At 64.4% G+C, this 113,793-nt stretch carries 101 protein-coding genes, 1 tRNA gene, 2 pseudogenes and 1 riboswitch (2 of these 105 only partly in view); of the genes and pseudogenes, 52 read left to right on the top strand and 52 right to left on the bottom strand.

Annotated features, from left to right (window positions below; all coding sequences use genetic code 11):
- A protein-coding gene (locus ACVJ19_RS13245; protein ID WP_453948754.1) for a recombinase family protein crosses the window boundary here: on the top strand, positions 1–1,015 show its 3' portion. It extends 461 nt beyond the left edge of the window; 1,015 of the gene's 1,476 nt are visible here — the last part of the coding sequence; the start codon falls outside the window, past its left edge; it ends in the stop codon at positions 1,013–1,015.
- Positions 1,016–1,020: 5 nt separating this feature from the next.
- A complete protein-coding gene (locus ACVJ19_RS13240) occupies positions 1,021–1,917 on the top strand; it encodes a ParB/RepB/Spo0J family partition protein (protein WP_018644989.1) in 897 nt (298 codons plus the stop codon).
- Positions 1,918–2,443: 526 nt separating this feature from the next.
- Here ACVJ19_RS13240 and ACVJ19_RS13235 read toward each other — a convergent pair.
- Positions 2,444–4,237 carry an AIPR family protein gene (locus ACVJ19_RS13235; RefSeq protein WP_018644988.1) on the bottom strand — a complete coding sequence of 598 codons (1,794 nt, stop codon included), beginning with the start codon at positions 4,235–4,237 and terminating at the stop codon, positions 2,444–2,446.
- A gap of 492 nt (positions 4,238–4,729) precedes the next feature.
- Between ACVJ19_RS13235 and ACVJ19_RS13230 the strand changes: the two genes are divergently transcribed.
- The 7 genes and pseudogenes from ACVJ19_RS13230 (at position 4,730) to ACVJ19_RS13200 (ending at position 15,429) form a co-directional block, all read left to right on the top strand.
- Complete coding sequence (locus ACVJ19_RS13230) at positions 4,730–6,070, top strand: IS1380 family transposase (protein ID WP_039186464.1); 1,341 nt, start codon at positions 4,730–4,732, stop codon at positions 6,068–6,070.
- Between the two features lie 379 nt (positions 6,071–6,449).
- Positions 6,450–8,999 carry a Ulp1 family isopeptidase gene (locus tag ACVJ19_RS13225; RefSeq protein ID WP_156902877.1) on the top strand — a complete coding sequence of 850 codons (2,550 nt, stop codon included), beginning with the start codon at positions 6,450–6,452 and terminating at the stop codon, positions 8,997–8,999.
- A gap of 571 nt (positions 9,000–9,570) precedes the next feature.
- Positions 9,571–10,473, top strand: a pseudogene (locus tag ACVJ19_RS13220) (YifB family Mg chelatase-like AAA ATPase); the annotation flags it as partial.
- Positions 10,474–10,583: 110 nt separating this feature from the next.
- On the top strand, positions 10,584–11,057 hold the full coding sequence (locus ACVJ19_RS13215) for a hypothetical protein (protein WP_453948755.1): 474 nt from the start codon (positions 10,584–10,586) through the stop codon (positions 11,055–11,057).
- A 121-nt stretch (positions 11,058–11,178) separates the two neighbouring features.
- Positions 11,179–13,401, top strand: coding sequence for an ATP-binding protein (locus ACVJ19_RS13210; RefSeq protein WP_453948756.1), 2,223 nt, complete (start codon positions 11,179–11,181; stop codon positions 13,399–13,401).
- Between the two features lie 244 nt (positions 13,402–13,645).
- Positions 13,646–14,275 (top strand): histidine phosphatase family protein, encoded by a 630-nt coding sequence (locus ACVJ19_RS13205; protein ID WP_453948757.1) that lies wholly within the window; start codon positions 13,646–13,648, stop codon positions 14,273–14,275.
- 107 nt (positions 14,276–14,382) lie between these two features.
- On the top strand, positions 14,383–15,429 hold the full coding sequence (locus ACVJ19_RS13200; RefSeq protein WP_453948758.1) for an AI-2E family transporter: 1,047 nt from the start codon (positions 14,383–14,385) through the stop codon (positions 15,427–15,429).
- A 360-nt stretch (positions 15,430–15,789) separates the two neighbouring features.
- On the opposite strand, the gene coaA is transcribed toward ACVJ19_RS13200, so the two are convergent.
- The 7 genes from coaA to hisB all read right to left on the bottom strand — a co-directional run bounded on the left by coaA (position 15,790) and on the right by hisB (position 20,526).
- Entirely contained in the window at positions 15,790–16,746 is a 957-nt protein-coding gene (gene coaA, locus ACVJ19_RS13195) for a type I pantothenate kinase (RefSeq protein ID WP_453948759.1), read from the bottom strand.
- A gap of 21 nt (positions 16,747–16,767) precedes the next feature.
- On the bottom strand, positions 16,768–17,094 hold the full coding sequence (locus tag ACVJ19_RS13190) for a phosphoribosyl-ATP diphosphatase (RefSeq protein ID WP_453948760.1): 327 nt from the start codon (positions 17,092–17,094) through the stop codon (positions 16,768–16,770).
- Positions 17,095–17,172: 78 nt separating this feature from the next.
- A complete protein-coding gene (gene hisF, locus ACVJ19_RS13185) occupies positions 17,173–17,946 on the bottom strand; it encodes an imidazole glycerol phosphate synthase subunit HisF (protein ID WP_018646048.1) in 774 nt (257 codons plus the stop codon).
- 3 nt (positions 17,947–17,949) lie between these two features.
- The gene (hisA, locus tag ACVJ19_RS13180) at positions 17,950–18,693 is read right to left on the bottom strand and encodes a 1-(5-phosphoribosyl)-5-[(5-phosphoribosylamino)methylideneamino]imidazole-4-carboxamide isomerase (protein ID WP_453948761.1); all 744 of its coding nucleotides are present in this window, start codon (positions 18,691–18,693) and stop codon (positions 17,950–17,952) included.
- The gene (gene hisH, locus ACVJ19_RS13175; RefSeq protein WP_453948762.1) at positions 18,690–19,340 is read right to left on the bottom strand and encodes an imidazole glycerol phosphate synthase subunit HisH; all 651 of its coding nucleotides are present in this window, start codon (positions 19,338–19,340) and stop codon (positions 18,690–18,692) included. Before hisH ends, hisA begins: the two co-directional genes overlap by 4 nt.
- Positions 19,337–19,867 carry a DUF2628 domain-containing protein gene (locus tag ACVJ19_RS13170; protein ID WP_453948763.1) on the bottom strand — a complete coding sequence of 177 codons (531 nt, stop codon included), beginning with the start codon at positions 19,865–19,867 and terminating at the stop codon, positions 19,337–19,339. Before ACVJ19_RS13170 ends, hisH begins: the two co-directional genes overlap by 4 nt.
- 65 nt (positions 19,868–19,932) lie before the next feature.
- A complete protein-coding gene (gene hisB, locus ACVJ19_RS13165; protein WP_453948764.1) occupies positions 19,933–20,526 on the bottom strand; it encodes an imidazoleglycerol-phosphate dehydratase HisB in 594 nt (197 codons plus the stop codon).
- Positions 20,527–20,719: 193 nt separating this feature from the next.
- Between hisB and hslV the strand changes: the two genes are divergently transcribed.
- The 5 genes from hslV to ACVJ19_RS13140 all read left to right on the top strand — a co-directional run bounded on the left by hslV (position 20,720) and on the right by ACVJ19_RS13140 (position 25,263).
- Positions 20,720–21,280: an ATP-dependent protease subunit HslV gene (gene hslV, locus ACVJ19_RS13160; protein ID WP_453948765.1), complete on the top strand. Its 561-nt coding sequence runs from the start codon at positions 20,720–20,722 to the stop codon at positions 21,278–21,280.
- Positions 21,281–21,461: 181 nt separating this feature from the next.
- A complete protein-coding gene (locus ACVJ19_RS13155; protein WP_453948766.1) occupies positions 21,462–21,947 on the top strand; it encodes a GNAT family N-acetyltransferase in 486 nt (161 codons plus the stop codon).
- Positions 21,944–22,561, top strand: a complete 618-nt coding sequence (locus ACVJ19_RS13150) for a DUF2585 domain-containing protein (RefSeq protein ID WP_453948767.1) — start codon at positions 21,944–21,946, stop codon at positions 22,559–22,561. Before ACVJ19_RS13155 ends, ACVJ19_RS13150 begins: the two co-directional genes overlap by 4 nt.
- 53 nt (positions 22,562–22,614) lie before the next feature.
- The gene (gene hslU, locus ACVJ19_RS13145) at positions 22,615–23,919 is read left to right on the top strand and encodes an ATP-dependent protease ATPase subunit HslU (RefSeq protein ID WP_453948768.1); all 1,305 of its coding nucleotides are present in this window, start codon (positions 22,615–22,617) and stop codon (positions 23,917–23,919) included.
- A gap of 219 nt (positions 23,920–24,138) precedes the next feature.
- Entirely contained in the window at positions 24,139–25,263 is a 1,125-nt protein-coding gene (locus ACVJ19_RS13140) for a hypothetical protein (protein WP_456739386.1), read from the top strand.
- Between the two features lie 132 nt (positions 25,264–25,395).
- On the opposite strand, the gene ACVJ19_RS13135 is transcribed toward ACVJ19_RS13140, so the two are convergent.
- From ACVJ19_RS13135 to ACVJ19_RS13125, 3 genes are read right to left on the bottom strand one after another with little or no spacing between them, the layout of a single operon-like run.
- Positions 25,396–25,986 (bottom strand): Smr/MutS family protein, encoded by a 591-nt coding sequence (locus ACVJ19_RS13135; RefSeq protein WP_453948769.1) that lies wholly within the window; start codon positions 25,984–25,986, stop codon positions 25,396–25,398.
- Complete coding sequence (mltA, locus tag ACVJ19_RS13130; protein WP_456739385.1) at positions 25,983–27,515, bottom strand: murein transglycosylase A; 1,533 nt, start codon at positions 27,513–27,515, stop codon at positions 25,983–25,985. Before mltA ends, ACVJ19_RS13135 begins: the two co-directional genes overlap by 4 nt.
- Entirely contained in the window at positions 27,493–28,200 is a 708-nt protein-coding gene (locus tag ACVJ19_RS13125; RefSeq protein ID WP_453948771.1) for a Tim44/TimA family putative adaptor protein, read from the bottom strand. The genes mltA and ACVJ19_RS13125 overlap by 23 nt, the downstream gene beginning before the upstream one ends.
- A 415-nt stretch (positions 28,201–28,615) precedes the next feature.
- Here ACVJ19_RS13125 and secB point away from each other — a divergent pair, with 415 nt between their 5' ends.
- The gene (secB, locus tag ACVJ19_RS13120; protein ID WP_453948772.1) at positions 28,616–29,104 is read left to right on the top strand and encodes a protein-export chaperone SecB; all 489 of its coding nucleotides are present in this window, start codon (positions 28,616–28,618) and stop codon (positions 29,102–29,104) included.
- Between the two features lie 8 nt (positions 29,105–29,112).
- Here secB and dnaQ read toward each other — a convergent pair whose 3' ends face one another.
- From dnaQ to ACVJ19_RS13100, 4 genes are read right to left on the bottom strand one after another with little or no spacing between them, the layout of a single operon-like run.
- The gene (gene dnaQ, locus ACVJ19_RS13115) at positions 29,113–29,829 is read right to left on the bottom strand and encodes a DNA polymerase III subunit epsilon (protein WP_453948773.1); all 717 of its coding nucleotides are present in this window, start codon (positions 29,827–29,829) and stop codon (positions 29,113–29,115) included.
- 27 nt (positions 29,830–29,856) lie between these two features.
- Positions 29,857–30,456 (bottom strand): dephospho-CoA kinase, encoded by a 600-nt coding sequence (gene coaE / locus ACVJ19_RS13110; protein WP_453955098.1) that lies wholly within the window; start codon positions 30,454–30,456, stop codon positions 29,857–29,859.
- 23 nt (positions 30,457–30,479) lie between these two features.
- The gene (locus ACVJ19_RS13105; protein ID WP_453948774.1) at positions 30,480–31,088 is read right to left on the bottom strand and encodes a Maf family protein; all 609 of its coding nucleotides are present in this window, start codon (positions 31,086–31,088) and stop codon (positions 30,480–30,482) included.
- Between the two features lie 8 nt (positions 31,089–31,096).
- Complete coding sequence (locus ACVJ19_RS13100) at positions 31,097–31,936, bottom strand: pyruvate, water dikinase regulatory protein (protein WP_453948775.1); 840 nt, start codon at positions 31,934–31,936, stop codon at positions 31,097–31,099.
- Between the two features lie 458 nt (positions 31,937–32,394).
- Here ACVJ19_RS13100 and hemJ point away from each other — a divergent pair, with 458 nt between their 5' ends.
- The 9 genes from hemJ (at position 32,395) to ACVJ19_RS13055 (ending at position 43,712) form a co-directional block, all read left to right on the top strand.
- The gene (gene hemJ / locus ACVJ19_RS13095) at positions 32,395–32,829 is read left to right on the top strand and encodes a protoporphyrinogen oxidase HemJ (RefSeq protein WP_453948776.1); all 435 of its coding nucleotides are present in this window, start codon (positions 32,395–32,397) and stop codon (positions 32,827–32,829) included.
- Positions 32,830–33,075: 246 nt separating this feature from the next.
- A complete protein-coding gene (gene rho / locus ACVJ19_RS13090; RefSeq protein WP_128930505.1) occupies positions 33,076–34,341 on the top strand; it encodes a transcription termination factor Rho in 1,266 nt (421 codons plus the stop codon).
- A 311-nt stretch (positions 34,342–34,652) separates the two neighbouring features.
- Positions 34,653–36,002: a tRNA uridine-5-carboxymethylaminomethyl(34) synthesis GTPase MnmE gene (mnmE, locus tag ACVJ19_RS13085; protein ID WP_453948777.1), complete on the top strand. Its 1,350-nt coding sequence runs from the start codon at positions 34,653–34,655 to the stop codon at positions 36,000–36,002.
- 430 nt (positions 36,003–36,432) lie between these two features.
- Positions 36,433–38,313 carry a tRNA uridine-5-carboxymethylaminomethyl(34) synthesis enzyme MnmG gene (mnmG, locus tag ACVJ19_RS13080; protein WP_453948778.1) on the top strand — a complete coding sequence of 627 codons (1,881 nt, stop codon included), beginning with the start codon at positions 36,433–36,435 and terminating at the stop codon, positions 38,311–38,313.
- A 60-nt stretch (positions 38,314–38,373) separates the two neighbouring features.
- Positions 38,374–39,093, top strand: a complete 720-nt coding sequence (gene rsmG, locus ACVJ19_RS13075) for a 16S rRNA (guanine(527)-N(7))-methyltransferase RsmG (RefSeq protein ID WP_453948779.1) — start codon at positions 38,374–38,376, stop codon at positions 39,091–39,093.
- 28 nt (positions 39,094–39,121) lie between these two features.
- The gene (locus tag ACVJ19_RS13070; RefSeq protein ID WP_453948780.1) at positions 39,122–39,988 is read left to right on the top strand and encodes a ParA family protein; all 867 of its coding nucleotides are present in this window, start codon (positions 39,122–39,124) and stop codon (positions 39,986–39,988) included.
- A 164-nt stretch (positions 39,989–40,152) separates the two neighbouring features.
- Entirely contained in the window at positions 40,153–41,040 is an 888-nt protein-coding gene (locus ACVJ19_RS13065; protein WP_453948781.1) for a ParB/RepB/Spo0J family partition protein, read from the top strand.
- Positions 41,041–41,123: 83 nt separating this feature from the next.
- The gene (locus ACVJ19_RS13060; RefSeq protein WP_453948782.1) at positions 41,124–42,227 is read left to right on the top strand and encodes a transposase; all 1,104 of its coding nucleotides are present in this window, start codon (positions 41,124–41,126) and stop codon (positions 42,225–42,227) included.
- A gap of 495 nt (positions 42,228–42,722) precedes the next feature.
- Positions 42,723–43,712, top strand: a complete 990-nt coding sequence (locus ACVJ19_RS13055; RefSeq protein ID WP_453948783.1) for an integrase core domain-containing protein — start codon at positions 42,723–42,725, stop codon at positions 43,710–43,712.
- Positions 43,713–43,741: 29 nt separating this feature from the next.
- Here the strand turns inward: ACVJ19_RS13055 and holA are convergent, their stop codons facing one another.
- The 3 genes from holA to leuS all read right to left on the bottom strand — a co-directional run bounded on the left by holA (position 43,742) and on the right by leuS (position 48,055).
- The gene (gene holA / locus ACVJ19_RS13050; protein WP_453955099.1) at positions 43,742–44,770 is read right to left on the bottom strand and encodes a DNA polymerase III subunit delta; all 1,029 of its coding nucleotides are present in this window, start codon (positions 44,768–44,770) and stop codon (positions 43,742–43,744) included.
- 110 nt (positions 44,771–44,880) lie between these two features.
- A complete protein-coding gene (gene lptE, locus ACVJ19_RS13045) occupies positions 44,881–45,432 on the bottom strand; it encodes an LPS assembly lipoprotein LptE (RefSeq protein ID WP_453948784.1) in 552 nt (183 codons plus the stop codon).
- Positions 45,419–48,055 carry a leucine--tRNA ligase gene (leuS, locus tag ACVJ19_RS13040; protein WP_453948785.1) on the bottom strand — a complete coding sequence of 879 codons (2,637 nt, stop codon included), beginning with the start codon at positions 48,053–48,055 and terminating at the stop codon, positions 45,419–45,421. The genes lptE and leuS overlap by 14 nt, the downstream gene beginning before the upstream one ends.
- 195 nt (positions 48,056–48,250) lie before the next feature.
- On the opposite strand from leuS, the gene ACVJ19_RS13035 reads away from it, so the two are divergent.
- On the top strand, positions 48,251–49,294 hold the full coding sequence (locus ACVJ19_RS13035; protein ID WP_453948786.1) for a GGDEF domain-containing protein: 1,044 nt from the start codon (positions 48,251–48,253) through the stop codon (positions 49,292–49,294).
- A gap of 210 nt (positions 49,295–49,504) precedes the next feature.
- Here ACVJ19_RS13035 and ACVJ19_RS13030 read toward each other — a convergent pair whose 3' ends face one another.
- On the bottom strand, positions 49,505–51,208 hold the full coding sequence (locus tag ACVJ19_RS13030) for a diguanylate cyclase domain-containing protein (RefSeq protein WP_456739384.1): 1,704 nt from the start codon (positions 51,206–51,208) through the stop codon (positions 49,505–49,507).
- A gap of 109 nt (positions 51,209–51,317) precedes the next feature.
- On the opposite strand from ACVJ19_RS13030, the gene ACVJ19_RS13025 reads away from it, so the two are divergent.
- Positions 51,318–52,007: a YggS family pyridoxal phosphate-dependent enzyme gene (locus ACVJ19_RS13025; protein ID WP_453948787.1), complete on the top strand. Its 690-nt coding sequence runs from the start codon at positions 51,318–51,320 to the stop codon at positions 52,005–52,007.
- A 155-nt stretch (positions 52,008–52,162) separates the two neighbouring features.
- On the opposite strand, the gene ACVJ19_RS13020 is transcribed toward ACVJ19_RS13025, so the two are convergent.
- Positions 52,163–52,948 carry a 2-keto-4-pentenoate hydratase gene (locus ACVJ19_RS13020; protein WP_453948788.1) on the bottom strand — a complete coding sequence of 262 codons (786 nt, stop codon included), beginning with the start codon at positions 52,946–52,948 and terminating at the stop codon, positions 52,163–52,165.
- Positions 52,949–52,954: 6 nt separating this feature from the next.
- A complete protein-coding gene (locus ACVJ19_RS13015; RefSeq protein ID WP_453948789.1) occupies positions 52,955–53,524 on the bottom strand; it encodes a L,D-transpeptidase family protein in 570 nt (189 codons plus the stop codon).
- Positions 53,525–53,727: 203 nt separating this feature from the next.
- Between ACVJ19_RS13015 and ACVJ19_RS13010 the strand changes: the two genes are divergently transcribed.
- The gene (locus ACVJ19_RS13010; RefSeq protein WP_008142830.1) at positions 53,728–54,414 is read left to right on the top strand and encodes a response regulator transcription factor; all 687 of its coding nucleotides are present in this window, start codon (positions 53,728–53,730) and stop codon (positions 54,412–54,414) included.
- A 59-nt stretch (positions 54,415–54,473) separates the two neighbouring features.
- Positions 54,474–54,917: a cyclic nucleotide-binding domain-containing protein gene (locus ACVJ19_RS13005; protein WP_453948790.1), complete on the top strand. Its 444-nt coding sequence runs from the start codon at positions 54,474–54,476 to the stop codon at positions 54,915–54,917.
- 123 nt (positions 54,918–55,040) lie between these two features.
- On the opposite strand, the gene ACVJ19_RS13000 is transcribed toward ACVJ19_RS13005, so the two are convergent.
- From ACVJ19_RS13000 to ACVJ19_RS12960, 9 genes are all read right to left on the bottom strand, one after another.
- Positions 55,041–55,856, bottom strand: a complete 816-nt coding sequence (locus ACVJ19_RS13000; RefSeq protein WP_453948791.1) for an exodeoxyribonuclease III — start codon at positions 55,854–55,856, stop codon at positions 55,041–55,043.
- Positions 55,857–56,061: 205 nt separating this feature from the next.
- Positions 56,062–56,817: an outer membrane lipoprotein carrier protein LolA gene (locus ACVJ19_RS12995; RefSeq protein ID WP_453955100.1), complete on the bottom strand. Its 756-nt coding sequence runs from the start codon at positions 56,815–56,817 to the stop codon at positions 56,062–56,064.
- Between the two features lie 153 nt (positions 56,818–56,970).
- Entirely contained in the window at positions 56,971–59,451 is a 2,481-nt protein-coding gene (locus ACVJ19_RS12990) for a DNA translocase FtsK (RefSeq protein WP_456739383.1), read from the bottom strand.
- Between the two features lie 9 nt (positions 59,452–59,460).
- Positions 59,461–60,675, bottom strand: coding sequence for an aminotransferase class I/II-fold pyridoxal phosphate-dependent enzyme (locus ACVJ19_RS12985; RefSeq protein WP_453948792.1), 1,215 nt, complete (start codon positions 60,673–60,675; stop codon positions 59,461–59,463).
- A 327-nt stretch (positions 60,676–61,002) separates the two neighbouring features.
- Entirely contained in the window at positions 61,003–61,407 is a 405-nt protein-coding gene (locus tag ACVJ19_RS12980; protein WP_453948793.1) for a GFA family protein, read from the bottom strand.
- A 220-nt stretch (positions 61,408–61,627) separates the two neighbouring features.
- Positions 61,628–63,076: an ammonium transporter gene (locus ACVJ19_RS12975; protein ID WP_453948794.1), complete on the bottom strand. Its 1,449-nt coding sequence runs from the start codon at positions 63,074–63,076 to the stop codon at positions 61,628–61,630.
- Between the two features lie 37 nt (positions 63,077–63,113).
- On the bottom strand, positions 63,114–63,452 hold the full coding sequence (locus ACVJ19_RS12970) for a P-II family nitrogen regulator (protein ID WP_008142813.1): 339 nt from the start codon (positions 63,450–63,452) through the stop codon (positions 63,114–63,116).
- A 310-nt stretch (positions 63,453–63,762) separates the two neighbouring features.
- The gene (locus ACVJ19_RS12965) at positions 63,763–65,064 is read right to left on the bottom strand and encodes an ammonium transporter (RefSeq protein WP_453948795.1); all 1,302 of its coding nucleotides are present in this window, start codon (positions 65,062–65,064) and stop codon (positions 63,763–63,765) included.
- 78 nt (positions 65,065–65,142) lie between these two features.
- Entirely contained in the window at positions 65,143–65,481 is a 339-nt protein-coding gene (locus ACVJ19_RS12960; RefSeq protein WP_453948797.1) for a P-II family nitrogen regulator, read from the bottom strand.
- 238 nt (positions 65,482–65,719) lie between these two features.
- Here ACVJ19_RS12960 and ACVJ19_RS12955 point away from each other — a divergent pair, with 238 nt between their 5' ends.
- Positions 65,720–66,607 (top strand): GYF domain-containing protein, encoded by an 888-nt coding sequence (locus tag ACVJ19_RS12955; RefSeq protein WP_453948798.1) that lies wholly within the window; start codon positions 65,720–65,722, stop codon positions 66,605–66,607.
- A gap of 68 nt (positions 66,608–66,675) precedes the next feature.
- On the opposite strand, the gene ACVJ19_RS12950 is transcribed toward ACVJ19_RS12955, so the two are convergent.
- Entirely contained in the window at positions 66,676–67,452 is a 777-nt protein-coding gene (locus ACVJ19_RS12950) for an IclR family transcriptional regulator (RefSeq protein WP_453948799.1), read from the bottom strand.
- A gap of 186 nt (positions 67,453–67,638) precedes the next feature.
- Here ACVJ19_RS12950 and ACVJ19_RS12945 point away from each other — a divergent pair, with 186 nt between their 5' ends.
- Genes ACVJ19_RS12945 through ACVJ19_RS12930 form a run of 4 tightly spaced genes read left to right on the top strand, consistent with a single transcriptional unit; the run spans position 67,639 to position 72,618 of the window.
- Positions 67,639–69,201: an acyl-CoA synthetase gene (locus tag ACVJ19_RS12945; RefSeq protein ID WP_453948800.1), complete on the top strand. Its 1,563-nt coding sequence runs from the start codon at positions 67,639–67,641 to the stop codon at positions 69,199–69,201.
- Positions 69,202–69,216: 15 nt separating this feature from the next.
- Positions 69,217–70,356: an FAS1-like dehydratase domain-containing protein gene (locus ACVJ19_RS12940; protein ID WP_453948801.1), complete on the top strand. Its 1,140-nt coding sequence runs from the start codon at positions 69,217–69,219 to the stop codon at positions 70,354–70,356.
- Between the two features lie 24 nt (positions 70,357–70,380).
- The gene (locus ACVJ19_RS12935; RefSeq protein ID WP_453948802.1) at positions 70,381–71,604 is read left to right on the top strand and encodes a CaiB/BaiF CoA transferase family protein; all 1,224 of its coding nucleotides are present in this window, start codon (positions 70,381–70,383) and stop codon (positions 71,602–71,604) included.
- Between the two features lie 51 nt (positions 71,605–71,655).
- The gene (locus ACVJ19_RS12930; RefSeq protein WP_453948803.1) at positions 71,656–72,618 is read left to right on the top strand and encodes a Bug family tripartite tricarboxylate transporter substrate binding protein; all 963 of its coding nucleotides are present in this window, start codon (positions 71,656–71,658) and stop codon (positions 72,616–72,618) included.
- 62 nt (positions 72,619–72,680) lie between these two features.
- Here the strand turns inward: ACVJ19_RS12930 and tesB are convergent, their stop codons facing one another.
- Positions 72,681–73,544 carry an acyl-CoA thioesterase II gene (tesB, locus tag ACVJ19_RS12925; protein ID WP_211411398.1) on the bottom strand — a complete coding sequence of 288 codons (864 nt, stop codon included), beginning with the start codon at positions 73,542–73,544 and terminating at the stop codon, positions 72,681–72,683.
- 206 nt (positions 73,545–73,750) lie between these two features.
- On the opposite strand from tesB, the gene ACVJ19_RS12920 reads away from it, so the two are divergent.
- Positions 73,751–74,971 carry a ubiquinone biosynthesis hydroxylase gene (locus ACVJ19_RS12920; RefSeq protein WP_453948804.1) on the top strand — a complete coding sequence of 407 codons (1,221 nt, stop codon included), beginning with the start codon at positions 73,751–73,753 and terminating at the stop codon, positions 74,969–74,971.
- 204 nt (positions 74,972–75,175) lie between these two features.
- Here the strand turns inward: ACVJ19_RS12920 and ACVJ19_RS12915 are convergent, their stop codons facing one another.
- Together ACVJ19_RS12915 and ACVJ19_RS12910 are read right to left on the bottom strand one after the other, a co-directional pair.
- On the bottom strand, positions 75,176–75,373 hold the full coding sequence (locus ACVJ19_RS12915) for a Trm112 family protein (protein ID WP_211405158.1): 198 nt from the start codon (positions 75,371–75,373) through the stop codon (positions 75,176–75,178).
- Between the two features lie 60 nt (positions 75,374–75,433).
- Positions 75,434–75,964, bottom strand: coding sequence for a TetR/AcrR family transcriptional regulator (locus ACVJ19_RS12910; protein ID WP_453948805.1), 531 nt, complete (start codon positions 75,962–75,964; stop codon positions 75,434–75,436).
- 90 nt (positions 75,965–76,054) lie between these two features.
- On the opposite strand from ACVJ19_RS12910, the gene ACVJ19_RS12905 reads away from it, so the two are divergent.
- The 5 genes from ACVJ19_RS12905 to ACVJ19_RS12885 all read left to right on the top strand — a co-directional run bounded on the left by ACVJ19_RS12905 (position 76,055) and on the right by ACVJ19_RS12885 (position 81,163).
- Positions 76,055–76,405, top strand: a complete 351-nt coding sequence (locus ACVJ19_RS12905; protein WP_453948806.1) for a hypothetical protein — start codon at positions 76,055–76,057, stop codon at positions 76,403–76,405.
- A 73-nt stretch (positions 76,406–76,478) separates the two neighbouring features.
- Entirely contained in the window at positions 76,479–77,279 is an 801-nt protein-coding gene (locus ACVJ19_RS12900; RefSeq protein ID WP_453948807.1) for an SDR family oxidoreductase, read from the top strand.
- A gap of 234 nt (positions 77,280–77,513) precedes the next feature.
- Positions 77,514–77,792, top strand: a complete 279-nt coding sequence (locus ACVJ19_RS12895; RefSeq protein ID WP_018648269.1) for a PepSY domain-containing protein — start codon at positions 77,514–77,516, stop codon at positions 77,790–77,792.
- Positions 77,793–77,849: 57 nt separating this feature from the next.
- Positions 77,850–78,443, top strand: a complete 594-nt coding sequence (locus tag ACVJ19_RS12890; RefSeq protein ID WP_453948808.1) for a cytochrome b/b6 domain-containing protein — start codon at positions 77,850–77,852, stop codon at positions 78,441–78,443.
- 218 nt (positions 78,444–78,661) lie between these two features.
- Complete coding sequence (locus ACVJ19_RS12885; RefSeq protein ID WP_453948809.1) at positions 78,662–81,163, top strand: EAL domain-containing protein; 2,502 nt, start codon at positions 78,662–78,664, stop codon at positions 81,161–81,163.
- Positions 81,164–81,276: 113 nt separating this feature from the next.
- Here the strand turns inward: ACVJ19_RS12885 and ACVJ19_RS12880 are convergent, their stop codons facing one another.
- Positions 81,277–81,954 (bottom strand): LON peptidase substrate-binding domain-containing protein, encoded by a 678-nt coding sequence (locus ACVJ19_RS12880; RefSeq protein WP_453948810.1) that lies wholly within the window; start codon positions 81,952–81,954, stop codon positions 81,277–81,279.
- Between the two features lie 106 nt (positions 81,955–82,060).
- The gene (gene trxA / locus ACVJ19_RS12875) at positions 82,061–82,984 is read right to left on the bottom strand and encodes a thioredoxin (RefSeq protein WP_453948811.1); all 924 of its coding nucleotides are present in this window, start codon (positions 82,982–82,984) and stop codon (positions 82,061–82,063) included.
- A gap of 274 nt (positions 82,985–83,258) precedes the next feature.
- Between trxA and ACVJ19_RS12870 the strand changes: the two genes are divergently transcribed.
- Positions 83,259–83,333 (top strand) — tRNA-Gly (locus ACVJ19_RS12870).
- 153 nt (positions 83,334–83,486) lie between these two features.
- On the opposite strand, the gene ACVJ19_RS12865 is transcribed toward ACVJ19_RS12870, so the two are convergent.
- Together ACVJ19_RS12865 and ACVJ19_RS12860 are read right to left on the bottom strand one after the other, a co-directional pair.
- Positions 83,487–84,137: a nucleotidyl transferase AbiEii/AbiGii toxin family protein gene (locus ACVJ19_RS12865; protein WP_453948812.1), complete on the bottom strand. Its 651-nt coding sequence runs from the start codon at positions 84,135–84,137 to the stop codon at positions 83,487–83,489.
- Positions 84,138–84,140: 3 nt separating this feature from the next.
- Entirely contained in the window at positions 84,141–84,401 is a 261-nt protein-coding gene (locus tag ACVJ19_RS12860; protein WP_453948813.1) for a hypothetical protein, read from the bottom strand.
- Positions 84,402–84,592: 191 nt separating this feature from the next.
- Here ACVJ19_RS12860 and ACVJ19_RS12855 point away from each other — a divergent pair, with 191 nt between their 5' ends.
- The 4 genes from ACVJ19_RS12855 to ACVJ19_RS12840 all read left to right on the top strand — a co-directional run bounded on the left by ACVJ19_RS12855 (position 84,593) and on the right by ACVJ19_RS12840 (position 89,109).
- Positions 84,593–85,579, top strand: a complete 987-nt coding sequence (locus ACVJ19_RS12855; protein ID WP_453948814.1) for an NAD-dependent epimerase/dehydratase family protein — start codon at positions 84,593–84,595, stop codon at positions 85,577–85,579.
- Positions 85,580–85,960: 381 nt separating this feature from the next.
- Complete coding sequence (locus ACVJ19_RS12850; RefSeq protein WP_271582178.1) at positions 85,961–87,235, top strand: PQQ-dependent sugar dehydrogenase; 1,275 nt, start codon at positions 85,961–85,963, stop codon at positions 87,233–87,235.
- A gap of 195 nt (positions 87,236–87,430) precedes the next feature.
- Positions 87,431–88,024: a c-type cytochrome gene (locus ACVJ19_RS12845; RefSeq protein WP_453948815.1), complete on the top strand. Its 594-nt coding sequence runs from the start codon at positions 87,431–87,433 to the stop codon at positions 88,022–88,024.
- A gap of 128 nt (positions 88,025–88,152) precedes the next feature.
- Entirely contained in the window at positions 88,153–89,109 is a 957-nt protein-coding gene (locus ACVJ19_RS12840; protein ID WP_453948050.1) for an IS481 family transposase, read from the top strand.
- A 166-nt stretch (positions 89,110–89,275) separates the two neighbouring features.
- Here ACVJ19_RS12840 and panE read toward each other — a convergent pair whose 3' ends face one another.
- The 4 genes and pseudogenes from panE to ACVJ19_RS12820 all read right to left on the bottom strand — a co-directional run bounded on the left by panE (position 89,276) and on the right by ACVJ19_RS12820 (position 93,124).
- The gene (panE, locus tag ACVJ19_RS12835; protein WP_453948816.1) at positions 89,276–90,199 is read right to left on the bottom strand and encodes a 2-dehydropantoate 2-reductase; all 924 of its coding nucleotides are present in this window, start codon (positions 90,197–90,199) and stop codon (positions 89,276–89,278) included.
- A gap of 206 nt (positions 90,200–90,405) precedes the next feature.
- On the bottom strand, positions 90,406–91,014 hold the full coding sequence (locus tag ACVJ19_RS12830) for a 2-hydroxychromene-2-carboxylate isomerase (protein WP_453948817.1): 609 nt from the start codon (positions 91,012–91,014) through the stop codon (positions 90,406–90,408).
- A gap of 90 nt (positions 91,015–91,104) precedes the next feature.
- Positions 91,105–92,440: pseudogene (locus ACVJ19_RS12825) on the bottom strand (MATE family efflux transporter).
- A gap of 87 nt (positions 92,441–92,527) precedes the next feature.
- Positions 92,528–93,124, bottom strand: a complete 597-nt coding sequence (locus ACVJ19_RS12820; protein WP_453948818.1) for a DUF2239 family protein — start codon at positions 93,122–93,124, stop codon at positions 92,528–92,530.
- Positions 93,125–93,274: 150 nt separating this feature from the next.
- Between ACVJ19_RS12820 and ACVJ19_RS12815 the strand changes: the two genes are divergently transcribed.
- Positions 93,275–93,940, top strand: coding sequence for a glutathione S-transferase family protein (locus tag ACVJ19_RS12815; protein ID WP_260387389.1), 666 nt, complete (start codon positions 93,275–93,277; stop codon positions 93,938–93,940).
- 91 nt (positions 93,941–94,031) lie between these two features.
- Here ACVJ19_RS12815 and ggt read toward each other — a convergent pair whose 3' ends face one another.
- Positions 94,032–95,780, bottom strand: a complete 1,749-nt coding sequence (ggt, locus tag ACVJ19_RS12810; RefSeq protein ID WP_453948819.1) for a gamma-glutamyltransferase — start codon at positions 95,778–95,780, stop codon at positions 94,032–94,034.
- 103 nt (positions 95,781–95,883) lie between these two features.
- Between ggt and ACVJ19_RS12805 the strand changes: the two genes are divergently transcribed.
- Positions 95,884–97,269, top strand: coding sequence for an MFS transporter (locus tag ACVJ19_RS12805; RefSeq protein WP_453948820.1), 1,386 nt, complete (start codon positions 95,884–95,886; stop codon positions 97,267–97,269).
- A gap of 107 nt (positions 97,270–97,376) precedes the next feature.
- Here ACVJ19_RS12805 and purH read toward each other — a convergent pair whose 3' ends face one another.
- The 3 genes from purH to ACVJ19_RS12790 form a co-directional block, all read right to left on the bottom strand.
- On the bottom strand, positions 97,377–98,969 hold the full coding sequence (purH, locus tag ACVJ19_RS12800; protein ID WP_453948821.1) for a bifunctional phosphoribosylaminoimidazolecarboxamide formyltransferase/IMP cyclohydrolase: 1,593 nt from the start codon (positions 98,967–98,969) through the stop codon (positions 97,377–97,379).
- Positions 98,970–98,993: 24 nt separating this feature from the next.
- Positions 98,994–99,075: riboswitch (ZMP/ZTP riboswitch) on the bottom strand.
- 59 nt (positions 99,076–99,134) lie between these two features.
- Positions 99,135–100,853: a heparinase II/III family protein gene (locus ACVJ19_RS12795; RefSeq protein WP_453948822.1), complete on the bottom strand. Its 1,719-nt coding sequence runs from the start codon at positions 100,851–100,853 to the stop codon at positions 99,135–99,137.
- 158 nt (positions 100,854–101,011) lie between these two features.
- Entirely contained in the window at positions 101,012–102,358 is a 1,347-nt protein-coding gene (locus tag ACVJ19_RS12790; RefSeq protein ID WP_453948823.1) for an RsmB/NOP family class I SAM-dependent RNA methyltransferase, read from the bottom strand.
- 188 nt (positions 102,359–102,546) lie between these two features.
- Here ACVJ19_RS12790 and ACVJ19_RS12785 point away from each other — a divergent pair, with 188 nt between their 5' ends.
- Together ACVJ19_RS12785 and ACVJ19_RS12780 are read left to right on the top strand one after the other, a co-directional pair.
- Positions 102,547–102,759 carry a DUF1674 domain-containing protein gene (locus tag ACVJ19_RS12785; RefSeq protein ID WP_453948825.1) on the top strand — a complete coding sequence of 71 codons (213 nt, stop codon included), beginning with the start codon at positions 102,547–102,549 and terminating at the stop codon, positions 102,757–102,759.
- 71 nt (positions 102,760–102,830) lie between these two features.
- Positions 102,831–103,421, top strand: a complete 591-nt coding sequence (locus tag ACVJ19_RS12780) for a thermonuclease family protein (protein WP_453948826.1) — start codon at positions 102,831–102,833, stop codon at positions 103,419–103,421.
- Positions 103,422–103,476: 55 nt separating this feature from the next.
- Here the strand turns inward: ACVJ19_RS12780 and ACVJ19_RS12775 are convergent, their stop codons facing one another.
- The gene (locus ACVJ19_RS12775) at positions 103,477–103,992 is read right to left on the bottom strand and encodes a L,D-transpeptidase (protein WP_453948827.1); all 516 of its coding nucleotides are present in this window, start codon (positions 103,990–103,992) and stop codon (positions 103,477–103,479) included.
- A 424-nt stretch (positions 103,993–104,416) separates the two neighbouring features.
- On the bottom strand, positions 104,417–106,363 hold the full coding sequence (acs, locus tag ACVJ19_RS12770) for an acetate--CoA ligase (protein ID WP_453948828.1): 1,947 nt from the start codon (positions 106,361–106,363) through the stop codon (positions 104,417–104,419).
- Between the two features lie 391 nt (positions 106,364–106,754).
- Between acs and ACVJ19_RS12765 the strand changes: the two genes are divergently transcribed.
- Complete coding sequence (locus ACVJ19_RS12765; protein WP_453948829.1) at positions 106,755–107,924, top strand: DNA topoisomerase IB; 1,170 nt, start codon at positions 106,755–106,757, stop codon at positions 107,922–107,924.
- A 109-nt stretch (positions 107,925–108,033) separates the two neighbouring features.
- Here the strand turns inward: ACVJ19_RS12765 and ACVJ19_RS12760 are convergent, their stop codons facing one another.
- A complete protein-coding gene (locus ACVJ19_RS12760; protein ID WP_453948830.1) occupies positions 108,034–108,489 on the bottom strand; it encodes an SRPBCC family protein in 456 nt (151 codons plus the stop codon).
- A 112-nt stretch (positions 108,490–108,601) separates the two neighbouring features.
- On the opposite strand from ACVJ19_RS12760, the gene ACVJ19_RS12755 reads away from it, so the two are divergent.
- Positions 108,602–109,681: an adenylate/guanylate cyclase domain-containing protein gene (locus ACVJ19_RS12755; RefSeq protein ID WP_453955101.1), complete on the top strand. Its 1,080-nt coding sequence runs from the start codon at positions 108,602–108,604 to the stop codon at positions 109,679–109,681.
- 226 nt (positions 109,682–109,907) lie between these two features.
- Here ACVJ19_RS12755 and ACVJ19_RS12750 read toward each other — a convergent pair whose 3' ends face one another.
- The 3 genes from ACVJ19_RS12750 to tsaD are packed head-to-tail and all read right to left on the bottom strand — an operon-like array spanning position 109,908 to position 112,380.
- Positions 109,908–110,321: an EVE domain-containing protein gene (locus ACVJ19_RS12750; protein WP_453948831.1), complete on the bottom strand. Its 414-nt coding sequence runs from the start codon at positions 110,319–110,321 to the stop codon at positions 109,908–109,910.
- A 2-nt stretch (positions 110,322–110,323) separates the two neighbouring features.
- Positions 110,324–111,304, bottom strand: a complete 981-nt coding sequence (locus ACVJ19_RS12745) for an NAD(P)H-dependent glycerol-3-phosphate dehydrogenase (RefSeq protein ID WP_453948832.1) — start codon at positions 111,302–111,304, stop codon at positions 110,324–110,326.
- Positions 111,305–111,306: 2 nt separating this feature from the next.
- Entirely contained in the window at positions 111,307–112,380 is a 1,074-nt protein-coding gene (tsaD, locus tag ACVJ19_RS12740) for a tRNA (adenosine(37)-N6)-threonylcarbamoyltransferase complex transferase subunit TsaD (RefSeq protein WP_453948833.1), read from the bottom strand.
- Positions 112,381–112,531: 151 nt separating this feature from the next.
- Here tsaD and ACVJ19_RS12735 point away from each other — a divergent pair, with 151 nt between their 5' ends.
- Both ACVJ19_RS12735 and ACVJ19_RS12730 read left to right on the top strand, forming a co-directional pair.
- The gene (locus ACVJ19_RS12735; RefSeq protein WP_453948834.1) at positions 112,532–113,278 is read left to right on the top strand and encodes a uroporphyrinogen-III synthase; all 747 of its coding nucleotides are present in this window, start codon (positions 112,532–112,534) and stop codon (positions 113,276–113,278) included.
- A gap of 89 nt (positions 113,279–113,367) precedes the next feature.
- Positions 113,368–113,793, top strand: partial view of a COG4223 family protein gene (locus ACVJ19_RS12730; protein WP_453948835.1) — the 5' end (the start) only. 792 nt of this gene lie beyond the right edge of the window; only the first 426 of its 1,218 coding nucleotides appear in the window; it begins with the start codon at positions 113,368–113,370; its stop codon lies off the right edge, out of view.

Raw genomic sequence — 113,793 nt, 5'->3', positions numbered from 1 at the left:
TGAGCTGATTGAACACCGAGCGAAGTTGCTGCGGTGGATGTTCGAGATGTCTGACGACGGAACGGGGGCTCACAGCATCGCTGCGCACCTCAACGATACCAAGGAGGACACATGGGGCGCGGGGAAGTGGAAGGCCAAGTATTGGCACCGCTCCTACATCCGCAAGCTCCTGACCAACAAGGCCGCCATTGGGGTCTTTGTGCCGCACACGGTGCGGAAGATTGATGGCAAGCGCACCAAGGAACGGACACCGCAAGAGCCTATCGCGCACCGCTTCCCCGCTGCGGTAGACCGGGACCTGTTCGAGCGTGTGAACGCCCGCCTGAGCACCACGGCCCCACGAGGGAAGAACGCCAAGGAGCCCACACGGTCAATCTTCGCGGGGCTCATGAAGTGTCAGCACTGCGGGGGCACCGTTACTCGGGTCAACAAAGGGCAGCAGGTGTATCTCGTGTGCGCAGCGGCGCACGGGAAATCAGGGACATGCAAATACGAGAGCGTCCCCTATGCCGAAGCCGTAAGCGCCTTCAGGCTCCGCTTGCTCGGAACGCTCGATGATGCGCCAACCGGCAGCAACACCGCAGACATGGACGCCAAAATCGAGCAGTTGAAGGGGACAGTCGATGTAGGTGAAGGCTACGTAAACGAGCTGCTAGAGCTGCGCATCACCGACAAAAGCAGGGCCGCGTCACAACGGCTCCGGGACGCCGAGCGCGAACTTGATGAGCACCGGGAGGCGCTGAGGAAACTGTTGGAACGCAGGGACGCCCTCAGAAGCACCAACGTGAACATGCGACTGGCCGCCGTCGAGAAGGCGCTCACGAGGGAGCCCATGGACACGGAGGAGGCCAACAAGGCCTTGCGGGGAGCGGTAAGCAAGATGGTGATGCGACCGCAGGAAGCGGGCTTGGACATCTGGTGGCACCACGCGGAGACCCCGCAGGAGACGCTTTTCATGACGAGCCGCTTCAATTGGGACGCCAACTCAATCGAGAACATGATGGAAGAGGACTGAGCCGAGTGGCCAAGAAGAATACGCAACGGAAGCGCACGTTCACCCGCACTGACATCCAGACACCCGCAGACACCTACGAGAGCATTGCAGACCTTGAGGCCCGACTGAGGACCGAGGAGCAACCCGTGCTCCCGGCGAACGCCAGCGCAGGGACGGTGCTGGAGCGCGACACCATTAGGGTCGCGGAGAAGGCTTTCCAATGGCGGCTACCCAAGCGCAACATGGTGCCAAGACATGATGTCATCTACGACATGGCAAGGGCGCTGCGTGATGGGTTCAAGCTGCCACCAATCACAGTGTTCGCTGTTGGGACCGGGTTCTACGTAATTGACGGCCACCACCGCTTAGCGGCTTACGACACGGCGGGTGTGCGCCAGGTCCCAGCCAAGGTGTTCCTCGGGACATTAGAGGAGGCAGAGCGCTTTGCCCTGCGAAGCAATTCTCGGGATAAGATCCCAATGGGAAAGGCGGACAAGCTCGCAGCCGCGTGGAGGCTTGTGAGGCAAGACAAGGACGGGGACAGCATCTCCAGCATCGCCAGAGACGCCGGTATTGCCCAGAGCAGCGTAAGCAACATGAGGGCCGTGCTGAAGAGGCTGAGGGAGATGGGGCTGCCAGCGGACGACGTTCTGGAGATGTCTTGGAACACGGCGCGCGGACGAGCGCAGGGGATTACGGAGGACGCCGAGCTTGAGGATTGGCGCGAGGCTGAAGCTCAGAAACTGGTCGAAGCAATCGCCCGTGCGAAACTGGGAGCACGCCTGACCAAGAACCCGGACATCACGGCTATAGCTCTGGCCAAATTGAACGATGGGCTCCCGCAGGCCCTCATGGCCCAATGGACGGAGCCGGCCGAAGCGACCTACGACCCGGACGACAAAACGCCCGATGAGGACTTCTGAAGGTCCCCAAACACTACACCCCCCATTTGGGGAGGTTGAGAGACGGGGCTCCTCAGTTGAGGCACCCGGAAGGGGAGACATACGCTGCCAGTTTATAACAACGTGGGGAGGCGCCAGACGGCCCCCCCGGAGTTCCGTGAAATTGGGGCCAGATCGGCCACAATATTGTATCAACGCGGGTGGCAGGCGCGGCACTAGGGGCGTCCCCCCACCCCGAGGACGCAGCAGGAGAGCCCACCGGAACGCTCAAGCGCTCTGCAGGGATTGGGGGCTTGGATGACCGCAGGACCCACCGAGACACCAAACCCGCACCGCCGACCGCCAAGAGGATCCATCCGGGGCGGGCTCTCCGCCATCAGAACGGCAGGAGCCGCATCGACCAGAGCATCGGCGGAAACAACCAGCCAAGGAACACGTCAAGGCGGCCCTGAAATCCGGCCGGGGCTTGAGGCCAAAAAGGGTACCCGCCGAACGAGGCTCAGCGATAGGAGACCCGCTGCACTACGAGAGGGATCCACCGCGGCGATTAATGGGCGGATCCTGCGGCAGCGCGGCCCTTTGCGACGCCGGCCACGTATGCCGTTATGTGATTGAAAAACGCGTTGCTCTTTAGCAGCACGGGCCAGCTCTTATCGGCCTTGTCTTTGTTGTTCTTGGCAAAGTCGATGATATGGAGCAAGTGCGCGCGAATTAGCTCGTCTGCCTCCATGCTCACGATTTTAGAGATGTCCTTTAGAGCCGTCTTTCTAATCTCAACTAGTTCCCTGTAGATTGTGCCGCAGATGAACAACGAGCATTGCGGGATCACTTGGTGCATCACGTCGCTGTGTTTCTGCGCTAGAGGCTCTCCTAGAATGGGTTCATAAACAGTCTTCAAGTTAGTCGAAGCCTGCGCTTTCCGCCTGATTGCGGTGAACCGCTTCACAAAATCGTCAAGCCTTTGCTTCAGGTCGTGAGCGATCACGATTTTCTCTGCGGTCATGTCACCGGAAAAGATGCGCTCGTAGTAACCGCCATCTTCGACCGAGAGGAAAATCTTCTTCACGTTCTTCTTCGCGATTTCCGGCTGGCCGTAAAATGTAGCGGTGTAGGCTTGCGCGCCGTCCTTTAGGCGAATGATGCGGCCGTCAAGATGATGGCCAATACGCCGCTCAAGAGCCACCCGCTCGGTGTCCGTCAAGCTAGTCAGTTCTCCCTCTCGCCGTTCCAGCAACCACCCAAGCGAGGCAAGCGCATGATCTAGTTGAACGACGCGCTGATCGTTCGACCGCAGGAAGCCGGTGCCAACTTGGTTTTGGTTGTTTTGATTGACTGCGACATCGTTAGCGAAGTCCTTGTGACCACTTGACGTAATTGCTCTCGCTGGAACGATAACGTCTGACTTCAGCTTCCTTTTTTCGAGGGCTCGATGCAGCGCACGGATCGTTTGGCCACCGTTTACGACCTGAGCCCTCTCCAAGGTCAAGGTCTTTTGGAAAACGTCATAGAACGCTTTCTCACACAGGAACGTCACACCATTATTGAAGTGAAGGAAGTTAACAGAACCATCGCCCGTACACGTAGCCTCGATTGATCTGTTGGTAGCCGTATCGCGTTGATCAACCCGGATATTCCTCTGTAGCAATCCCTCTCCGTGTTGCGCGTACAGTTCGGCCAACGTGTTTCCAGGAATAGAGAACAGGTAGCAATCCGCAATGCCGGATCGTTGGGTGTAGGGAGTTACAGGAACGTCAAGTCGCAGCGGATCCTTAACAGCCGGAAGGGAGTGCTGGTAGAAGCGCTCTTGAAGGATTTCGATAGGTTGTTCATCCCACTCAATAAAGCTATCGGCGGCACGGCCCTTTAACGCCGTGACGAATGTGTCAAGTTTGAGCTTTGCCTCGGGAGCCAGCCCAGCGCCACTGCTAACGAAGTGAATGCGGTAACCGTTTGGGACCTGCTGATAGAGTTCCTCAAGTCTGGCCTTGAGATCAGGATTTGCTACCGCCTCGTGCTTTCGGTTCAAAATCAACCCCAAGCCAGAGATGACCTTATCTACGTCGCCAGTCGGGATCCCCTTGTCGATGCTCTGCGGGTTTTTGAATTGATAGAAGTGGACCAACTCATCATCGTCGATCCACAGAGCGTCGATGCCCAGATCCCCGCCACCGTCGCAGAACACTTCCTCGACGTCTGCGTCCATGAAATCATGGAGACGATTGAAATACCAATACAGGAGGGAATGGCCTCGCTCTGTAAGGCCATGGTGATCGGATAGCGTCTTGCACTCGGCCTCAAGTTGCTCCTTGAACAACGACAGCAGCGGATTGACGGCGGTCATGGGGTTCCTCTAGTGACGGCTTACAGTCGGGGCTAGCCCGTCTTATTCGCGAGAGGGCGCCTGAGAGGCTGGCGAGCGTGGTGTAAAGCGCTGATGCGGCGTAGGATTCGGTTGCGAAGCCACCCCATCACCTTCAACCGCGAACGCCACGCCCGCCATGACCGATGATACGATTTCAGACCACTATCGAGAAGCAAGAATTCAACACAAATAAAACCTCTGCCTCGCGCTCGATCTCTTCATGCTTGATAGTCTCGTTTCGGAGGCTGATCACCTACCGCGTCTAATAGGCCGCTCGCGCCGGTTTCTTTGGACGCGGCACGACCGCGACTCCACGTTTCGGCACAGAAATGATCGGGAGTCACTCAATCTTTCTTCAACTTAACCCGTCTTATTCGTAAGAGTGCGCCTGAGGGGTAAAGCGCTGATGCGGCGTAGGATTCGGTTGCGAAGCCAACCCCATCACCTCCAACCGCGAACGCCACGCCCGCCATGACCGACGATACGATTCCGCCCTTCTCGTTTCCAGCCGTTCACGCCAAGAAAGTCACAGCTGCCTTCGATGGTGGGCGCCTAACCTCGAACGGGGGCGTGATGCTTCTGGCGATGGCCGAGCGGCGTCTCGGTTTGGCCGACAATCTGGCCCGGGTGTTCCCGGATCGGCGCGATCCGACGCGGGGCGTGCACAGCCTGGTCGATATGTTCCGCGCGCGCATGTTCGCGATCTGCTGCGGCTACGAGGACGCCGACGACCTCGATCATCTGCGGTCCGATCCCGCATTCAAGCTGGCCTGCGGTCGCCTACCGGACACGGGCCGGGATTTGTGTTCCCAACCGACGCTGTCACGCCTGGAGAATGCGCCGCGCCTGCGCGACGTGATCCGGCTGACCTACATTTTGGTCGACGCATGGATGGATAGCTACCCGCGCGAGCCGGCATCCGTCACGCTCGACATCGATGATACCTGCGATGTCGTCCACGGCCATCAGCAGCTCTCGCTGTTCAACGCTCATTATGACGAACGCTGCTTCCTGCCGATCCACGTCTACGACACGGAGAAGAGCCGGCCCGTGGCGGTCGTGCTGCGGCCCGGCAAGACGCCGGGCGGCGTCGAGGTGCGTGCCCTTCTGCGCCGCCTGGTACGGCATATCCGGACGCGGTGGCACAACACGCGAATTACGTTCCGTGGCGACGGGCACTATGCCCGGCCGGAGGCCATGGCGTGGTGCGAGACCAACGGCATCGACTACATCTTCGGTCTGTCCGGTACCAAGCCGCTCGCCAGCGTCGACGAGGTCGCCGACGACATCCGCACCCGACGCGCCATCGAGAACCTGCCGGTTCTGCGTGGCTATACCGAGACGCGCCACAAGGCAAAGTCCTGGGATCGCGAACGGCGCACCGTCGCCCGTATTGAGGCGACGATGCTCGGCCTCGACATCCGTTTCGTCGTCACCAGCCTCGATGTCGGCTCGGCCGAGTGGATCTACGACAGCCTGTATTGCGCGCGCGGCCAAGCCGAGAATCTGATCAAGCTGCATAAGACGCAGCTCGCCTCCGACCGCACCAGCTGCCGTTCGGCGCTCGCCAACCAGGTCCGTCTCGTGCTCCATACGGCCGCTTATTGGCTGATGCTGACCGTGCGCGACGCCATTCCCAAAGCCCGGGAATTGGCCGCTGCCGAGTTCGCGAGGCTGCGTCTTCGGCTCTTGAAAATCGCCGCCCGTGTCGTCGAGACCACGAGCCGCATTCGCCTTGCGTTTGCCGCGGCATGTCCCGAAGCCGACCTGATCTGCGGCTTGCCCGGCGCGCTGCTGCCGCTCGGTCCTTGACCGGCGGGGCGTCCGCCCCCGTTCGCCCAACCCATCCCTCAAGCGCGTTGCAAGTACCGGTCGTCAGGCGGCGAAAAGCCGAAGGCAATCCTGTGCGCCTCGTCAGACAAGATGTGCGGCCGCATCAATCGGGCCCAAAAGCCGCACTCTCACGAATAGGACGGGCTAAGACGCACCCGCGCACCCCTTTTAGAGGGCCGCCCCTCAAGACTGCGGTGGGGGCCATGTTGGGCGCGCCCTACCGAGCCGTAAGGTGCCATACAGACGCACCCCGGGCAAGCCGAGCAACATCCTGCCGCGGCTCTACGCGGCCTCGTCAGCTTCTCGAAAGCTCGCGCGACTATAGGTCTGCTCAAGTGATCTTGGACGTGAGGCTAGCGTGGACCGGCAGAACTTTGATCCATCCAACGTAACAGCTTGGTCGCAAGTGCAGCACGACGTCTCGGAAGAGACGCACGCCGGCCAGGCCGGGCAAGAGGGCTTTGAGCAGCACTTGGCCGAGGCGCGCCCGCCTGATCCGGCTCCTGTCTCTAGGGGGGCGAGCCGGAGCCACCATCCCAATCTCTCTACGGAAGATCGGGACATTATCGACAAGGCGATTGCTCAATATGCAGGTCCGCGAAAACCGACAACGGTCTATCAGTATGCTCGAGGACTCCGTCGATTGATAAACGACATCCGCGGTCGTGGCCAATCGACCGATCTAAGGGATCACCAATCCCTGGCCGAGCACGCCAAAGCTTACTTTCCGTCAGACAATGCTATCGTAACGGGGTTGAACATCCTTCGTGCGTATTATGAGCCGGGCCATGTAGCTTATGGCGCGCGACGCGCTGCCCCCTCAGCGGAAGACGCCCTTCTCATAGAGCATCTGACTAATCCCGGCGGACTCAACGAGAGTTCCTTTGGTTTATATCAGAATGCTCTTCGCCAATTTTCTGACAAACTCAAGGGCAAGGGCCAGACGATATCTGAACTGGATCAGGATTCGCGAGTCGCGTTCGCTCGTAGGTTGCTTCCGACGCACGCAACTCTCATCTCCGCGTTGGGGACGTTGGGTGACCAGCTCGACGCGAAACAAGTTTCAGGTCCGGGCGGCCCTCGGGAAGCCGGGGGCGATGGTGTCCCGTCGCCCAGGTCAGGCGGGGTTCCGGCGGAAGTCTGGGGCCTGTTCGATGATGAGGCCGAGGAGCCGCCGGCCGATCCATCGGAACTTGAGCGGCTGGAGCATGAGCTTCGCGGGGAAATTCAGGGACGGCTAGGCGACCACCCCGCTCAGCCGCCCTTCTCCGTAGAGCCAGAGGGATTCACGTTTAATCCAGAGTCCCCTCCTGCGAAAGTTCGCCGATTGCTGGATGATCATTCCGCCCTGCCGCAAGTCTTCGTCAATCCAAACGACCTCAATGCAGACGCTGGCGTGCTGATGCGGGCTTCCCTCCACGAATTGGAGAGGCAGCCCACAATGCAGCAGAGCGGGCATGAACAACCTGCTGCACCGAGCAGGAGCAGCGTCCTCCCGAGCGGGGACAACCGACCGACCAGCTTCGTGATCAACACTGACCGTTACACGGCGTTGTTGGTGCCCGCGGGGATGACCAGGCAGAGCTTCCCGCTCCATCCTCGATCGGAAAACGCTCCGCAGCCCAGCGCGCCGTCGGGGAATCAAGCCTCGCCAGCACTGCCTTCACGCAGGATGGAGCAAGCCGCGCCGGCGTCCGACCGGGCTGAGGCGGTGTTCCCAGCGCTCGGCGAGACTTTTGATGCGTCTTTGTCCGCTCCCGAGGACTTCTCCCACGGCACCCAGCCTGCGCCGGGTATGATGCGGTCCAGGTTGGGCCGCTGGGGTCAGTTTCCGGATGTGGCAGAGCGGGTAAAGACCTACGACATTCGCGGTGAACGCTATACGGCCGTGTTGGGACCGGGAGGGCCCGATGATGTTCGGCTCATTCACCTGCGGTCTCCCGCTGTCGGCGATACATTCGATGTTTCGTTCGCCGTTCCCAAGGATTTTTCTCATCGCACCCAGCCGGCGCCCGACATGATGCTGTCCACGTTGGGCAAGTGGGACTTCTTGCCTGTCGCGGAACATCCAATCATGAACTACGAGATTGGCGGCGAACGCTACACGGCCGTTTTGGGACCGAAAGGACCCAACGACGTTCACCTCATCCATCATCCTCAAGTTGCTGATGAAGCTGCGCCAGCGGCACCGTCAGACGTCTACAACGTCCTTGATTTGCCGTCCACACCGGAGGAGCTGCCTGATTACGCGAACTATCTGTCGGCGTTCCCGCGCATACACTCCGGTGCCGAGATCGGGGCGTCGGGTCCGGCGGCCTCATCCCACGACCGTAGCGGGCGGGCTCTCGACCCCATGCAGTGGCTGGGCGACGAGCATATCCAGAGGGACTACGAGCTCCTGACGCAGGAGTTGCAAATGAATGATCCGAATCTTGCCGCCCGAACGCGGTTCGTCGATCCTCTCATTGCCTTTCGGTTGAGTTGGGGCGCCGAGCGCGACGCGCTCAGCGCATTGCAGCGCATCGTCTATGATCATGACAATGATGTAGCCGACTTCCTATTCCTGCCAGTGACCGATGCCAGTCCAACCCATCCTAACGGCACCCATTGGTCGCTGCTACTCGTAGATCGCTGCACGCGAGGAGTGCCGGTCGCCTATCATTACGATTCCGTCGAGGGACACAATGACGAGCCCGCAGAACGGCTCGCAGAACGGCTGGGCCTGACTCTGCAGCGAGCCGGAATGGCCCCGCAGCAGAACAGCTATGATTGCGGCGTGTTCGTGGTGGATGGCACACGGGAGCTGGTTCGACGATTGGCGCAAGGAGAGCGGCCACAAGCCGAGCCGCTGCACCTCGACAACCTCGTCGCCAATCGGCAGGAACTCCGGGACCGGCTTAGGGGTTGATGGCGATGCGCCCGTCCGGTAGGCGTGTCGATCTCCAGGGTTTTCGGCGGCGTTTCAGGACCGGCCGCTGTCGCCGCGAGCAAGCGCACGAAATCAGCTGAATGCAGGAGGACCTGTAAGGGTCGACGCCGTTAAAAAGGCAGTGAAGAGGGTTCACAACGCCGCCAGCGGCTATAAAAGCAAATCGTGCTGTGCGTCGGGCCGGCGGGTGGTTCCTGGAGAGACCATTCTGCCGGAGTTAGTTCAGCGCGAATCGTGACGAATTATTGCGATCACCTGCAGGGTGCTGCCTGCTACAGCGCAGAAGACGGCAAATCATGGATGTCCTAGCTAGCACCTTAGTTCCACTGCAACCAAGCGCAATGCCCGAAAAGTTTAGACAGCCGCAAGATAACCGCAGTGACACAACGTGCGACAGCTAGGGGAAGCACACTGCTTGCGACACGTCGGCGGCGGCTGCGCCCTTTAAGCCGGACATTCGAAATTGGGGGGCCGGGGTCAACTAAAAAGGGGCCCCAGTGCGCGATAGGGGACCCGCTAGAAAGTCCCGTTTTCCCATTGACGAAACGACATGCTGATGATCGGCGCACCCGGCGCCGGCAAGTCGATGCTGGCGGCGCGCCTGCCCTCGATCCTGCCGCCGCTGTCGCCGAGCGAGCTTTTGGAAGTCTCGATGATCGCCTCCGTCGCCGGCGAGATCGAGGGCGGCGCGCTGACATCGCGGCGGCCGTTCCGCTCGCCGCATCACTCCGCCAGCATGGCCGCGCTCACCGGCGGCGGCATGCGCGCAAAGCCCGGCGAGATCTCGCTCGCGCATCAGGGCGTGCTGTTCCTCGACGAGCTGCCGGAGTTCGATCCGCGCGTGCTGGATTCGCTGCGCCAGCCGCTCGAGAATGGCGAGGTCTCCGTCTCCCGCGCCAATCATCGGGTCACCTACCCTGCACGCTTCATGCTGGTCGCGGCGATGAATCCGTGCCGATGCGGCAACGCCTTCGAGCCCGGTTACGCCTGCAAGCGCGGCCGCATCGATCGCTGCACCTCCGACTATCAAGCGCGCATCTCGGGTCCGCTGATGGACCGCATCGACCTGCGCATCGAGGTGCCGGCCGTGACCGCCGCCGACCTGATCCTGCCGCCGGCGGCGGAAGGTTCGGCCGAGGTCGCCGCACGCGTGGCGGCGGCGCGCGACATTCAGCTCGCGCGTTACGCCGATGCGGGTCTGCCCAACATCCGCACCAATGCCGAGGCGCCGGCCTCCGTGCTGGAGGAGATCGCAAAGCCCGACGCGCAAGGCGCCAAGCTGCTGCGCGATGCCGCCGAGACCATGCGGCTGTCGGCGCGCGGCTATCACCGCGTGCTGCGGGTGGCGCGGACGCTCGCCGACCTCGACCACGCCGACAAGATCGGCCGGTTGCATCTCGCTGAAGCCTTGTCCTACCGCGCACTCGCGGAGGATGTGCGCCAGCTCGCCTGATCATTGCGCGCATCAACCCGGCGGTAACGAGTTTCCTTTACGCTCTGCAAACCATAAGGCCCAACGAGTTCTCCAAGAGTCGTTCACTCGGGCCCGGCGAGTAGAGTGTCATGTTGCGTTTCAAGATCCTGGCCTCCGTTGTTCCCCTGTTGGCTGCAGCCGTGTTTGCCCGCGGCGAGATCGGATCGGTCTCGCATCCCTGCATCGCCCTCGGCGAAACCTCGGTCGAGCTGACATCCCTGTTCTGGACCGCCGGCGTCCACGTCGCCTTCACCGACGATCCGGCGAAGGCCACGGTCAGGGTCCAGATCACCGACGATGCCGACGCTGCGGACTTCGCGGTCGTCGACGACGGTCTCGGTTCCGAGACCGACTCCTGCCAGGCCAATCCGGCAAACCGCCTCGTCACCATCGCGGCACAGCCCGTCGATGGCGGCCCGGTCGTCTATCTCTCCACCGACGGACCGGCGGACTACCGCATCTATGTGCGCTCGAAAACGTTCTCGCAGCGCGAGGCGGCCGCACTGATCGTCGGCGCCCATGGCGGCCACCGTCCGCTCCCGCTCCAGGCCGCCTCGCTTTGAGGCGTTAACGCCTCGTCAACCCTGTTTGGAGGCGGCCCCAAGGCCTCAAGCTGTTCGCAAGGTCGGCGAGACATCGTCCGACACGGCGGTGGGGTTTCGCACAAAAGCAAGGTCGGTTGCGATGGGTCGGACGTTCCGGATCAAGGTGCGCATGCGCCGCTTCAGGCGGCAGCATCCCAGGGTAGCCTTCGCGATCCGCTCCTTCATGATCTTCTCGGCAACGTTCGGCGGCGCCTATGGCTTCGTCTCCGGCAGCCGCTCCGAGAATTCCGGCTACGATCCCAACGCCTTTGCGATCGGCGCAAGCTTCCTGTTCGCCCTCGCCTGCCTCGGCCTTGCCACGCTGAGCATGCGCCTGCGCTTCGTCAACAAGCGGATGCGCACCCTCGCCGCCCACAACGAAACGCTGATCGACCGCAATTGGGAGCTGAAGGAAGCCGAGGAGCGCGCCCGCAGCCTGTTCGAGCAGCAGGGCGATCTGATCGTGCTGCGCGATCATCAAGGCCGCATCACCTTCGCCAACGACGCCTATTGCGCGCTGGCCGGACAGGCGCGCAGCGCGCTGGTCGGCACGCGCTTCGATTTCGACGTGCTGGAGCAGGGCGACAGCGCCCGCGAAAGCAGCGGCACCCGCATTCACGACCAGAGGATCACCACACCGCTCGGCGCGCGCTGGATCGCCTGGCGCGAAGGCTACGTGCGTCTCGATGCCGGCCAGCCCGCCGAGCTGCAGAGTGTCGGGCGCGACGTCACCGATCGCACCGAGACCGAGCGTGCGCTGTCGGAGGCGCGCGACCAGGCCGATGCCGCCAACCGCGCCAAGTCGCGCTTCCTGGCGATGGCCTCGCATGAGATCCGCACGCCGCTCAACGGCATCATCGGCATGGGCGGCCTGCTGCTCGACACCAATCTGACGCCGGAGCAGGCGACCTATGCCAGGGCGGTGAAGACCTCGGGCGAAGCGCTGATGGCGCTGATCGAAGAGCTGCTCGACTATTCCAAGATCGAGGCCGGCAAGCTCGACCTCGAGCAGCGTCCGTTCGCGCTCTCGACCCTGATCGAGGAGATCACCGAGCTGCTGGCGCCGCGCGCGCAGGCCAAGCAGCTCGAGATCGCCGCCTATGTCGACGAGCGTCTGCCGCTGGAAGTCGTCGGCGACGCCGCACGGCTGCGTCAGGTGCTGCTCAACCTCGCCGGCAACGCGATCAAATTCACAGCTCACGGCGGCGTCGCGCTGATCGTCGAACCCGGCATCTGGCCGAACGAGATCAGCTTCCTGGTCCGCGACACCGGCATCGGCATCGCGCCCGAGGCGCAGCAGCGCATCTTCCGCGAGTTCGAGCAGGCCGACGAGCGCGTCGCCCGCACCTATGGCGGCACCGGGCTTGGCCTCGCAATCAGCGAACGTATCGTCAAGCGCATGGGCGGCCGCATCACGCTGACCAGCGAGCCGGGCAAGGGCGCGACCTTCGAAGTCGCAGTGCCGCTCGCGCCATCGCAAGGAAGCGCGGGGCAGACGACGTTCCCGAGCCCTGACCTCACCGGCAAGTCGATGCTCGTGATCGCCGAGGGCATCGAGGCCTCGCTGATCGCGCGGCGCCTGGAGCGCTGGGGCGGTCAGACCTGCCTGGTGACGGACGGCACTGTCGCGGAAGCGCTGCTGCCGGAACGCTCCTGGCACGCGGTGCTGATCGATCGCGCGATCGGTCCCGCCATCGCCGATCGGCTGGGCGAAGCCGCCCGCGCGCATGCGCCGCAGCGGCTGGTGCTGCTGACGTCGAGCTCGCGCCATGAAAAACTCTCGCCGGCCTTCACCGGCTTCCTGGTGAAACCGCTGCGCGCCGCCTCGCTCGCCGCACGCCTCACGCTGACGCCGGAGATCGCCTCGCCCGACCTCGCGCCGGAACCGCCGGCTGAAGCTACCGGCGCAGCGCCGGTGAAAGGCCTGTCGATCCTGGTCGCCGAGGACAACGAGATCAACGCGCTGCTGATGCGCTCGCTGCTGACGAAGCTCGGCCACCGCGTCGTCATTGCCGTCCATGGCGAAGCCGCGCTGGAATCCTGGCTCGCCGCGTCATCGGCCGGCACGCCCTATGATCTCGTCTTGATGGACATCCAGATGCCACAGCTCGACGGCATCGAGGCGACAAAGCGCATCCGCGCGCATGAGGCCACCACCGGCCATCACACCCCGATCCTCGCGCTGACTGCCAACACGCTGGTGGAGGATCGCTACGCCTGTTTTGAGGCCGGCATGAACGGCTTCCTGATCAAGCCGCTCGACCGCGACAAGCTCGACGAGGCGCTGGCGGGATTGGCCGCGTCACGGCATCTGGCGGTGTAGCAGCAATCAACGCCGCCGTAGGGTGGGCAAAGCGAAGCGTGCCCACGCATCGTTCGACAACAGGCACAGAGCGTGGGCACGGCGCTTCGCGCCTTTGCCCACGCTACGGCACCGCAGCCTGCAGCTCTCTCCCCGTCATTGCGGTGACAGGAGCGCCTTGCCCAACCGACAATCTGCGATTGAAATCCAACGCACTGCGCGTCATCATCCTTCGGGGGCCCGGTTTCTGACGAGGATATCGCGCATGAATGTGCTCTACCGGCTCTCCGTCATTGTCTTTCTCGCTGTTTGCTCCCAGGCCGCCGCGGCCGACACGCCGGACTTGATCGCATCGCTGAAGCAAGGCGGCTACGTTCTCGTCTTTCGGCACACCGCCACCGACGACAGCCAAAAGGACGTCTATCCCTTCAAGTTCGACGACATGAGCGCCCAGCGTCAGCTCAGTGAAAAGGGCAGGGACTCGGCGCGCCAGATCGGAGCGGCGATCAAGGAGCTGGCGATCCCGATCGGCGATGTCTACACCAGCCGGCTGAACCGTGCGATCGAGGCCGGCAAGCTGATCTCCGGCCGCGAGGTCAAGCCGGTCGATGCATTGACGGACAGCAGCAACGCGAGTGCGTCGGGAATGGCAAACCCGACCGGTGCAAATGCCAGGGCGGGCCAGGCCGTGCGTCAGCTGGTCGATACGCCGCCGAAGGCCGGCACCAACACCTTCCTGGTGACCCACAAGACGAACATCGCCGATGCCTTCGGCAAGGAGGCCGGCGACGTGCAGGAGGGCGAAGCTTTCGTCTACAGGTGCGGCAGCTCGGGCCCCGCCACCTTTGCGGGGCGCATCAAGCTCGCGGATTGGAACGCGAAAGCGGGCAAGTGAGGGGATCGCGACCTGGCGAGACGAATGGCCCCGGCGTGACTTGCCGCTCCGCCACGATCTTGTGATACCGATGTCTTGTGACGCGCGACTGAAAGGCTGGCGAACACGTGAGAACATCGGAAGACCGCTCGTTCCTCATCTTGCTTGCCGCGATCTCCGTTGCGTTCGGTTGGGTGCTATGGCCGTTCTCCGGAGCATTGCTGTGGGCCACGCTGCTGGCGATCATCTTCGCACCACTCTATCGACGCGCCCTGAAAACCCTCCCGGGACGGCACAACCTCGCCGCATTGTTCACTGTCGTCGTCGTGGTCGTCATGGTGTTGATTCCCGTGGCGATCGTCATCGCTTCGCTCATCGACCAGGGAGGGGAGCTGTATCAGCGCTTTCAGAACGGGGAGATCAGTTTCGCTCATCCCCTGCAGCAGCTTAAATCCGCGCTGCCTGACTGGGCTGTGTCCATCTCGGACCGCCTGGCCGGCATCGATCTTTCGGCCCTGAAAGAACGCCTGTCGAGCCTGGTCGTCCCCGCCGGCCAACAGCTGGCCGGGCATGCTCTCAACATCGGTCAGCTGACGCTGGAGTTCGTCGCCAGCTTGCTCGTGATGTTGTACCTGCTGTTCTTTCTGCTGCGCGACGGTGACGAGCTCAACACACGCATCCGCGACGCGCTCCCGCTGCGCCCGAGCCACACCGCCGAAATTCTCGAAGCGTTCACCCTCACGGTCCGCGGGACGATCAAGGGGATCGTCCTCGTTGCCCTGATTCAGGGAACGCTTGGCGGGCTGATCTTCTGGCTGCTCGGCTTGACTGCGCCGCTGCTGGCGGGCGCTCTCATGGCGCTGCTCTCGCTCCTGCCCGTGCTCGGCTCCGCCCTGGTTTGGGTTCCGGTCGGGCTCTACCTGCTTGTGGCGGGCGCGGTCACAAAGGGAATCATCCTGCTCGCTTTCGGTACTTTCGTGATCGGTCTTGCGGACAATTTTCTCCGGCCTGTCCTGGTCGGCCAGTCGATCCGAATGCCAAGTTATATTGTGCTGCTTGCCACCCTGGGCGGCCTTGCAACTTTCGGCGCGAACGGCTTCGTCATCGGCCCGCTCGTCGCCGCAATGTTTCTGGCGGCGTGGCACATCTTCGTCGGCTCGAAAGCGCGACAGTAGGTCCGGAAACGACCGGTTGTGCGGCAGAAGCCGTAGACCGCGGCGTCGAGAGCTTGCCAGCCGGCGGTACGTCTGCCTTGAAGATGGTCTCGGTCTGCGCTGCGCGCTTGCAATGCGGGCACACGAAGAGATGCGCGATGATCGGGGTCGGCTCGTCCGCAAGCAGTTCGGAACGGAACCACTTCATCTCGATATGGCAGTCCGGGCAGGTCGGCGCTTCAAGCTGCGCCGCAGCACTTCTGAGACGATCAACCATGCTGCCTCCTGCCGTTTATGAAGGCATAGCGGAATACCGCTTATCGGTCAGCTACAAAAGACACTCACCGCGGACCAGCCAGGGATCCATGTTCACCGGCGCGATTACAGCCGCCTGAGCGCCACGCTCTCCACCACGTGATCCGGGCCCTTCTTCAAAATGAGCGTCGCGCGGGGACGAGTGGGCAAAATGTTGTCCTCGAGATTGGCGAGGTTGGTGCGCTCCCAGATCGCGATCGCGGTCGCGGTTGCTTCCTCGTCCGAGAGCAGTGCATAGCGGTTGAAGTAGGATTTGGGATTGGTGAACGCGGTGTCGCGCAGCGCCAGGAAGCGCTTGATGTACCACCGCCGCAGCGCCGCCTCGTCGGCGTCGATATAGACCGAGAAGTCGAAGAAGTCGGAGACGACGGGCACCGCCTTGCCGTCACGCGGCAGCTTGCCGGTTTGCAGCACGTTGACACCCTCGACGATCAAAATGTCGGGCTGGTCGACTTCGGCCCACTGGCCCGGAACGATGTCGTAGGTCAGATGCGAGTAGACCGGCGCGCGCACATGGCGGCGGCCCGACTTGATGTCGGAGAGGAAGCTCAGCAGCAGCGGCAGATCGTAGCTCTCCGGAAAGCCCTTCTTCTGCATGATGCCCTGCCGGTCGAGCACCGCGTTGGGATAGAGGAATCCGTCGGTGGTGATCAGCTCGACTTTCGGGCGCGGCGACCAGCGCGCCAAGAGCGCCTGGAGCACGCGGGCCGTGGTGGACTTCCCGACCGCGACCGAGCCGGCGACGCCGATGATATAGGGCACCTTGCGATCGCGGATGTTGAGAAACTGGCGCTCGGCGTAATACAGGCGCTGCATGGCATCGACATAGATCGAGAGCAGCCGCGACAGCGGGAGATAGATGTCCTCGACCTCCTGAAGGTCGAGGCGGTCGTGCAGCGAACGCAGCCGGTCGAACTCGCCCGGCTCCAGCGTCATCGGCGTATCGTCGCGCAGGCGCGCCCACTGCTCGCGCGTATAAACGCGGTACGGATTATACTGCTGCTCCGGTGCGCGGATATCCATGAAGCGACCTCTCCACCTCGGCTAGTTGGCGCTCTTGCGCGACGCCTTCTCTTCCAACCCTGACATGTTCGTCCGCTTGTCCAGCGCGGCTTCGACCTCTTCCAGCTTTACGCCGCGGGCCTTGAGCAAGACAAGGAAATGATAGAGCAGGTCGGCGCTCTCGGCGATCAGATGCGCGCGATCGTTTTCGACTGCTGCGATTACGGTTTCGACTGCTTCCTCACCGAACTTCTTGGCGCAATGCTCGGCGCCCTTGTCGAGGAGCTTGCGGGTATAGGAGGCCTCGCCGCCGGACGCGGCGCGGGCGTCGATGGTCTCGGCCAGATCGTGGATCGTGAAACGCGACATCGGACTTACTCAGAAACACGTGAGGCCACGGAGGCCATTCCCCGTGGGCTTATGTAGCATTTTTACGAACGGGAGTCGTCAGGCATCGAGGCGCATCGGCAGCCCGCGCCTGGCCATGTGCTCCTTGGCTTCGCGGATGGTGAATTCCCCGAAGTGGAAGATCGAGGCGGCCAGCACGGCTGTGGCGTGCCCGTCGCGGATACCGTCGACGAGATGGTCGAGATTGCCGACGCCGCCCGAGGCGATCACGGGAACGGGAACGCTGTCGGCGATCGCCCGGGTCAGCGGGATGTCGAAACCCTGCCTGGTGCCGTCACGGTCCATCGAGGTGAGCAGGATTTCGCCGGCGCCGAGCGAGACCACCTCCTGGGCGTATTCGATCGCATCGATGCCGGTGGAGTTGCGGCCGCCATGGGTGAAGATCTCCCAGCGGTCGCCGCCCGGGCGCTTGACGCGCTTGGCATCGATCGCAACCACCACGCACTGCTCGCCGAATTTTTCGGCAGCTTCCTTGACGAACTCGCGCCGCGACACCGCGGCGCTGTTGATCGAGACCTTGTCGGCACCGGCGCGCAGCAGCGTCTTGATGTCGTTGACCTCGCGCACGCCGCCGCCGACGGTGACAGGCATGAAGCAGGCCTCGGCCGTGCGGCGGACCACGTCCAGCATGATGCCGCGGTTCTCATGGGTCGCGGTGATGTCGAGGAAGGTGAGCTCGTCGGCGCCGGCGGCGTCATAGGCGATCGCGGCTTCGACGGGATCGCCGGCATCGCGCAGATCGACGAAGTTGACGCCCTTGACGACGCGGCCGTCCTTGACATCGAGGCAGGGGATCACGCGCACCTTGAACATGTGTCAGCTCCCAGGCGCGCGTGCGTTGCGGATCAAGGTGAGGGCGGCAGCTGGGTCGAGCCGGCCGTCGTAGAGCGCACGGCCTGCGATCGCGCCGGCGAGCTTATTGGCGCGCGGCGTCAGCATGGCTTTCACGTCCTCGATCGAGGCGAGGCCGCCGGAGGCGATCACGGGAATCGAGATGGCGTCGGCCAGCGCAATCGTCGCGTCCAGGTTCAGGCCCTTGAGCAGGCCGTCGCGCGCGATGTCGGTAAAGATGATGGCCGCGACGCCGGCATCTTCGAACCGCTTTGCGATCTCGAGCACCGTCACCTGCGAGGTCTCCGCCCAGCCTTCGACCGCAACCTTGCCGTCGCGGGCATCGAGGCCCACGGCCACGCGGCCGGGGAATTTCTTCGCGGCTGACTTCACCAGCTCGGGATCGCGCACCGCGGCGGTGCCGATGATGACGCGGGTGATGCCCTTGGCGAGCCAGGCTTCGACGGTCTCGAGATCGCGAATGCCGCCGCCGAGCTGCACCGGGATCTTGATCGTCTTCAGCATCGCTTCGACAGCTTGCGCGTTCACCGGCTTGCCAGCGAAGGCGCCGTCGAGATCGACGACGTGGAGATACTCAAAGCCCTGCTCGGCAAAGCTCTGCGCCTGGGCTGCGGGATTGAGATTGAAAACGGTCGCGCGCGCCATGTCGCCTTGCTCGAGGCGCACACATTGGCCGTTCTTGAGATCGATCGCAGGAAAGAGAATCACGGTTTCCATCGCAGGAAGTTCGAGATCAGGGCCAAACCAAAACGCTGGCTCTTCTCCGGGTGAAACTGCGTGCCGACGGCAGTGTCCTTCGCGACGATCGCGGTGACAGGCCCGCCGTAATCGGCGCGCGCGAGCACATCCGCCTCGCTGGCGGGATTGAGGTGATAGGAGTGCACGAAATAGGCGTGCTGGCCTTTCGGGCCGAGCGGCAGCTTGTTCAGCACCGGATGCTCCCTGAGCACCTCGAGCGTATTCCAGCCCATGTGCGGGATCTTCAGGCTTTCGTCGCGCGGCGTGATCTTCTCGACGTCGCCGCCGATCCAGTTCAGGCCTTCGGTGATCACATGCTCCTTGCCGCGGCTCGCCATCAGCTGCATGCCGACGCAGATGCCAAAGAAGGGCCGCGCCTTGACGCGCACCGCTTCGGTGATCGCCTCGACCATGCCGTTGACGGCGTCGAGCCCGCGCCGGCAATCGGCGAAGGCGCCAACGCCCGGCAGCACCAGGCGGTCAGCCTCGTAGGCCTGATCGGGATCGCTGGTGACGAAAACCTTTTGCGGGATCTCCAGGCTGCGCGCGGCGCGCTCAAAAGCCTTGGCGGCGGAATGCAGATTGCCGGAACCGTAATCGATGATGGCGACGCTCATCTTGACCCTCCCGGTTCTGGAAACAATCCAATGATGCCGCCGGCCGGAATCGGCGGCGGGTTCGAGAATTGCTGGCCCGGCACGCCCCGGGTCGGCGGCGGGCCGCCGCGATCGACGGCCCATTGATCGTTGACGATGCCCTGCTGCTTCTGGCTCCAGCGCTCGAAGAAGCGGCGCTCGGCCGTGTCCCGGTCGTCGGCGATGACGATGTCGAGCTGCCGCCACTTGCCGCGCGACAGCGTCCAGCGCCGCAGGCTGGAGGCCTCGAGGCCCATCAGCAACGCGATGATGATATCGGCGAAGAAGATCGAGCTGCGGCCGAGTCCCAGGCTGGAGAGGCCGGCATGGAAGGCAGCGATGAAAATCAGCCAGCCGATCAGCACCAGCCAGAGCCGGTGCCAGAGCAGCCAGAACGGGCCAAAAATCATCGCCCAGAAATGGAAGCCGTCGCGCACGAAGACGAATTTGTCGGTCGCGCGCAGATCGGCTCCGCCAGGGAAGGGAGCATGAACTGTGTAGGCAGGCATGGTGATGCCCCGTTCTCTAGATTCAGTGATGCCGCCGGCAGCGTTTCGCCACCGAGACGGAGATGTCAGCCGCCGAGCGAGCCCTTGGTGGACGGGATTTCGCCCATAGCCTTCGGATCGATCGCAACGGCGGTGCGCAGCGCCCGCGCCAGACCCTTGAAGCAGGACTCGGCGATATGATGGCTGTTATCGCCATATAGGGTCTCGACGTGGAGAGTCACGCCGGCGTTGATGGCGAAGGCCTGGAACCACTCGCGCACCAGCTCGGTGTCGAACTCGCCAATCTTGTCGCGGGGGAAGTCAGCCTTGAACACCAGGAACGGGCGGCCCGAGATGTCGATGACCACGCGCGACAGGGTCTCGTCCATGGGCATGTGCACGCCGGCATAGCGGGTGATGCCCGCCATGTTGCCGAGCGCCTGCTTGACCGCTTGGCCGAGCGCGATGCCGGTGTCTTCGGTGGTATGGTGATAATCAATGTGCAGGTCGCCCACCGCCTTGACCGTGAGGTCGATGCGGGAATGGCGGGCGAGAAGATCGAGCATATGGTCGAAAAAGCCGATGCCGGTCGCGATATTGGCCACGCCGGTGCCATCGAGGTTCACGGAGACCTCGATGTCGGTTTCCTTGGTCTTGCGCTTGATCGTCGCGGTGCGCATTGAAAGCTGGCTTTCATCCTAGCTTGGGAGCCGAAAACGCCAGTCTATTAACAGCCAAATGACACCTTCGCTACTGCGGGAACGCCCCAACAGGGCAGCACTTCCGCCTATGGTGAGCGAAATCTAGGGCCGGAACGGCCCGTTGTGCCCCCGCTCCGGACCGCCTAAATCAGACCGGACAGTGAGGTATTTCATGCAGGACACCCAGAACAGCTCGCCGGGCTGGCACGGCACCACGATTTTGACGGTCCGCAAGGGCGGCAAGGTGGTGGTCGGCGGCGACGGCCAGGTCTCGATCGGCCAGACCGTGATCAAGTCCAACGCCAAAAAGGTCCGCAAGCTCGGCAAGGGCGACGTGATCGGCGGCTTCGCCGGTGCCACGGCCGACGCCTTTACGCTGTTCGAGCGGCTGGAGAGCAAGCTCGAGCAATATCCGGGGCAGCTGACCCGGGCGGCTGTGGAGCTCGCCAAGGACTGGCGCACCGACCGTTACCTCAGGCGGCTGGAGGCCATGATGATCGTGGCCGACAAGGACGTCTCCCTGGTGCTGACAGGCACCGGCGACGTGCTCGAGCCCGAGGCCGGTGTGATGGCGATCGGCTCCGGCGGCAATTACGCGCTGGCCGCCGCCCGCGCCCTGCTCGACACCGACAAGGACGCCGAGACCATCGTCCGCCGCTCCCTCGACATCGCCGCCGACATCTGCGTCTACACCAACCAAAATCTGACCATCGAGAGCCTGGCAAGCGGTTAGGGCTGTGGCTGAACAGCGGAGCTCCGGACTGGCTGTAACCTCTCCCGCTTGCGGGAGAGGTCGCGCCGAAGGCGCGGGTGAGGGCTCTCTCCACTTGGGGGCTGTCCCATTGCGGAAGCACCCTCTCCCCAACCCTCTCCCGCAAGCGGGAGAGGGGGCGCGGCACCGCCGCGGCTAACAGATGGCGCCCGCCTACACCTTCCGCCCGATGACCGCGGCCGATCTGCCGCTGATCCGGCGGTGGCTGGGCGAAGCCCATGTGCGGGAATGGTGGGGCGATCCGGACGAGCAGTTTGCGCTGGTGAGCGGTGACCTCACGGAGCCGGCGATGGACCAGTTCATCGTGTTGGCCTGCGATAAGCCCTTCGGCTATCTTCAGTGCTATCGCCTGACCGCCTGGAATACGGGCTTCGGGCCGCAGCCGGAGGGCACGCGTGGCATCGACCAGTTCATCGGCGACAGCGACATGATCGCGCACGGCCACGGCTCGGCGTTCATCCGCGCGTTCGTCGACGAGCAGTTGCGGCAGGGTCTGCCGCGCATGGTGACCGATCCCGATCCGCTGAACGCACGCGCCATACGCGCTTATGAGAAAGCCGGCTTCGTCCGCGATCGCATGGTCGAGACGCCGGATGGGCCGGCGCTGTTGATGGTGCGCGAATCATGACGCTGGCACATGCGCAGGAGAGCAAGGTCGCATTTCCGCCGCTCGCCTGGGCCGGCATCGCGCTGCTGCTGCTGGCGCTGCAAGCGGCGATCCTGTTCGCGATGGGGCGCGTGCCGATCTGCACCTGCGGCTACGTCAAGCTCTGGCATGGCGTGGTGAGCAGCTCGGAGAATTCCCAGCACATCGCCGACTGGTACAGCTTCTCGCACGTGCTGCACGGCTTCCTGTTCTACGGGCTGACCTGGCTGCTGTTCGCGCGGTTGCCTTTCCTGACCTTATCGTGGCCGGCTCGGCTGATCGTCGCCATGCTGATCGAGGGCGCCTGGGAGATCGTCGAGAACTCGCCCTTCATCATCGAGCGTTACCGCGCCGGCACGATCTCGCTGGACTATTACGGCGACAGCATCGTCAATTCGGTGTCTGACAATCTGGCGATGGTGCTGGGGTTCCTCGCGGCGCGCGTGCTGCCGGTATCCGTCACGGTCCTGCTCGGGATCGCCTTCGAGATCATGCTGGCGCTCCATATTCGCGACAATCTGACGCTCAATATCCTGATGCTGATCCATCCGATCGAGGCCGTGAAACAATGGCAATCGGGCCCGCCGATCATCTGACGGCCGAAAAAAGCGGCTTGTCCCGGCCCGCATCTGACCCTAGCTAAGGTGCCATGACAGACTTCTCCCCCCGCGAAATCGTTTCCGAACTCGACCGTTTCATCGTCGGCCAGGGCGACGCCAAGCGCGCCGTCTCGATCGCGCTGCGCAACCGCTGGCGGCGGCAGCAGCTCGAAGGCTCCTTGCGCGAAGAGGTGCTGCCGAAGAACATCTTGATGATCGGCCCCACCGGCGTCGGCAAGACGGAAATCGCGCGGCGATTGGCAAAGCTCGCGAATGCGCCGTTCCTGAAGGTGGAAGCGACGAAGTTCACCGAGGTCGGCTATGTCGGCCGCGACGTCGAGCAGATCGTGCGCGATCTCGTCGAGGTCGCGATCGCCCAGGTCCGTGAGAAGAAGCGCAAGGACGTGCAGGCGCGCGCCCAGCTCGCCGCCGAGGAGCGCGTGCTCGATGCGCTGGTCGGCGCCAATTCCAGCGCGGCGACGCGGGAATCTTTCCGCAAGAAGCTGCGGGCCGGCGAGCTCAACGACAAGGAAATCGAGATCGAGACGCAATCGTCCGGCGGCGGCATGCCGATGTTCGAGATCCCGGGCATGCCGGGCGCGCAGATGGGCGCGATCTCGATCGGCGACATTTTTGGCAAGCTCGGCGGCCGGAGCAAGACGCGGCGGCTGACGGTGGAAGGCTCGCACGAGATCCTCGTCAACGAGGAATCCGACAAGCTGCTGGACACCGAGCAGCTCACGCTCGAGGCGATCAGCGCGGTCGAGAACAACGGCATCGTGTTCCTGGACGAGATCGACAAGATCTGCGCCCGCGACGGCCGCGTCGGCGGCGACGTCTCGCGCGAGGGCGTGCAGCGCGATCTGCTGCCGCTGATCGAGGGCACCACGGTCTCGACCAAGCACGGCGCGGTCAAGACCGACCACATCCTGTTCATCGCCTCCGGCGCCTTCCACGTCGCAAAGCCGTCCGACCTGTTGCCGGAATTGCAGGGCCGCCTGCCGATCCGCGTCGAGCTGCAAGCGCTGACCCGCGACGACATGCGGCGCATCCTCACCGAGCCCGAGGCTTCGCTGATCAAGCAATATATTGCGCTGCTGCAGACCGAGGGCGTGACGCTCGACATCACCGACAGCGCCATCGATGCGCTCGCCGACGTCGCGGTGGCCGTGAACTCCACCGTCGAGAACATCGGCGCGCGGCGGCTGCAGACCGTGATGGAGCGGGTTCTGGACGAAATCTCCTTCACCGCCCCCGACCGCAGCGGCGAGACCATCAAGGTCGACGCCGACTACGTGCAGAAGCACGTCGGCGACCTCGCCAAGAATGCGGATCTGAGCCGGTTCATTTTGTAATCTGGAGCAAGTCCGCTATCTATCGGGCCGTCGTCCTGGCGAAAGCCAGGACCCATTACCCCTGATGGTCCTTGTTGAAACAGATGGCGGCTCCGATCTCGGCTCAAACGACCTGCGGTGGTTATGGGTCCCGGATCTGCGCTCGCTCTGGACAACGCTACGCGTTGCCAGCTCGCTTGTCCGGGACGACGGCGGAGGTTGACGTGCGCCGGGTGCCACGTGTTCGCTAGCATCCGGCAAAATCCCTGGCGGCTGCTGCTCGCGATCAACGTGGCAGTCCTCGCCGGCGTGTTCATTCACAAGATCCAGCTGCCGCCTTACGTCCCCTATATCCATCTCCTCGTCGACTACCATTTCGGCTTCATCAAGCGCGCCCTGATCGGGGCTGTCGTCGCGCTGTTGACGGACAAGGTGCCGGTCTGGCTGGTGTTCGCGCTCGGCGGCGCGACATGGCTGGTGACGCTGGGGCTCTATGCAAAACTGTTCCAGAGGACGTTCGGCTTCACCGCGAAGACGCTGCCGCTGTTCGTCTTCACCGCGGGCTCGCCGTTCTTCCTGAAGAACTTCATGCACACGCTCGGCCATTTCGACATCTATGGCTGCGCGCTGGCGTTGATCCTGCTGCTGATGCCGGCTGGCTCGTTGCTGTTCGTGGCTTTGGCGGCGCTGTTCTCGATCGTGCTGGTGCTGATCCACCACATCCATCTCTTGATGTACGTGCCGACGATCATCACCATCGTGGTGATCAGGCATTATCTCGCTTACGGCAGCAATCGCGGCAATGTCGCCTTCGGCGTGATCGCCCTCGCCGTCGTTGCCGCGCTGTTCTTCGCCGCGCAGTTTTTGGGAACGATGCCAATACCCGAAGCGGACTTCGTCGCGTATCTGAAGACCCGGATGGCCGATCCTTCCCGCACTGACCTGCTGCAATTCGCCTACATCTGGTATCAGCCGCTGGCGAAGGAGATCTCGGACACCTGGGGCCGCCTGCCGCACAACATCCTCGGCGTGCCCGTGTTCGCGCTGCTGATCTGGCTGCACACGCCGCTGTGGCGCTTCTTTGCCAATCTGATCGGCGCGCTCGCCAGCGAGACGCACCGCCGCCTCGTCATCGCGGCGCTGATCGGCATCAGCCTCGCCTATCTCGTGATGTTCGCGATGGTGTTCGACTATTCGCGCTGGATCTCGAACTGGGCGGTCTGCATGCTCCTGATCCTGCATGCGATGAAGATGCTGCCGGCGAAGCAGGAAACGCCGATGATTCCGGCCGAGGACCGGAAGACCAACATCTTCGGCCTGATCGTCACCTTGATCCCGCGCGTCGGCATCGTTCGACCTTTTTAGGCGGTGCGCTCCCTCCCCCGCCTGCGGGGGAGGGTTGGGGAGAGGGTGTCTCCGCAATCGAGAACCCCCAAGAGGAGAGAACCCTCACCCGCCGCTTCGCGCCGACCTCTCCCGCAAGCGGGAGAGGTGCCATCAACCTCTCGCCCGCCTGATCCGGACATACAGCGCGCCCTCGCCGCCATGGCCGATATGGGCCGTCTCGAAGCCGACGACGAAGGCGCGGAATTCCGGCAGGCTCAGCCATTCCGGCACCTGGCGGCGGAGCACGCCGCTTTCGCCGCCGCTGCGTCCCTTGCCGGTGATGACGAGCACGAAGGTCAGCCCGTCATGATGGGCGCGGTGCAGGAAGCAGGTCAGCGCGCGATGGGCGCGCATTTGGGTCATGCCGTGCAGGTCGAGCCGCGCCTCGATCTCGCTGCGGCCGCGCGACAGTTTTGTGCGCTCGCGCTTGCCGAGCGGCGCCAAAGGCGGAACAGACGGCTTTGCGACGCGCTGCGCCGGCGCAGCAGTAACCGGCCTTGCCGGGAGCGAAGGCCGGGGCACCTGGGCCACGGGCGAAGGCCCGGCAGGCGGCGCGGCATGCGCCTTCGCCACGCGATGCTTCCTGAGCGGCTTGATCTGTTTTGCGACCGTATCCCACAACGCGCGCTCTTCCTCGCTCAGCGCACGGCGGCGCGGCGAGGGGCGGGGCTCCAGCACGGGCGGACGGGACGATCGCTTCATTGCTGCCGATGGGGACGATTCTTCGCGGGCCGCCGCGGCTCAGAGGCAGGCTCGATCGCGGGGCGCGGCACCGGTAGCGGCACAGGACCGGCGATGGCAACCGTTTCGTTCTTGCCTTGCGGCGCGGCGGCAGCAGGCGTGCCCGCCTTGGCCGGATCGGTTTGCGGAAACAGTTTTGCGATTTTCTCCGAGGGACGCGGATCCGGTACCGGCAGCCGCGCGCCCCTCACCGAGGGATCGAGGCTCTTCGGCACCAGCATCACAAAGTGCATGGGATGGCGAAGCCGGCCGGAGACGCGGCCGGCTTCCTGCCCGGCACCGAAATAGAGATCCGCACGCGCCGGGCCGATGATGGCCGAGCCGGTGTCCTGCGCGATCATCAGGCGGTGAAACGGCGTCTTCGACCGCTCGGTCTCGATCGGCAGCTCGCCCTCGATGAAGAACGGCGTGCCGTAGACATGCAGCGACTTGTCGACCGCGATCGAGCGTCCCGCCGTCAGCGGAATGCCCTGCGCACCCACCGCCTCGTCCTTGTCGGAGAGGTTGACCTCGCGGAAGAAGATGTAGGCGCGGTTCTGGCGGCGCAGCTCCTTGGCTCCGTCAGGATTCTGCGCCATCCACTCCCTGATCTTCTGCATCGACATCTCCTCTTTCGGAATGATGCCACGCTCGATCAGGATGCGTCCCACCGCTGTGTAGGGATAGCCGTTATAGGCGTCGTAATTGAGCCGAAGCGTCGTGCCGTCCTCGAACTTGATCCGCGCCGAGCCCTGGATCTGCGCGAACAACAGATCGGTCGGATCCTTCAGCCAGGCGACCTCGAGTCCGCGCCCGGCGATCTTGCCGTCCTCGATCTCGCCGCGATCGTAATAGGGCACCAGCTTGCGGCGGCCGATCTTGCGGTAGACCGGGCCCTTGTTGGGCAGGCTGACCGAATCCTGCTTGTAGCCGCGCACGAACAGGTTCGAAGGCCGGCGATAGACCGGGACATTGTAGACGTCGGTCTGCGTGCGCGATCCCTCGAGCACCGGCTCGTAATAGCCGGTGACGAAACCGTCGGGCTCGCCGAGGCGGGAGATGCGCAGCGGTGCGAAATTCTCCTCGAAGAAGGTCTTCGCCTTGGCGTCGTCGGTGAGCTCGAGCGTCTTCGCGACCCGGCAGGGCTCGCCCAGCGATGCTCCCAGCGCCTTTGATTCGGGAGCGCCGGTCTGAGCATTGATCGAGCGGCAGCTGGCGCGAAATGTCTTGTAGGCGGCGAGATGATCGTCGTCGCCCCAGCCCTTCACGTCGGCCCAGGCCAGCGGCAGATATTGCGCGCCTGAGATCTCGAACGGCAGGGGCAGTTGCGGATAGGGCAAGGCCCGCGGCGGGGCGGCGGCTAGTTGCGGGGGGTGGTGATGGTGGCTGCGATAGTGGCGCCGCGCCGCCTCGGCGCCGAGCGAAAACGTCGACAGCAGCACGACGACACCCGCGCAGAACGCCGTCGCGCTGTTCTTGAGAAAAAGCTTAATTCGCGCTTCCGGTGCCAACCAGCTTCCAGTTCGGATCGCGAGAGGTGGTGTCGCGGGCGAAAGTCCAGATATCGGTGATGTCGGCAACCGTGTCGGCGCTGCCGTCGACGATGTTTCCGGCCTTGTCGCGGGTGGCCGAGATCATCTGCGAGACGAAGCGGATCGTGAGCTGGGCGGTGCGGTCGCGCAGCTCGGCACCGACGAGTTCGGCCTTGTCGATCGAGACGAAGCGCGTCTCGGTCTTCTGCTCGTTCTTCTCGCGCTCCTTGATCGCGGCGTCGAAGCTTTCATAGACCTCCGACGACAAGAGATCGCGCAGCGCACGACGATCGCCATTGGCAAAGGCCAGCACGATCATCTCATAGGCGCCGCGGGCGCCCGAGATGAAGTGGCGCGGATCGAAGGTGGAGTCCCTCTCGACGATGGCATCGAGACCCTGGGCGAGTGCGGTGCCCGGTTCAGTCAGACCCTTCCAGCGGTCGCTGGGCGCGGTCGGCTCGGCCGTCGGCGCCAGCGGGGCCTGGTCGATCACCTTGCCCGGCATGGTCACGACGTTCTTGTCCTGGGCACCCCCCAGCGCATTGCGGGCGGCAGTGTGATCGAACGGCGGCCGCTCGTTGCCCGTGCGCTGCCCCAGCACGCTGCGCAGCCTCAGAAAGATGAAGACCGCCAACGCCAGGAAGATGATGGTGTAGATATCCACGTCGTATTCGCTTTCTGGTCTTTGCTCTGGGTCTTCGCTTCGGGGCCGTCGCCGGGAAAATCAATCCGGCCAGTAGACCGTTCCACACTGAAACGGCAAGTCTACATCACCATTTTAGGTCCGCGCGTCTGGTCCGTGGGATGTAGGCACGAAATCTTGCCTGGCCAATGGCGCCTTTTGGCACAGCGGCGAGTGTAGCGCGTTTTATGCTTAAGGGGAAACCCGATCCTGCCCGGAAATCGCGTATCTTCAATCGTTTAAGGCGCGATTTCGGCGAAAGGCCGCCCTGGACGTCATAGTTGCGGGCACGGTCTGGATCCCCCATCCGGGACCGTTCGTCCTTGTGGAACGAGGCGGCCCTATGTTAGCCAACCGCCGCGAAATTCAGCCCCCAATCGGGTAAGGAGACACTTCGATGACCAACGGTAACGGCACCCCTCCCGAGGCGGCCCAGGCTCCCCAGCTCAACGTGCTGGCGCAATACACCAAGGACCTGTCGTTCGAAAATCCGAACGCGCCGAGCTCGCTCCAGCAGCAGGCCCAGCCGCCCCAGATCAACATCCAGATCAATGTCGGCGCCAATAACCTCAGCGAGCAGGAATTCGAGGTGACGCTGACGGTCGAGGGCAAGGCCGAGACCGCGGGCAAGGTGATGTTCTCGTTCGAGCTCGCCTATGCCGGCGTGTTCCGGATCGTCAACGTTCCGAAGGAGAACCTGCACCCGCTGGTCATGATCGAGTGCCCGCGCCTCTTGTTCCCGTTCGCCCGCGAGATCATTGCCACCGCCGTGCGCGATGGCGGGTTCCCGCCGCTGATGCTGGACCCGGTCGATTTCGTCGGTCTCTATCGCCAGAACATGGAGCGGCAAATGGCCGCCCAGGGTGGCCAGACCGGCCAGGCCTGAGCGCAGGCTTAACCAGCCGGAGGGGCGACTGGAGCGGCGAGATACTCGTTCCAGATCGCCTTTTCGCCCATCGTTGCGATGAAGGTCCGATGGGCCTCCCGCTCGGCATCTGAAACCCGCGGCGCGAGCGGCACTGACCGCTGCCGCCGCGGCGCATCGCCGGCGGAACTGATACGAATCTCTTCGCTCTCCGAAGCCAGCAGCAACTGCGACTGCCGCGCCCCGACCAGATCGACATAGACTTCTGCGAGCAGTTCGGCGTCGAGCAACGCGCCGTGCTTGGTGCGGTGTGAATTGTCGATCGAATAGCGCGAGCAGAGATCGTCGAGCCGGTTCGACACGCCGGGATGCTTGCGGCGCGCCAGCAGCAGCGTATCGACCAGCCGCTCGCGCGGGACCGCCGCGCGCTTGATCCTGTCGAGCTCGGCATTGATGAAGCTGATGTCGAACGAGGCGTTGTGGATCACCAGCGGCGCATCGCCGATGAATTCCAGAAACGCGTCGACGACCTCATGGAACAGCGGCTTGGTCGACAGGAATTCGGCCGACAGCCCGTGCACCGCAAAGGCTTCCGCCGGCATGTCCCGCTCGGGGTTGATATAGACGTGATACGTCTGTCCCGTCGGCATGCGGTTGAAGATCTCGACGCAGCCGATTTCGACCAGCCGATCGCCGCGGAGCGGATCGAGGCCGGTGGTTTCGGTGTCGAGGACGATTTCGCGCATGATCGGGGAGCCGTGTGAGACGGCGAATCAGGCTCGCCGCTGCGGCATCTTAACGACCTCGGCCAGGATGTGCTTGATTTGGGCGCGCACCGGCTCAAGTCCGTGTGAGGTATCCACCACGAAATCGGCCCGCTTGCGTTTCTCGGCATCCGGCGTCTGCTTGGCGATGATGGCGTCGAGCTTCGCCTCGTCCATCGTACCGCGCGCCAGCACCCGCTCGCGCTGGAGTTCCGGCGAGGTCGACACCACGACCACCGCGTCGACCCGGTTCTCGCCGCCAGTCTCGAACAGCAGCGGGATGTCCAGCACGACGACCGGCGCCTTGGCGGCCTCGGCGTCGGCGAAGAATTTCTTCCGGGAAGCACCGAGCATCGGATGGACGATCTGCTCGAGCTGCTTGATCGCGGCGGGATCGTGCACCACGCGCGCAGACAGTTTTGGACGATCGACCTTGCCGTTCACGGTGGTGCCGGGGAAGGCGGCCTCGATCGCCGGCGCGGCCTCGCCCTCATAGAGCTGATGCACGGCGGCATCGGCGTCATAGACGGGCACGCCGGCCTCCGCGAACAATTTCGCGGTGGTGGATTTGCCCATCCCGATCGAGCCGGTCAGTCCCAGGATCCGCATCAGCGCCCAGCCATCTCTGTCATTCACACCGCAATTAGCTGCTGGCTCCGCAGGAACGCAAGCAGCGGCAGCAGCGGCAGGCCGAGAATGGTGAAATGGTCGCCCTCGATGCGCTCGAACAGATGGATGCCGAGGCCCTCGAGCTGATAGGCGCCGACGCTTCTGGTCACGGCATCGCCGGCGGCGTCGAGATAGGCCGAGAGTTCGGCGTCGCCCATCTGCCGCATGGTCATGCGCGCCACCGCGACATCCTCGAAAACGATCTTGCCGTCATGGGCCACGGCCACGGCGGAATTCAGCTCGTGGCTGTTGCCGGCGAGATCGTGCAATTGCGCCAGCGCCTGCGGGCGGCCGGCCGGCTTGTTGAAGAGACGGCTCCCGAGGGCCAGCGTCTGGTCGGCGCCGATCACGTAACTTCCAGGACGATCGGCAGAGACCACCTTGGCCTTTTCGCGGGCCAGGAGCAGAGCGATCTCGCGCGGATCGACGAGATTGAAGCTCGCCTGAATGCCGCGCTCGTCGATGTCGGCCGTCACGGCCTCGAATTCGAGCCCGGCATTGGCCAGCAGCATTTTTCGTGCGCTGCTTTGCGAGGCCAGGATCAGCGGAGATGTGCCGCGCCACAGAGCCATCGCGACAACTATTCCAACGGCCGGTTGCGCTGGCGATCGCTGTAGAGCTTCATGATCGCGGCCGCAGTTTCCTCGATCGAGCGCCGCGTAACGTCGAGCAGCGGCCAGTCGTGCTTGGCGCTCAGCTTGCGCGCGAACGCAACCTCCTCGGTGACCGACTGCTTGTCGGTATAGGTGTCGCTGCCGGATTCGGCTCCCATGGAGAGCAGGCGGTTCTGGCGGATCTGGATCAGACGTTCCGGCGTCGCATGCAGGCTCACCACCAGCGGCCGCGTCAGCGTCTCCAGCTGCGCCGGCACGGGAATGCCGGGCACCAGCGGCACGTTCGCGGTGCGGATACCGCGATTGGCGAGATAGATCGATGTCGGCGTCTTCGAGGTGCGGGACACACCGACCAGAACCACGTCGGCTTCGTCGAGACCTTCGACATGCTGACCGTCGTCATGGATCATGGTGTAGTTCAGTGCGTCGATGCGCTTGAAATATTCCGCATTGAGCACGTGCTGGGCGCCGACGCGGCCGGTGGTCGCAGCGCCCAGATAGGCTTCGAACAGCTGCATCACCGGCCCGATGATCGAGAGGCTCGGAACATTGATCTGCTTGCACTTGTCCTCGAGCCTGGCGACCAGATCCTTCTCGAGCAGCGTGAACAGTACGATTCCCGGCGCTTCCTCGATCTCGTCGAGCACCCGGTCGAGCTGCTTCTGGCTCCGCACCAGCGGATAGACATGCTCGACCGGCGTCACGTTCGCATATTGCGCAGCGACGGCGCGCGCGACGGTGATCAGCGTCTCGCCGGTGGAGTCGGAGACCAGGTGCAGATGGAAATAATTGTTCGAGGTCGGCACAAAAACTCTTGGGATGAGGGCGGGGTGGTTTGTGGATTTCTGTGGAGCTTAACCCCTCGGAAAGGGATGTGCGACACCAGGGACGGGACAAGTGCCAATTTTCTTCACACCGCTGCCCGTCAGAACAAGTCCGGCGTCCTGCCGAACGAGAAACGGGATTGCGCGGACAAGCCTCTTGATAAGCTGCCGACAGGCGCACGCAAGCCCTTGAAGGCGGACGACTTATCGGAACAGGCCGGACCCGCGCAGAAAATGTTGATGGATGTGAACAAGCGCGCGCGAAGTGGCGGACGGAATTGCGTGAGTCCAATCCACGGTCACTTAGACTCAAACCTTTAAGAATCTAAGATTCTAGATTTGAGGAAGGCGCTACGGACGGATATGTGTGCAGGGTAAGACCTTAACGAGTTCTTACTATCCCCAGCTCCTTTGGCTGAGCATCAATCCGGACCGCAAAAATGTTCGAAGACGTCTATCTCTGGATCAAGGCGCTGCACGTGATCGCCGTCATCTCCTGGATGGCGGGCATGCTCTATCTGCCGCGGCTGTTCGTCTATCATTGCGACGCCGAGATCGGCTCGAAGCAGTCGGAGACGTTCAAGGTCATGGAGCGCCGGCTGTTCAAGGCGATCATCAACCCGGCCATGATCGTGACCTGGCTGGCCGGTCTGTTTCTCGCCTGGTCCGGCCATTGGTTCACGTTCGGCTGGCTGCACGTAAAACTGGCACTGGTCCTGGCGCTGTCGGCGGTCCACGGCTTTTTTTCCCGCTGGCTGAAGGATTTCGCTGCCGACCGGCGTCCGCGGAGTCAGAAATTCTATCGGATTATCAATGAGGTGCCGACCGTCCTGATGATTTTCATCGTCATCATGGTGATCGTGAAGCCGTTCTAGGCAAGGCGCGCGACGATTAGCTCAGCGCTTCGGCTTGCGGAGAAGGGAGCGATTTTCTATATTATCGATATCCCACCCAACGCAGGCGGATGTGGTTGTGTCTGAGCTTTCCAGAGGCCGGACACCGCATCAGGTTTGAAGCCTCACCGGCACTCTCCTTGCCAGACCTGCGGACCTTATCTTCTCACGTCCGCATTTCAGAGCCTCCTCGCACCCCTTCCAAGGTTACCCTACAGGACCACCCCAATGCGGGAAATCAAACTCCAAGACCTCAAGTCCAAAACCCCGGCCGAGCTTGTCTCGTTCGCGGAAGAGAACGGGGTCGAGAATGCCAGCACCATGCGCAAGCAGGAGCTGTTGTTCGCCATCCTCAAGCAGCTTTCGCTCGCCGAGACCGATATCGTCGGCGAAGGCGTCGTCGAGGTGCTCTCCGACGGTTTCGGCTTCCTCCGCTCGCCCGATGCCAATTATCTGCCGGGCCCTGACGATATCTACGTTTCGCCCTCGCAGATCCGCCGTTTCGGCCTGCGCACCGGTGATACCATCGAAGGCCACATTCGCAGCCCGAAAGAGGGCGAGCGCTACTTTGCGCTGCTGAAGGTCAACACGCTCAATTTCGAGGACCCGGAAAAGGCCAAGCACAAGGTCAATTTCGACAACCTCACGCCGCTGTTTCCGAACCAGCGTTTCCGCATGGAGATCGACGATCCGACGCGGAAAGACCTGTCTGCACGCGTGATCGATATCGTCGCGCCGATCGGCAAGGGCCAGCGCGCGCTGATCGTGGCGCCGCCGCGCACGGGTAAAACCGTGCTGATGCAGAACATCGCGCACTCCATCACCGCCAATCACCCGGACTGCTATCTGATCGTGCTCTTGATCGACGAGCGCCCGGAAGAAGTCACGGACATGCAACGCTCGGTGAAGGGTGAGGTGGTTTCCTCGACCTTCGATGAGCCAGCCGTTCGTCACGTTCAGGTCGCCGAGATGGTGATCGAGAAAGCAAAACGCCTGGTCGAGCACGGCCGCGACGTCGTGATCCTGCTCGATTCGATCACCCGCCTCGGTCGCGCCTACAACACCGTCGTGCCGTCATCCGGCAAGGTGCTGACCGGCGGTGTCGACGCCAACGCGCTGCAGCGCCCGAAGCGCTTCTTCGGTGCCGCCCGCAACATCGAGGAGGGCGGCTCGCTGACCATCATCGCGACCGCGTTGGTCGATACCGGCAGCCGCATGGACGAAGTCATCTTCGAAGAGTTCAAGGGCACCGGTAACTCGGAACTGATCCTGGACCGCAAGGTCTCGGACAAGCGCACCTTCCCGGCGATCGACATCTCCCGCTCCGGCACCCGCAAGGAGGAGCTCATCACCGACCCGCAGGTGCTCAAGAAGATGTACGTGCTCCGCCGCATCCTCAATCCGATGGGCACGATGGACGCGATCGACTTCCTGCTCGACAAGCTGCGCTCGACCAAGAGCAATTCGGAGTTCTTCGACTCCATGAACACCTGAGTGCAGCGCAGCAAAGTTCAGAGGGCGCCTTCGGGCGCCCTCTTGTTTTGCAGGTTTTGCTGCAGCGAACTTGCAGCATGAAGGGTGCCGCTTATCGCAAGCGACCTAGTATTATGTTGATATATCGAAATAATACTTGAATTCGGTTCGATCGAACCTCTCTCCTGAGGAAGCAGCCATGCAGCAAAAGTGCTGCGGGTATATTGCGATGCAACAAGAGTATTGTTGCAAGATTTGCTGCAGCAAAACCCGGTCACGGCCGGGCTGAAAACGGATATTTGCGTTTTCATTGGCAGCCGCACAAATAGGCCATGCATCCGCGAGACCAGACCATCTTTGCGCTGTCATCCGGCCGGGCGCCCAGCGCCATCGCGGTGGTGCGCGTGTCGGGCTCGCAGGCCAGCCTGGTGCTGACGACGCTTGCGGGCCGGCTGCCGGCGCCGCGACAGGCGAGTCGCCGGCTGCTCCGGGACGGCGGGGGTCAGCCGATCGACGATGCGGTCGTGCTCTGGTTTCCGGGGCCGGGCAGCGCGACCGGCGAGGACATCGCCGAATTTCACGTCCATGGCGGGCGGGCGGTGCTGGCGGCGCTCCTCGCCGCTATTTCTGATATTCAGAATACGCGGGCGGCCGAGCCCGGCGAGTTTACCCGGCGCGGCTTCGAGAACGGCAAGCTCGACCTGACCGAGGCCGAGGGCCTTGACGATCTCATCCACGCCGACACCGACCGGCAGCGCCGCCAGGCGCTGCGCCAGTTGCAGGGCCTGCTCGGCGACCGCGCGCGCGACTGGCGCGAGCGCATCATCGAGGCGTCGGCGCTGATCGAGGCCGGCATCGATTTTTCCGATGAAGGCGATGTGCCGGCGGAGCTGAGGGCGCCGGCGGTGAAAGCGATCAGGGCCCTTCACGACGAAATCGCAGAAGTCCTTGCGGCGCAGGGACATTCTGAACGCCTGCGCGACGGCCTCGTGGTTGCCATCGCGGGTGAGCCGAATGTCGGCAAGTCGACGCTGATGAATCATCTCGCGCGCCGCGAGGTCGCGATCGTCTCGCCGCATGCCGGCACCACGCGCGACGTCATCGAGGTGCAGCTCGATCTCGATGGCTATCCCGTCACTGTCATCGACACCGCCGGCATTCGCGAGACCGACGATCCAGTCGAGCAGGAAGGGGTACGTCGCGCGCGGGCGCGAGCCGAGGACGCCGACCTCGTGCTGTGGCTGGTCGAGGGCGGGCGGCCGGTCGATCCGGAGGCGATGCGGTCGCTGAGGAAATCCGAAAACGATCGACCCGGCGGCTCGGTCTGGATCGTGCACAACAAGATCGACCTTGGGGCCGGGGGTGCCGAGCCGGCAGGCGAGTTCGGGATCTCGGCAAGCCGGGGCGACGGCATTCCCGAGCTGGTCGATGCCCTCGTGACATTCGCCGCCGAGTTCTTCGGAACCAGCGAGGGTGCCTTGGTGACCCGGGCCCGCCAGCGCGACCTGTTGCGTCAGGCGTTAGACAGCTTGCGCCGGAGTCTGGAGCTTGTAGAAGAGGGCGAGGAGCTGGCCGCCGAAGAGCTGCGTGCCGCCGCCTATGCCCTGGGCCGGCTCTTGGGCCGGGTTGACGTCGAGGACGTCCTTGGGGCCATCTTCCAGAAATTCTGCATCGGAAAGTAGAGCTAGTTCTTCATTGTAGAACTAGCGCTTGTTCCAGTCCTTGCGTTTCACGTGAAACGCTGAGGAGGTCGCCGTCCTGTTTCACGTGAAACAAATCGCGCCCTCGGTTTCAGGATTGGACGGTGGGCCCCATTCGTGCCATTGCGAGGAGCCCTTGCGACGAAGCAATCCAGACAGCCACTGGGCTGTGCGCTCGCAATAGCGGGTTCGCCGTACGGCACGCCGAGACGTCGCGGCGTAGACCCTAGAGGCCGCGCCCGTTCCTCTTGTTTCACGTGAAACAGCAGCGTCTCCAACGCCCCTTCTACTGTGCATGGGGTTGTTTTCGCCAAAATGCCTCCTCCCGTCGGCCCGCCCCGTTTCACGTGAAACACCGGCTTCCCCGAGTTTCCACTTCCGGCTTTTTCCGCTCTGGGATAGAAGTCCGCTCATGCGAACAGAGCGAGATAGTTTCGACGTCATCGTGATTGGCGGCGGCCACGCCGGCTGTGAAGCCGCGGCTGCCGCTGCCCGGATGGGCGCTGTGACCGCTCTGGTGACGCATCGGTTCTCCACGGTCGGCGCGATGTCGTGCAATCCCGCCATCGGTGGTCTGGGCAAGGGCCATCTGGTCCGCGAGGTCGATGCTCTCGATGGTCTGATGGGCCGAGTCGGCGATGCCGGCGGCATCCAGTTTCGCGTTCTCAATCGCCGCAAGGGCCCCGCTGTCCGCGGTCCGCGGGCCCAGGCGGATCGAAAACTCTATGCGGCGGCGATGCAGGCTGCGATCCGTCAGACCGAGGGCCTTTCCGTCATCGAGGGCGAAGCCGACGAGCTGGTCGTGGTCGAGGGACGTGTCACCGGACTGCGACTGGCCGACGGCCGGGAGCTTCGGGCAGGGGCGGTTGTCGTCACCACCGGGACCTTTCTCCGCGGCCTTATCCATCTCGGTGAGAAGAACTGGCCCGCTGGTAGGGTCGGTGAAGCCCCGGCAATGGGTCTTTCGGCCTCCTTTGAGCGTGCCGGGTTCACCCTTGGACGGCTGAAGACGGGGACTCCGCCACGTCTGGACGGCACCACGATCGACTGGTCAGCGGTCGAAATGCAGCCCGGAGACGAGCCGCCGGAGCCGTTTTCGGTCATGACCGAGCGGATCACCACTCCGCAGATCCAGTGCGGGATCACCCGGACCACGCCCGCGACCCATGAGGTGATCCGGGCCAACGTCCATCGCTCCCCGATGTACTCCGGCCAGATCAAGAGCTCCGGACCGCGCTATTGCCCCTCGATCGAGGACAAGATCGTTCGCTTTGGCGACCGCGACGGCCACCAGATCTTCCTGGAGCCGGAAGGGCTCGACGACAGCACCGTCTATCCCAACGGCATCTCGACCTCGCTGCCGGAGGAGGTCCAGCTCGCGATCCTCGCCAGCATTCCCGGCCTGGAGCGGGTGAAGATGGTTCGCCCCGGCTATGCCATCGAATACGACCACATCGATCCCCGCGAGCTCGATCCGACCCTGCAGACCAAGCGTCTGCGCGGTCTGTTCCTGGCCGGACAGATCAACGGCACCACCGGATATGAGGAAGCCGCCGGGCAGGGCATCGTGGCCGGACTGAACGCGGCACTCTCTGCCAGCGGCGCCGCACTGACGGTGTTCGACCGTGCCGATGGCTATCTCGGCGTGATGATCGACGATCTCGTGACCCGCGGGATCAGCGAGCCCTATCGGATGTTCACCTCCCGCGCCGAGTACCGGCTGACGCTGCGGGCCGACAATGCCGATCAGCGCCTGACCGAGAAGGGCATCGCGCTCGGATGCGTCGGCAGCGCCCGGATCCGGCATCATCGCGCCAAGATGGACGCCCTGAATGCGGCCCGCGCGCTGTCGAAGTCGCTGACCATCACCCCGAACGAGGCGATCAAGCACGGGCTGTCCCTGAACCGGGATGGCCAGCGCCGGTCCGCCTTCGAGCTGATGGCCTATCCGGAGATCGGCTGGAGCCAGGTCCGCGCGATCTGGCCGGAGCTGTCCACGATCGATCCCGTTATCGCCACCCATCTCGAGATCGACGCCAAATACGACGTCTATCTGGAGCGCCAGAGCGCTGACGTCGAAGCCTTCCGGCGCGACGAGGGGATGGTGCTGTCGGAGGTCGACTACCAGCAGGTCCCCGGTCTCTCCGACGAGGTTCGCGCCAAGCTGGAGAAGGCGCGGCCATTCACCGTCGGCCAGGCCGGCCGGATCGACGGCATGACGCCGGCGGCACTTGGTATCCTCGCGGCCTATCTCCGTCGCGAGGCACGGAAGACCTCGAAGGCGATCGCATAGGCGTTTCACGTGAAACAACGCGGGCCGGGCGGCGGCAGATCGTCATCAGGGAAAAGCGCAGTGGGTGAGGGCGCTGGTCGGCGAAGCGAACCGCCGGCCAAACCGAGAATCGACAAGGCCAGCGCCAACGATCAGTCGCTCGACGCGATCATCGCCGCCGACAAGACCAAGGCCTTCAAGCTCGCGCCCGTTTCACGTGAAACCGAGGAGCGGCTTGATCGCTACATCGCGCTGCTGCGGGAGTGGCAGGCCAAGACCAATCTCGTCGCGCCATCGACCCTGCCGCAGCTCTGGACCCGGCACATCGCCGATTCGCTTCAGCTCGTCGATCTCGCGCCGACCGCAAAGCGCTGGGCGGACCTCGGCAGCGGCGGGGGCTTCCCTGGCGTCGTGCTCGCCTGCGCCATGGCGGAGACGCCGGGCGCCAGCGTCCATCTCGTCGAGCGAATCGCCAAGAAGGCCGCCTTCTTGCGCGAAGCGATTCGCATCACCTCATCTCCGGGGGTCGTACATCTCGCTGAGATCGGGGATAATGTGGATAGAATCACCGGCCCCGTCGATTGCGTCACCGCGCGCGCGCTGGCTCCGCTACATCAACTCATCGGCTTTGCGGAGCCGCTGATGCGCCAGGGCGCAAAGGCGTTGTTTCTCAAGGGTCAAGATATAGAGGCTGAATTGACCGAAGCCGCTAAATATTGGAATATTCAGCCGCAGCTCCACCAAAGCCGTACCGGCGACGGTTGGATCGTGGAGCTGGGTGCCGCCGAACGGCGCAGCTGAGGCGTTCAGGGGTAGTGGGGGAATTTCGATGAGCGTGATTGACGAGCCGCAGCAAGACCAGACCGACCAAGAGAAGGCTGAGGTCCCGCATGGCCATCCACGCATCCTCGCGCTGGCGAATCAGAAGGGCGGTGTGGGAAAAACAACCACAGCGATCAATCTCGGCACCGCGCTCGCTGCGATCGGCGAACGCGTCCTGATCGTCGATCTCGATCCGCAGGGCAACGCCTCGACCGGTCTCGGCATCGACCGTCGCAATCGCTCCTGCTCGACCTATGACGTGCTGATCGGTGAAGCCCCTCTGCGTGAAGCGCTGGTCTCGACCGCAGTGCCGCGGCTGCATATCGCACCCTCGACCATGGATCTCTCCGGCCTCGAGCTCGAGCTCGGCACCACGCCCGGCCGCGCCTTCAAGTTGCGCGATGCGATCGGCGCGCTCAACAACAATGTCTCGCCGGACGCCGACTACACCTATGTGCTGATCGACTGCCCGCCCTCGCTCAACCTGCTCACGGTGAACGCGATGGCCGCGTCGGACGCGATCCTTGTGCCGCTGCAGTGCGAGTTCTTCGCGCTCGAAGGTCTGTCGCAATTGCTGCAGACGGTGGAGCAGGTGCGCTCGACGCTGAACCCGAACCTGTCGATCCACGGCATCGTGCTGACCATGTTCGACTCGCGCAATAACCTGTCGAACCAGGTCGTCGCCGACGTCCGCCAGTTCATGGGCGAGAAGGTCTACAAGACCATGATCCCCCGCAACGTGCGCATCTCGGAAGCGCCGTCCTACGGCAAGCCGGTGCTGGTCTACGATCTCAAATGCGTCGGCAGCGAAGCTTATCTGCGGCTCGCCACCGAAGTGATCCAGCGCGAGCGCGAGCTGCGCACGACGCATTGAATCCAGATGATGTCATTCCGGACAATTCGCGGCACGCGAATTGATCCGGAATCCCGAGATTTGAAATTGAACAACGTCGAGATTCCGGGTTCGCGCTTCGCGCGCCCCGGAATGACGGGAACAGAGTAGCAGGAGCGTTCGAGTTGAATCCAAGGGAGCTGGCGATGGCCGACGAAGCGCGTTCGCGACTGGGCCGGGGTCTTGCAAGTCTGATCGGTGACGTCGGCGGCGAGGCCCAGCATGTCGATCGTCCGCGCGCGCAGCGCAAGGTGCCGATCGAATTCATCAAGGCCAATCCGCGCAACCCGCGCCGCACGTTTTCGGATACCGAGCTGAAGGAGCTCTCCGACTCCATCAAGCAGCATGGCGTGATCCAGCCGATCGTGGTGCGTCCGGTGAAGGGCGCGCAGGATCGCTACGAGATCATCGCCGGCGAACGGCGCTGGCGCGCCTCGCAGATGGCGGGTTTCCACGAGGTGCCGATCGTGCCGGTCGACATCAGCGACAGCGACGCGCTGGAGTTCGCGATCGTCGAGAACGTGCAGCGCGAGGACCTCAACCCGATGGAGGAGGCGCAGGGCTATCACGCGCTCGCCAACGAGTTCAAACGCAGCCAGGACGACATCGCAAAGGTCGTCGGCAAGAGCCGCAGCCACGTCGCCAACATGATGCGGCTGACCAAGCTGCCGGCCGAGGTGCAGGCCTTCATCGCGACCGGTGAATTGACGGCGGGCCACGCCCGCGCGCTGATCGGCGTGCCCGATCCGCTCGCCGCCGCCAAGCGCATCGTCGAGGAAGGGCTCAACGTCCGCCAGGCCGAAGCGCTCGCGCATGAAGAGGGCGTGCCGGAGCGCAAGCCGCAGAAGGCGCGCAGCACCGGCGGTAAGGAAAAGGACCCCGACACGATCGATCTGGAAAAGCGCGTCAGCGACGCGCTCGGCCTCAAGGTCACCGTCAATCACCGCGACCCCGGCGGCTCCGTGCAGATCAACTACCGCAACCTCGATCAGCTCGACGAGGTGATGAAGCGGCTGGCCAAGGGCGCGCTGTAACTTTCTCGGTGTCGTCCTGGCGAAAGCCCATGGGCGCTAAAATAGGGTTTGCGCGTTGGATTCGCTTGTGATTCCAAATTGGGATGGCACACGAATCGCTTGTGAACGAGGACTGGGCGCGCGTAGTCGCCCGGCTTGGCGGCGCCGAAGCGCTCAACGTTAGCGCGCGCGAGACGAAGGCGTTTGTCCGCCCGCGGGAGATCAGCAATGCGGTGGATTTGCTGCGCTTGATCCTGGCGTATTGCCTTGGCGAGCGAGGTCTGCGGTTGACGGCGGCATGGGCCGCGTCGGTGGGCCTTGTCGATATCTCCAACGTGGCTCTGTTGTATCGGTTGCGTCAGTGCGGAGATTGGCTGGCGAAGTTGATAGGCCAAGCACTGGCGAGCGGTGCGCCGAAGGCGAGCTACGGCCGCCTGATCCGCATTGTTGACGCCACGACGGTCCCGAAGGCTGGGACGAGCGGCAGGAACAAGAACGCGGTGTGGCGCATACACAGCGCGTTCGATCTTCCGCAGGAGCGCTTTGGTCACTTCGAGCTGACCGATCAGCGAGCGGGCGAGACGCTGGACCGGATACCGGTGATTGCCGGCGAAATCCGTCTTGGCGACCGCGCTTATCTGCAACCGGAGCGCATGGCACGTCTCGTCGATGCCGGCGCGGACTTCGTGATCCGGTCCGGCTGGAAGAGCGCGCGTTGGGTTGATGCCAAAGGTGGTCTGGTCGATCTGACGGCCGAACTGCGCAAGGCTTCGGCATGTGGCCTGATCGATCGACCGATCTGGATAAAACGCAAGTCTGGCGCACCGCTGCTCGCTCTGCGCCTGGTTGCCGTCAGGAAGCCGGCGCAAGCGGCCGCGGTCGCACGACGCAAGGCGCGCCGAACGGCACAAAAGGGAGGCCACCAGCTCTCCAGGCAAACACTTGACGCCGCAGATTGGGTGATCCTGGTGACCTCGCTCGCACCGGAGGACTTCTCAACGAGCGATGTCCTTGCCCTCTATCGGCTGCGATGGCGCATTGAACTCGGCTTCAAGCGGCTCAAGAGTTTGATTGGCCTGAAGGGCCCTCCCGGAACTGACGAGCGGTCCGCCAGGCCCCACATCCTCGCTCATCTGCTGATCATTCTCCTGCTCGAGCCACTCGTCGACGAACTCGAGGACTCTCCCCGCTTGGCCGAGGCCGCCTGACCCGTCCAGGGACCTGGCGTCTGCTCCGCCAACTCGTCGCCTCGCTTCGACAAGCAATCATGCCCCAACCCGCGATTGCTTGCCTGCGCAGACTTCGCTCCACGCTCGGACGGCACCTACACGAACCACCAAGACGAAAACGTCGCTATCAAGCAATGCAACTATTTTAGCGCCCATGGGCGAAAGCCAGGACCCATACCGCGTGATCTTTCGATCGCGGAAGGTCGTCGTACCGAACCACTAATCTTCGCCAAACCCCTCCCTGGGGTAATGGGTCCTGGCTTTCGCCAGGACGACTGCTGAGTGCTTGGCGCGCGTCTGCATCCACCGCGTCATTGCGAGCCACCGGGTCCGCGCGAAGCGCGGCCCGATGACAGGCTCCGCGAAGCAATCCAGAATCTTTCCGCGGAGGGACTTTGGATTGCTTCGCTGCGCTCGCAATTGTGCATGTTCACTAATTCGCTGATTGGATCGCTCCAGCGGAGGAACGATCCGATGCGAGACAACAGCTATGACCGAACGGTTGAGCGCAACTATCTGCACAAGTGGCGTTTTCTGATTTCGGAGTATGAGGCGGTGAAGGCTGGCCGATCGCCGCTGTTCAAGCGGGTCGGCGACTTCTACCGGCACCACGGGACCTGCTCGCAGACGTTCCGCAAATATTACAATCGCTATCTGCAGAGCGGCGAGGACGCGGATCTGCTGCCGCGGCGGCGCGGCCCGAAGTGGCGGGAACGGCGCGAGCCGGAAGGGATCGAGGCGGAGATCGTCGCCCATCGCAAACGGGGGATGAACCGTTATGAGATTCATGCCGTCTTGCGCGAAACGCGCGACACGGTACCTTCGCCGATCACGATCTACCGGGTGCTGAAACACTACCGCCTGAACCGCCGCACGCCGGCGATGCGTGAGGAGAAACGCCGTATTATCAAGGACAAGCTCGGGGAGCTGGGCCACGTCGATCTGCATCAATTGCCGCGCGATATGTTCCTCGCGCCACCCCCGGTCACGGCCTACATCATCAGCCTGATCGACAGCTGCTCGCGTCTGGCCTGGGCCGAGGTCCTGACATCCAAGAAGGCGCTGCCGGTCATGTTCAAGACCCTGAAGATGATCAACACCCTCAACGTCACCTATGGGCTCGTCTTCCAGGAAATCCTGTCCGACAACGGCGCCGAGTTCGCCGCCCGCACCAAGCCGGGCGAGCATCCGTTCGAGGCCATGCTGCTCGAGCTCGGCATCAAACACCGCTACACCAGGCCCTATCGGCCGCAGACCAACGGCAAGGTCGAACGCTTCTGGCGTACCCTCGATGACGACGTCATCGACGGCGCGACCTTCGACAACCTCGACCACTTCGCCAATGAACTGTTCGAGTACCTCGTCTACTACAACAACCACAGACCCCATCAGGCCTTGGCGGGACAAACTCCCAAGGCCTTCGCCGCTACCAAGACCACCGCGATCCAATCAGCGAATTATTGAACATCGACAGCAATGACGGTGGAGGGACTTCAGCCCCGCCGCTTCGCATTCGCCGCGATGGCCATCAGCGTGCGCTGGGCGATGGCGGCGGCTAGCGTCGATTGCTTGCGGGTCTCGAGCGCGGCGGTCGCGAGCTGCTCGATGATGGCGGCGAGCCGCGCCACGCTGAAATTGCGCAGCGCGGTTTCGACCATCGGCTTTCGTGAAAAATGCAGCCGCGGAAAGCCGCCGTCTAGCACGGCGGACGCAGGCTGACCGTCGGCGATCGCGAGCGCTGATTTGTGCAGCCACGCGGCCTGGCGCTGTGCGGCGGAGATGATCACGCCGGGATAGGTACCGGCGATCATGGCCTTTGCAAATTCGGTCTCGACGATGTCGGGCCGGCCGGCAAAGGCGCCGTCCACGATCGGATCGAGCTTCAGCTCGGACGCATCGGCAACGACGGACATGACGTCATCCAGCGTGATCTCGCCTTTGCCATGTGCGTAGAGCGTGAGCTTGCGCAGCTCGTTGCGCGAGGCCTGGCGGTCGCCGCCGAGGAACGACATCAGCGCCGCGCGGGCATCCTGCGCGATGCGTAAGTTCGCGATGCGGAGCTCGTCCTCCATCAGCTTGGCGAGGTCGCGCTCGGTGTCGGGATAGCAGCCGATCGCGACTGCCGTCTTGGCCTTCTCGCAGGCCTTGCGCAGCGGCGATTCCGGGCGCAGCTCGCCGGCCTCGATCACGATGCGGCAATCCTTCACGCTCATCTCGGCCAGCGTGTCGATGCCGCCGGCAAAGCTGCGCGGGCCGGCGCGAACGCGGATGGCGCGGCGGCCGCCGAACAGCGGCACCGTCATGGCTTCGTCGACGAGCCGCGACGGCTCGGCGGAGAGTTCGTCGCCGTCGAGCTTCACCAGCGAGAAGGGATCGTTGGGATCGTCGACCGCCGAGGCGATCAGCGCGTCGGCGCGTTCGCGTACGAGGCCGGCGTCGGGTCCGTAGAGCAGGATAATGGGGCGGCCCGCATCGGGACGGGCGAGGAAGGCGTCGATCTCTTTTCCGCGCAGCGCGACCATTGGGCCCAATTGTCATTCCGGGGCGCGCGAAGCGCGAACCCGGAATCCAGAGGTTGGGGATCGAGATTCCGGGTTCACGCTACGCGTGCCCCGGAATGACGGGGGATGACTTAAGTGCCCGCGGTGAAGAACGCGGCGAGCCGGGTATTGATGTTCTCTGCGATCTCGTTGGCGGCACGATCCTCGGCATCGCGAACGGCGCGGTTGCGCGAGAAGCGCTGGTAGGAGCCGGGCATGTCGTAGGACACGCGCGAGAACGTGGTGCCGGTCATGACCGACTTGCCGCTGACGATCTCGACCAAATTGTACTGGCAGTCGATGCCGTAATTCTCACTGCTCGGCAGACCCGTGTTGGGATCCACGATCAGGGACGAGCGGCTGGAGATGAAGCGGATGTCCAGGCGGTGGGTTGGCGGCATGCCCGTCGCCGAGCCGTAAAGCTTGAAGGCCAGGGCATTGCGGACCTCGACGCCGACACGGGCCTCGCGGGAGGCGTTGGGCTTGTTGATGGGCGGCAGCTCGACCCCCATCAGCTTCTCGCGCAGGCCAGGGGTGCCGTCGCCGCGGTCGGCATACATCGGCTGGAAGCAGCCAGCCGTCAGCGCCGCCAGTGCGGCGACTGCCAGCAGGCGGGCTGCGATGCGGATCCTAGCCGACAACATTCACGATCCTCTTGGGGACGATGATCACCTTGCGGACGGGCTTGCCGTCCAGGGCCAGCTTTACCGCATCGAGGGCCAAAACGGCAGCCTCGATTTCCGGATTCTGGGCCGCTGTTGCAACTGTGACCTCACCCCGCTTCTTGCCGTTGACCTGAACCACCAGGGTCACGCTGTCTTCAACCAGCAAATCGCGTTCGATTTGGGGCCAAGTGGCCTCCGAAACCAGCCCCTTCTGGCCGAGAACCTGCCAGCACTCCTCGGCCAGGTGCGGCATCATCGGGGAGAACAGCTGGACCAGGATCTGGCCGGCCTCGCGGATCGCCCAGGCCAAATCTGGCGCCAGGTCGGCGGCCGGCTGGCCGGGACGCTGGAGCACTTCCGAGAAGGCGTTGGCGAATTCGCGGATATGGGCGAGGCAGACGTTGAAGTGCAGCCGCTCGATCCCAGTGGTGACCTTGTCCAGCGCGCCATGGGCGGCCTTGCGCAGGGCGGTCGCATCCGGGCCGAAGCTGGCGGGCCGGGCTGTCGGCGCGCCCTTGCCGAGCTCCACGGAGTCGTTCACCAGCCGCCACAGCCGCTGCACGAAGCGCGAGGCGCCCTGGACGCGCTCGTCGCTCCAGATCACGTCGCGGTCGGGCGGAGAGTCCGACAGCATGAACCAGCGGGCGACGTCGGCGCCGTAGGTCGCGATGATGTCGTCGGGGTCGACCGTGTTCTTCTTCGACTTCGACATCTTCTCGATCGGGCCGATCTGGACGTCTTCGCCCGACGACAGCAGCGTCGCGCGGCGGCCGTTGCCACCGACCTCGATCTTCACCTCGGCCGGCTGCACATAGGTGCCGTCGGCCTTCTGGTAGGTCTCGTGCACCACCATGCCTTGCGTGAACATGCCGGCGAACGGCTCGTCCAGCGCAATGTGCCCGGTCGCCTTCATCGCGCGGGTGAAGAAGCGGCTGTAGAGCAGATGCAGGATCGCGTGCTCGACGCCGCCGATATATTGGTCGACCGGCAGCATCCGGTTGGCCACGGCAGGGGTCGTCGGCGAATTCTCGTTCCAGGGATCGGTGAAGCGCGCAAAGTACCAGGACGAGTCCACGAAGGTGTCCATGGTGTCGGTTTCGCGCTGGGCCTTGCCGCCGCATTGCGGGCAGGTGACGTACTTCCAGGTCGGGTGATGGTCGAGCGCGTTGCCCGGCTTGTCGAAGGTCGCATCGTCAGGCAGCTTTACCGGCAGGTCGGCATCCGGCACCGGTACGACATCGCATTTCGGGCAATGGATCACGGGTATCGGGCAGCCCCAGTAGCGCTGGCGCGAAATGCCCCAGTCGCGCAGGCGGAAATTCACCTGTCGCTCGCCGACCGGCGCGTTGCCGCGCAGCTCGCCCTCGAGACGCTTCGCCACCTCTTCCTTGGCCTGATCGATCGTCATGCCGTCGAGGAAGCGGGAATTGATCATGCGGCCGTCACCGTCATAGGCGGTGTCGGTGATGATGAATGTTTTGGGATCCTGCCCTTCCGGGCACACCACCGGCGTGTTGCCGAGATTGTACTTGTTGACGAAGTCGAGGTCGCGCTGGTCGTGTGCGGGGCAGCCGAAGATGGCGCCGGTGCCGTATTCCATCAGCACGAAATTGGCGACATAGACCGGCAGCTTCCAGCTCGGGTCGAACGGGTGCACCGCGCGGATGCCGGTGTCGAAACCCTGCTTCTCCGCAGTGTCGATGATCTCCTGCGCAGTGCCGATCTTCTTGATCTCGGCGATGAACTCCGCGAGTTTCGGGTTCTTGGCGGCGGCGGCCTGGGCCAGCGGATGATCCGCCGAGATCGCCATGAACTTCGCGCCGAACAGCGTGTCGGGGCGCGTCGTGAAGATCTTCAGCTCGCTCTCGCCGGCCGGCGTCGTCGCCGCATCCAGCGCGAAGCGGACCAGCAGGCCTTCGGAGCGGCCGATCCAGTTGCGCTGCATCAGCCGCACCTTGTCGGGCCAGCGATCCAGCCCGTCCAGTGCAGCCAGCAGCTCCTGCGAGTACTTCGTGATCTTGAAGACCCACTGGCTCATCTCGCGCTGTTCGACCACAGCACCCGAACGCCAGCCGCGGCCATCGATCACCTGCTCGTTGGCGAGCACGGTCATGTCGACGGGGTCCCAGTTCACCTTGCGCTTCTCGCGCTCGGCAAGGCCCGCGCGCAGGAAGTCCAGGAACATCTTCTGCTGATGCCTGTAATAGGAGGGATCGCAGGTGGCGATCTCCCGGGACCAGTCCAACGACAGCCCGATCGAGCGGAGCTGCTTCTTCATCGCGGCGATGTTGTCGTAGGTCCAGGCCTTCGGCGCGACCTTGCGCTCGATGGCGGCATTCTCGGCCGGCAGGCCGAAAGCGTCCCAGCCCATCGGATGCAGCACGTTGAACCCCTTGGCGCGCATGAAGCGAGCCAGCACGTCGCCGAGCGTGTAGTTGCGGACATGGCCGATATGGATGCGCCCGGACGGGTAGGGGAACATCTCGAGCACATAGTATTTCGGCCGCGGATCGTCGTTCTTCGAGACGAAGATCGCCTGCTGGTCCCAGGCAGCCTGCCAGCGCGGTTCGGAATCGCGGGCGTTATAGCGTTCGGAGGTCATGGAATCGTTGGGTTTTTCTTGGGTTCGGCCGTCTAAAGACGGCGGACTAGGCCATAGAAGCCCTCGGGGGGTCAATGGGTTGCCGCACCTTGGGAACCTCTGGCCTTGCTCCGCAGAACTACCTAGGCCGCTGTTGGGGTGTGATTAAGGGGTCGATGCGAGGTTGCGGCTGGCCAGGACCCCAAAATACTTGCGATGGACGCCAGCTTCGACGATCCCGACTACGATTGTGCCGCGTCCATCGCCGGACGGGCAATGCGGAGCATGGCCGAGCAGCGGATTGCGCCGACGCCGATCAATTTTGCCGTCTGGTACCAGTATTTCGCAGGCAGCCATGACGATTTGCGCAACGCCATCGATCTTCTGATCGACCACAACCGTCCCTTCGACGCCCGGACCAATCAGAACCTGTTCGAGACCTATGTCGCGCCGCAGGTGAGTGCCGTCGTCGACACCTCCGAGCGACTGCACGCCGTGATGGGTGCGGCGAAGGAGTTCCTGGCGACCGCGATCGCCGACAACCATTCGCAGATGCAGGCCATCAGCGAGGTCGCCGACCAGGGCAAGGCCGGCGTCGACCCGAAGGCGCTGGTCGCCCAGCTCATGAACGAGCTGGCCCGCGCGGCCACGAGGGCGACGCGTCTGGAGGCGGGCTTTGCCGAAAAGGCCCGCGAGCTCGATGTGATCCGCGCCTCGCTCTCCAAGTCCGAGGAGCGCGCGCGGACCGACACGCTGACGGGCCTCGCCAACCGTCGGGCGCTCGACGAATTCCTGCGCAAGGCGCAAGTCACGGCGGACTGGGGCGAGCCGCTCAGCGTGCTCTTGCTCGACATCGACCACTTCAAGACCTTCAACGACGATTTCGGCCATGGCGTCGGCGACCAGGTGCTGCGCCTCATCGCAAAAGTGCTGCGCGAGAAGGTGCGCGATCAGGATCTGCCGGCCCGCTACGGCGGCGAGGAGCTGATCGCGGTGCTGCCGGACGCCGATCTCGCCACCTGTGCCGAGATCGCCGAGCGCATCAGGCGCGCGATCGCCGAATGCAGGATCACCCGCCGCTCGACCGGCGAGGTCCTGCCCAACATCAGCGTATCGATCGGCGCGGCGCAGTATCGTTCCGGCGAAGCCATCGCCGATCTCATCGAGCGCTGCGACCGCGCGCTCTACCTCGCCAAGGGCGGCGGCCGCAATCGCGTGGTGACCGAGATCGAGCTCGATCGCGCCGGGGCTGCGGGGTAGCTAGCCGCAATGAAGGTGCGCTCCCTCGCCCCGTTCTTACGGGGCCGCGACGAGCTTCGCTCGCGCTGAGAGGGTTGGGGTGAGGGGCTGCTTCCGCAATCACGGTGAGAGTTGGACTCGCGGAGAGTCCCCCTCACCCGGATTGCATCTCCGATGCAATCCGACCTCTCCCCGCAAGCGGGGCGAGGTGAAGAGAGTTATCCGCGCGGGCTAGGCGCTCGCCGCCATCATCATCGCAGCCGTGCCGGTCTCGATCGCCTGCACGCCGTGCTCGACGACGTTGTTGCGGCCGCGATGCTTGGCGGCGTAGAGCGCGGCGTCGGCGGCTTCGATGAGGTCGCCAGGACGCAAGGCCTCGTTGGGCTTCGTCGCGGCGACGCCGATCGAGACGGTGACGATCATGTGGGCGGAGGTGATGTGCGGCAGGCACAGCTTCAGCACGGCCGCGCGCACCTGCTCGCCGATCTCGACGGCGCGGTTCACATCGGTGTTCGGCAAGAGCAGGCAGAACTCTTCGCCGCCATAGCGCGCAGCAAAGCCCATGGTGTCAGCGGCAATGCCCGACAGCGACTCGCCGAGCCGCGTCAGGCAGGAATCGCCTTCGAGATGGCCGTAGGTGTCGTTGAACAGCTTGAAATGGTCGACGTCGATCATCAGCAGTGCGAGGTCGCTGCCATATTGCTGCGCGCGCATCCATTCGAAATCGAGCCGGCTCTGGAAGCCGCGACGGTTGGCAAGGCCCGACAGCATGTCGATCGAGGCCATCACCGTCAGGCGGTCGTTGCTCGCGATCAGCTCGCGCTCGCGCTGGCTGAGTTGCGCGGCCATCGCGTTGAAGGCGCGGGCCAGCGGCACGAACTCGGCCGGCAGGCGATTGCGCGCGGCGCGCGCCGACAGGTCGCCCTCGCCGAGGCGCTTGGCCATGTCGGCGAGCATCTCGATCGGCTTGATCACGAGTTTCTCGGCGGCGATCAGCGCGCCGAGCAGGACGAACACGACGACGAAAGCGAGCTGGAGATAGGCGGTGCGGATGTCGCGGCTCACCGCCGCGGACACCTTGTCCTCGTCGATGCTGGCGATCAGGCGGGCATTGGTGCCGGCGATGCGGATGTAGCTGACCGCGCGGCGGGAGCCGTCGGCGGCGAGGAACGAGAGCGAGCCTTCGTCCTGGTCCGACCGCAGCGCCTTGTCGGCGATCGCGGACATCAGCGGCATGTTGTCGAGCGGACGGCCGACCGAGCTGTGCTGGTCGGCGGGAGCTGCCAGCACGGTGCCGGCGCTGTCGACCAGCACGGCGGTGATGCCGGCGCGGCCGCCGAGATTGCTCATGACCTTCGACATCCAGTCGAGGTTGACCGTCGCCAGCACGACGGCATCGGCGACGCCGCTGAACGCGGACACGGGGTAGACCGCCATGACCGTCGGCGACGGCACCGGCCGCGACAGGATGAAATCGCTCAGCACGAAACGGCCGGTTTCCTGCGCCTGCTGGAAGTAGGGCCGGTCACTGAGATCGAGGCCGACATACATGTTGTTGGTGGCGCACTGAATGCGTCCGTCCTGGCCCGCGATCAGAAGCGTGCGGATCCAGGGAAGATTGGAGGGCAGGCTCGCGCGCAGCACGTCGCAACTCTTGCTGATGCCGCCGGCGGAGGCGCGGATGAAGGCTTCCGATTTCAGGATGGTCTCGACCGACGAGATCACCTCGCGCTGCGCATCGGCGCTGTGCCGTGCGACGGTGGTGAACTCGGCTGCGGCCTGCGCGATCTGCCGCGTGCGCGTGTCTTCGAGCGAACGGATACGCTCGAGCATCAACGGCGCCACCAGAATGACCGCAAGCAACGCAAGCCGGGCCCGGATTCCGAGAACCTGCTTGAGTTTCGCTCGTTTGCGGTTGAAACTGACGCTTGCCATCTTCGCTGCCCACCCCGCGGGCTAAGGTAAAGCGAAGGGTTCAAAAACTCTTTCTTGAACTCGGTAAAATTGGACTTACCTCCGTTACGATCACGGCCAATCCAACGTCATGACAGAAAACAACGCCGCGCCGATAACCGGCCATTCACCAAACGCACTCGCTTCCGTCGAAGCCGAAATTGCACGCGCCTGCAAGGATGCGCGGCGCGATCGCGCCTCCGTCACGCTGATCGCGGTGTCCAAGACGTTCGCCGCGGATGCAATTACCCCGGTTATCGCCGCCGGACAGCGCGTATTCGGCGAGAATCGGGTGCAGGAGGCCAAAGGCAAGTGGCCGGCGTTAACGACTGTTTACCCCGACATCGCGCTGCATCTGATCGGGCCGCTGCAATCCAACAAGGCCAAAGAGGCGGTCGCGCTGTTCGACGCCATCCATTCGGTTGACCGTCCGAGCATTTGCCAGGCGTTAGCCAAGGAAATCGAATCCCAGAAAAAGCACCCGCAGCTGTTCGTCCAGATCAACACCGGCGAGGAGCCGCAGAAGGCCGGCGTCGCGCCCGGCGAGGCCGATGCCTTCCTCGCAAGCTGCCGCGATACCTATGGGCTGACGATCTCCGGACTGATGTGCATCCCCCCGGTCGATGAGCCGCCGGCCGCGCATTTCGCGCTGACTGCCAAGATCGCGGAGCGCAACGGCTTGAAGAATCTCTCGATGGGCATGAGCGCCGATTTCGCGACCGCGATCATGCTGGGCGCCACCCATGTGCGCGTCGGGAGCGCGATCTTCGGGCATCGATAGTTATCGGCGAATCTATTTTTGGTCGTCCTGGCGAAAGCCAGGACCCATTACCCCGATAGCCTGTTTGGCGAAGACCGCGGCAACGACCATCCTGCCCCTTGCGTAGATCACGCGGTATGGGTCCTGGCTTTCGCCAGGACGACCAAGGGGGCGGCCTACGCGAACCCCACCGACACCTTCCCGAGCACACCAAAATCCGCCGCGAAATGATCGCCGGCCTGGATCGGCAGCGGCGGATGGCACGTGCCTGTCGTCACCACCTCCCCTGCCCGCAAGGTGAGGCCGAGCCCGCGCAATTCATTGGCAAGCCAGGCGAGCGCTGCGCGGGGATCGCCGAGCACGTTCTTGCCATGGCCGACATAGCGTTCGCCGCGCAGCGTGATCTGCGGCCGCTCCTCGACGAGATCCATCGCGCGCCAATCCGCGGACGTCGCCGCGCCCAGCACGAACAGATGCGCACAGGCATTGTCGGCGATCAGTTGCGCCTCGCCCGCGCCGGCGAAATCGACAAAGCGCGAATCGGGAATCTCGATCGCGGGATGGAAGCTGTCGACGGCAGCCAGAACCTCGTCGACCGTGTACGGCGCCGCGCGCGGCGGCAGATCGCGCCCCATGCGGAAGGCGAATTCCGGCTCGCCGACGCGCATCTCATTGCCCTTCATCGACGCAGTGCCGCCATCGGCGATCACGGTGTCGCTCATGATGCGACCGGCCAGCGGTCCCGCGACATTGATATGCTTCTGCCCTGATACGCTCGTGGCCGCGATCTTCCAGCCGAACAATTTTCCACGCGACAGCGCTTCGAGCCCGGCCTGAACGGCGTAGCCCTCAGTGCGGCTCTGCGGCCGCAACCGCGCCTCCAGCGCATCGAGCTTGGTGCCGTCGCGCCAATGTTGAAAGAGGACGCGCGATGCCGCAGCAATCTGATCCTTGTCGAGCATGTGCCCTCACCCGATGATGATTCTTGTTCTTGGTCCCAGCCGTCGCAGCAATTGCAGCATCGCGGATTTGGTCATGGAGACGCAGCCCGCGGTCGGGCCGAAATTGTCGCGGGCCAGATGCAGGAACACGGCGCTGCCGCGGCCGGCGATGCGCGGGCGCGTGTTGTGGTCGATCTCGATGATGAAGTCATAGAGATGGTCGGCGCGCTTGAGCCGGTCACCGCCCTGCCCCTCGCCGAGCCGGATTCCCTGGTTGTAGTGACGATCCCTGGGATCCTCGCACCAGGCGTCCTCGCCGGTGATGATCCGCGCGGGCAGGAAAGTCTGCGGACGGCTGTGCCGGTCGCCGCGCCACCACAGGCGCCTGGGACGGAAGCTGCCCATCGGGGTACCGCCGTCGCCCTCGCGCTTGTTGGCGAGAATGCCGCCCCGGCCCAGGGCCACCGGAATCGTCAGGTGTCCGGCCGTCAGCCAGCCCCGGCGCGGATTACCGGCGGCAGGCTTAACGCGGATCGCGGACAGCGGTCCGAAGCTTCGATTTCTGGTGTAAGTAGCTGAAGCGACGTTGTTTTTCATGTGTACGTGCGATGTCGAATTCATTACAGGACATTCATCAAAGCGCCCTGCTATTCTGGGTTAGAGTGGTTCTGGCTTGAGAATCGGTAACAGCCCACTACTTCAACACGAACAACAATAACAACGGCGACCCCTAAACTTCCCCTCGCGGCCGGGCGCGGCATGCATGCGCGCCGAGCCGGACTCCAAAAGGATGATACCCCATGGCCAATGCCCGCAAGATCCTGATCGTGGATGACGATACCGATCTGCGCGATACGTTGGTGGAGCAATTATCGCTGCACGAAGAATTCGAAGCCTCCGCCGTCGATACCGGTGCCAAGGGTGCGAGCGCCGCAAAGGCCAATTCGCCCGATCTCGTTCTGATGGATGTCGGCCTGCCCGACACCGATGGCCGCGAAGTTGTCCGCTCGCTGCGCAAGGGCGGCTTCAAGGCGCCGATCATCATGCTGACCGGGCATGACACCGATTCCGATACGATTTTGGGCCTGGAATCCGGCGCCAACGACTATGTCGCAAAACCTTTCCGCTTCGCCGTGCTGCTCGCCCGTATCCGCGCCCAGCTCCGCCAGCACGAGGCCAGCGAGGACGCGGTGTTCTCGGTCGGCCCCTACTCCTTCCGCCCGGGCTCGAAGATGCTGACCGCGGCCAATGCGCGCAAGGTGCGGCTCACCGAGAAGGAAACCGCCATCCTCCGCTTCCTCTACCGCGCCGGCCAGATGCCGGTGTCGCGCGAGACCCTGCTCCAGGAGGTCTGGGGCTACAATTCCGGGGTCACCACCCACACGCTGGAAACCCACATCTACCGCCTCCGCCAGAAGATCGAGAAGGATGCCGCCAACCCCGAGATCCTGGTGACGGAAGCCGGTGGCTACAAGCTGGTGCCGTGATACGCTTCAGGGGCGTGCGAATCGTTTTTAGATCGCATGCCTTTGAGCCTCGGACCTGAATGTCAATCGACGACGACGTAGCGCTTCTCGAGCGAGTCCCGACACTGCGCCTGTTGGGAGACGCCTCGTTGCGCATGCTGGCGATCGGCTCCGAGCAGCGTGACTTCGTCCGCGGCGACGTCCTGTTCAATCTCGGCGACGACGCCGATGCCGGCTACGTGGTCCAGCGCGGCGCCTTCCGGGTCGAGGACGGCGCCGGTGCCGAGATGATCGCAGGTCCCGGCGCACTGATCGGCGAGCTTGCGCTGGTGGTGCCGATGAAGCGGCCGTCGAGCGCGATCGCGCTGGAGCACTCCTCCGTCATCCGCGTCGCGCGCAGCCTGTTCCAGCGCGTGCTCGAAAGCGACCCCGCCGCCGCCGTGCGCCTGCGCGACGAATTCGCGGTGCGTTCCAGCCAGATCGCCAGCGATATTTTGATGGCGGGCGCGAAGCTGACGAACTGACGTCGTCCTGGCGAACGCCAGGACCCATTAACCCAAAAGTTCGTGGCTTGGTGCGATTGCCGACGCCCTCGCGCAACAACGAAGGCCGGTGGTAATGGGCCCTGGCTTTCGCCAGGGCGACGATCATAGATCCAGCGTCACCGTGACAGGCACGTGGTCCGACGGCCGCTCCCAGCTCCGCGCATCGCGCAGAATCCTGAAATCCTGCACCGCATCCTTCAGTGCGCGCGAGACCCAGATGTGGTCGAGCCTGCGGCCGCGGTCGCCGACGGTCCAGTCGGCGGAGCGGTAGCTCCACCACGTATAGACCTTCTCCGACATCGGGATGCGCTCGCGCGCGACGTCGATCCATTCGCCGGCGGCGAGCGCCGCCGTGAGCTTCTCGGTTTCGACCGGCGTGTGCGAGACCACTTTCAGCAGCTGCTTGTGCGACCATACGTCGTTCTCGTGCGGGGCGACGTTGAGATCGCCGACCAGGACATGACGATCCTCGCCGCGCGGATGCAGCGGCTCGCACGCCGTCATCTCGTCGAGGAAGCGGAGCTTGTGGTCGAACTTCTCGTTCAGCGCGGGATCGGGAATGTCGCCGCCGGCCGGCACGTAGAAATTATGCAGCACCAGCGGTTTTGCGATGCCTGCCTTCTCGCCGAACGAGACCGAGATGTGGCGCGAATCCACCTTGTCGCAGAAGGTGCGGATGTCCTTCGACTCGAACGGAATCTTCGAGACGATGGCGACACCGTGATAGCCCTTCTGCCCGTTCAGCGCGACGTGCTCGTAGCCGAGCCGCTTGAAGCGCTTCAGCGGAAAGGCGTCGTCGATGCACTTGGTCTCCTGCAGGCACAGCACCTCCGGCCGCGCGCTCTTGAGGAATTTCGCGACCAGATCGATGCGTAGCCGCACCGAATTGATGTTCCAGGTTGTCAGGGAAAGACGCATGGGAATTGCGTCTTAGCAAGCTCTCGTAGGGTGGGCAAAGGCGCAAAGCGCCGTGCCCACCGTCTTTTCGAGTTCGAGATGTGAGGGTCTGGGCGTGCTCTCGTAGGGTGGGCAAAGCGAAGCGTGCCCACGTGCCGATCGCGACGGGGAAAGGTGGTGGGCACGGCGCAAGAGCGCCTTTGCCCACCCTACGAGAGCACGGCGTTTATCCCGGCGACGGGCCGTAGTTCGTGAAATCGATCTTGAACATGCTCGGATCGAGCTTCTTGCTCGTGTCCAGATTATAGACCGCGAATGTCGTGTCGTAGCCTTGCGGATCGGTCACCGTCCATTGCTTCAACTGGCCGTCCTTGGCGCCGAGCATCAGCAGCAGGCGGCTGGTGCCGACCAGCGCCTGCTTCTCCTCGATGGTGACGCTGATGAAGAGGTCGTCGGCAGTGACGCTTATGACGTTGGTGTCCTTCATCAGGTCGATACGGTCGGACAAGAGGAAGCGCAGCGGAGTCTGCGACAGCGGATAGACGTCCTGGGTCGCGAGCTTGCGGTCGCGCACTACCAGCGACGATCCATCGGCGACGATGTCGATCGGGCTTGGCGCGTCATATTCGACGCGCATTTTGCCGGGCTTCTGAATATAGAAATCGCCCTGCGTCTTGCTGCCGTCGGGGCCGACCTGGACGAAATTTCCGACCAGCGTCTGAAGCGAGGACAGATAGGCGCTGACCTTGGCGGCCTGCGCCTTCTGGTTGGCATCGAAGGTCTGGAAGATGCTGCTCGGCACGTTGCGGCGCGGATCCGGGATGATCGGGTTCGGCGGCGCCTGCGTCGCGCCGGTCACCGCGGGGCCACCCGCGGCCGGACCACCATCACGGCCCTTCGGCGCGGGCTTCGGTACCGGCACGGTCTGCGCGAACGACGTTGCGGTCACCATCGCGGCGGTGACGAGAAGCACGCCGGCCATGCGCGCGCTTCGCGCGGCGATGGTGGCAGCGAATCGAATGTCCGGATGTCTGTTCAACGCGTCGTCCTGTGTGGCTGGGCGCCCTTTTACCGTGATTTCGGGCAAAAGCAGATATCGATTTTGCGTGAAATGTTGTTCAGAGGCCCCCTCGCCTCACATATGGCTGTCTTCTTCCTCGACCAGAATCTCGCGCTTGCCGGCGTGGTTGGCGGGGCCGACGATGCCCTCCAGTTCCATGCGCTCCATCAGCGATGCGGCGCGGTTATAGCCGATTTGCAGGCGGCGCTGGATGTAGCTGGTCGAGGCCTTGCGGTCGCGTTTGACGATCGCAACCGCCTGCGCGAACAGATCGCCGCCGCCATCGGCACCCATGCCGGTGGCGTCGAACACCGCTCCGTCCTCATCCTCGGTCGGCTCTTCGGCGGTAACCGCTTCGAGATATTCCGGCTGGCCCTGCGTCTTGAGGTGACGCACCACCTTCTCGACTTCCTCGTCGGAGGCAAAAGGTCCGTGCACGCGGCTGATGCGGCCGCCGCCAGCCATGTAGAGCATGTCGCCCTGGCCGAGCAGCTGCTCGGCGCCCATCTCGCCGAGGATGGTGCGGCTGTCGATCTTGGACGTGACCTGGAAGGCGATGCGGGTCGGGAAGTTGGCCTTGATGGTGCCGGTGATGACGTCCACCGACGGACGCTGCGTCGCCAGGATCACGTGCAGACCGGCGGCGCGCGCCATTTGCGCGAGGCGCTGCACCGCGCCCTCGATGTCCTTGCCGGCGACCATCATCAGATCGGCCATTTCGTCGACGATGATGACGATGTAGGGCAGCGGGTCGAGCGAGAGTTTTTCTTCCTCGTAGATCGCCTTGCCGGTCTCCTTGTCGAAGCCGGTATGCACCGTGCGCGTCGGCTCCTCGCCCTTGGCCTTCAGTTCGAGCAGGCGCGTATTGTAGCCGTCGATGTTGCGCACACCGAGCTTGGCCATGTTCTTGTAGCGCTCTTCCATCTCGCGCACGGCCCATTTCAGCGCGACCACCGCCTTCTTCGGGTCGGTCACGACGGGCGTGAGCAGATGGGGAATGCCGTCATAGACGGAGAGTTCGAGCATCTTCGGATCGACCATGATCAGCCTGCATTGGTCGGGGCGCAGCCGGTAGACCAGGCTGAGGATCATGGTGTTGATCGCGACCGACTTACCGGAGCCGGTGGTACCGGCAATCAGCATGTGCGGCGTGCGCGCGAGGTCGATGATAACAGGATCGCCGCCGATGGTCTTGCCGAGGCACAGCGGCAGTTTTGCGACCGTGTCGGTCGCCTCTTTCGCGACGAGCAATTCGCGCAGGTAAACTTTTTCGCGATGCGCGTTCGGCAGCTCGATGCCGATCGCATTGCGGCCGGGCACGACGGCGACGCGCGCCGACAGCGCGCTCATCGAGCGGGCGATGTCGTCGGCAAGGCCGATCACGCGCGAGGACTTGATGCCGGGCGCCGGCTCCAGCTCGTACAGCGTGACGACAGGGCCCGGATTGGCCTTCACGATCTCGCCGCGCACGCCGAAATCCTGCAGCACCCCTTCGAGCGAGCGCGAATTGGTCTCCAGCTCGGCCTTGCTGAGCGGCTGGCGATCGCCGGCCTTCGGCGCGGCCAGCATGGAGACGGACGGAAGATCGAACTTGTCGGAGGATTTCTTGGCCGCAGCCTTCGGCGCCGCCTTCTTGCGCGGGGCGCGCGCGGCCGGCTCCTCCTCTTCCTCCTCCTCGTCTTCGGCTTCCTCGTGCTCCTCCTCGTAGTCCTCGTCCTCGGCCTGCGGCGAGATCGAGGGCGCGGCGCGGCCGCCGCCGCCGAGATTCGGCTCCTGGCGGCTGAACGCAACCGCCTTGGTCTTCGGTCCGCTCGAGACCAGCGAGCGGTAAGCAGCGCCAAGCAGCCAGATCAGCCTTGCCTTCGTGCTCATCAGCGCATGGAACAGCCAGCCCAGCGAGACCGAGCCGCGATCGCTCTCCTCGTCTTCGTCGAGCGGCTTGTCGTCGTCCTCGATCTCGGCGAGCTCATCGTCGTGCTCGCGTGCGCCGAGACCGCAGGCGATCAGGAACGTCGCGGTCATTGCGGCGAACAGGATTGTGCCGAGGATGATGCGATAGATCGTGCCGGGCGGTCCGAAGATCACCGCGGGCGCGCGCACCAGGGCATCGCCGACCACGCCGCCGAGCCCGGTCGGCAGCGGCCAGGCGCCGCCATGCGGCCAGCAGCTGACGAAGCCGGCAGCGATCACCGTGCAGAGGATCCAGGAGCCGAGCCGCAGCGCCTCGCGGTCGAACGGGCGATGCGTCATCATGCGCCAGCCCCAGACCGCGACGGTCAGCACCAGCATGATCGCGCCGAGCCCGAGGATCTGCATCGCAAGGTCCGCGCCGATCGCGCCGGCATAGCCGAGGATGTTGCGGATCGGACGCGACGTCGCGTGGCTGAGGCTGGGATCCTGCACCGACCAGGTCATCAATGCCGCTGAGGCCACACCCGACAGTCCGATCAGGCCGAGGCCGGCGAGCTCGCGCATGCGCCGCGCCAGCCCCTCGCGGATCGAGGGCGGCAAATGGCCGACCAGTGGAATGACGCGTTCGATTGCCGACATGCTCATGGGCCCCGCCTAACCCAGAGTTTCGACCAGGCGGTGCAGCGCCTGCGCCGTGGTCTCGCCATCCTGCACCAGCGCGAGGCGGATGTAGCCTGCGCCGGGATTGAATCCATCAGGCTGCTGTCGCGCCAAAAAGCTGCCGGGCACCACGCGCACGCCTGCTTCCTTGAAGAGTCTCAACGTGACCGACACATCGTCGCCGATCTCGGAGGTGTTGAGCCAGACGCAGAAGCCGCCATCGGGCCGGCGATAGCCGTAACGATTGCCGATGATCTGGTCGGCGAGATCGAACTTGATCCGGTACAGCCTGCGGTTCTCCTCGACATGCGCCTCGTCGCCATAGGCGACGGTCGCGACATGCTGGAGCGGCACCGGCACCTGGGGCGCCGCGATGTTGCGCAGCTCGAGGAACATGCCGATGAGCTTCTTGTCGCCGGCGGCGAAGCCGACACGCAGGCCCGGCAGGTTGGAGCGTTTCGACAGCGACTGGAATGCGACCACGCGGGTGAAGTCGGGGCCGGCGCATTCGAGCGCGCTGCCCGGGGCCTCGCGGGTGTAGATCTCGGAATAGCACTCGTCGCTGAGGATCACGAAGCCGTAGCGGTCGGCGAGCTGCTTCAAGCGTTTGAAGTAGTCGGGCCTGGCAACCGATCCTTGCGGATTGGCGGGCGAGGCCAGGTAGAACGCGACCGTGCGCGCCAGCGTCGCTTCGTCGATCGCGTCGAGATCGGGCAGGAAGCCGTTCTCGACTGTCGTCGGAAGATGGACCGGCTCGCAAGCGGCCGCGAGGGCGCCCGCGCCGTAGACCGGATAGAACGGGTTCGGCATCAGGATGGCGGGCTTGCCGGGACGCGGGCCGACATAGCGTGCGGCTGCGATCGCGGCGAGGAACAGCCCCTCGCGGCTGCCATTGAGGACGAGAATCTCGCTCTTGGGGTCGAGCGCTCGTGGCAGCTTGAAGCGCGACGACAGCCATGCGCCGGCAGCGTTCCGGAACGGCTCGGTGCCCTGGTTCATCGGGTAACGGCCGAATTCGGCGATGTGCTTGGCCAGCACCGGGCCGACGAAGTCGGGCACGGGATGCTGTGGCTCGCCGACCGCGAGCGAAATCAAGGGCTTGCCGGGCTGATGCGGGGCCAAAAGCTCGTTCAGCCGAACGAAGGGCGAGCGTGCGGAATCGGAGCTACCACCGCCCTGCGGCGCACGGGATGAAGCGGTCAGAGCCATTCTGGGCGCCAGTACTCTTGGAACAGCCGGTCGCACCAAGGCGCCGGCGGGAAGCGGTTCAGTTCACCATAGATAGGGCGAGGTTAAGACGCGATTAACCATCGGCCGCCGCCGCCGTCCAGAGCGGGAATAATGGGCCCGGATAACAACGGGATGCATGGCGGGTTCGTCACCTCTCCCGCTTGCGGGAGAGGTCGACGCGAAGCGTCGGGTGAGGGTTCTCTCCTCTTGGGTCTTGGGGGTTCTCGCCCGCGGAGACACCCCCACCCCAGCCCTCCCCCGCAAGCGGGAGAGGGAGCGCACCGTCTCCCTGGCTCGATTCGATCTTCAGTGCCCCGGCAGCTTCTCGAAGGTCTTCATGCCCGCGGGGATCGCGTGAAACTCCTGCATGTCGCAGGTGTAGATCGCCATCTGCGGCTGGAATTGCTTTGGCTCGTCCAGCGTGCCGACCTTGAGGATCGCGGCGGGCAGGCCCGGAACCTTGGTCACCAGATGCGTGCCGCATTCGGCGCAGAATTCACGCGTCACGGCGCGTTCGAGGTCCTTGCGGGCGAATTGCTTGGGCTGCCCGGTGATGTAGCTGAAGCCGGCTGCAGGCATCGCGATGAAGGTGTTGGGCGCGCCGCCCGAGATGTACTGGCACTCGCGGCAATGACACTGGGCCTGCATCATCGGATCACCCTCGGCCACATAGCGCACTTCGCCGCAATAGCATCCGCCTTCCAAACGCATGACGACCTCCCGATTGTTGTTCGTTGTAGTCGATATTTCTGCGCCGGCAATCTGGAATGGCAATCTTTTTCTTCGGCACCTGGTCAAAAAGAAAATCTGCAAAAAGAAAGGGGCTCCAACTTGCGCTGGAGCCCCTCAACGGTCGGGGCATTGCCGGGTATGTGCCCAAACCGTAGTTGTGGACGCGGTCCCCGAAGGGACCGCGCCCGGGAGGAGAGAGTTACATGTTGTAGGCGCGCTCGGTGTGCTCGGTGATGTCGAGGCCTTCACGCTCGCTCTCGACATTGGCGCGGAGGCCAACGATCACATCGACCACCTTGTAGAGGATCGCCGAGCCGACGCCCGACCACACCAGCGTGGTGCCGACGGCCTTGAGCTGGGCGAGCACCTGGACCGCGAAGTCGTAATCGGCGACCTTCGGCGGGATTGCCGTGTAGTCGACGATGCCGGCGCCGCCGAGGGCGGGGTTGACGAGAATGCCGGTGCCGATGGCGCCGACGATGCCGCCAACGCAGTGCACGCCGAACACGTCGAGGCTGTCATCGTAGCCGATCGCGTTCTTCACGACGGTGCAGAAGAACAGGCAGACCACGCCGACGATCAGGCCGAGGACGATCGCGCCCATGACGCCGGAGAAGCCGGCCGCAGGCGTGACGGCCACGAGGCCGGCGACAGCGCCGGAGATGACGCCGAGCACCGAGGGATGACCCTTCACGATCCACTCCGCGAACATCCACGACAGCGCGGCGGCCGCAGTGGCGACGAAGGAGTTGGTCATGGCGAGAGCAGCGCCGCCATTGGCTTCGAGATTGGAGCCGGCGTTGAAGCCGAACCAACCGACCCAGAGCAGCGAGGCGCCGATCATCGACATGGTCAGCGAGTGCGGAGCCATCAGCTCCTTGCCGTAGCCGACGCGCTTGCCGATCAGGAGAGCGCCGACGAGGCCCGCGATGCCGGCGTTGATGTGCACCACGGTGCCGCCCGCGAAGTCGATCGCGCCCATCTTGAAGATCCAGCCGGCGTCGGCGTTGATCTCGTCGAGCTTGGCCTGCGCCGCGGTCTTCGCCGCCGCATCACCCGCCGCAGCCAGAGCCTTGGCCGCGTCCTGGATCATGTCCGGGCCCGGCCAGTACCAGACCATGTGCGCGATCGGGAAGTAGATCAGCGTGACCCAGAGCGGGATGAACAGTGCGATCGCCGAGAACTTCATGCGCTCGGCGAAGGCGCCGACGATGAGGGCGGGCGTGATCGCCGCGAAGGTCATCTGGAAGCACATATAGATGAGCTCCGAGATGTTGGCGTCGACCGAGAAGGTCGCGGCCTTCGAGTCGGTGGTGACGCCCATCATGAAGGCCTTGGAGAAGCCGCCGATGAAGTCGGAGCCGCCGGTGAAGGCGAGGCTGTAGCCGTACACGGCCCAGATCACGGTGACGACGCAGACGGTGTAGAACACCTGCATCAGGACGGAGAGCATGTTCTTGGAGCGGACGAGGCCGCCGTAGAACAGCGCGAGGCCGGGGATCGTCATCAACAGCACGAGCACTGTCGATGTCAGCATCCAGGCGTTGTCTCCCTTGTTGACCGTTGGCTCGGCGTAGGCTGCGGTCGCAGCGAACAGGCCGACTGCGAGAGCCGCCAATCCCGCGCCATAGGGACGCTTGAACGTCATATTATTTACTCCTGATTGGATAAGGTTGAGCGCGAAATCAGAGGGCCGCGGCATCGGCCTCGCCGGTGCGGATGCGAACCGCATGGTCGAGATTGATGACGAAGATCTTGCCGTCGCCGATCTGTCCGGTTTTCGCAGCGGACGTGATGGCGTCGATGGTCTTGTCGACCTGGTCGGAGGCGACAGCGACCTCGATCTTGATCTTGGGCAGGAAGCTCACGGCATATTCGGCGCCGCGATAGATTTCCGTATGGCCCTTCTGGCGGCCATACCCCTTGACTTCCGTCACCGTGAGACCGTGAACGCCGATGGCGGTCAGGGCGTCACGGACTTCTTCCAGCTTGAATGGCTTGATAATCGCCATAACAATTTTCATGGGTCCTATCCCCGCTTGGGCCCGGTCCGGACGTGGCCGGGCGTTTCTCGACTGGTTCGCCACGAGGGAGAAGTTTCACTACGCGGGCACAGCCGGACCCCTAGAATCAAATGCCGTGCCAGATCGGGCGTATTGCCTAACGGACTATGAAAGCGGGTGTTTTCGCGCTTGGCGCGTATTGCGGTGCAGTGCGCTATTACGTCGCGCTCAAAAGCTAATCACCGCTGCTCAATAAGCGGGCACGACAGGCTGCCGACACAATGTTGCTCACGCGTCGGGCAGCGAGAAGGTAATTACGTAGCGCAGAGGCCTATTGCAGGGCTTCGCCGTGCTGCGAAATATCCAATCCCTCGAGCTCGTGCTCACGAGATACGCGCAAGGGCACGAACAGGCCGACCAGCTTGAGCAGGATGAAGCTCACACCTGCCGCCCAGACGAAGGTGACCGCGACGCCGTAGAGCTGGATCAGGAGCTGCTGCGGATGGCCCTCGAGCAGGCCGGCGGTGCCGCCGATCGCACTGGTTGCGAACACGCCGGCGAGCAGGGTGCCGGTCAGGCCGCCGATGCCGTGGACGCCGAACACGTCGAGCGAATCGTCATAGTTGAAACGGTGCTTCAGCCAGGTGCAGGCCCAGTAGCACACCGCGCCGGCGATGATGCCGATCACGATGCCGTGCCAGGGTGCCACGAATCCAGAGGCCGGCGTGATGGTGCCGAGACCGGCGACCGCGCCGGAGATCATGCCGAGCACCGAGGGCTTGCGCCGGGTCGACCATTCGATCGCGCCCCAGGTCAGCGCACCGGCGCAGGCGGCGAGATGAGTGGCGATGATCGCCATCACCGCGCGCGAATTGGCCGCGCCCGCCGAGCCGCCGTTGAAGCCGAACCAGCCGACCCACAACAGGCCGGTGCCCATCACCGCGAGCGAGAGATCGAACGGCGAGAGATTTTCGGTGCCGTAGCCATGACGGCGTCCCATCACCTTGGCGGCGACGAGGCCCGCGGTGCCGGCCGACAGATGCACGACGAGGCCGCCGGCGAAATCCATCACGCCCAGGCTGTTGAGGAAGCCGCCGCCCCAGACCCAATGCGCCAGCGGAATGTAGACGAAAATGAACCAGGCGACGGAGAACAACAGATAGGCGGAGAACCGCATGCGGTCGGCGACGGAGCCCGCGACCAGCGCCACCGTGATGATCGCAAACGTCATCTGGTACAGCATGAACAACGCTTCCGGGATCGTCTTCGCCGCGGGGTTGACGCTGTCGAGCGTCATGCCGGCGAGGAACCAGCGGTCGAGCGTGCCGATCCACGGCCCGTCGCCGACAAAGCAGAGCGAATAGCCGAACGCGACCCAGAGAATCGAGATGATCGTCACCGCGGCGAGGCTCTGCGCCATGGTGGCGAGCACGTTCTTCTTGCGCACCATGCCGGAATAGAACAGCGCAAGACCCGGGATCGTCATCATCAGCACCAGCGCGGTGGCGACGATCATCCAGGCGGTGTCGGCGGTGTTGATCTCGTTTGCCGCCGCTTGCGCCGGTGCGGCCACGACCAACGCAAGTCCGATCGGCGCAGCCAAAGCGGCTGCACGGCGCAGCAATCCCGCCATGTCATTTCCCCCAGCATAGAAATTACGTCGCACGCTGTGGCGTCGTTGCCCGGTGCGATCGAAGCAGTCGTGTTTAATTCAGAGCGCGTCGCTGTCGGTCTCGCCGGTGCGGATGCGCAGCGCGTGGTCGATCGGCGTGACGAAGATCTTGCCGTCACCGATCTGGCCGGTGCGGGCCGTCCAGGTGATCACGGCGACCGCCTTGTCGGCGACGTCGGAGGCAACCGCGATCTCGATGCGCAGCTTCGGCAGGAAGTTCACGACATATTCGGCGCCGCGGTAGATCTCGGTGTGGCCTTTCTGGCGGCCATAGCCCTTCACCTCGGTCACGGTCATGCCGTGGACGCCGATCGCCGTCAGGGCCTGGCGGACCTCATCGAGCTTGAAGGGTTTGATGATCGCGACGACGAGTTTCATGGTCAGGCCTATTCCCCGGGATGCGCCGCGCCGTATGTCCCCGGCGCCGCGTCAATCTGGCATCTTTCCGGGCAAATGGCACAAAAAAGTTGCAGATTGAAGCGGAAAAACGTTTGGCCATGTGAATGGCCGCCTCTGTACAGGGCAGCTGTTCATCCTTCACAATGCATTTTTGGCATGGATGCGGTGAACCGAAGCGTCCTGGCCGGTACATAAGTATGTTCGAGGGGGACGCTTCATGGCGAGTTGGTTCTACGCATCCGAGGGCAAGCAGCAGGGGCCCTTCCCGGAAGGACAATTCCGCGATCTGATCGCCCAGGGCGTCGTCCGCCCGGACACGCTGGTGTGGACCGAGGGCATGGCCGGCTGGCAGAAGGCCGCCGAGATTCCCGGCCTGGTCGGCGGCGGTGCACCTCCGATGGTTCCAGCCGGCGGCTCGCCGATGATGGGCGGCGGTGGTTATGCCGGCGGCGGAGGCGGAGGATCGCTGGCCGTCGATTTCGGTATCCTCGAGTTCACCTGGCGCACGCTCGTGCTCGTGATCGGCTCGTGCTTCATCATTCCGGTGCCGTGGCTGTTCGTCTGGTACACGAAATGGATCGTACCCTGCGTCAAGGTCCCCGGGCGGCCCAATCTCAGCTTCACCGGCAGCGCGATGACGCTGGTGCCCTGGTTTTTTGGTTTCATCGTTCTGGCGATCGCGCTCGGCTTCGTCGGCAGCCAGTTGCTGAGCAATCTGCTGTTCATCGTCCAGATCGTGCTCTACTGGCTGCTGATCAAATGGATGGTCGCGAACCTCGCTTCCAACGGGCAGCCGCTCGGTCTCGGCTTCTCCGGTTCGGTCTGGGCCTATATCGGCTGGAATCTGCTGTTCGCGATCTCGATCATCACCATCATTGGCTGGGCCTGGGTGGCCGCGGCCCAGATGCGCTGGTTCTGCCGCAGCATCGAGGGCACGCGGCGCGAGATCGTGTTCAAGGGCAGCGGTCTCGACATCCTCTGGCGCGGCATCGTGGCTGCGATCCTGTGCAGCCTCATCATTCCGATCCCGTGGGTGTATCGCTGGATCATGAACTGGTTTGCCTCGCAGACCGAGCTCGCTCCGCGCGGCTCGCTGGGGGCATGATCCGGAAAGCCGCAAGCGCGTTCATCGCGCTTGCGGCGATCGATCGTTCTTTCGGCTCGTACGACAGGTCAGGCGTGAATTGACAGTTGCGGCGCGATCGTTTCCGCGACGGCGCGCATGTCGCGCGCCAGCGCCAGCGAATTTGTGCGGTCGAGCTGGCTGCCGAGGCCGACGGCCGCGATGGTGTGCGAGATCGTCCCCTTCGCGTTCAGGACGGGCACGGCGATGATCGTCACGCCGGCAATGTAATTGCCGCGGTCGATGCTGAAACCCTGCTTGCGCACCTGGTCGACCTCCTTGCGCCAGGCCTCGAAGGTCGGCGCGTTGTGCCAGCGCAGCAGGCGAAAGCGCTTCTCGATCTCCTTGTCCGGCTGGCCGCTGAAGGCGGCGACGCAGCGTCCCGTGGCGCTGATCAGCGCCGGAAAGCGGCTGCCGATGTCGACATGAAGCCGCACCGGCGCCTGGCTGCGCGCCAGCGCGACGACGATCATGTTGTCGAGGTCCGGCACCTCGACGCCGATCGCGGTGACGCCGTAGCGGCTTGAAAGCTCCTCGAGCTTCGGCCGCATCAGGCTTGGAAAATCGGCATTCTCGAGCACCGCACGCGCCAGCGGCAGCATGCCGACGCCGAGGCTGTAGCGTTTGGTCTGCGGATCGACCTGCAGCAGATCCTCCGCGAGCAGCGCGCGCACGATGTGCAGCGCGGTGCTCGGCACCAGGTCGAGAGTTTCCGCAATCGCCTTGAGACTCTGCGGCGCAGGACTGCGGCTGAGCAGGCGGAGAATGGCGACGGCGCGCGTGACCGCGGGCACGGCGCGGACACGGGGTGATTTGGCATTCGGCATGATCGTATCGGTACAACAGCGGCTGGAGTGCAACAACAGCAACTCATCGAGGCAGCGCTAGCGCGGCGCTGATCTTTCGCCTCACCACGGCACGCGCTGCGAGCTCCGGCGCGATTCTCATTAATTGTACATATACAATTAATGGTGCTATTTGACAATTAGCGCGCCGTCGGTATCTTGCCGGTCATGACCAAGCTGACCGACTTCACGAGCTACGCCGCCGCGCAGACGATCTTCTCCCCGGAGAAGCTGTGGGAATTGTTCGACGGCAATCGCGAGCAGCTGAATATCGCGCATGAGTGCATCGACCGGCACGCCGGCCGCTCCGATCCGGCCGTGATCGTCGTCCGCGCCGACGGGCCGGACGAGGTGCTGGGCTTTGCCGAGCTCGCGGAAGCTTCCTCGCGCTTCGCACATGATCTGGTGAGCCGCGGGATCAAGGCCGGCGATCGCGTCGCGGTCATGCTGGAGCCCTCGCGCGCCTTCTACGTGGCGGTGTTCGGCACCATGAAGGCCGGCGCCATCGCCGTGCCGCTGTTCACGCTGTTCGGACCCGACGGCGTCAAGCTGCGCGTCGACGATTGCAAGCCGCGGCTGATCGTGACGAACGCGGAGAAGGCGCCGCTGCTCGCCGGGATCGGCACGGAGGTCGTCGTCGCCGATGACGCGTTCCTGAGCGGCCTGCAGCGCTTCGCACCGCGCTTCACCCCTGATACGGCGGCCGACGCCATGGCCCTGTATCAATATACGTCGGGCACGACGCGCGAATTGCCCGAAGCGGTCAAGCACACCCATCGCTCGATCGTCACGCTGATGGTGGCGGCGCTGTACGGCACCGGGCTGCGTCCCGGCGACCGCTTCATCTGTCCATCATCGCCGGCCTGGGGACATGGGCTCTGGCACGGCACGCTGGCACCGCTGGCCCTCGGTATCACCATCGGAGCCTATGCCGGCAAGTTCAATCCGGAGCGACTGCTGGAGGCGCTCGAGCGGCACCGGTTCACCAACATCTCCGCGGCTGCCACGCATTATCGCATGATGCGCAATTCGGGCGCCGCGCCGCGCTACCGCTATGCGCTGGAGAAATTGTCGTTCACCGGCGAGCCGATCGACAGCGAGACGGCGGCCTTCGCGTACGACACTTTCGGCCATCAGGTTTGCAGCATGTACGGCACCACCGAGATCGGCGTGATCCTGGTGAGCTATCCCGGCGCACGCGATTTCGTCGTCAAGCCGGGATCCCTGGGCAAGCCGATCCCCGGCGGACGTGTCGAGGTGCAGGACGCCGAAGGCAAGCCCTGCGCGCCCGGCGTGACCGGCGAGCTGAAGGTCTGGCGTCGCGGCGAGTGGATCGCGACCAAGGACCTCGGCCGGATCGACGAGGACGGCTATTTCTACCATGGCGGCCGGGCCGATGACGTCATCATCTCCGCCGGCTGGACCATGAGCGCCGTCGAGATCGAGGACGCCATCCTGAAGCATCCGCAAGTGCGCGAGGCCGCCGCCATCGGCGTGCCCGATCCGCTCCGCGGACAGGTGGTGAAGGCCTTCGTCGTCACCGACCGGCCGGGCGATACGTCCTTCGAGCACGAGATCCAGGACGTCGTGCGCCAGCGTCTCAGCCATCACGAATATCCGCGGGTCGTCAGCTTCGTCACGGAGCTGCCGAAGACCCCGGCCGGCAAGGTCAACCGCAAGGTGCTGCGCGACCGCGAGCAGGCCATCAAGCAATCAGAAACGACGAATTAAACAGAGGAACGTCACATGCTGGACAAGACCGAAACCAGGTTTCCAAAGATCACCGAAGAGGGTCTCGACGATCTGCGCAAGCGCATCGGCGTCGCCATCGGCGTGACCGCCGAGCCCTGGTGCTACGAGGCGACGCGCGACAACATCCGTCACTACGCGCACGGTATCGGAGACGACAATCCGCTGTGGTGCGATCCTGACTACGCCGCCAAGTCCGCTTACGGCGGCATCATCGCGCTGCCGAGCTTCCTGTTCTCGACCAGCCGCATCGTGTCGGGCTATGTCGGCGGGCTGCCCGGCGTCCACGCTATGTGGTCGGGCGCGGATTGGACCTGGCACAAGGCTGTCAGGCGCAACGACGTGATTTCGACCGAAGCCAAGCTGAAGGACCTCGTCGAGCATCAGACACGCTTTGCCGGCCGCGCCATCCAGCAGACCTATCACGTTGATTTCTTCAACCAGCAGGGCGACCTCGTCGCCGAGGCGGACAGCTGGTGCTTCCGCACCGAGCGCGACCACGCGCGCGAGCAGGGCACCAAATACCGGGAGGTCAAGGCCCGTGCGCCGCGCCGCTACAGCGACGAGGAGCTCGCCGCGGCCTACAAGCACTATGCCGACGAGCGGATCCAGGGCTCGCGTCCGCGCTACTGGCAGGACGTCACCGAAGGCGAGGCGCTGCCGGTGATGCTGAAGGGGCCGATGACCGTCACCGGCTTCATCGCCTATGCGCAAGGCTGGGGCGGCCTCTACATCCGCGCCAACAAGCTCGCCTGGAAACTCGCCGATGCCCATCGCGGCCTCGGCATTCCCAACCGCTTCAATATCCCCGACTGCCCCGAGCGCGTGCACTGGGAGGAGGAGTTCGCGCTCGAGGTCGGCGCGCCCGGCGCGTATGATTACGGTCCGGAGCGCTGCTCCTGGCTCACCCATCACCTCACCAACTGGATGGGCGATGACGGCTTCCTGCGCCGCGCGACCTGCAAGATCCGCCGGCACAATCCAGAGGGCGACATCCTGTTCATCAAGGGCAAGGTGAAGCGCAAATTCATCGAGAACGGCCGTCATCTCGTCGAGATCGAGCAGGAAGCGCGCAACCAGGACGACGAACTCTCCGTGCTCGGAACCGGCATCGTGGAATTGCCAAGCCGCAGCTGACAGCAACCAACTGGGCGCATGAGCATGCCCGCACCAGATCTCACGCGCGGAGCGGCGACCGGCCTCAAGGTCGTCGATCTCTCGCGCGTGCTGGCGGGGCCGCTGTGCACGCAGATGCTGGCCGATCATGGCGCCGACGTTGTCAAGATCGAGCCGCCATCCGGTGACGAAACGCGCGGCCTCGGACCGCCCTTCGATGCGGCGGGACAGGCGGCGTATTTCGGCGCCGTCAATCGCGGCAAGCGCGGCATGGCGCTCGATTTGTCGCGCGCCAACGGGCGCGCGGTGCTCGAAGCGCTATTGCGGGATGCCGACGTGCTGGTGGAGAATTTCCTGCCGGGCACGATGGAGCGCTGGGGGCTTGGATACGAGGCTAATTTGTCAGCGCGCTTTCCGCGCTTGATCTATTGCGCCATCTCGGGCTTCGGCGCTGACGGGCCGCTCGGCGGCCTGCCCGGCTACGATGCGGTGCTGCAGGCCATGTGCGGCCTGATGAGCATCAACGGGACGCAGGATTCGGGCGCCACGCGCGTCGGCGTTCCCATCGTCGACTACGTCACCGGCTACAATGCGCTCACCGGCGTCCTGCTCGCGCTCGCGGCGCGCGAGCGGACCGGACGGGGGCAGCGCGTCGAGGTGACGCTGTTCGACACGGCGCTTGGCCTTCTGGTCCCGCACGCGGCGAACTGGCTTTGCTCAGGGAGCACGCCCGGCCGGCTCGGCAGCGCCCATCCCAACATCGCACCTTACGACAAGTTCGCGGCGGCCGATGGCGAGATTTTCCTCGGCATCCTCAATGACGGCCAGTTCCGCCGCTTCTGCCAGAAAGTGAGGCGCGGCGATCTGCTGGATGATCCGCGCTTTCGGACCAACGCCGATCGGCTCACCCACGTCGCAGCGCTGCGCGCCGAGCTGGAGCGCACGCTGGCCGGCTTCAAGTCGGAGGCCCTTTGCCGCGACTTGATGCAGGCCGGCGTTCCCGCGGGCGCCGTCAACACGGTGCCGCAGGCGTTCGCGCAAGCCCATGTCGCCCACCGCGACATGCTGGTCGAGAGCGAGGGCCATCGTGCACCGGGCATTCCCGTGAAGCTTACTCAGACACCAGGCGGCGCCACCCGACGGCCGCCCCGCTTTGGCGAGCATGCCCGCGACATTCTGGCGGATGCCGGCCTCGATGAGCGTACGATCGACGGCCTGATCGAAACCGGAATCGTCGCGTCGCAACGGAAGGACCCTGCGCAACGATAAGACCACCCAACAAGAAGACGACCAAAATAATCATAACGAGAGGAAACGAGCATGCTGAGATCCGCGAGATGGGCCGTGGGATTGCTGGCCCTGCTATGGAGTTGCGCAAGCCTGGCGCAGAGCTATCCGACGAGGCCCGTCAAGATCATCGTTCCCTATCAGGCGGGCCAGGGCACTGACGTCGTCGCGCGATATTTGGCCGATCATTTGTCGCGCACGCTCGGCCAGCGCTTCTATATCGAGAACAAGCCGGGTGCCGGCGGCAATATCGGCACCGAGCAGGCGGCGCATTCGGATCCCGACGGCTACACGCTGCTGATGGGCACCAACGCGACGCAGACCATGAACGAGTTCATGTATCCTTCGCTGGGCTTCGTGCCGGACAAGGATTTCGCCCCCATCATCCTGGTCGGCAAACTGCCGCTGGTGATCACGGCCAGCCCGTCCTTCGCCGGAAACAACGTGGCCGATCTGATCAGCGCAGCCAAGGCGAAGCCCGACAGGATCGACATCGCCCTGCCGAGCACGACGGCGCGCGTCATCTTCGAGTTTCTCAAGGAGAAGACCGGCGCGCCGATGTTCGGCGTTCCCTACAAGGGATCGGCGACCGCGATGACCGACGTGCTCGGCGGGCAGGTGCCGCTGCTGATCGATACGGTCACGGCGGTGCGCACGCAGATCGACGACGGCAAGTTGAAGGCGCTCGGCATCACGGTGCTGAAGCCGAGCGCGCTCCTGCCGGGCGTAAAACCGGTCGCCGAGCAGGGCGTGCCCGATTTCGAGATGGCGGGATGGAATGCCTTCTACGCGCCGCGCGACACGCCGCCGGCGGTCATCGAGCTCTTGAACGGCGAGTTCGCCAAGGCGCTGGCACTGCCCGAGACGCAGAAGCGGCTGCAGGAGCTGGGCTTCGATCCCGCCGGCGGCACGCCGACGGACCTCGCCCGCTTCGAGACGCGGGAGCGGCTGAAATGGGGACCGGTGATCAAGGCGACGGGTCTGCAGGGCGGCTGACGCCGATCAGGCTCTTTGCTCGAGCATGATCTCGTCCGAGAACCGGTTCCCACTTCTCGGGATCATGCCTTGCGCTCGCGCACCGAGCCTTCCTGCGCCACTGAGGCCACCAGCGTGCCGTCGGGCTTGAAGATGAGTCCGCGGGACAGGCCGCGGCCGCCGCGCGCGTTCGGCGAATCCTGAGCGTAGAGCAGCCATTCGTCGGCCCGGAACGGACGGTGGAACCACATCGCGTGATCGAGGCTCGCCGGCATCATGCGCTTGTCGAACAGCGTGCGGCCGTAACGCGCCATGATCGCGTCGAGCAGCGAGAAGTCCGATGCGTAAGCCAGCGCACACAGATGCAGCGCGGGATCGTCGGGGAGCTTCGCAGCCGTGCGGATCCAGATATGGATGCGGCCGTCGTCGACCTTCTGGCCGAAATAGCGGCCGATCTCGACCGGGCGCAATTCGATCGGACGGTCCATCTCGTAGTAGCGGCGGATGAACTCCGGCATCTCCTTGAAGATCGGCTGCTTTGCGACTTCCTCCGCCGTCAGCTTTTCCGGCGGCGGCACGTCCGGCATCTTGTCCTGGTGATCGAAGGCGCTTTCCTCCTCGGCATGGAACGAGACCATGATCGAGAAGATCGCGTTGCCGTGCTGGATCGCGGTGACACGGCGGGTCGAATAGCTCTTGCCGTCGCGCAGTCGCTCGACCTGGTAGATGATCGGGACCTTCGGGTCGCCCGGCAGAATGAAATAGCAATGCAGCGAATGCGGCAGACGGCCCTCGACGGTGCGGCAGGCCGCGACCATCGCCTGCCCGATCACCTGGCCGCCGAACACGCGCTGCCAGTCCGTCTTCGGGCTGTTGCCGCGGAACAGGTTCACCTCGAGCTGTTCGAGGTCGAGGATCGAAATGAGGTCGAACAGGCTTTTGGACATGGAATGCTCCCGCAAAGACCCGTCATTCCGGGGCATCGCGACAGCGATGAGCCCGGAATCTCGAGCTGATAACCTCTGGATTCCGGGTTCGCGCTTTTGCGCGCCCCGGAATGACACAATGGGGGCCGTTCCGCCCTTGTTTCACCGCACTGTTTCGCCCAGCTCAAGTCTGCTAGCAAGACCGAGAATTGACCGGGAAGCTTGGTATGTCGGTACAGGGAAGCATTGTCATTGGCGGCGGCGCGTTCGCCGGCCTCGCGCTGGCACTGGCGTTGCGCCAGGGCCTGGGCCCCGAGATCCCCGTCATCGTCGCCGATCCCGCGCTCGGCACGCGGCCGAGCCGGGACCCGCGCGCCACCGCGATCGTCGCCGCCTGCCGCCGCCTGTTCGAGGCGATCGGCGCCTGGGATGACGTCAGGGGCGAGGCGCAGCCGATCCTCGATATGGTCGTCACCGATTCGAAGCTGGAGGACGCCACGCGTCCGGTGTTCCTGAACTTCGCCGGCGATGTCGCGCCGGGCGAGCCCTTTGCCCACATGGTCGAGAACCGCCGCCTGATCGATGCGCTGGTGGTGCGTGCCGAGGCCGAGGGCATCGATCTTCGCGCCACGACGGTGTCGTCCTATGACGCGCGCAGCGAGGGCATCGACGTGACGCTCGGCGACGGCAGCGTGATCGCCGCCAGCCTGCTGGTCGCCGCCGATGGCGCGCGGTCGAAGCTGCGCGAGCGCGCCGGCATTGCCACTCACGGCTGGGAGTATGACCAGTCCGGCATCGTCGTCACCGTCGGCCACGAGCGCGATCACGAGGGCCGTGCCGAGGAACACTTCCTGCCGGCTGGCCCCTTCGCGATCCTGCCGCTCACCGGAAAACGCTCCTCGCTGGTGTGGACCGAGCGCCGGGCCGAGGCCGCGCGCGTCATTGCGCTCAGTGACGAGGAATTTCACAGCGAGCTCGAGCAGCGTTTCGGCCTGCACCTCGGCGAGGTGAAGGCGCTCGACAAGCCGCGCGCGTTTCCGCTGTCCTATTTCGTCGCCCGTTCCTTCATCGCCGAGCGCCTCGCGCTGGTCGGCGATGCCGCCCATGTCATCCACCCCATCGCGGGCCAGGGCCTCAATCTGGGGCTGAAGGACGTCGCCGCGCTGGCCGAGGTCGTGGTCGACGCCGCGCGGCTCGGCATGGACCTCGGCGGCGCCGACGTGCTCGAGCGCTACCAGCGCTGGCGCCGCTTCGACACCATGGCGATGGGTGTTGCCACCAACTCGCTGAACTTCCTGTTCTCCAACCAGTCGGCCCTGCTGCGCACGGTGCGCGACATCGGCCTCGGCCTCGTCGACCGCGCCCCGCCGCTGAAGAATCTCTTCATCCGCCAGGCCGCCGGCCTCACCGGCGAGGTGCCGCGGCTGCTGAAGGGCGAGGCGTTGTAGGGGGCGCGCTGGCGCTACACCCTCCACTGTCGTTCCGGACAAGCGCGCCCCAAGCGCGCGTAGATCCGGGACCCATACTCCGCAGCAAGAGTGTTGCGAAGACTCGGAGTGACCAGCTCGCACGACAACGCAATTCGGCGGCTATGGGTCCCGGCCTTCGCCAGGACGACGGCTGAGCGTGTGGCGCGGCCATCGCGCCAAGCTTCAATCGATCTTGCGTGCCTCTTCCGGCAGCATGATCGGGATGCCGTCGCGGATCGGATAGGCGAGCTTGGCGCTGCGCGAGATCAGTTCCTGCTTTGCAGAATCGAACTCCAGCGGGCCCTTGGTCAGCGGGCAGACCAGAATCTCCAGCAGTTTGGGATCGACACTGGCTTCGGGACGTTCGGTCGGCGAGTTCATCATTGTCTCCGGCGGTTGGCTGCCCTCTAGCACAAAAATTTGCGCCCGCCCATCGCGGGCTCAGGCCGAAACCATCCGCAGAATCTCGTCGAGCATGCCCTGAAGCCGCGCCGCCGGCACTGGCGCCCCCGACAGGGCAAAGCCGAGAAAGGTCCAGTACAGGATCTGCGCGCGGGCCGTCGCCGTCGCGGGGGCAAGCCCCCGTTTCTCCAGCAGCTGCTCGATATAGTCGAGCCTGCGGCGGTCGATCGCGCGCACTGCTCCTTGCGCGCCCGCATCGAACGCCGCCCAGTTGCGCACCGCGCGTTCGAGGTCGAGCCGTGCGCCGAAGGACCTGCGCATCAGCGCCTGCAGCGGCTCGTCGCCGGCAGCCTCGACGTCGGCGATGATCTGCTCGGCCGCGATCTCGCGCCAACGCTTCAGCACGGCGGCGTGGAACGCGCCGAGATCGGCAAAATGCCAATAGAAGCTGCCGCGCGAAACCCCCATGGCCTTGGCGAGGGGATCGGCCTTCAACGCGGTGAAGCCGTTTCTGGCGAGCGTCTTCAGGCCCTGGCTGGTCCAGTCGTCGGCGGAGAGCTGCTCGGTCATATCAGTTCCCAGGATCGAGCCATACACTAGTGTATTGACAGGCGGCAGGCTAGCCGCCATCTCACCATACATAACTGTATGGAGGCGTTGATGCGTGATCTCCTGCTCCAGTGCGCCGGCGTCCTGACCATTGCCGTGGCCTTGATCCACGGCTACCTCGGCGAGGCCAAGGTGTTCGTCCGCGCGCGCATCGAGCCGGAACGGCTGCGCACCCTGATCCGCCTGGTCTGGCAGGCCTCGACCGTCGCCTGGATCGGCGGGGGCGTACTCCTCATCGCGACGCCCTGGATGGGCTCGGAGCCGGCACGCCACTGGATCGTCGCCACCATGGCCTGCGTGTTCGGCTTCTCCGCTCTCGCCAACGCATCGGCTACGCGCGGCCGGCACTTCGGCTGGATGATGCTCAGTGCGGTCGTCGCGATGGCGATCGCCGGCTATTGAGCCTCGCTACGTCGAGGCGGTCACGGGCAATTTCGAACGACGGCCGCCGTGCAAGACGGATGGAGCCAGGAGCATGACGCTGACACTCGTCACCGGGGGCACAGGCCATCTTGGCCGGGATATCGTCGATCGTCTCGTTCACGACGGACGTCAGGTTCGGGTGTTTGCACGAGCGCCGGGTACGCGATCGGATGTCGAATGGGCGATCGGCGACCTCGCGACGGGCGCCGGGTTGCGGGACGCGCTACGCGATGTCGATACGGTGATCAATGCGGCGACCTGTTCGCCGATCGCGCGGCGCGGCGGCATTCGTCCGACGGACTTCTTCACCTCGCCCTCCGCCGTGGACGTCGAGGGCACTGAACGGCTGCTGTCGTCCTGCGGGGAGGCCAAGGTGCGGCACTTTCTCCACGTCTCGATCGTCGGCCTCGATGAGGCAACCTTGCCCTACGCGCGGGTCAAGCTCGCCGGGGAACGGCTGGTGCGTGCGTCAGCACTGTCCTGGTCCGTCGTTCGCGCGATGCCGTTCTACTATCTTCTCGACCGGCTGCTCGCGGGCCTCAGCTGGCTTCCGATGTGGCCGGTGCCGACGACACTGTTCAACCCGGTCGACACGTCGGACGTCGCCAACCACGTCGTGGCCTGCACCTTCGACGGAATGCGTGGCGAGCGTGTCGAGATGGGTGGTCCCGAAGATCTCGAGCTCGTCTCGTTGGCCCGCCGGTATCAGGACGCCCGGGGATGGCATCAAAAAATCCTGCCGATGAACCTATCGGGCGCGAGGGCGCGCGGCATGGGGTTCGTCGTCAACCAAGGTGTTCGCGGACAGCTCTCCTGGGCGGATTGGCTGCGACGCAACTATCCTGCGGCGTGAGGCGCGGCCTGGTACAACTGGCCGGGCCGGCGGTGCGCCACGAGCCTGTGAGGCGTAAGGTCGCAGAGGCGGGTCAAATGTGCACTGCGCACGGAGAGCACTCGGCTTTTGGCCGATGTTAGAACTTATCTAAAGCGATCCATGCCCGAACCCGATTGACTTCACCTCCTCCTTTGCTTCCTTCGGTGCCGCTCGCGGCTCCGCGCAGCGCCTACGACAGAGGAGGAGAAGTTCGTGAAGGTCATTCGTGTTGTTGCCATTGCACTGACGGTCGGGATTGGCGCGGGATCGACGGCCATGGCCGACGGTTTCAAGGACTGCACCAAGCTCGACAAGGCGTCGTGGAAGCCGGCCAGCGAAGCTGAAGCCAAGGCCAAGGCGCTGGGCTACGAAGTGCGGCGCTCCAAGATCGAAGGCTCGTGCTACGAGGTGTACGGCGTCAAGGAAGGCAAGCTCTACGAGCTGTTCTACAGCCCGGAAGATCTCAGCCTGAAGCACACGATTGCCAAGTAGGCTTGTCAAGCTGCGCGAAATCGACCGCGCAGAGTTAGGCTCGAGGGTGGTCCCAGCTTGATCGAAGAAGCGGTGCCAGAAGCGCGCGGGGCGTCCGACAGGGCCCCCGCGGATCGGACCGCTTCGCGGACGGTCGCAGTCTGGGATCTCCCGTTACGTCTGTGGCACTGGGCTTTCGCGGCCAGCATCCTGGCCGCGTGGTTCACGCCGACCGTCTATGACCGGCTTCATCGCATCGTCGGCTACACGGTGCTCGGGCTTCTCGCCTTCCGTCTGGTCTGGGGTTTTTGGGGCAGTCGCTACTCCCGCTTCCGCATGGTCGGCGTCAGGCTTCGTGCCGCGCCACGCTATCTCTGGAATCTGCGCCGCGGCATCACCGGCCGCTATATCGGGCTCAATCCCGCCGGCACGCTGATGCTGGTGGCGCTGCTGCTGGCGGTCGCCGTCTCGGCGATCACGGGCGCGATGTCGGTGACGGCGACCTTCTTCGGCCTCTGGTGGGTCGAGGACACCCATCACTATTCATCGGACGCGGTCATCGTGCTGGTCGTACTGCACGTGCTGGGCGTGCTGCTGATGGGGCTTCTTCAGCGCGAGAACCTGATCCGTGCCATGATTACCGGCCGCAAGCGCATCCGGCATCATCCCTAAGCGGAACCGGTCGAGTTCCCGAGCAACCACAGGCCCGCTCAACCGCGTAGTTTCACGGGCGGGAACCATCTTCACCCGCACAACTACCGCCAACTGGCGTCATTTGCCGGGAAGCATTTACCTCGCGATAGGCATGCAACCGGGCATTGCAGAAAATTAACGCGGCGAAAGCCTGATCAGCTCAATCCTCGATAGTATTGACGAGGGAGCGATATTGCATGTTCCGCGTTTTTACCTGCCTCACGGCGGAGCACGACTGGCGGCTTGTCATGCTGGCTGGCCTGGTTTGCTTCGCTGCGAGCGTTGTAGCCGTCAGCATCTTTCATCGCGCGATCGCGTCGCAAGCCTGGGCGCGGCTGATCTGGATCGCGATCGCGGGCGCCGCCATCGGCTACGGAATCTGGGCAACGCATTTTGTTGCAATGCTCGCCTACGAGCCCGGCGTCCCTACTGATTACGGTATTGTTCTGACGGCGCTGTCGCTCGCCGCGGCGATGATCCTGACCTCAGTCGGTTTTGGCGTTGCCGTCAGAAATTCCGGCCGGTGGCGCGCGGCTGCCGGCGGCGGCATCATCGGCGCCGGTATTGCGAGCATGCACTATCTCGGCATGTGGGCCCTCGAAGTGCCGGGTCGCGTGACCTGGTCGCCGGAGCTGGTGTTCGTCTCGATCGTCCTCGGCATGGTCCTGGGCTACGCTGCACTCGCGGTCGCCCTGAGCCGCAAGGACAAGCGGGGCGCCTTCGCTGCGGCGCTGCTGCTGACGCTCGCCATCGTGTCGCACCATTTCACGGCCATGGGGGCCGTGCAGATCATTCCAGACCTGACGCTGACACACGATGGATTGTCGCTTTCGCCCACCTTCCTCGCCATCGCAATTGCGGGTGTGGCCCTGTCGCTGCTCGGGATGAGCCTCGTCGGCGTGCTGGCGGATCGTCGGCTTGCGACCAGAACCAGCCGCTTCGAGCAAATCATCAGGGAGCTTTCGTTCGCCAGGCAACAGGTGGAAGATTCGCAAAAGGAACTCCAGGATCAGACAATCAGATTGGATACGGCCATCAACAACATGGTCGAGGCTCTCTGCATGTTCGATGCGGAGAAGCGACTCGTCGTCTGCAACGAGCGTTATGCGCAACTTTATCGGCTCCCGCCGGAACTGCTGAGAACAGGGACACTGCACAGCGATATCATCAGGCATCGCGTTGTGAACGGCATCCTCAAGGGCGACACCAGCGAAGGCGCTGCCGAGCACTTCACCTCGAAATTGGCCGCGTTGCCGTTCGATGCAGTCTCGAGCAGAATCGACGAGTTCGCGGATGGTCGGTTGATCTGCGTGACGCGACAGCCAATGGCCGGCGGCGGTTGGGTGGCCACGCATCTCGACGTCACTGAGCAACGCCGGTCCGAGGCCAAGATCACCCATATGGCGCAGCATGATGCGTTGACCGATCTGCCAAATCGCGTGCTGCTCAGAGAGCGGATGGAGCATGCGATCGCGGTGACGCGCAATGGTGGCCTCGATCTGGCCGTGCTCATGCTCGACCTCGATCGTTTCAAGGAGGTCAACGACACGCTGGGACATCCGGCGGGCGATGCCCTGCTGCGCGTGGTCGCTGCGCGTCTGCGCGAATGCGTCACGGGAACCGCGGTGATCGCTCGGCTTGGCGGCGACGAGTTCGCGGTGATCGATTACGTGACCAACCCGGCCGTGGAGGCCGCCGCCCTTGCCGAGAACATCAGGAAGGCGCTTTGCGAACCCTTCGATCTCGGCGATCACCGCGTCACGGTGGGCACCAGCATCGGCATTGCCATCGCGCCGCGTGATGGCAACGATTCCGACGTGATCATGAAGAGCGCGGATCTCGCCCTCTACTCGGCCAAGAGTGGTGGACGTGGTGCATTCCGCTTCTTCGAGCCGGAGCTCGACGAGCTCATGCATGCGCGACGCAATTTGGAGCGCGACATGCGGGATGCGCTTGCCGGCCGACAATTCGAGCTTCACTACCAGCCGTTCGTCGGCGCCGCCAGCGGCAAGACCTGTGGCTTCGAGGCCCTGCTGCGCTGGCATCACCCGCAGCGAGGCCTGGTCCTGCCGGGCGAATTCATCCCGCTTGCGGAGGAGACCGGGTTGATCGTGCCGCTGGGAGAATGGGTCTTGAGGACCGCCTGCGCGGAAGCGGCCACATGGCCTGCACATGTCAGGATCGCAATCAACCTGTCACCCGCTCAATTCAGGAGCAAGGAGCTCGTTCCGGTCATTGTCGGCGCACTGGCGAGTTCGGGGCTTGCGCCGCACAGGCTCGAGCTCGAGGTCACCGAGACGGTGATCATGCATGACAGCGAAGCCGTCTTTGCTGTGCTCGCTCAGCTGGGTGAGCTCGGCGTGCGCATCGCCCTTGACGATTTCGGCACCGGCTATTCATCGCTGAGCTTTCTGCAGAGATTCCCGTTCGACAAGGTCAAGATCGACCGCAGTTTCGTCAGCGAACTATCAAGCGCGCGGGCAGAAGCGCGCCATCTCGCGCGAGCCGTGGTTCGTTTCGCAGTCAGCCTCGGCAAGACGACGACCGCCGAAGGCGTCGAAACGAAGGAGCAGCTCGACATCCTGCGCGAAGAAGGATGCGGCGAAACGCAAGGCTATTATTTCAGCCGGCCGATGCCTGCATCCGACGTCGCCAGAATGCTGCGGCGAGGTTCCGGAGCAGCCATTCGTGCGGCGTGAGCCGCTAAAGCGCGATGAGATTGGGATGAATCGTCATCGCGCTTTAGGTTGTTGTTTACGCATGATCCTTTCGGAAAACCGCTTCGCACTTTTCCGGATCATGCTTTAGACCCTCACTGCAACGGCGGATCGCCGCTGGTGCGCTTCTTGGCGAGGTCCATCTCGGTGACCGCGATCAGGATCTCGGCGCGGGTCTTGAGGTCCGGCGCCTCCAGCATGGCCTGCTTTTCGGCGGGGCCGTAAGGCGACATCATCGCCAGCGCGTTGACAAGCGCCTCGTTGGGCGCGCTCTCGACGCCCTCCCAGTCGACCTTGAGATTGTTGGCCTTCAGGAAGTCGGCGAGCACCGACAGCAGCGCCTCGCGGTCGACCTCGTCCTCGCCCATGCGCGCGGTGAAGTCGTCGACGAAGGCGAAGAAATCCGCCTTGCACTGCCGGTAGGCGGTGAGCACCTCGAGCTCCTCGACCACCTTGAAGCGCGCGACGCCGGTGAGCTCGAGGATGTAGCGTCCGTCGCCGGATTCGGCGAGCTGGGTGATGCGGCCGACGCAGCCGACGCGGAACAGCGCCGGCTTGTCGGAATTCTTCGGCGAGTGCGCCACGTCGGGCTGGATCATGCCGATCAGGCGATGGCCGTCGCGGAAGCAATCGTCGACCATCGCGAGATAGCGCGGCTCGAAGATGTTGAGCGGCATCTGGCCGCGCGGCAACAGCAGCGCGCCCGGCAGCGGAAACACCGGAATGATCTCGGGAAGGTCGGCGGGTCCGCGATATTCGATGTTGATCGGCATCTGGTCCCCGCTGACTTGGCTAGAGCATGGTCCGGACCCGGAGGGCCGCGTTAGCGCAAAGTGTGTAGCGGTTTTCCGACAAGATCATGCTCCAAAACAACCGCGCCTACGAAAACAGGATCGTCGACAGGCGCTTGCGCCCCTCGACGGTTGCATCATCCATGCCGCCCCAGGCTTCGAAGAACTGCACGAGCTGCTTGCGGGCGCCGTCGTCGTTCCACTTGCGGTCGCGCTTGATGATCTCGAGCAGCTGGTCGGTGGCGGCCGCGCGGTTGCCCTGGGCATTGAGCGCGGTCGCAAGGTCGAACCGGGCCTGATGATCGAGCGGGTTTGCGGCGACTTTCTGTTCCAGCTCGGCCACGGGACCGAGCTGCTCCGCCTGCTCGGCGAGATCGATCGTCGTCTGCACGGCCTTCACCGCGGGATCGTTGCGCTTGGATTCCGGCACCATGGCCAGCGTCTGCTTGGCCTGCTCCATCGCCCCGGAGACGGCGTAGCACTTGGCGAGGCCGGCCAGGGCCGCGATGTTGGTCGAATCATGCTGCAGCGCCTCGGCATAGATCTGCGCGGCGGCTGCGGCGTCGCCCTCGGCGAGCACGGCATCGGCTTCCTGCACGATCTCTGCGACATTGACCTCGCCCGGCGCGGTGACGCCCTTGGTCAGCTTTTCGATGAAGGCGTTGAGCTGGCTCTCCGGCACCGCGCCCATGAAGCCGTCGGCCGGCTGGCCGTTGACGAAGGCGATCACGGCCGGGATCGATTGGATGCCCATCTGGCCCGGGATGGCCGGATGCTGGTCGATGTTCATCTTGACCAGCTTGACCTTGCCCTTGGCCGCCTTGACCGCCTTTTCCAGGATCGGGGTGAGCTGCTTGCAGGGGCCGCACCACTCCGCCCAGAAGTCGATCAGCACCGGCTGGCGCTTCGATTCCTCGATGACGTCCTTCACGAAGGTCTGGGTGGTGGTGTCCTTGATCAGATCGGCCGCAGCCGGGCCCGCCGCTCCGTTACCCTGGTCGATGATCGTCACGGGATCCCCTCGTCTGATGTCTGGAATGGCGGCTGTTTAGCACGTCGCCAATGCCGATGCTTGTTGTCGGCTCCTAAATTGGGCCGAATGGGCCGAATTTCAATCCGTCGGGGCCGATTCGGAGGTTCCGGGGCAATTTCGGGCGATTTGGTCGCATTCGGGGCCCATATTGGGCTTCCAATTGCGAATCTATGCTGCCGGTAGCTGTTGCATTCCCCTCCCGCTTTTGGCATACGACAGCCGTTGCCGGCGCGTCACGCGACCGACACAGGATGCGGGTGTAGCTCAGTGGTAGAGCACGACCTTGCCAAGGTCGGGGTCGAGGGTTCGAGCCCCTTCGCCCGCTCCAATTTTTCCCAGAGCATCCAAAAATGAGTTGGCTATCCCCTGCCGGGGTGAGCCCTCTACGCCCCCGTTTTTGATCTGGGAATCGTGGGGCGCGTTGCTCGAAGCCCCCAGAAGCTGCAATGGGCGTCAAGCCGTAATCCTGGGGCGCTCCCAGCTATACAGCGCGAAGGAGGTCTTTGGCCTTTTCCAGCGCTGTGTTCGCGATCAGCTTATAGGCGTCCTTGATCGAGAGCTGATTGATCGCCGCGTCCACAAAATCAGGCTTCAGCTTGTCGATTGCGGCCAGCGTACTTGCGACGCGGTCGCGATAGCGGGCCAGCTCCTTGATAATGGATTCCGCGTGCATTTCACTGCTCGCTGCGATGTCAAAGATATCGCGCGGCGTGATGCTGTTGCCTCGATGGTAAACCTTCTTTGCAATGATCTCCGGGATTGTCTCCAGAAGGATCATTTCGCCTTCAACGGTCGCTTCCGTTGTCGGCGAGGAAGTTAGTGATGACGCGACGATAAAATCGATCTGACCAAATTCAAAGCCGAGCTTCAGAGACCGTGCGCCATCTCCATTGTAGTCGGCGGGCCTGATCTCGAAATTGAAGTCATGCTTCTGTGGATCGAGGAAGGAAAGAACTTGAGGGTCCGGAAGAAAGATATCGACATCCTGGCTTATCCGATGATCGATCTGCAGCATCATCGCTGTGCCGCCGCCGAACGTCCAACCATCAATGATGTTCTCTTCGGCATTGACTTGCCTGATCATCGCACAGGCAATGCGAAAAAGTTGCGCCCAATCTGATTGAGCGTTCATTTATTACGCCGCGAGCGGAAAGGATTGTCCCGAAAATTCGGCAAATGCCTTCGCGGCGGCAACCAATTGATCGTGGCTGATGCCGTGCATCTCAGCGAATGCGATTTGCAATTCGGGTTTAACGTCACCAAAAAACGACGACATAGGGCCGCAGGCCGCCTTCGCCGAAGAGGGATCCAGCAGACAATGGACAAGCTCCTGCGCGTCCAGCTTTTTGCTGTACGGCGCATTTACGGTCGTCAGAACAAGGATGGGGCTCTTCATCTGCGTCACTATCTCGATACCCGGTCAATATAGGATTGACATGGGAGCACCTACACTCCCTCTAACGGTCTTCGCGGTCAATTGTTTGCCTTTTGTTCCATCCAGCCGGTGGATTTGCGGCAAACCTCGGCTAAACGCTTCGGAACGGACGGCGGCTTTCCGCCGTTGGCGGTTGGTTCAATCGGTCTCACATGACAATTCTGGTCACCGGCAGCGCAGGCCATCTCGGCGAGGCCCTTTTGCGGACGCTCCAGGCGCGCGGTTCGCCCGCGCGCGGGATCGATCTGAAGCCCTCGCCCTTCACCGAGGCCGTCGGCTCCATCGTCGATCCCGCGTTCGTGCGCGAGCAGATGGACGGCGTCACCGCCGTCATCCACACCGCGACGCTGCACAAGCCGCATGTGGCGACCCACGGCAAGCAGGACTTCGTCGACACCAACGTCACCGGCACGCTCAACCTGCTCGAGGCGGCGGCCGCCGCCGGTGTGAAGAGCTTCGTCTTCACCAGCACCACCAGCGCGTTCGGCTCGCAGCTTCGCCCCGAAGCCGGGCAGGCCGCGGTGTGGGTCACGGAGGATCTGCCGCCGGTGCCCAAGAACATCTATGGCACCACCAAGCTGATGGCGGAGACGTTGTGCGAATTGTTCTTTCGCGAGCGCGGCCTGCCGGTCGTTGTCCTGCGGACCTCGCGCTTCTTTCCGGAGGACGACGACGATCCAGCGATGCGGTCGGCCTATCCGCTGGACAACGCGCAGGCCAATGAGCTGCTCTATCGCCGGCTCGACATCGCGGACGCGGTGAGCGCCCATCTGCTCACCGTCGACCGTGCGCCAAAAATCGGTTTTGCCCGCTACATCGTTTCGGCCACGAGCCCGTTCGAGCCGCATCATCTCGGAGCGCTGGCAGATGACGCGGCAAGCGTCGTGCGCGCGCTCCATCCGGATTGTGCGCAGCTCTATGCGGCGCGCGGCTGGCGCCTGTTTCCGCAGATCGACCGCGTCTATGTCAACGCGCGCGCCCGGCGCGAGCTGGGCTGGCAACCCGAATTCGACTTCGCGCATGTGCTGCAGAGCCTCCGTGCGGGTCAGGATTTCCGCAGCACGCTGGCGCGCGAGGTCGGGTCGAAAGGCTATCATGACGCGGTGTTCGACGACGGGCCCTACCCGGTCGCCTCGTAAACGCCGCGTTCGTTGTTTTGCTCGACGCATCAAGCGTCTGTCCGGGTTCACCGGGCGCGACGCGGGCTCAGCCGTTCTACTGTGCATGGGGTTGTTTTCGCATTTTTGATGTGGGCGCTTCCCGCTGCCTGCAAATTGAGCCACGCGCCATCCAGATTCCGCGTTGCAGCGAGATCGTTGACGCTGCCGCGCTGGCGCCCGGAGAAAATCCGTCTCAACTTTTATTGAGCGCAACCGCAGCACACGCCATGCGCTTCTCACCGCCCGCAGATGTGCTAACCTTTTTGTGTCTGTCGTCCTGACAGACTCCGAACTTCGCCTACTCAAACAGCAAAACAAAATAACGTGCAGCCCTGACGGCTGCCTTAGGGGAGTGACGCGATGACATCGATGTTCCATCGATCCGTGTTGGCGCTTGCAGCGGTTGCCCTTCTTGCCGGGACCAGCGTTGTCAATGCGCAGCAACAGGACAAAAACCGGGTACTGAAGAAATACGAATCCGGCACCAAGGAATTCTGGACCCATCCGCCGGATGACTGGTTCCTCGGCGACGAGACCGAGGCGCAGAAGGGCCTCGCGCCGCCCTCGGGTCCGCCGACCGGCGCGTCGGAGGCCGAGCTCGCGGCGATGATGAAGAAGATCAAGCTGCCGGCAGGCTTCAAGATCGAGGTCTATGCACCCGGCGTTCTCGCCGCGCGGCAGATGGCCTGGGGTGACAAGGGCACGCTGTTCGTCGGTTCGTTCGGCCTCGGCAACGTCTATGCCATCAAGGACAACAACGGAAAGAAGGAGGTCAAGACCATCCTCAAGGGGCTGAACATGCCCACCGGTCTCGCCTTCAAGGACGGCGCGCTCTACGTCATCGCGGTCGACAAGCTGATCCGCTACGACAACGCCGAGGCCAATCTCGACAAGCTCGGCGATGGCAAGGTCGTCTATGACGACATGCCGTCCTATGCCGCGCATGGCTGGAAGTACATCGCGGTCGACAAGGAAGGCTGGTTCTTCCTGCCGTTCGGCCCGCCCTTCAATGTCGGCATTCCCCCGACCAGCGTGTCGCAAATCCGCCGCGTCGATCCCAAGACCGGCAACGCCGAGATCTGGGCGCTCGGCGTTCGCAACTCGGTCGGCGGCGACGTCGATCCGCGCACCGGCAAATTCTGGTTCACCGAGAATGCACGCGACTGGGTCAGCGACGATCTGCCCTCAGACAAGCTGAACATGATCAGCAAGATCGGCGAGCATTTTGGCTATCCCTATTGCCACCAGGGCGACCTGCCCGATCCGAAGTTCGCGATGGGCCACAAATGCTCCGAGTTCACGCCGCCGGTGCTGAACCTCGGCGCGCATGTCGCTCCGCTCGGCATGAAGTTCTATACCGGCGACCAGTTCCCCGCCGAGTACAAGAACAACATCCTGATCGCCGAGCACGGCTCCTGGAACAGGCACAAGTACCAGGGCGCCCGCATCATGCGCGTGATCGTCGGGCCCGACGGCAAGAACGCCAAGCAGGAGGTGTTCGCCTCCGGCTGGCTCGAGGGTGACCAGGGCTATCTCGGCCGTCCCAACGACATCATCCTTGCCAAGGACGGCTCGATCCTCGTCGCCGACGACTGGGCCGGCGCGATCTATCGCATCAGCTACAGCAAGAAGTAGCGCGACACGAGAAGAGGCTGCGACCGCGCGATGGCCGCAGCCTCTTTCATTTCAATGCCCCACACTGTCGTTCCGGATTGCGCGCACTTGCGCGCAAGTCCGGAACCCATAACCCCGATTCGTGGTTATGGATTCCGGGCGCGCGCCAAGCGGCGCGGCCCGGAAGGACGACCTCGATAGATCGGAATCCCCATCATGCGCCGGCAGCCTATCTCGCACGCAATCAGCGCGGTTGCGCTCCTGACGCTCGGCACTCTTTCCGCAAGCGCCGCCGACAATTCCGCGATCAAGGACAAGGCCGCGGTCTGCTCCGGCTGTCACGGCGAGAACGGCATTTCTCAGACGGAGAACATTCCGTCGCTGGCCGGCCAGCCTGATCAATTCATCCAGTGGCAGCTCGTGTTCTTCCGCGCCGGCTCGCGCAAGAACGATCAGATGCAGCCGATCGTGGAGGAGATCACCAACGAGGACATCCGCAATTTCGGCGCCTACTTTTCGCAAATGACGCCGCCGAAGGCAGCGGAGGACAAGGACCCGGATCTCTCGAAGAAGGGCGCGGAGGCGGCGGTTGGCCGCCGCTGTGCCTCATGCCACACCGACAGCTATGCCGGCACCAAGGCCGTGGCGCGGCTCGCAGGCCAGCGCGAGGAATATCTCGTCAAGGCGCTGCACGACTACAAGGCGGGCGTCCGCGTGGGCGGCGGCGTCGCGGCGATGGCCGATGTCGCCTATCACATGAGCGACGAGGAAATCACGGCGGTCTCGCACTATCTCGCGCATTTGAAATAGCGGTGTAGCTGTAGCAGCAAACACAGTTCGTCGTCCCGGCCTAGCTGTGGTCTCTCAGGAGGTTGTCCATCTGGTCTGAACCGAGGAAGCTGAGGTTGCGAAGCTTCAGTGTTCCAAGGAGAGACCAGATGAACGTGCACAAGAATGCGCCTTTGACGCCCAAAGGTCGAGAGGCGATGGTCCGAAGCGTGGTGCAAGGCGGGCTGAGCCAAGCTGGCGCGGCCGACCTGTTCAATACGACGCCGAAGACGGTCGCCAAATGGGTCAAGCGGTTCCGCGCGGAAGGTGTGGAGGGATTGCGTGATCGCTCCTCCAGGCCCCTTTCATCGCCAAGCCAAACCCCGGTCGCCACGTGCACCGCTGTGGAGGCGTTGCGCCGGCAGCGCCACACCGGCAAACAGATCGCTGCCGAGGTCGAGGTGTCACCGGCCACCGTCAGCCGCATCCTGCGCCGTTTGGGATTAAACCGGATACGCGACCTGGAGCCGGCCGAACCGGAGCGCCGCTATGAGCGCGAGACGCCCGGCGAGATGCTCCACATCGACATCAAAAAGCTCGGGCGTTTCGAGCGTGTGGGCCACCGCATCACCGGCGATCCGAGTGGTCCGAACAAGAGCCGTGGCGCTGGTTGGGATTTCGTCCACGTCTGCATTGACGACCATTCCCGCGTCGCGTTCTCCGAGATCAAGCCCGACGAGACCGCGGACAGTGCTGTTCCTTTTCTCAAGGCGGCTGTGGCTTATTACAAAAGCCTCGGCGTCACCGTCACGCGCGTCATGACCGACAATGGCAGTTGCTACCAGTCCTTCGCCTTCCGCGACGCTTGCCGGGACCTCGGCATCAAGCATATTCGCACCAAGCCCTATACACCCAGAACAAACGGCAAGGCCGAGCGCTTCATCCAAACCGCGCTTCGCGAATGGGCTTATGCCAAAGCCTATCCAACATCAGATCGGCGCGCCCAAGAGCTGCCGTTCTGGCTGCACCAATACAACTGGCACCGGCCCCACGGTGGTATAAAATCTCAAACGCCGATCAGCAGGCTCGGTTTGACCGAGGACAACCTCTTGAGGCTCCACACCTAGCGCGCAATTGCGCGCGGGGGGCCGGGACCCATACCGCGTGATCTATCGATAAGCACAGGTGTTCGTACCGCGCGACAACTGAGTCACGACCGGTCTTCGCCAAACGACGCCCTGTGGTTATGGGTCCCGGCCCTCGCCGGGACGACAGCGGTGTGTGGAGCGCGAGCTACCCTGCCCGCTGCTTCTCATACGCCTTCAGATGCGTGTACGCGATGCGCAGCTTCGGCACCGGCACCTTGGCCGCATCGGCGCGGGCGATGAGATCGCCGATGACGTGGTCGGCTTCGACCGGCAGGCCCGCCTTGATGTCGCGGAACATCGACGCGGTCATCGGCGAGCCTTCGGTGGAGAGATTGCCCTTCACGCGCTCGAAGAACGGGCCGCCCGGGGGATAGCCGGACGCGGTGGCGATGGCGCTGGTCTCATCGAGCATGCCGAGCAGGAAATCCCGGCCGCCGGGGGCGGCGAGGATATTGCCGACGGAGGTGCGCATCAGGCTGGTGCTTGCGGCGAGCGAAGAGAGGAACACCCACTTCTCCCACATGTCCTGCATGATGTTCTGGCTCGCGGCGGCGCCATTGATGCCGCTCTTGAAGGCCTCGTCGATTGCCTTGACGCGGTCCGACAGCTTGCCGTCGCGCTCGCCGTAACTGAGCGACTGCATCGGCTGGAGCTGCACCACCTCGCGCTTCTCGTTCAGCGTCGCGGCGATGGCGCAGAGGCCGCCGAGCACCCGCTCCTTGCCGAACTTGCCGTCGAGGATGTCGAGATGCTTCATGCCGTTCAGCATTGGAATGATCGACGTGTTCGGGCCGACAGCCGGCGCGAACGACTTGATGGCGTCGTCGAGGTCGAACGCCTTGCAGCTGAGCAGCACGACGTCGAACTTGTCCTTGAGCGCGTCGGCCTGCACGGTCGGCGGATTTTTCAGGGTCACGTCGCCGTTCGGGCTCTTGATGACGAGGCCGGCGCTCGCGAGCTCGCTGGCGCGGCGCGGCCGGACCAGGAAGGTGACGTCGCGGCCGGCCTGCAACAGCCTGCCACCAAAATAGCCGCCGATGGCGCCGGCACCGACCACGAGAATACGCATGGGATTGTCCTTGCTGTTTCTTCTTTGCCGTCGTCCTGGCGAAAGCCAGGACCCATTACCCCGACTGCCTGTTGTCGGACAAGTTGGAGCCCCAGCTCGTCACATCCATAGCCTTCGGTGGTTATGGGTCCTGGCTCCTGTGCGCAGTTGCGCACGAGGCCAGGACGACACCGGAGATGTTGCCCGGTCTGTGCACCATACGAAAATCACGTCCCCGACACCATCTCCTCGACCTCGCGCAGCTGCTCCTTGCCGAAGAACATTTCGTTGCCGACGAAGAAGGTCGGAGAGCCGAAGGCGCCGCGGGCGACCGCCTCCTCGGTGTTCTTGATCAGTCGGGCCTTCACTTCCGGTTCCTGAGCGCGGGCGAACAGCTTTTGCGCATCGAGGCCGGAGGACGCCAGCGCCTTTGCCGCGACTTCAGGGTCGTCCATCTTTTTCGGCTCGCGCCACATGTGGTGGAAGGCGGCCTCGACATATTTCTCGAACACGCCCTCGAGCTGCGCCGCGATCGCGGTGCGCATCAGGTTCAACGTGTTGACGGGAAAGAAGGGATTCATGACGTAAGGCTGGACCTTGAAGCGCTTGATGAAGCGCTCGGTCTCGATTTGCTGGAATTCGCGCTTGTTCTTGATGCCGGCGAGCGTCTCGGCCGGCGATTTGTTGTTGGTCGATTTGAAGATGCCGCCGAGCAGAATCGGCACATATTCGAACTTGACGCCGATCCGCTCTTCGATCGCCGGGATCGCGAGATGGCTGAGATAGGCGTTCGGGCTGCCGAAATCGAACAGGAATTGCGGGGCTGTGCGGGGCAAGTTCGTTCTCCCTGGAGGCGCTTTTTTGGCATTGTGGCGCAGGCCGCGCCACGGGTCCACCGTTTAATGACGGTCATAATACTTTGATGATCAGATCAGGCGCCGGATCGCCCGCTTGCGCCACACCAGGAGGTAATAGCCCATCTGCAAAAGGAACATGGCGCAGAACACGATGGGATAGGCGGCCCACACGCCCGTCAGGCCGACGGTGCGGCTGAGGACAAACGCAGCCGGCAGCTCGATCGCGACAATCGCGAAGATCGACAGCAGCATCGGCGTGAAGGCGACACCGCCAGCGCGCATCGCGCCGGAAAACACCGTGGCCAGACCAAACGGCACCGAGCTCCACAGGGCGATGTCGAGCAATTCCTTCGCCAGGTCGAGCACGGCGCCGTCGGTGATGAAGATGCCGAGCACGGCGCGCGGCGCGAGATAGATCAGCGCCACCAGCCCGCCCGTCAGGACGATGTTGAACGCAAGACCGGTGCGGACGATGCCGTCGAGCCGGGCCCTGTCGCCGCCGCCGACGGCTTGGGCGCCGAGGATCGAGACCGCGATCGAGATCGACATCGCCGTGAACTGCGTATAGCCCATCACCTGGTTGACGGCGCCATAGGCCGCAGTGGCGTTCGAGCCGAAGCCGTTGACGAGGCCGAGCAGCACCAGCTCGGCGATCGCCATCACCACCATGCCGATTGCGCTCGGCAGGCCGATGCCGAGAATTTTGCCGAGCGCGGCGCGATTGAGCCTGAGATGACCCAGCAGTGCAGCGTCTGGTGCGAGTGCGTGTTTCTTCCGCAGCAGATAGATGGCCAACGCCATCAGCGTCAGTCCGTTGGCGATTGCAGCCGCCCAGGCAGGACTGGCGATGCCCGTGGCGGGAAGCCCGAACGCGCCACGGATCAACATCGGCGTCAGGATCAGGCCGATCGTGGTCGATAACGCCAGCGCCAGCAGCGGCGTGAGCGCATCGCCGACGCCGCGGATCATTGCCGTCACCAGCAGGAAGACGAAGCCGAGCGGCATCGTGAGCAGCATGATGCGTGCGTAGGCACTGGCCTGGTCGAGAATGTCCGCGGGCGTCGCGAGCATCATCATCAATTGCCGGCTGAAGATCCCGCCGACCAGCGCAACCGAGACCGACAGCAAGAGACCGACTGCGAGCGTCGTGCCCACAACGATCTTGATCCTCCCGTGCTCACCCGCGCCAAAAGCCTGGCCGATCAGTACGGTGGCGCCGGTGCTCAGGCCCATGACGAAGGCTAACCGGGAAGAACGCCGACACCGCCGCCAGTGCGTCGACGCCGATCATCTGGCCGAGATAGACATTGCTGACGGTGCCGAACAGCGATTGCAGCGCGTTGCTCAGCATCAGCGGAGCGAGGAAGCGGAGGAATGTTTTCCAGAGCGGCTTTGGAGCAGACATGGGATAGGCCTTTCATCAGGGCGTGCAAAACCGTTGCCGCGCAAGGCGCGGCTCGGCCGTCGATGGGGTTGGAAGAGAGAACGCGCCTTAAGCGCGGTCGCTGTAGGCGAGCTTGACGATGTGGTCGCGGATGTCGGCCGGCCAGTCGGCGATCAGTCCGGTGAAGCGTCGCCGGTCATCCGCGAACAATGCGCGCGAGGCTTCCTCGAACAGTGGCAGATCGCCGGCCATGGTCGACATGAAGTGATAGGCCGCATCGCGCGCCTGCCGCTCGCGGTCCTTGTCGCCGCTGGCGCGCCTTGCCTCGTCGACGAGCTTGCGCAAAGCGACCGAGGCGCCGCCGGCTTGCGCGTTGAGCCACTCCCAGTGCCGCGGCAGCAGCGTCACCTCGCGCGCGACCACGCCGAGCTTCGGCCGTCCCCGTCCGCGCGGCTCGGCGGGTGCCTCGGTCGTTTCGGTCGGGGGCGGTGCCAGCTTCTCCAATCGCGCCAGCACCGCGCGATCGTCGCCGCGCAGGTCGAAATCGATCGACCGGCCCGTGCCGTCGTCGAAGATGATGACCGGCTGGTCCAGCGGTTGTGTCGTCCGCTTGACCGCGAGCGCGACGTCGCCCGCCGGGCCGGAGGTCAGCCGGCGCTGGCCGACGAAGGCTGTGTAGGTCCCTTGCATTGGAATCATTGCCATATTGATCGTGTTGGCCGATTTAATACCCGGGTAAATTATCGACGTCAATATACCCGGGTGAAAATATCCGCACCGATGGCTCGACATTGCGTTCCCGGGCTGGCACGAACGACCCGGCCGACCGACCACGCCTAGCCCGGGGACCTCACGATGCTGACTGTTCACCACCTCAACAATTCGCGCTCCCAGCGCGTGCTGTGGCTGCTCGAAGAGTTGGGCGTGCCCTATGAGATCGTGCGCTATCAGCGCCAGCCGGACATGCGCGCGCCGAAGGAGCTGCGCGCGATCCATCCGCTGGGCAAGTCGCCTGTCATCACCGACAACGGCAACACCATCGCGGAATCCGGCGCGATCATCGAATATCTCATCGCCACTTACGGCAACGGCCGACTGATTCCGCCGCCGAACACGCCGGAGCGGCTGCGCTTCACCTACTGGCTGCACTATGCCGAGGGCTCGGCGATGCAGCCGCTGCTCCTGAAGCTGCTGTTCACGCTGATGCCGAAGCGCGCGCCGGCGCTGTTGCGCCCGCTGGTGCGCAAGGTCTGCAACCAGGCGCTGACCGCGCTGGTCAATCCGCAGCTCAAGCAGCACATGGATTATTGGGAAGGCGAGCTTGCGAAGAGCGAGTGGTTCGCCGGCAACGAGTTCACCGCCGCCGACATCCAGATGAGCTTCCCTCTGGAAGCTGCGCAAGCGCGCGGCGGCCTCGAGCAGGGCCATCCCAAGGCCATGGCGTTCCTGGAGCGCATTCATGCGCGTCCGGCCTATGCGCGTGCCCTTGAGAAGGGCGGGCCGTATCAGGTGGGGCGATAGGTACTTTCACCATCACTCCGAAGCACGCGAAGCGTGAACCTGGACTCTCGCGCCATGGTTCGCGCAGAGCACGCGCCATGCACGGACGGCGTTACTGTCCCGCGGCTTCCGCACCGCGCGTGCGCGGATCGGGTGCGCCGAGGGGACCATTCGGCGTCACCAGAATCGAATTGGCCGAGGTCTGCCCCATCGGCTCGACGATGACGTGGTCCATGGCCTTCAGCCCGGTCAGGACCTGGTCGGAGAAGCCGCGCTCGATGCGCACTTCGTCCGGCAGCCATTGATGATGCAGCCGCGGCGCGGCGACGGCGGCCGCGACGTCCATCCTGTAGTCGAGCACGTTGACGATCACCTGGAGCACGGTGGAGATGATGCGGCTCCCGCCGGGCGACCCCGTGACCAGCACCGGCTTGCCGTCCTTCAGCACGATGGTCGGCGACATCGAGGACAGCGGCCGCTTGCCGGGGCCGGGCAGATTGGGCTCGTAGCCGACGAGGCCGTAGGCGTTGGAGGCACCGACCGCCGCGGTGAAATCGTCGAGCTCGTTGTTGAGCAGCACGCCGGTGCCTTCGGCGACGAGGCCGACGCCGTAGCTGAAATTCAGCGTGTACGTGTTGCTGACGGCGTTGCCGCTGCTGTCGACGACCGAAAAATGCGTGGTGTTGCTGCCCTCGCGCGGCGCGTCGGCGGCGGATGCCAGCTGCTTCGACGGTGTGGCGCGATCGGTGGAGATGCCCGCGCGCAGCTTGGCCGCATAATCCTTTGACGTGAGGGTTTCTATCGGCGCGTTGACGAAGGCGGGATCGCCGAGATAGCGCGCGCGATCCGCATAGGCACGCTTCATGGCCTCGATCAGCAGATGCAGCGAGGCCGGCGATCCCTGCTTCAGATCACGGAGCTGAAAGCCTTCGAGGATGTTGAGCGTCTCCACCAGCACCACGCCGCCGGAGGACGGCAGCGGCATCGAGACGATGTCATAGCCGCGATAGCTGCCGCGCACGGGCGTGCGGATCACCGGCTGATAAGCCTTCAGGTCGGCCGTCGTCATGATGCCGCCGGCATCCGACAGCGCCTGGGCGAGCTTCTCCGCAACCGGGCCCTCGTAGAAGCCGCGCGGCCCCTGTGCGGCGATGGCCGACAGCGTTTCGGCAAGATCGCTTTGCACCAGCCGATCGCCTTCGCCGAGCGAAGTGCCGTCAGGACGTGAAAAAATCTTCGCGGAGGAAGGCCAGCGCGCGAGGCGCCGGTGCCAGCCCGGCAGGCTGTCGGCGATATCGTCGCTGACGACGAATCCGTCACGGGCCAGCGCGATCGCCGGCTCGAGCAGTTGCGCCACCGTGAACTTGCCCGAGCCGTATTTCTCCAATGCCAGCGCAAGGCCTGCGACGGTGCCGGGCACGCCGACGCCGAGCGCGGAATCGCGCGACTTGGCGGCATCGGGCTTGCCGTCGGGACCGAGGAAGATCTGCGGTGTGGTCGCCGCCGGCGCGGTCTCGCGATAGTCGATCGCGATGTCTTCGTTGCGCTCGGCGGAATGGATCACCATGAAGCCGCCGCCGCCGATATTGCCGGCGCGCGGATAGGTCACCGCCATCGCAAAGCCGGTCGCGACCGCGGCATCGACCGCATTGCCGCCACGTCGCAGGATGTCGGCGCCGACCTGCGCCGAGATCTTCTCCTGCGCCACCACCATGCCATGCTCGGCGGCAACGGCATGAACCGCATCGAGCGACGGCGGAACATAGGCCCGCCGCGCATCCTGCGCGGTCGCAGGCGCAAGGCCGAGCGCCAGAATGGAGAAGAAGGCGAAAAATGTCCGCCGGGTCCAATATGACGACATTATCAAATTTCCGCCGTGGCCTCGGGCCGGTTCACACGCCTCTCCTTAATGCTATACGGTTTGCGCTAAGAGGGACAAAACTGTTCGTGATAAGGACTTCGGAATGACGACAATCGCCCACGATGCGCGCATGACTGGCGTGCAGCGGACCTATCCGCCGCGCGCGGCTGTCGTCAGCTGGATCTTCTTCGACTGGGCCGCGCAGCCCTATTTCACGTTGATCACGACCTTCGTGTTTGCGCCCTATTTCGCCACCAGCGTCGCGCCTGATCCGGCCACGGGCCAATCGCTGTGGGGCTTCGCAATGGCGGCGGCGGGTCTCGCCATCGCGCTGCTGTCACCGGTGCTCGGGGCCATCGCGGATGCGTCCGGCCGCAGGAAGCCCTGGATCGCAGGGTTCGGCACGTTGCTGGTGCTGGCATCCTGCACACTATGGATCGGCAAGCCCGGCGATCCCTCAGTCATTCCGCCGCTGCTCACCGCGGTCGCGCTCGCCAGCGTCGGGGCGGAATTCGCCACCGTCTTCAACAATGCGATGATGCCGACCCTGGTGCCGCCGGAGCGCATCGGCCGGCTCTCCGGCACCGGTTGGGCCACGGGTTACATCGGCGGCATCGTCAGCCTGATCATCGTGCTCGGCTTCCTCGCCGCCAGTCCCGAGACCGGCCGCACGCTGCTCGGCTTTGCGCCGCTGTTCGGGCTCGATCCCGCCACTCATCAGGGCGACCGCATCGTCGGGCCGCTGACCGGGCTGTGGTTCATCATCTTCGTGACGCCGCTGTTTCTGTTCACGCCGGACTACCCGGCGAAGCGGCCGATGCGCGAAGCGCTGCGCGAAGGCCTGTTAGAGCTCAAGCAATCGATCAAGGGTCTGCCGCAGCAGAAATCGCTCGCGGCGTTCCTGCTCGCCAACATGATCTATACCGACGGCCTGGTGTCGCTGTTCGCGTTCGGCGGCATTTACGCCGCCGGCACATTCGGCTGGCACACGATCCAGATCGGCAGCTTCGGCATCATGCTCGCGATTGCCGGCACGTTCGGCGCATGGCTCGGCGGCAAGCTGGATGATCATCTCGGGCCGAAGCGCGTCATCGCCGGCAGCCTGCTGCTCCTGCTGCTCGCGGTGGCGGCGATCCTTCTGGTCGACAAGGACAGCGTGCTGTTCGTCAAGGTGGCGCCGCCGCAAGCAGGCGCTTCCCTGTTCTCGAGCGCGGCCGAGCGCGCCTATCTCGTGCTGGGTTGTCTCATCGGTGCCGCCGGCGGCCCGCTCCAGGCCGCCTCGCGCACGCTGCTGATCCGCCTCGCGCCGAAAGACCGCATCGCGCAGTATTTCGGCTTGTTCGCGCTGACGGGGAAGGTGACGTCCTTCATCGGCCCGCTGCTGATCGGCATGATCACGGCGGCGACCGCGAGCCAGAAGGCCGGCATGGCCGTGCTGGTGGTGTTCTTCGTTGCGGGACTGGGGCTGTTGATGCGGGTGCGGGATTAGCACCCCACCGTCATTCCGGGGCATCGCGCAGCGATGAACCCGGAATCCAGAAGTTGTCGCGCGAGATTCCGGGTTCGCGCTCCGCGCGCCCCGGAATGACGGCGAAATCAGTGCCTGAAGTGCCGCGTGCCCGTGAACACCATGGCGATGCCGTGCTCGTCGGCGGCCTTGATCACTTCGTCGTCGCGCATGGAGCCGCCGGGCTGCACCACGGCGGTGGCGCCGGCTTCGATGCAGGCGAGCATGCCGTCGGCGAACGGGAAGAACGCGTCCGATGCCACGACAGACCCCTTGGTGAGCGGCTCGGCGAGCTTCAGCTCACCCGCCGCATCCTGCGCCTTGCGTGCCGCGATCCGGGCTGAATCCACCCGGCTCATCTGGCCCGCGCCGATGCCGACGGTAGCGAGATCCTTGGCGTAGATGATGGTGTTGGACTTGACGTGCTTGGCGACCCGGAACGCGAACTTGAGGTCGCGCATTTCCGCATCGGTCGGCGCACGCTTGGTGACGACCTTGAAGGTCATGTCGTCGACCACGGCGTTGTCGCGGCTTTGCACCAGGAGACCACCGGCGACCGTCTTGGCGGTGAGGCCTGGCGCGCGCGGGTCGGGCAGGCTGCCGGCGAGCAGCAGGCGCAGGTTCTTCTTCCCGCCGATGATGGCGATCGCTTCCTCGCTGGCGTCGGGCGCGATGATCACCTCGGTGAAGATCTTGGTGATCTCGCGCGCGGTGTCGGCGTCGAGCGCGCGGTTCATCGCGATGATGCCGCCGAACGCCGAGGTGGAATCGCAGGCCAGCGCCCTGCGATAGGCCTCGACGAGGTTTGCGCCTTCTGCCACGCCGCAAGGATTGGCGTGCTTGACGATGACGCAGGCCGCGGTGCGCTTGGCGTCGAACTCGGCGATGCATTCATAGGCTGCGTCGGTGTCGTTGATGTTGTTGTAGGAGAGCTCCTTGCCCTGCAGCTGCCGCGCGGTCGAGACGCCCGGACGCTTGTCCGGGGTGGCATAGAACGCTGCAGTCTGGTGCGGGTTCTCGCCATAGCGCAGCGACTGGATCAGTCGGCCGCCGAAGGCGCGGAAGTCGGGCGCGTCGATCTCGAGCTGCCGGTTGAACCAGTTCGAGATCGCGGCATCATAGGCCGCGGTGCGCGCGTAGGCCTTTGCGGCGAGACGCCGGCGCAGCTTCAGCGTGGTCGCGCCCTTGTTGGCGGCGAGCTCGTCGAGCACGGCCTTGTAGTCGTCGGCCTCGACCACGACGGCGACGTCGTCATGGTTCTTGGCGGCGGCGCGGATCATCGCGGGGCCGCCGATGTCGATGTTCTCGATGCAATCCTCGAAGCCCGCGCCTTTGTCGACGGTCGCCTCGAACGGATAGAGATTGACGACGAGCAGGTCGATCGGCGCGATGCCGTGCGCCTTCATTGCGTCCGAATGGTCCTTGTTGTCGCGGATCGCGAGCAGGCCGCCATGCACCTTCGGATGCAGCGTCTTGACGCGGCCGTCCATCATCTCGGGGAAGCCGGTGAGCTCGGAAACGTCCTTCACCTTGAGCCCGGCCGCGGCGATGGCCTTGGCGGTGCCGCCGGTCGAGACCAGCTCGACATCATGCGCGGCGAGCGCCTTGGCGAACTCGATCAGGCCGGTCTTGTCGGAAACGGAGAGAAGGGCGCGGGTGACGCGGCGGGGATGGTCAGTCATGAGCAAGATCCTCTGCTAAGGGAGTGTCTATGCCCAGGCGCGCGGCTCATATGTCCCGCGCTTCCCGATGGTGCTCCATCCAAGGTCGCCAGTCGCGCGAGCGAGGGCTCGATAGCAGCTTTCAGCCGTTTCCACAACGACGAGATGGGACCGAATCGAGCGCGTCTACAGCGGCAGTTCCGGCTCGCGCCGGGCGTTGCGGCGGGCATTGGTGACCGCAGGTGAGGCGGTCGAGCGGATGAAGCTCCAGCGGATCGAAGGGGCCTGCCGCGCATCCTGGCGGATCACGATCTGGGCAGTGCGGCGCGGGCCGTCATTGCCGGCCAGGAACACGCTGTCCTCGAGGTCGACCTTGTCGTCGAGCGCCTCGAAGGTCCAGACGTCGCGGTTCGGCAGCACCAGCATGACGCCGCGGGCATCCGACAACCGGCTCGCCTTCACGGCCGGATGCAGATGGAAGCGCAAGGCGAAATCGGCATCGGCGCCCTTGAAGCGTCCTCCCTGCGGCGGCGACAGCGTATCCTCGCCGTCGATGCGTGCGCCGTCATTGGTGATCATCAGCACGCGGCGATGGATCGCGCCGAATTTGGAGAGATAGCCGTCATGCGAGGTCGTCAGCAGCGTGCCGTTCTGCACGACCTCGCGATAGCTCTCGACCTCGACCGGTCCGCTGGTGACGGGCGCGCCGTGCAGGAGGCGCTTCATCGCCGACATCTCCACGAACTGGCATGACGACGTGTCGCGATAGGTCAGCGTCGAATGCGCCGCGGTGCCGCGCGCGAATGGCCGCCAATTGTCGCGGCCCGTGGTCGGCATGCCGCAATTGGTGACGATGCGGCTGATGCCGGAGGACAATTCGAACGACAGGCAGCCGGCATGGGCGTCGTGGCTGACGCCGGCCGGCGGCGGCGGGCCGGTGTCGATGATCACGGTGGTCTGGCCGGCATCGAGACGCTGGAAGCCGGTATGCGGCATGTTCGCCATCGGCGCGCCGTGGGTGTCGTCATAGGCGAGCAGCGTCGCGAGCAGGTCCGAGGACGTCGCGCTCATGCCGTTGAACAGCGCGAAATTGCCGTCGCCGTGCCGGAAGAAGCGCAGCATCGGCATCATGCGGTCGATCGCATTGAGCAGCGCCGGCGGCGGCGCGATGTTGCGCGCGGCGAAGGTCTGGCGCAGCGGCAACAGGTCGATCAGGAGCTCGATCAGCGCGCCCGGATTGCGCGAGATGTGGCCGCCGTCGGGCAGGATCTGGCGCTGCAATTCATCCGACAGCTTCTTCGAGGCGTTGCGGATGTGGCGCGCCTGGTTGGCGAGGCACAGCGCCGCGTAGCACAGCGCGATCAGCACCTGGAGCTTCGGCACCCCGTCGGGGATGTCGACCATGGTGTAGCGCAGGAAACGAATTTCGCGGGCGAGCGCGCGCAAATAGCGGCGATAGAACTTGTTGTCGGTGTCGTTGAGCACCAGCGGTGCCTGCGACAGCAGCGAGATCACGCGCCGCGCCAGCACGTCGGCGCGCCGCGCGACGGGGCGGCGCTTGTTGGCGGGGTTGGCGATCCAGTCCTCGACCAGCGCGCGCGCATTGGCCCGCGTCAGCGCGGTGTCGGCGGCGCGCAAATGGCGCAGCCAGCCGAAGCCGAGCAGCGCGACCTCCCAATCCTCCGACGGTGGCTCGAGATCGAAGATCGAGCGGCCGTGGCAATTGACGATCTTGCCGGCGAAGACGAAGCGGCCGGCATAGATCTCGGCGGCGCGAGTCGCATCCGCGGTGCGTAAGTCATGCGGCGCGATGATCAGACGGTCGGTGCGGCTGGGCCAGACCCGCGACAGCGCAACCGAGCCGCCGCTCGCGCGCGCGAGCATGTTCCGCGCGAAGCGGTTCATGACCAGCGTCGAGATACGTCTGCGTTGAGCGACCGACACGCCTTGCCTTGAAGGGGGAGAGAGGATTCCGACGAATCCTTATTAATCCCAAAATCGGCCGCCTGACACCACCCTGAACGGCGCGAATCGGCGTCGAGATTGCAAAAACCAGTGCAAAATCAGGATTTAACGAGCCGGCTTGCGAAGAATCCATCGAGCCCGCCGAGCTTCGGATCGGCGTTCGGCAGATGGCTCGGCAGGGTGCGCAGGTCGCCATCTGCGGTGATGATTTCGGCGAGGCCCGCAACCTCCGACGCCGCGATCGGGACGCGGCGAAGCGCGGGCTCCGCGGCCAGCAGCGCGGCCACGGCCTGCTCGCCTTCCTCGGGTTCCAGCGAACAGGTGCAGTAGACCAGCGTGCCGCCCGGCTTGAGCAGCGAGACCGATTTCTTCAGCAGCCGCTGCTGGAGCGCGGTCAGGGCGGCGATGTCGGATTCCTGACGGAGCCAGGCGACATCGGGATGACGGCGGATGGTGCCGGTCGAGGTGCAGGGCGCGTCGATCAGGATGCCGTCAAAACCCTCAGGCGGGCCGGCCCACTCCACGGCGTCAGCGACGACGGTCTCGGCCTGGAGCGACAACCGCGCCAGATTCTCGCGCAGCCGCGCCACACGGGCGGGCGAGCGGTCGATCGCCGTGACCTGCGCGCCTGATAGCACCAGCTGTGCAGTCTTGCCGCCGGGCGCGGCGCAGAGATCGGCAATGGACTTGCCCTTGATGTCACCGAACAGCCGGGCCGGCAGTGCGGCGGCGGCGTCCTGCACCCACCATTGTCCCTCGGCGAAGCCGGGCAGCATGGTCACCGCGCCGTGCAGCAGCATCCGCACCGTCCCGGTCGGCAGCGTCTCGCCATGCAGGCGGCTTGCCCATTGCGCCGGGTCCGACTTCACGGTGAGATCGAGCGACGGCTCATGGCCGAGCGCCAGCGCCATGTCCCTTGCGGCCCTCTCGCCGTAATGCGCGCTCCAGCGCGAAAGCAGCCAGGGCGGCAGGTCCAGCGATTGCGTGGCGACCTCGTCGACCAGCGCCTTGCCCTCGCGCGCGCAGCGGCGCAGCACGGCGTTGACGAGGCCGGCATAGCGCGCGGCGCGCCGGTCGGATTGCACGAGGCGGACGGAGAGGTCGACGGCGGCGTGATCGGGCACGTCCATCCAGAGGATCTGGGCGGCGCCGATCAGCAGCGCGCTCTGCGCACGTGGCGCGTCGGAGGGAATGCCCTTGTCGAGCAGGCGAGACAGAACATGGCCGAGCGTGCCGAGCCGGCGCAGCACGGTGGCGACCAGGCGGCGCATCAGCGCGCGGTCGCGGTCGGCCAGCGTCTTCAGTCCGGGATGGGCGCCGCCGCCGTCGAGTTGGTCGTCGAGCGTGCGGTGCTTGTGCAGCACGCCGTCGACGATATCGGCGGCAATCCGCCGCGCCGCGAGACCAGGCACTTCGGACGGAGGGGCGAAACGTTGAGATGGCATGCGGAAGCAAGGTTCTGAGCGAGCGGCAGTTCCGCCGCAATGGGCGCATGCCTAGAGAAGCCAATCTGTGGCACGCGAATATGCCAAATGTAAGAATCGCTTCCGGCTTTTTCAGCCCTCCGGCCCGATTTCAGGAATGCGATATTGGACGTCGCGCCGCGGCGCGTGCTGCGCTAGAAAGCCCGACGATGAGTGACCAGCCTCCCATTCCGGATCGCAAGCCGTTGTCGCCGGCCGCCCAGCGCGCGCTGGCCGAAGCCGAGGCGCGCCGTCAGGCCGCGGCCGCGGAGGCCAACAAGGACGGCGCCAAGGCGGGGCCCAAGGAATTGCAGGGTCCGAAGGGGCCCGAGCCTACCCGCTACGGCGATTGGGAGAGAAAGGGCATCGCCTCCGACTTCTAAGGCTGCGATTCTCAAGGCACCCTCTTAAGCCACTCTTGCCGCTTCAGCCGACTCAGCCCTAGCGTGCGCGCATGCCGCGCTTCGATTCCAACAATCCATACCGGCCTTCATACAGTGGCTCGCCGTTTGGCCGCCACTTCTCCGGATTGTTGCCGTGGATGTTCGTGGTCGGCATCGTGCTGGCGATCGTGCTCACCTTCCGCCACGGGACGGACTGGCCTTTTCCGCACGCGGATGGCGATCGCACACGGAACGCCGAGATTGTTCTCCAGCAGGCCGGCCGTCCCGATAGTCGCGAGCCGGTCGACGTCATTCGCACCATCGACGGCGACACCTTTCTCGCGCGCGTTCATCAGCGCGACGGCCGCGCTCTCGTCGTGCGCGTTCGCCTGCGCGGCATCGATGCGCCCGAACTTAAGGCGTCGTGCCAGGAGGAGTTGGACAAGGCCGAAGCTGCAGCCCGCGCGCTGCGCGATCTGCTTGGCCAGGGCGGCGTCACGATCACCAATCTTGGCCCCGACAAATATGGTCGCGTTCTCGCCGACGTCACGACCAAACGCACTGCCAGTGTCTCGGCAGCCCTGCTCGCGGGTGGCTATGCGCGCAGCTACGATGGCGGTCATCGCGACGGCTGGTGCGCGCGAGGCTGGCGTTTCTGGTAACGAAAGAGCCGCGTCTTTCAACGCGGTTCTCATTGTCTCATTTGGATATCGCTGATCAGCGCGTCACGACCACCGTGGTGCCGACGGAGACGCGACTGTAGAGATCGGTGATGTCGTCGTTGAGCATGCGGATGCAGCCATAGGAGACGAAGCCGCCGACCGAACCCGGCACGTTGGTGCCGTGGATGGCATATTCGCCGCCGGCCAGCGTCATTGCGGCCACGCCCATCGGGTTGCGCGGCGAGCCGCCGGGAATGACGTCGGGCAGCTGCGGCTTGTCGCGCTTGACCTCGGCGGGCGGCGACCAGGCCGGATTGCGATACTTGCCGTCGATGCGGGTGGTGCCGGCCCACTGCTTGCCGGACTTGCCGACGCCGACCGGGTAGCGCACGGCGTGACCGGAATCGAGAATGAGGTAGAGCTTGCGCTCGTTGGTCTTCACCACGATGGTGCCCGGCGAATACTCGCCCGGATGCGCTCCCACCAGCTCCGGCCGCGCCTCGGCGGCCGTCGACATCAAGACGCCTGCCCCGATGGTGGCGGCCAGCGCCACCGCAATCCTCATCGACATCAATGCTTCCCTTCCGTTGCCCCGAACGGGTCGTCCAAATCTACGCAAACCCGGCAATGCCCCGCTCGCCCACACAGTATTAACCGCGCCCGTTAACCGGATGGTTTCCAAGCGCGGCCGCCGAGGGCCAGCCAGCAGGGGGAACAAAGGAAAAGTTCGAAATAAAGTAAATGACCTGAAAACAACACTCAGGGGGAAAGATGCGGCCACACCGCTGCGCGCTCTGACGAGAGCGTGAAGATGTGAATGGCTGTTGTTCAGGAAGGTCGGCGCGAAACGCGCGCTCGTGTCCCGGACAAGGCGCGGCACGAAGTGACGCGACGCTGAGCCGGGACCTAGTTCTTTGCGCTTGGCTCCATGGGCCCCGGCTCAGCAGCGCACCGCGCGAGTGCGCGCTGCGCTGCGTCCGGGGCACGAAAGCAGCTCAGGCCGACTTCTTGTTCTGCCGGTTCTTCACGAGATCATCGACCACGGCGGGATCGGCCAGGGTCGAGGTGTCGCCGAGGCTGCCCGGCTCGTCCTCGGCGATCTTGCGCAGGATGCGGCGCATGATCTTGCCGGAGCGGGTCTTGGGCAGGCCCGGCGCGAACTGGATCTGGTCGGGCGAGGCGATCGGGCCGATCTCCTTGCGCACCCAGGTCACGAGCTCCTTGCGCAGATCGTCGGTCGGCTGCACGCCGGCCATCAGGGTGACATAGGCGTAGATGCCCTGGCCCTTGATGTCGTGCGGGAAGCCGACCACCGCGGCCTCCGACACCTTCTCATGCGCGACCAGCGCACTCTCGACTTCCGCGGTGCCCATGCGGTGACCGCTGACGTTGATGACGTCGTCGACGCGGCCGGTGATCCAGTAATAGCCGTCGGCATCGCGCCGGCAGCCGTCGCCCGTAAAATACTTGCCCTTGTAGGTCGAGAAATAGGTCTGCTCGAAGCGCGCGTGATCGCCATAGACCGTGCGCATCATGCCCGGCCAAGCCCGGGTGAGGCAGAGATTGCCGGTGGTCTCGCCCTCCAGCGTCTTGCCGTCGGCATCGACGATCTCCGGCACCACGCCGAAGAACGGCTGCGTCGCCGAGCCCGGCTTGAGCTTGGTTGCGCCCGGCAGCGGCGTGATCAAAATGCCGCCGGTCTCGGTCTGCCACCAGGTGTCGACGATCGGGCAGCGGTCGTCGCCGACGACGCGGTGATACCATTCCCAGGCTTCCGGATTGATGGGCTCGCCGACCGAGCCGAGCAGGCGCAGGCTCGCGCGCGAGGTCTTCTTCACCGGCTCATCGCCGCTCTGCATCAGCGCGCGGATCGCGGTCGGCGCGGTGTAGAAGATGTTGACCTTGTGCTTGTCGATGACGTTCCAGAAGCGCGAATTATCAGGATAATTCGGCACGCCCTCGAACATCAGCGTGGTAGCGCCGTTGGCGAGCGGCCCGTAGAGAATGTAGCTGTGGCCGGTGACCCAGCCGACGTCGGCGGTGCACCAGTAGATGTCGCCGTCGTGATAGTCGAAGACGTATTGATGCGTCATCGAGGCGAACACGAGATAGCCGCCCGTGGTGTGCAGCACGCCCTTGGGCTGGCCGGTCGAGCCCGAGGTGTAGAGGATGAACAGCGGGTCTTCGGCGTGCATGTGCTCGACCGGGCATTCCGTCGTCACCATTGCCGCCGCCTCGTGGTACCAGAGGTCGCGCGTCGGGTTCATGTCGATCTTGCCACCGGTGCGCTTGACCACGACGACCCAGTCGACGCCGTCGGCTTTAGCGAGCGCCGCGTCGACATTGGCCTTCAGCGGCACCTTCTTGCCGCCGCGCAGGCCTTCGTCCGCGGTGATGATCACCTTGGACTGGCAGTCGTTGATGCGCTGGGCGAGGCTGTCGGGCGAGAAGCCCGCGAACACCACGGAGTGGATCGCGCCGATCCGCGCGCAGGCCAGCATCGCATAGGCGGCCTCGGGGATCATCGGCAGATAGATGGTGACGCGATCGCCCTTCTTGACGTTGCGGGTGCGCAGGATGTTGGCCATCCGGCAGACTTCGTCGTGCAGCTCCTTGTAGGTGATGTGGCGGGATTGCGAGGGATCGTCGCCTTCCCAGATGATCGCGGTCTGGTTGGCGCGCGTGTGGAGATGCCGGTCGATGCAGTTGTGGGCGACGTTGAGGATGCCGTCCTCGAACCATTTGATCGAGATGTTGCCGGGCGCGAAGGAGACGTTCTCGATTTTGGTCGGCGCCTTCATCCAGTCGATGCGCTTGGCCTGTTCGGCCCAGAAGCCGTTCGGGTCCGAGATCGAGCGAGCGTACATCTCCTTGTACTTGGCCTGGTCGACCCAGGCGCGCTTCGCCCATTCCGCCGGCACGTCGTAGATCTTCTCGGACATATTTCCCTCCACATGCGGCAAGCTGAGGCAATGCCGACATCATCATTTGATTGATTATGCGTCGGGCTAACCGGACCCGACAAGGAGCACAAGCTGGACCTTCGGCGAGCCGCCGACCATGCGGCGGATCAAGGTGCGGGAGGTTTGCTGTCGCAGATCTGAAACAGGCCGGCACGCGCCTTTCGGCTCTTTACCCAAATCACGGGAACAGGCCCGCGCAGAGCCCCATGCGCCCGCCGGAGGTATTTAGAAACCGTCTTTCACTGATTCGGGACTCGCAATACGGTTCGGAACACCCTAAATGGCCAACCCGGGTCCAAAGAGGCCCCTCGGAACAAAAATCAGAACAGCGGCATTGAACGGTAACAGACAGGGCTAAAGGCTTAACACTATGATGGATCAGCAGAATCTCGGGACGACACGGCCCGCTTCCGCCGATCCTGCAGCCATTGCTCTGGCCAAGGCCCTCGGACAATGGCCCAAACCGGCCCCTTTCAGGCGTGCCAGCCCGAAAAAGACCTTCGATGGATCGCCGCCGGCGACGGTCGAGGCGCTTGCCAGGGAACTGGGCCTGCGGCTCGGCGACCAGAATGAGCTGACCATCCGCCGCATCAAGCGCGGCAAGGGCTATTCCTTCGTCCGCCCCAACGGCGCCCATATCCGCGACGCCCGCACCATCCGCCGGCTGCACGCGATGGCAGTGCCGCCGGCCTACCGCGAGGTGCGCTACTCCGCCGATCCGAGCTCGCATCTCCAGGCCGTGGGGCGTGATGCCGCGGGCCGGCTGCAATATCGCTATCACGCCGACTGGGAGAAGGTCCGCGAGCACCGCAAGGCGCATCGCCTGGAGAAGCTCGTCGGCGCGCTGCCAAAGATCCGGCGCAAGGTCTCGGCGTTCCTGTCGGGCGACGAGCCCACGCGCGAGTTCGCGCTTTCGGCCGTGATCGAGCTGATCGCCCGCACCGCGATCCGCCCCGGCAATGAATCCTATGCCCGCCTCAATGGCACCCGCGGCGCCACCACGCTGCTGAAATCGAACGTCACGCTGGAAGACGACTGCTTCGTGCTGACCTTCAAGGCCAAGGGCGGCAAGGCGGTTCGGAAGGAATGCGACGCGGCCAAGCTGGTGCGCGCCATCGGCATTCTGCGCGGCGTTCCCGGCAAGCGCATGTTCCAGTACCGCGATGCCTACGGCATCGTGCGCGCGGTCAACACCACGCAGGTGAACGCGTTCTTGCGCGAGATCGCGGGCATCAAGATCTCGCTGAAGGATTTTCGCACGCTGATGGCGTCTGCCGTGGTCGTTGAGTCCCTGTCGCGGATCACACCGGCGACCAGCCAGCGCGGCCGCAAGAAGCAGGTGCTGGACGCGATCCGCGCCGCGGCCGACCAGCTCTCGAACACGCCGGCGATCTGCCGCAAGAGCTACGTCCACGATACCATCGTCACGGCCTTCGAGGACGGCATTTTGGAGCGTTTTGCGGCGACGATGAAGGGCCAACGCTCGCAGGCGCGGCGCGAGCAGCTGCTGGCGCAGGTTGTCGCGACCGCGGCGGTGTAGCGACACGTCGCGCTATCGTAGGGTGGGCAAAGCGAAGCGTGCCCACCATTTGCTCATGGTGAAAGGTGGTGGGCACGGCGCAAGCGCGCCTTTGCCCACCCTACAAGAGCTACTTCTTATCTGACACGCCCATATCCGGACCGGGATCGCGCCCCGCCGCTGCGCTCGTGAGCCGTTCCAGATAGTGCGCCCATCCCTTCGCATGTGCCGCCGCCTGTTCCGCATTCGGCAGCCCGCTATGGGTCATGCGCAGCAGCGTGCCGCCATCGTGTTCGATCAGGTCGATCTCGATCAGGCTCGAGCCGGGCGGCACTTCCTGACCGCCCTCCCAGCCGAACGTATAGGCAAGGCGATGCACCGGCACGACCTCGCGAAAGGCGCCGCGGGCGACGCCGCCGCGTGGGCCGACATCCTTGACCAAGTAGAGCCCGCCGGGATGCGGTTCCGTGGCCGCGTCGGAGCCCATCCAGCTCAGGATCTTCTCGGGGTCGGTGAGATAGGCGAAGACGGTGGCCCGCGGGGCTGCGATCTGGGTCTCGCGTCGCACTATGAACGGCTCGGTCATCGGCGATCATCCCTGGTGTTGCCTTGGGCTGACGATGGGACATGGCGGCGCCGCACGGCCCCGTCAAGGATTGCCCGTGACAAAGACGGCCCTGCTTCGCCATCATCGGGCCATGCACCTCGCCCCGACCCTCGCCTGGCTCGTCGATGCCGCCTCGGATTGTCCCGGGGCCGATCGCCTGCTCGCGGAACTCGGCGCGCACCTGATCGCCGACGGCGTGCCGCTTGCGGCAGGCAGCCTGACGCTGGAGGTGCCACATCCGCTGATCGCGAAACGGACCTGGCTGTGGCGCGCCGAGACTGGCAGCGTCATCGAAGCGCTCGGCTTCGTACCGGGCGGCCTTGCGCCCGACCCGCCCAACGATGGCGGTCGCCGCTGGCTACGCGAGGTCGCAGGCGGCGAGGTGCACGAAGATGCCGTCGGACGGTCCGATGGGCCGTTGCTCGGCTGGATCGGGCCGCGTCCGTTCACCGCGGATGAAATCGAACGATTGCGTCAGGCCGCACGCTTCGCGGCGACGCCCCTCGCCGTACTGGCCGCGCGCGCCACGTTGCGGGCGACGCTGGATGCTTATCTTGGCAAGCGCAGCGCGGAGCGGGTGCTGGCGGCGCCCTTGCGGCGCGATCTCGGCGAGACCATCCAGGCCGCGCTGCTCTATGCGGACCTGCGCAATTTCACGAGCCTGTCGGAAACCACACCGCCGGCCCAGGTCATCGCGGCGCTCGATGCCTGGTTCGACCGCATCGCCGGTGCCGTTCATGCCTTCGGCGGCGAGGTGCTGAAATTCATCGGGGACGGCGTGCTCGCGATCTTTCCGGTGGTCGAGCCATCACCGCGCCGTGCCTGCGAAGCGGCTCTCCGTGCGGCAAGTGCGGCCGAAGCCGGCATGGCCTATCTCAACGCCGAACGCGCCGCGCAAGGGCTGCCGCCGCTTGCGTTCGGCGCCGCGCTCCATCTCGGCGAGATGCTCTGGGGCAATATCGGCGCCGCCAACCGGCTCGACTTCACGGCGATCGGTCCTGCCGTCAATCTCGCCAGCCGGCTGGAAGGCTTGTGCAAGCCCCTCGGCCGGACGGTGCTGGTGTCGGGTGCACTCGCTGCCGCGACGGAGATGCCGTTGATCGCGCTCGGATCACATTCGCTGCGCGGCATTGCCGCGCCTTGCGAGGTGTTTGCGCTGGCGGAGACGTGAGGCCGGATATTGCAGGTCGTTGCGCGACGGCCGCGCCAAGTTCTCGGTGTCGTCCTGGCCTGGTGCGCAATTGCGCACGGGAGCCAGGACCCATAACCACAAAATTGCATTGTTGCGTGAGCTGGTAACCGCGAGTCTTCGCAAAACGATTGCTGCGGAGTATGGGTCCCGGATCTGCGCGCGCTTAAGAGCGCGCTTGTCCGGGACGACGGCGGAACAGCAGCGCCTACATCCCGCCCATCTTGCAGACGAGCTTCCATTCCTCGGCCGTCACCGGCTGCACCGAGAGGCGCGAATATTTCACCAGGGCCATGTCGGCGAGCTTCTTCTCGGCCTTGACCGCGACCATCGTCACCGGCGTCTTCAGGGGCTTGTCGGCCTTGATGTCGACGCAGACGAACTTTTCGGTCTTGTCGGTCGGATCAGGATAGGCCTCCTTGATGATCTCGACGATGCCGACGATCTCCTTGCCCTCGTTGGAATGGTAGAAGAACGCCTTGTCGCCCTTCTTCATGTTCACGAGATTCTGGCGCGCGGTGTAGTTGCGCACGCCGGTCCAGACTTCGCCCTTGGCGCCCTTCGCCACCTGCTGGTCCCAGGACCACACCGACGGTTCGGATTTCACCAGCCAGTACGCCATGCTCATTCCTCTGCCTTGAAGGGGCGCGTCAACAGCCCCGAGATCGCGGCGTCGATCGTGCTGCGGCCGCTCAGGATCGACGCGACCGCTTCTGATACCGGCATCTCGATGCTTTGCGAAGCGGCGAGTTCGATCAGCACCGGCGCGGTGAACTCGCCTTCGGCAAGCTTGCCCGCGGACGGCTGCTCGCCGCGCCCCAGGGCGAGGCCGAGCGCAAAGTTGCGCGATTGCGGGCTCGCGCAGGTCAGGATCAGATCGCCGAGGCCGGACAGGCCGGTGAGCGTCTCGCTGCGCGCGCCGAGCGCGCGGCCGAGGCGCGTCAGCTCGGCAAAGCCACGGGTCGTCAGCGCCGCCTGGGCCGAGGCGCCGAGCTTGCGCCCGACCGCAATGCCGACCGCGATCGCCAGCACGTTCTTGGCCGCGCCGCCGATCTCGACGCCGCGGATGTCGGTGGAGTGATAGGGGCGGAATGTCGGCGAGCCCAGCGCCTGCACCAGGCTGCTCGCCAGCGCTTCGTCCTTCGCGGCCAGCGTCACCGCGGTTGGCAGGCCGCGCGCGACGTCGTCGGCAAAGCTCGGACCCGACAGGATCGCCGGCAGCGCATGCGGCGCGGCCTCCGCGATCACGTCGGTCATGAATTTGTGGGTGCCGTGCTCGATGCCCTTGGCGCAGGCGACGACCGGCGTCGGCTTTGCCAGATGCGAGGAGAGCATGTTGACCGCGCCACGCAGATGCTGCGCCGGCGTTGCGATCAGCAGCATCTCCGCGCGCGACGCCTCCGCGGGATCGCTCGTCACCACGATCTCCGGCGCGATCCGCACACCGGGCAGTCGCGGATTATCGCGCGTCGATGCAATCCGCGTCGCATGCTCCGCGTTGCGCGCCCAGAGCGTGACGCTCCGCCCTGCCCGCGCCGCCACCGTCGCCAGCGCCGTGCCCCAGGCGCCCGCTCCGATCACCGCAACGGATTGGAACGCGGTCATCGTCAATATCCCGCTCGCGTCTTGCCGTAGCCGGCCGGCGCGGTCGCATTGGCGTCGAGCAGCCAGCGTGCGCGCGGCTGCGCCTCCATCGTATCGGTCATGCCCAGCGCGAGGCGCTCGGCGCCGGCCCAGGCGATCATCGCACCATTGTCGGTGCAGAGCGCGGGCGGCGGCATGATCAGCTCCGTCCCGGCCTGTCGCGCGACGTCATGCAGCGCGCCGCGGATTGCCTGATTGGCGGCGACGCCGCCGGCGGCCACGAGCGCGCGCGGTGCGCCGAACTGCTCGCGGAACAGCTTGAGGCCAACGCTGAGCCGGTCGGCGGTCGAATCCAGCACCGCGGCCTGGAAGCTCGCGCAGAGATCGCTGATGTCCTGCGGCGTGATCTCAGCGAGCCGGCTCGCTTCGGTGCGGACCGCCGTCTTCAATCCGGACAGCGAGAAATTGGCATCGGGACGCCCCTGCATCGGTCGCGGGAACGCAAACCGCGCGGCATCGCCGCTTGCGGCCGCGCGTTCGACCTGCGGGCCGCCGGGGTATGGCAAGCCCAGCATCTTCGCGACCTTGTCGAAGGCTTCGCCGATGGCGTCGTCAACCGTGGTGCCGAGCCGCACATACTGGCCGACGCCGGTGACCGCCACGATCTGGGTATGGCCGCCCGAGGCGAGGAAGAGACAGTAGGGAAAATCGATTCCGTCGGTGAGGCGCGGCGTCAGCGCGTGCGCCTCCAGATGATTCACCGCGACGAGTGGCGTGTCATGCACCATCGCGATCGCCTTCGCGGTGGTGAGCCCGACGATCACGCCGCCGATCAGCCCGGGCCCTGCGGCCGCGGCGACGCCGTCGAGCTGGGCATAGTCGATGCCGGCCTCGTGCATGGCACGGTCGATGATTCCGTCGAGCACGTCGACATGCGCGCGCGCAGCGATCTCCGGCACCACGCCGCCGAAGCGGGCATGCTCCTCGACCTGCGACCGCACGATGTTGGACAGGATCTTGCCACTGCCGTCAGGCGCACGCTCGATCACCGCCGCGGCGGTCTCGTCGCAGGTGGTTTCGATGCCCAATACCAGCATTGGCGAATCGTTATCCAATTTGCGCCCTTGCACTCATCCGTAAAGCAGAGTTCTGGTAAGTCCGGTAGCATTCCGGGGTCGGCTTGCGCAATCGTCACGCGCGGCCATTCCGGCGAAAGCGTCACCGTCACGCGGTTCGGGAACACACGCGATGTCCATTCTTGTCACACGGCCGCATCCCGACAATGAGGCGACGGCGGAAAATCTGCGCGCGCGGGGGCATGTGGTGCTGCTTGCGCCGGTGCTCAAGTTCGAGCCGGTCGCCTTCCATGACGAAAGTGAAGCGGGCTATGGCGCCGTCATCGTCACGTCGGCCAATGCGATCCGCGCCGTCGCGCCGCAATTGCGGGACCTTGGCCTCCTGGCACTGCCGCTGTTCGCGGTCGGTGAGCACACCGCGTCTGCGGCGCGCGACGCCGGCTTTGACGAGGTCGTCGTCGCCGGCGGCGATGCTGCGGCCTTGCGCGACAAGGTCGTGCAAAGTGCGCGCGACAAGGTGCTGAAGAAGAAAAGCACGCTGCTTTATCTTGCCGGCGCGGATCTGTCGCGCGATCTCGGCGGTGAGCTCGGTGCGGAAGGATTCAACGTGGTCACGCAGACGACGTATCGCATGGCGCCGGTCAAGCATCTGCCGCGCGAGGTCTGCGAGGGCTTTGCCGCCCACGGGGTCGAGGCGGTGCTGCACTACTCGCGGCGCAGCGCGCGGGCGTTCCTGGATGCAGCGCGGGATGAAGGCGTCGAAATCTCGGCGCTGGCGATCCCGCAATGCTGCCTGTCCGAGACGGTCGCCGGCGTGTTGCGCGATGCCGGCGCGTCGCAGGTTCTGGTGGCCGCGACGCCGGACGAAAATGCCTTATTTGACACCTTGGAGCGTGCTTTGCGTACCCGTTTGGCGTAAGAGGTCGGGCCGAATCCGACGTAATCGGTCCGCTTAAGGATCTATGCCAGGATGTGTGCAAAGGTATGGAAGTGTGAGGAACCGTCACGATGGCCGACGACAAGCCTGAAGACGCAGGATTGGCTCCCGACACCGGTCGTGCCAAGCGCACCCCGCCCACCATCGATCTGGAGGCAACCGAAGTCTCGACCCAGCCGCAGGAGGTGGCGGGTGAGCCCGAAGCTCAGCCGGCGGCCGAGCAGGCCGCGGATGAGCAGGCCAAGGTCGAGGACACCAAGCCCGAGCCGCAACCCGAGCCAGCCGAGGAGCAGCCTTCCATTGCGCCCGCGTCCGCCTCGCGGCCGGTTTCTCCCTGGGTCATTGCACCGTTCTCCGGTGCGGCGGCGGCAGCGATCGTGATCGGGGTCGGCTGGATGCTGGGCTGGCCCGCAGTGCAGGCGCCGCCTGCTGCGCCGCAAGTGACAAGCGCGACGGTCGATGCGCTGAGCGGTCGCGTCACCGCGGTCGAGGCCAAG

This window comes from Bradyrhizobium sp. USDA 376 (assembly GCF_054063675.1).
The sequence above is the reverse complement of the archived record's forward strand: the minus strand, read 5'-3'. Positions and strand labels throughout refer to the sequence as shown.

Bases quoted from the DNA above. Each gene is read 5' to 3' on its own strand.
- ACVJ19_RS12865 (WP_453948812.1), bottom strand. From the start codon at position 84,137: ATGAACGCTCAATCAGATTGGGCGCAACTTTTTCGCATTGCCTGTGCG.
- ACVJ19_RS13105 (WP_453948774.1), bottom strand. From the start codon at position 31,088: ATGGCTCTGTGGCGCGGCACATCTCCGCTGATCCTGGCCTCGCAAAGC.
- ACVJ19_RS13055 (WP_453948783.1), top strand. From the start codon at position 42,723: ATGCGAGACAACAGCTATGACCGAACGGTTGAGCGCAACTATCTGCAC.
- ACVJ19_RS13065 (WP_453948781.1), top strand. From the start codon at position 40,153: ATGGCCGACGAAGCGCGTTCGCGACTGGGCCGGGGTCTTGCAAGTCTG.
- ACVJ19_RS12980 (WP_453948793.1), bottom strand. From the start codon at position 61,407: ATGCGTTTGGAAGGCGGATGCTATTGCGGCGAAGTGCGCTATGTGGCC.
- ACVJ19_RS12900 (WP_453948807.1), top strand. From the start codon at position 76,479: ATGACGCTGACACTCGTCACCGGGGGCACAGGCCATCTTGGCCGGGAT.
- ACVJ19_RS12840 (WP_453948050.1), top strand. From the start codon at position 88,153: ATGAACGTGCACAAGAATGCGCCTTTGACGCCCAAAGGTCGAGAGGCG.
- ACVJ19_RS13205 (WP_453948757.1), top strand. From the start codon at position 13,646: ATGAATGTGCTCTACCGGCTCTCCGTCATTGTCTTTCTCGCTGTTTGC.
- ACVJ19_RS12935 (WP_453948802.1), top strand. From the start codon at position 70,381: ATGCCCGCACCAGATCTCACGCGCGGAGCGGCGACCGGCCTCAAGGTC.
- ACVJ19_RS12970 (WP_008142813.1), bottom strand. From the start codon at position 63,452: ATGAAAATTGTTATGGCGATTATCAAGCCATTCAAGCTGGAAGAAGTC.
- hemJ (WP_453948776.1), top strand. From the start codon at position 32,395: ATGTTCGAAGACGTCTATCTCTGGATCAAGGCGCTGCACGTGATCGCC.
- ACVJ19_RS13000 (WP_453948791.1), bottom strand. From the start codon at position 55,856: ATGCGTCTTTCCCTGACAACCTGGAACATCAATTCGGTGCGGCTACGC.
- ggt (WP_453948819.1), bottom strand. From the start codon at position 95,780: ATGTCGTCATATTGGACCCGGCGGACATTTTTCGCCTTCTTCTCCATT.
- ACVJ19_RS12815 (WP_260387389.1), top strand. From the start codon at position 93,275: ATGCTGACTGTTCACCACCTCAACAATTCGCGCTCCCAGCGCGTGCTG.
- hslU (WP_453948768.1), top strand. From the start codon at position 22,615: ATGACAGACTTCTCCCCCCGCGAAATCGTTTCCGAACTCGACCGTTTC.
- leuS (WP_453948785.1), bottom strand. From the start codon at position 48,055: ATGACCTCCGAACGCTATAACGCCCGCGATTCCGAACCGCGCTGGCAG.
- ACVJ19_RS12765 (WP_453948829.1), top strand. From the start codon at position 106,755: ATGATGGATCAGCAGAATCTCGGGACGACACGGCCCGCTTCCGCCGAT.
- hisH (WP_453948762.1), bottom strand. From the start codon at position 19,340: ATGAGCGTCGCCATCATCGATTACGGTTCCGGCAATCTGCATTCCGCC.
- ACVJ19_RS13060 (WP_453948782.1), top strand. From the start codon at position 41,124: ATGGCACACGAATCGCTTGTGAACGAGGACTGGGCGCGCGTAGTCGCC.
- ACVJ19_RS13020 (WP_453948788.1), bottom strand. From the start codon at position 52,948: ATGCTCGACAAGGATCAGATTGCTGCGGCATCGCGCGTCCTCTTTCAA.
- ACVJ19_RS12995 (WP_453955100.1), bottom strand. From the start codon at position 56,817: ATGGCCGGCGTGCTTCTCGTCACCGCCGCGATGGTGACCGCAACGTCG.
- ACVJ19_RS12795 (WP_453948822.1), bottom strand. From the start codon at position 100,853: ATGAACCGCTTCGCGCGGAACATGCTCGCGCGCGCGAGCGGCGGCTCG.
- secB (WP_453948772.1), top strand. From the start codon at position 28,616: ATGACCAACGGTAACGGCACCCCTCCCGAGGCGGCCCAGGCTCCCCAG.
- ACVJ19_RS13025 (WP_453948787.1), top strand. From the start codon at position 51,318: ATGACAGAAAACAACGCCGCGCCGATAACCGGCCATTCACCAAACGCA.
- ACVJ19_RS12945 (WP_453948800.1), top strand. From the start codon at position 67,639: ATGACCAAGCTGACCGACTTCACGAGCTACGCCGCCGCGCAGACGATC.
- ACVJ19_RS12850 (WP_271582178.1), top strand. From the start codon at position 85,961: ATGACATCGATGTTCCATCGATCCGTGTTGGCGCTTGCAGCGGTTGCC.
- ACVJ19_RS12960 (WP_453948797.1), bottom strand. From the start codon at position 65,481: ATGAAACTCGTCGTCGCGATCATCAAACCCTTCAAGCTCGATGAGGTC.
- ACVJ19_RS12805 (WP_453948820.1), top strand. From the start codon at position 95,884: ATGACGACAATCGCCCACGATGCGCGCATGACTGGCGTGCAGCGGACC.
- ACVJ19_RS12885 (WP_453948809.1), top strand. From the start codon at position 78,662: ATGTTCCGCGTTTTTACCTGCCTCACGGCGGAGCACGACTGGCGGCTT.
- ACVJ19_RS12860 (WP_453948813.1), bottom strand. From the start codon at position 84,401: ATGAAGAGCCCCATCCTTGTTCTGACGACCGTAAATGCGCCGTACAGC.
- ACVJ19_RS13230 (WP_039186464.1), top strand. From the start codon at position 4,730: ATGACCGACGATACGATTCCGCCCTTCTCGTTTCCAGCCGTTCACGCC.
- dnaQ (WP_453948773.1), bottom strand. From the start codon at position 29,829: ATGCGCGAAATCGTCCTCGACACCGAAACCACCGGCCTCGATCCGCTC.
- ACVJ19_RS12745 (WP_453948832.1), bottom strand. From the start codon at position 111,304: ATGACCGCGTTCCAATCCGTTGCGGTGATCGGAGCGGGCGCCTGGGGC.
- ACVJ19_RS13015 (WP_453948789.1), bottom strand. From the start codon at position 53,524: ATGAAAAACAACGTCGCTTCAGCTACTTACACCAGAAATCGAAGCTTC.
- ACVJ19_RS13155 (WP_453948766.1), top strand. From the start codon at position 21,462: ATGGCGCCCGCCTACACCTTCCGCCCGATGACCGCGGCCGATCTGCCG.
- ACVJ19_RS13190 (WP_453948760.1), bottom strand. From the start codon at position 17,094: ATGTCGCGTTTCACGATCCACGATCTGGCCGAGACCATCGACGCCCGC.
- rho (WP_128930505.1), top strand. From the start codon at position 33,076: ATGCGGGAAATCAAACTCCAAGACCTCAAGTCCAAAACCCCGGCCGAG.
- panE (WP_453948816.1), bottom strand. From the start codon at position 90,199: ATGCGTATTCTCGTGGTCGGTGCCGGCGCCATCGGCGGCTATTTTGGT.
- tsaD (WP_453948833.1), bottom strand. From the start codon at position 112,380: ATGCTGGTATTGGGCATCGAAACCACCTGCGACGAGACCGCCGCGGCG.
- ACVJ19_RS13005 (WP_453948790.1), top strand. From the start codon at position 54,474: ATGTCAATCGACGACGACGTAGCGCTTCTCGAGCGAGTCCCGACACTG.
- holA (WP_453955099.1), bottom strand. From the start codon at position 44,770: ATGGTCGCGCTGCGCGGAAAAGAGATCGACGCCTTCCTCGCCCGTCCC.
- ACVJ19_RS13035 (WP_453948786.1), top strand. From the start codon at position 48,251: ATGGACGCCAGCTTCGACGATCCCGACTACGATTGTGCCGCGTCCATC.
- ACVJ19_RS13235 (WP_018644988.1), bottom strand. From the start codon at position 4,237: ATGACCGCCGTCAATCCGCTGCTGTCGTTGTTCAAGGAGCAACTTGAG.
- ACVJ19_RS13070 (WP_453948780.1), top strand. From the start codon at position 39,122: ATGAGCGTGATTGACGAGCCGCAGCAAGACCAGACCGACCAAGAGAAG.
- ACVJ19_RS12910 (WP_453948805.1), bottom strand. From the start codon at position 75,964: ATGACCGAGCAGCTCTCCGCCGACGACTGGACCAGCCAGGGCCTGAAG.
- acs (WP_453948828.1), bottom strand. From the start codon at position 106,363: ATGTCCGAGAAGATCTACGACGTGCCGGCGGAATGGGCGAAGCGCGCC.
- lptE (WP_453948784.1), bottom strand. From the start codon at position 45,432: ATGTTGTCGGCTAGGATCCGCATCGCAGCCCGCCTGCTGGCAGTCGCC.
- tesB (WP_211411398.1), bottom strand. From the start codon at position 73,544: ATGTCCAAAAGCCTGTTCGACCTCATTTCGATCCTCGACCTCGAACAG.
- hisF (WP_018646048.1), bottom strand. From the start codon at position 17,946: ATGTTCAAGGTGCGCGTGATCCCCTGCCTCGATGTCAAGGACGGCCGC.
- ACVJ19_RS12845 (WP_453948815.1), top strand. From the start codon at position 87,431: ATGCGCCGGCAGCCTATCTCGCACGCAATCAGCGCGGTTGCGCTCCTG.
- ACVJ19_RS12755 (WP_453955101.1), top strand. From the start codon at position 108,602: ATGCACCTCGCCCCGACCCTCGCCTGGCTCGTCGATGCCGCCTCGGAT.
- ACVJ19_RS12950 (WP_453948799.1), bottom strand. From the start codon at position 67,452: ATGCCGAATGCCAAATCACCCCGTGTCCGCGCCGTGCCCGCGGTCACG.
- ACVJ19_RS13010 (WP_008142830.1), top strand. From the start codon at position 53,728: ATGGCCAATGCCCGCAAGATCCTGATCGTGGATGACGATACCGATCTG.
- ACVJ19_RS13215 (WP_453948755.1), top strand. From the start codon at position 10,584: ATGTTGCGTTTCAAGATCCTGGCCTCCGTTGTTCCCCTGTTGGCTGCA.
- ACVJ19_RS12780 (WP_453948826.1), top strand. From the start codon at position 102,831: ATGCCGCGCTTCGATTCCAACAATCCATACCGGCCTTCATACAGTGGC.
- ACVJ19_RS12930 (WP_453948803.1), top strand. From the start codon at position 71,656: ATGCTGAGATCCGCGAGATGGGCCGTGGGATTGCTGGCCCTGCTATGG.
- ACVJ19_RS13210 (WP_453948756.1), top strand. From the start codon at position 11,179: ATGGGTCGGACGTTCCGGATCAAGGTGCGCATGCGCCGCTTCAGGCGG.
- coaE (WP_453955098.1), bottom strand. From the start codon at position 30,456: ATGCGGATCCTGGGACTGACCGGCTCGATCGGGATGGGCAAATCCACC.
- hisB (WP_453948764.1), bottom strand. From the start codon at position 20,526: ATGCGCACCGCGACGATCAAGCGCAAGACCAAGGAAACCGACATCGAG.
- coaA (WP_453948759.1), bottom strand. From the start codon at position 16,746: ATGGATATCCGCGCACCGGAGCAGCAGTATAATCCGTACCGCGTTTAT.
- ACVJ19_RS13150 (WP_453948767.1), top strand. From the start codon at position 21,944: ATGACGCTGGCACATGCGCAGGAGAGCAAGGTCGCATTTCCGCCGCTC.
- ACVJ19_RS12990 (WP_456739383.1), bottom strand. From the start codon at position 59,451: ATGAGCATGTCGGCAATCGAACGCGTCATTCCACTGGTCGGCCATTTG.
- ACVJ19_RS12965 (WP_453948795.1), bottom strand. From the start codon at position 65,064: ATGGCGGGATTGCTGCGCCGTGCAGCCGCTTTGGCTGCGCCGATCGGA.
- ACVJ19_RS12820 (WP_453948818.1), bottom strand. From the start codon at position 93,124: ATGGCAATGATTCCAATGCAAGGGACCTACACAGCCTTCGTCGGCCAG.
- ACVJ19_RS12940 (WP_453948801.1), top strand. From the start codon at position 69,217: ATGCTGGACAAGACCGAAACCAGGTTTCCAAAGATCACCGAAGAGGGT.
- ACVJ19_RS12855 (WP_453948814.1), top strand. From the start codon at position 84,593: ATGACAATTCTGGTCACCGGCAGCGCAGGCCATCTCGGCGAGGCCCTT.
- ACVJ19_RS13030 (WP_456739384.1), bottom strand. From the start codon at position 51,208: ATGGCAAGCGTCAGTTTCAACCGCAAACGAGCGAAACTCAAGCAGGTT.
- ACVJ19_RS12880 (WP_453948810.1), bottom strand. From the start codon at position 81,954: ATGCCGATCAACATCGAATATCGCGGACCCGCCGACCTTCCCGAGATC.
- ACVJ19_RS12785 (WP_453948825.1), top strand. From the start codon at position 102,547: ATGAGTGACCAGCCTCCCATTCCGGATCGCAAGCCGTTGTCGCCGGCC.
- ACVJ19_RS13170 (WP_453948763.1), bottom strand. From the start codon at position 19,867: ATGCCTGCCTACACAGTTCATGCTCCCTTCCCTGGCGGAGCCGATCTG.
- ACVJ19_RS12775 (WP_453948827.1), bottom strand. From the start codon at position 103,992: ATGTCGATGAGGATTGCGGTGGCGCTGGCCGCCACCATCGGGGCAGGC.
- ACVJ19_RS12975 (WP_453948794.1), bottom strand. From the start codon at position 63,076: ATGACGTTCAAGCGTCCCTATGGCGCGGGATTGGCGGCTCTCGCAGTC.
- ACVJ19_RS12955 (WP_453948798.1), top strand. From the start codon at position 65,720: ATGGCGAGTTGGTTCTACGCATCCGAGGGCAAGCAGCAGGGGCCCTTC.
- ACVJ19_RS12905 (WP_453948806.1), top strand. From the start codon at position 76,055: ATGCGTGATCTCCTGCTCCAGTGCGCCGGCGTCCTGACCATTGCCGTG.
- ACVJ19_RS12760 (WP_453948830.1), bottom strand. From the start codon at position 108,489: ATGACCGAGCCGTTCATAGTGCGACGCGAGACCCAGATCGCAGCCCCG.
- mnmG (WP_453948778.1), top strand. From the start codon at position 36,433: ATGCGAACAGAGCGAGATAGTTTCGACGTCATCGTGATTGGCGGCGGC.
- mnmE (WP_453948777.1), top strand. From the start codon at position 34,653: ATGCATCCGCGAGACCAGACCATCTTTGCGCTGTCATCCGGCCGGGCG.
- hslV (WP_453948765.1), top strand. From the start codon at position 20,720: ATGCAGGACACCCAGAACAGCTCGCCGGGCTGGCACGGCACCACGATT.
- ACVJ19_RS12920 (WP_453948804.1), top strand. From the start codon at position 73,751: ATGTCGGTACAGGGAAGCATTGTCATTGGCGGCGGCGCGTTCGCCGGC.
- purH (WP_453948821.1), bottom strand. From the start codon at position 98,969: ATGACTGACCATCCCCGCCGCGTCACCCGCGCCCTTCTCTCCGTTTCC.
- ACVJ19_RS12915 (WP_211405158.1), bottom strand. From the start codon at position 75,373: ATGAACTCGCCGACCGAACGTCCCGAAGCCAGTGTCGATCCCAAACTG.
- ACVJ19_RS12735 (WP_453948834.1), top strand. From the start codon at position 112,532: ATGTCCATTCTTGTCACACGGCCGCATCCCGACAATGAGGCGACGGCG.
- ACVJ19_RS12985 (WP_453948792.1), bottom strand. From the start codon at position 60,675: ATGGCTCTGACCGCTTCATCCCGTGCGCCGCAGGGCGGTGGTAGCTCC.
- ACVJ19_RS12750 (WP_453948831.1), bottom strand. From the start codon at position 110,321: ATGGCGTACTGGCTGGTGAAATCCGAACCGTCGGTGTGGTCCTGGGAC.
- ACVJ19_RS13135 (WP_453948769.1), bottom strand. From the start codon at position 25,986: ATGAAGCGATCGTCCCGTCCGCCCGTGCTGGAGCCCCGCCCCTCGCCG.
- ACVJ19_RS12790 (WP_453948823.1), bottom strand. From the start codon at position 102,358: ATGCCATCTCAACGTTTCGCCCCTCCGTCCGAAGTGCCTGGTCTCGCG.